Here is a 115,343-nt window from a genome sequence, read left to right on the forward strand (position 1 = left end):
GGCAGCAGGCTTGGTGGCGGCGCTCTTTTTGGCGGCTGGTGCGGCTGCCACCGGCGCTGCTTTGACCGGTGCTGCCTTGACCGGTGCTGCTTTGACCGGTGCTGCTGCCTCGGCCTTGACGGCGCGGGTGCGGGTCGCCTTGGCCGGAGCCTCGACTGCCACCGGTGCCGCCGCCTTGACCGCGCGGGCACGCTTCGGCGCAGGTGCGGCCTCGGCTTGCACAACCGGTGCTGCCGCCTCAGCCGCCTTGGCCTTGCGCGGACGCTTGGCAGCGGCCGTGTCAGGCGTTGCGACAACGGGCTGCACAACAGGCTCGGCAACTGCCTTGCGGGCGGCGCGTGGACGCTTCGCTTCGGCGGCTACCGGTGCTTCCGCAGCCACGCTACGCACTTCAGCGACCGGGGACGGCTGTTCGGCCGCAGCCTTTTCCTTGCGCGGACGGCGCGCAGGCTTGGCCTCGACCGGCGCGGCGACAGGCTGCGGCGCCTGCACGGCGACGACTGGCTGCGCGCTCACGGCAGGAGCAGCTTCCTGCTCCTTGCGCACACCGCGGGCGCGTTTCGATTCGCCTGTCTCCTGGCCGATGTCGGCCAGTTGAACCGGCGCCTGCTCGATTACCGGGGCTGCATTCGCCAGTTCACGCGCGGCTGCACGCTCCTTGCGCGAACGGCGCGAACGCTTGGAGTCGCCATTGCCGGCTGCCTCGTTCGCGTTGCCGTTGAACTGGGGCTGTGCCGGCGCTTGCGGCTGCTGCTGCTGCGCGACGACCGGCAGGTCACCCGCCAACTCGCGTGCGGCTGCACGTTCCTTGCGTCCGCGGCGCGAGCGCTTCGAGCGGCTGCTCTTGCCCTCGTCAAGCGCGACGTTGTTTGCCTGGCGCTCGACCGGCGCCGGCGCCGGTGCTGCCGGCTGGGCGTTCGATCCGCGGTTGCGGTCCGGCTTCTTCTCGTCGCGGCGGCCGCCCGATCGGTTTTGACCACGGTCCTGCGCCGGGGCGGCGACGGCATTGCCGTCCTGCGCCAGCACGAGATCGATCTTGCGTGCTTCGAGGTCGACCTTGGCCACCTGCACGGTGACGCGGTCGGTCAGGCCGAAGGTCTTGCCGGTGCGTTCGCCGCGCAGCAGGTGGCGCGATTCGTCGTACTGGAAATAGTCTTCGCCCAGGCCCGTCACGTGGACCAGGCCTTCGACATACAGCTCATCGAGCTGGACGAAAATGCCGAAGGTCGTCACGCCGGCGACGATGCCGGTGAAGGACTCGCCCAGCTTGTCCTGCATGAAGTAGCACTTGAGCCAGTTCTCGACGTCGCGCGAGGCTTCGTCGGCACGGCGTTCGTTGGCCGAGCAATGCACGCCCAGCGCGTCCCAGATGGTCAGGTCTTTCGGATCCTTGGCGGTGCCCTCGGCCTTGTGCTTCGCGGCCTGCTTGCGCCCGGCGTTCGACATGGTCGTGTTCAGCTTGGCCAGGTCGATGCCCTTCGGCTCGTACTTCTTGCCGGCCAATACCGCCTTGATCGCACGGTGGGTCAGCAGGTCGGGATAGCGGCGGATCGGGCTGGTGAAGTGCGCATAGGCCTCGTAGGCCAGGCCGAAGTGGCCGACGTTGTCCGGGCTGTAGACGGCTTGCTGCATCGAGCGCAGCAGCATGGTCTGCAGCAGGCTCGCGTCCGGGCGCTCCTTGATTTCGCGCATCAGGGCGGCGTAATCGTTGGCGGTCGGCTTCAGGCCGCCACCCAGGTTCAGGCCCGTCATCTTGAGGAAGGTACGCAGCTGGTTCAGCTTTTCCTCGGTCGGCGTGGCGTGGATGCGGAAGGTGCCCGGATGCTTGTGGCGGATCAGGAGGTCGGCGGCACAGACGTTCGCGGCCAGCATGCATTCCTCGATCAGGCGGTGCGCATCGTTGCGGGTGCGCGGGATGATCTTTTCGATCTTGCCCATCGGGTTGCAGACGATATAGGTTTCGGTCGTCTCGAAGTCGATCGCGCCGCGTTTCTGGCGTGCGGCGAGCAGCGCATGGAACACGCCGTTCAGGTTCTGCAGGTGCGGCACGATGGCGGGACGGCGGCCGGCTTCTTCACCCTTCGGGTCGAGCAGGATGTCGGCGACCTGGTTATAGGTCAGGCGCGCGGCCGAGTGGATCACGGCCGGGTAGAACTGGTAGGCCTGCACTTCGCCTTCGGTGCTGACGACCATGTCGCAGACCAGGCTCAGGCGGTCGACCGCCGGGTTCAGCGAACACAGGCCGTTCGACAGTTTTTCCGGCAGCATCGGGATCACCCGGCGCGGGAAATAGACCGAGGTGCTGCGCTCGATGGCGTCGACGTCCAGGCCATCGTTCGGTTTCACGTAGTGGCTGACGTCGGCAATCGCGACCAGCAGGCGGAAGCCGTTCTCGCGGCCGATCTTCACCGGTTCGCAGTACACGGCGTCATCGAAGTCGCGCGCGTCTTCGCCGTCGATCGTTACCAGGGGCACGTCGCGCAGGTCGACGCGATCCAGCAGGTCGGCATCGACGACTTCGTTCGGCAGGCGGTTGGCCTGCTTCAGGGCGTTCGGCGAGAAGACGTGCGGCACGCCGAACTTGCGCACGGCGATTTCGATTTCCATGCCCGGGTCGTCGAGTTCGCCGAGTACTTCGACGATGCGCCCGGTCGGCTTCTGGAAGCGCGCCGGCTGCTCGATCAGTTCGACCGAGACGACCTGGCCGGCCTTGGCCTTGCCGGGAGAACCGGCGATCAGGACGTCCTGGTTCATGCGCTGGTCTTCAGGCGAGACGATCCAGACACCGCCTTCATTGAGCAGGCGCCCGATGATGTGGGTGTTGGCGCGCGTGACGACTTCGACGATCGTGCCTTCCAGGCGGCCGCGGCGGTCGGTACCGGTGACTTTCGCCAGCACGCGGTCGCCATGCAGCACTTTCTGCATTTCTTTGTCGTTCAGGAACAGGTCGTTGCCCGGCTCGTCAGGAATGACGAAACCGAAACCGTCGCGGTGCGCGGCGACCTTGCCGGCGATGAAGCCGCTTTGATCTGCCAGTGCGTAGGTGCCGGTGCCGTCGGTGCGGATCTGGCCATCGCGTTCCATTGCATTCAGGCGGCGGCCGAGGACTTCTTCGGCGGCGCTCTTGACGTTCAGGGCACGTGCGAGCGTGGCCGCATCGAGCGACGTGCCTGCATCACGGAACACGCCGAGGATTTCCTCTCGGCTAGGAATAGTATGAGTAGGTTGCTTCAAATCGTTTTCTTGAATTCTTATTAATTGGGTCGAAGACCGGCCGCGACCATGGTTGGATTGACACCTTGCCAGGCGTAGTGTAACGGAGGACCACAGGATTCGCCTAACAAAGCGTGCTGCGGTGCGTGCGCTGAAACCCGGCGGGCGGGTCTTTGACTTTTGCAAACCTTCCGCTATAATCTCGGCTCTTCGCAGGGACAGCAATGTTCGAGCGAAGGTGGCAGCATCGGGAAATACCGCGTTTGAGCAGCGAAAGTTGATCTAGCGAAAAACGGGAAAGCCTGATATTGTATCAGCTTCGGTTGTATGCCGTATCAATGCCCACGTGGCGGAATTGGTAGACGCGCACGGTTCAGGTCCGTGTGCCGCAAGGTGTGGGGGTTCGAGTCCCTCCGTGGGCACCATCTACTGGCAATATCTCCGCATCATGTTGTTTGTCGTATCGTTGTAAGCAGTAACCAGTGCCCACGTGGCGGAATTGGTAGACGCGCACGGTTCAGGTCCGTGTGCCGCAAGGTGTGGGGGTTCGAGTCCCTCCGTGGGCACCATCTACTGGCATTAACTCCGCATCATCTGTAATCGTTTTATCGTTGTCGTAACAGCAGTGCCCACGTGGCGGAATTGGTAGACGCGCACGGTTCAGGTCCGTGTGCCGCAAGGTGTGGGGGTTCGAGTCCCTCCGTGGGCACCAAAGTTTTCCGGATGAGTCCGGCGCAAAACGCCGCAATCTTTGCAAAAGGATTGCGGCGTTTTGCGTTGTTGCGTCCATCCTCCTCCCTCGTGCGAAGACAAACTCCGCCACGCCACGGCAGAACGGGTTATGCTCGGGCTACGCAGCGCTGCCTCTATCGAGACAGCCGTTGCGAAAAAATCATCGCTGTTAAATAATAGGTTTCGTTAGCCCGCAGGTCGTCCATCGCAGTATTCATGAGAACCGAGGAGACATTAATGTTCACGAGTCCGGAACAATTCGCATCCGCTACCAAAACCCTGTTTGACCTGCAAATGCAGACCTTCGACATGCTTGCCAATAAAACGGTCAAGGGATTGGAACAGGTGATGGCGCTGAACATGGCCACCGCCCGCACTACCATGGACAAGACGCTCGCGGCCAGCCGCGACCTGTCCCAGGCACGCGACGCGCGCGCCGCTTTCGATGCCCTGTCGGCGCGCATGTCCCCGGACATGTCGGGCAGCGTCGAGTACCGCGATCAGATGAAGGTGATTATCGAGGAGATGCAAAGCGAGTTTCGCCGCGCCGCCGACGTCCACGTGGCCGAGGCGAAGAGCACGCTGTCGGCGCTCATCTACGACGTCACGCAAAACGTGAAGCCGGGTTCGGAGAACGCGGTCGAGATCATCAAGGCCGCGATCGAGAACGCCTTCAAGGGCTATGAGCAGGTCACGCAAGCCACGCGCGACGCCGTCAAGAATGTCGAGGAGCAGATTGCCAAGGCTTCCTCGCTCATCAAGCCGGGCGCGGACAAGCCCGAAGGCGACAAAGGCAATGGCTGACAGCGGCCGGTAGTCAGTAGTCACTGAAGCAAACAGGGCGGCTCGCGCCGCCCTGCAATATTCTTTCATTCAGTGCCGCTGGATGAAAGAATATTTCACCCCTCCTCTTTCACGATCCCCAGCATTTCCTCGACGTGGGCCAGCGCGCCCGCATCCTTCACCACCGTTTTCAGCCACAGGTGCAGCGGCTGCTCGCCCCAGTTGGCCGCCTTGTCCGCCAGGTAGGCGACCGGGCTGTGCGGCTCGGCCTGGCGGAAGAAGTCGGCCACCGCGCGCAGCTGGGCCAGCGCCTGGGCGCGGCTGGCGATGGCGCCGGCGAACACCGGCAAGCCCGTAGCTGCCGGCATGACGAGCTGCGATGGCGCGGCGCCCGGCGCGGCGGCGGCCGCCACGACCGCCGTGGTGGTCGCGGCAGGCGTGACGAAGTGGGCCAGGTTCTGCAGCGCCGTGCGCGCGCTGCTGAAGCCAGGCCCGTCGGCCTCGAAGCGCACGTCGACCGCTTGTTCCAGCGCCTCCAGGGCAGACAGGCAGTGATTGCAGTCGTCCAGCAACGCTTGCTGGAAGGCTTTCGAGGTACGGCTGCGCGCCGCTTCGACGTTGGCGATCGCCTCGGCGCCATGCACGCGCGCCGCCTCGATGTCGCGCATCGAAATGGCCGCGCCTTCGGTCACCGGACACTCCGTCACCAGCTGCGGCACGCGCGCCGCGATCCAGCACAGGTTGCCGATGCGCCGCTCGAAGCCGTCTTCGTCGGCCTGCGGATACAGGTCCTCCCAGTAGCGCTCGCACAGCGCGGCAATCACCAGCAGCGCGTCGCCGAGACTGCGCAGGCCGCCGGTCTTGGCGCTCGCCTCGGCCAGCCAGACCGCCAGCTGCAAGTCCTTGCTGCGCGTTTCCAGCAGCTGCGCGCAGCGCTTGCTGACGAACTTCCAGTCCGCCTCCTTGAGCGTGGTAACCCAGGCGCCCTGCTCGAGCGACGGATCGTCGGCCTTGCGCGCCTGGGCGATGGCGTCGAGCTCGGGCGAGAACGCGAGGTCTTCGCCGCAGGGCGCGGATGCCGACACGGGATTGAGCAGCTGCTCGACCTTGAACATGGCGTCTCCTTATGCCGGATCGATGGCGTACTTGAACTTGCCGGCCTTGGTCGCGCCGACCTTGATGCGGGCGATCGCCCCGCCCTCGGCCATCTTCGCCAGCACGCTGTCGGCGATCTCGGGCAGCAGTGTGCCGTTGAGGATCGTATCGACATTGCGCGCACCGGAATCGACTTCGGTGCAGCGACTCAGCACAGCATTCACCAGCGCCTCGTCGTATTCAAACGTGGCGCCATGGTTGTCGCGCACGCGCTGGCCGATGCGGTTCAGTTTCAGGCGGATGATATTGGCCAGCACTTCGTCGGCGATCGGATAGAAAGGCACGGTGGCCAGGCGGCCGAGGAAGGCGGGCTTGAACTGCTTCATCAGCTGGGGGCGGATCGCATCGAGCAGCGCGTCGGGTTTGGGCATCTCGGCTGGCGACTTGTTCAGGCAGGCCTGCATCATCGTGCTCGACGCCGTATTCGAGGTCAGGATGATGATCGTGTTGCGAAAGTCGATCTGGCGCCCTTCGGCGTCGTCCAGCACGCCCTTGTCGAAGACCTGGAAGAACAATTCGAGCACGTCCGGATGCGCTTTCTCGACCTCGTCGAGCAGCACCACGCTGTACGGATTGCGCCGCACGGCTTCGGTCAGCACGCCACCTTCGCCATAGCCGACATAACCCGGCGGCGAGCCTTTCAGCCCGGAGACGCTGTGTGCTTCCTGGTATTCGCTCATATTAATGGTGACGAGTTTGCGCTCGCCTCCGTACAACAGGTCGGCCAGCGCCAGCGCAGTCTCGGTCTTGCCCACGCCCGAGGTGCCGACGAAGAGGAACACGCCCTTCGGCTTGTTCGGGTCGTCCAGGTTGGCGCGCGCGGTGCGTACGCGCTGGGCCACGCAAGCGGTGGCGTGCGACTGGCCGAGGATGCGTTCGTCGAGCAGGGATTGGAGCTGCAGCACGGTCTTGATCTCGTCCTTGACCATGCGCCCGAGCGGGATGCCGGTCCAGCCGGCGACGATGCCCGCCACCGTGTGGCCGTCGACCTGCACCGGCACCAGCGGCGCCTCGCCCTGCACGGCGCGCAGCTCCTCGACCAGCGCGCGCAGACGCGGCGTGTCGCCACGGCCGGCTTCGAGCTCGCCGCGCATGCGGCCAACTTCAAGCGTCAGCACACGTTCCTGCTCCCAGCGCGACGTCAGGCGTTCCTGCTCGGTCAGCGCCGCCACGCGTTCGCCGCGCAGCATCATCAGGCGCGCCGAATGCTCGCCGCCGGTGCTCTGCTCGCGTTCGAGCGATGCGATCTGGGCGTCGATCCGTTCGATGCGGCGCATGCAGGCTTCGAGCAGGGCCGGCGTCGCGCTCTGGCCCAGCGCGACCTTGGCGCAGGCGGTGTCCAATACGCTGATGGCTTTATCGGGCAGCTGGCGCCCGCTGATGTAGCGGTGCGACAGGCGCACGGCCTCGGTGATGGCCTCGTCGTAGACGCGCACGCCGAAATGCTGTTCCATCAGCGGCGCCATCGCGCGCAGCATGGCGCAGGCGGTTTCCTCGTCGGGCTCCTCGACCTTGATCACCTGGAAGCGCCGCGCCAGCGCCGCGTCCTTCTCGAAATACTTCTTGTATTCGCTCCAGGTCGTGGCGGCGATCGTGCGCAGCTCGCCGCGCGCCAGTGCAGGTTTGAGCAAGTTGGCCGCATCGTTCTGGCCGGCCGCGCCGCCGGCCCCGATCATCGTGTGCGCTTCGTCGATGAAGAGGATGATCGCGTGCGGGCTTTTCTTGACCTCTTCGATCACGTTCTTCAGGCGGTTCTCGAACTCGCCCTTGACGCTGGCGCCGGCCTGCAGCAGGCCCATGTCGAGCGTGTGGATCTCGACCCCGCGCAGCACGTCGGGCACGTCGCCCTGCACGATGCGCAAGGCCAGGCCCTCGACCACCGCGGTCTTGCCGACGCCGGCTTCGCCGGTCAGGATCGGGTTGTTCTGGCGGCGCCGCATCAGGATGTCGATCGCCTGGCGGATCTCGGGGTCGCGCCCGATCACCGGGTCGACCTTGCCTTCGCGCGCGCGGCCGGTCAGGCAGGTGGTGAACTGGTCGAGTGCCGGCGTCTTGCCGCTCGCCTGGGCTTCGAGTTCGCCCACCGGGTCGCCGCCCTGCCCCTGCCCCTGCGTCGTGCAGGAAGCAGGGGCCATCGATTCGCCCGAGCCGCGCATCAGCTTGTCGAAATCGTGCTTCAGGCGTTCGAGCGGGAACTGGGCGAACAAGGGCGAGCCGCGCTGGGCCAGCTGCGCCAGGCTCGGTTCGGTCAGCAGCGCCAGCAGCAGGTGCCCGCTCCTGATGCTGTTCGGGCCATTGGTCCCGAGCGAGGCGATCAGCCATCCATGTTCGAGCAGCATCGGCAGGTGTTTCGAGAACACCGGCGTTCGCGCACTGCCCGCGGCGAAGCGCGCAACTTCGTGCCGCAGGTCCGATTCCAGCCCGGTGAGGCTGATGCCGCAGGCGCGCGCGGCGACGACCACGTCGCAATCGGGCTGCTCGAGCAGCGCCAGGAACAGGTGTTCGATATCGACTTCGTACTGCCCGAGGCCGACACAGATATTCGCCGCGCGCGTGGCCGCCGTGCGCGTGGCGTCGTTCAGTTTGCCGATCAGGGTCTTGAGGTTGATGTCCATGCGTGTCGGGTCCTTGTTGTCGGTAATAGGGCTAGCGCTTGCCGCCGGGCGGGCGTGCCCTGGCGCTCTTCCTGATCGCGTAGTGCAGCGACGAAGGCTGCAGCACGGCGCTGAAATCGACGCTGTCGCCGCCCGCGTCGAGGTCGAGCCGCGCGTGGATCGCAAAATCGAGCCGGTTGACGCTGCCCTCGGCCAGTTCCAGGCTGGCGCTGACGTCCTTCAGGCGCGGCTCGTGGATTTCGATGGCCGTTTTCAGGCTGGCGCAGATGGCCGCGCGGTCCTCGTCGCTGGTGATGCAAAAGCCGGCGAAATCGAGCAGCCCGTAATTGAGGATGGAGGCGCGCGCCAGTGGAAAATGCGCGAACACGGCGGCGGGCAAGGCGGCGCGGGTATTGAGCAGGGCTTCCAGGTCGCGCGCCACCTGGTCCTTGATCTGGTCGAGCGTCAAGCCCTGAGCGGCCACGCCCGGCTCCCTGCGCTCATCCATCAGGCGGTCGAGCAGGCCGGGGGTGAAGCCTTTCATGGGGTCTCCTGCGGCGGTAAAGAAGAAAGGGCGCGCTGCCGTTTGGCGACGCGCCCCGGGTACAACTTAGGCGATCTTGTTGGTCGCCAGGTCCCAGCCGCCCGAGGTATTGCCGCCGGCGCCGCCGGTCACCTTTTGCTGGGTGTACTTCCATTTGATCTTCGAGAACTTCAGGCCGACCGTCTCCTGGATGATCGAGCCCTCGTCCACTTCCGGCCGGATCGCGCCGATCAGGACGTTTTCGAGTTCGATCTCGAAGTACTTGATGCGGTCGCCCTGGCCGTCGGCGCGCATGAATTCGAGCTTCGCTTTCGGAATCGTCTTGCCGGCCGAGCAGGTCTGCAACAGGATCGGTGAGGACAGGTCGGCCAGCTTGGTGAACACGACTTCCTTGTGTTCGCAGCGCTCGGCCGTATGGCCGCCGCCGGTGGAGGCGGTCGCCGAACGCGGCTGGCTCACGCCCCAGTTCACCGAGGTGCACTCGATCCAGTCCTTGTGCTTGTCGTCCGTCGATTCGCCCTTGATGCCGTCAATTTGCAGATATACGTCAATTGCCATGTTTGCTCCAGTTCAGGTTAGAAAAAGTGAATTAGCTTTTGGTCGACTGCGGCAACTCCGCGACCAGTCGGAGAGAGACGGACAATTCATCAAGCTGGAAGTGCGGACGAAGGAAGGAAACGGCGCGGTAGCAGCCCGGGCGGCCCGGCACCTCAGACACCTGCACGCTTGCTTCCCTCAGCGGGAACTGCGCCTTCTGCTCCTGGCTGGCGTTGTCGTCGAGGAGGACGTACTGCGTCAGCCAGCGGTTCAGGTAGTCCTCGACGTTCGATGCGGCGGCGAAGCTGCCGATTTTGTCGCGCATCATGGCCTTCATGTAGTGGGCGATGCGCGACACCGCGAAGATGTACTGCAGCTGCGAGGACAGCATGGCGTTCGCATTGGCCGCTTCGTTGGCGTACTTCTTCGCCTTCTGCGCCGACTGCGCGCCGAAGAAGGCTGCGTACGAGGTGTTCTTGCAGTGCACCAGCGAGATGAAGCCCAGGTCCGACAGCTCCTTCTCGCGGCGGTCGGTGATCGCCACTTCGGTCGGGCATTTCAGCGCGACCTCGCCCTCGTCGGTCTTGAAGGTGTGGGTCGGCAGGTTTTCCACCAGGCCGCCGCCTTCGACGCCGCGGATCGCCGCGCACCAGCCATAATCTTCGAAGGCGCGCGTCAGCTTCGAGGCGAAGGCATAGCTGGCGTTACACCACAGGTATTTGCTGTGGTCCGTGCCGTCCACGTCCTCGACATAATTGAAGCCTTCGGTGGTCATGCCGTCGGCCGGGTTGTACGGCAGGCGCCCGAGAAAGCGCGGCAGCGTGAGGCCCACGTAACGCGAATCCTCGGACTCGCGGAAGGCCTTGAATTTCGCGTATTCGACGGTATCGAACACCTTGGCCAGGTCGCGCGGTTTGCCCAGGTCGCCGAAGCTGTCGACGCCGAACAGCTCGGGCGCGGCCGAGGTGATGAAGGGTGCATGGCTGGCTGCGGCCACGTGCGACATCTGCTCGAGAAAATACATGTCTTCGGGCTGGCGGCTCATTTCGAAGTCACCGACCAGGGCGCCGTAGGGCGCGCCGCCGAAGGTGCCGAATTCCTCTTCATAGACCTTCTTGAAGATCGAGCTCTGGTCGAATTCGAGCGCCGCCTGGAAGTCCTTCACCAGCTCGCGCTTGCTGGCGTTGAACATGCGGATCTGCAGGCTCGATCCGGTGGAGGAATTCTTCACCAGGTACTGCAGGCCGGTCCAGCTGCGCTCGAGCTTCTGGAATTCGGGCGCGTGCATCACGGCTGATAACTGGCTCGAAATCATGCGGTCGAGTTCCGCCAGGCGCGCGTCGATCATCGCGGACAGGTTGTTCGACACGACCATCGTGCCTGACATCACCTGGGTGACGAGTTCGGAGATCAGGTCGCGCGCGCGCTCATGCTCGCTGGGCGAGGCGGCCACGCGGCTTTGCTCGACGATCTGGTCGAGCAGGGAATTGTCCAGTTCAAGTAGCTGCGCCGGTTTCACGGCTTGTTCGAGCATCGCCGCCATTTATTTATCCTCCGTCTTGCGCAGCCCTTCGAGCTTTTCGGTATTGCCGAGCACTTCGCTCAGGATGTCGTCGAGCTTGTCGTTCCCGGCCAGTTTGTTGCGCAGGTCCGCCAGCTTGGTGCGGGCTTCGAGCAAGCCTTTCAAGGGCGCCACCTGCTGCACCACCGCCTCGGGGCGAAAGTCCGCCATCTCGCGGAACTGCAGCTGCACGCCGAACTGGCCACCTTCCTCGGACAAGTGGTTATCGACGCGGAACTGCACGCTCGGCGCCACGCCGCCGAGCACTTCGTCGAAGTTCGCGGCGTCGACGCTGACGAACTTGCGGTCCTTCAGGCGCTTCTTCTCGGCGTTCGGATCGTTGCCGAAGTCGCCGAGCACGCCGACCACGAAGGGCAGCTCCTTGTTTTCGATCGCGTCGCCGATCTCGACGTCATACGTCATCTGCACACGCGGCGCGCGCACCTTCTGCAAGCGTTTCTGCACGCTTTCACTTTTAGCCATGGCTGCTCCAAGGGATGACAGGCCGGCGGGCGCCGGCCCGCGAGGTTTATTTGAGTGCGCCGAACGGGTTGCTCGAGCCGGAATCGGATTTCGGTGCGGTCGCCGTCGTCGTTGCCGGCGGCTTCGGCCGCGCGGGTGCGACGCGTTGTTTTGTCGCGCCCGGCACCAGCACGTCTTCGCCCAGGCTCGTGCGCAGCAGCTTGGCCAGCTCCTCGGCCTCGGACTTGACGTTGCCGCTCAATTTGTTCTTGCGCGTCAGCTCGGCCAGCGCCTTGCTCGACACACGCAGGCCGCTGACCGCGGCAATACTGTTGGCCATCGTGTCGTCCGGATCGCGCTCGATCGCCTCCAGCGCGTCGACGATGGCCGCCCCATAGTTCTTGGCGTCGAAGCGCATTTGCGCCATGCGCACCCAGGGGGTTTTATCGGTCGGGAAGGCCTGGCCCGCGCTCTTCAGGACGGCATAGGCCCTGTCGGATTGTCCGGCGGCGATGGCGGCGTCGGCCGCGGCGATGGAAGCCTCCATCGTCGCCCCCTTTTCCGCACTGCCCGCCCCGTCGCCGGTGCTGGCGCAGGCAGTCAACAGTGCGACGCACGCCATGGCCGGCATCAGTCGTGTGAACTTCATTTTGCTCTCCAGTACGGTTGAACCAGCCGCCATTATTCGGGAAGCAATTTCAGGAGAGTTGCGACTAGTCAACATCCGGACAGGTCACCCGGCACGCATGCGAAGACGATTGCGTTTGCGCCGGCGCAGAAGAAGGCAGCGGCGTTGCTGTTAAATGAGCGTTGGCGTTATTTACGAGAGGCAAGAAACTCATGAAAGCCGCAACCTTCACCTGCCTGCTTCTCCTCGCCGCCGCCCTGCCCGGCTGCGCCGGCGACGGCCTGGCCGGACGCGCGCTCGAGGCCACCGGCATGCGCAAGTCCCAGCCCGATGCGTTCAAGCCGCCGCGCAGCGTCGCCCTGCGCCTGCATGCGGCGCCCAAGCTCAATGCCGATGCCAAGGGCCGGCCGCTGGCGCTGGTCGCCCGCGTGTACACCCTGCGCCAGAACGCCGCGTTTGAAGCGGCGCCGTATGCCACCTTCCTCACCCCGGGGCTCGACCGCGAAGCCTTCGGGTCAGACCTGCTCGAGGTCAAGGACGTGACCCTGGTGCCCGGCCAGCGCTACGAAGTGGTCGAAAAAGTGCCGCGCGACGCCGCGTATGTCGGTGTCGTCGCGCTGTTTCATTCGCCGGCGCCGCAGCGCTGGCGAATGTCGTTCGCCGCCGCGGAAGCGGAAAGCGCCGGCGTGACCGTGGCCCTGCAAGCCTGCGCCCTGTCGGCCGGGGCCGGCGCCAAACCCAGCGCATCCGGCACGCAAGCAGGCATGGCGCCAGGTTCTGCGCGCTGTCAATGAAGGCGCGGCAGGCTTCCAGCAAGCTCAACGTTTTCCTGTAAACATTTCTTTGCGAGGACATAGTGAACATGCCATCGAAACTGCTGTGGGGCGAAGGGCTGTTCTTGCGCCCCCAGCATTTCCAGCAGCAGGACCGCTATCACGAGGCGCGCCTGAACCAGACCGCACGCGCGCTGCACCCTTATTGCTGGGGCGTGCGCCGCCTGGCGATCGACCATGAGGCGCTGGCTAGCGACGTGCTGCGCATCGACGCGCTGTCGCTGGTGTTCCCGGACGGCGAAATTGTCCGCGCACCCGACAGCGACGCGCTGCCGCTGCAGGTCAAGCTGGGCGGCCTGCCGCCGTCCACCCAGTCGATCACCTTCCACGCCGCCCTGCCCGCCCTGAAACCCCACGGCGAGAACTGCGCCGACATGGACGCCGAGCGCGACGACGCCCGCTTTATCCAGCACGAGCGCGATACCCAGGACCTGTTCACCCATGCCGCCGACGCAGGCATTACCTATTTAAAGAAGACGGTGCGCCTGGTGGCCGACCTCGATGCCCTCGCGGCATACGAGAGCTTTCCGCTGGTGCGCCTGCGCCGCGTGGCCACAGGCGGTTTCGAAGTCGATCCCGGCTTCATCGCGCCCAGCCTCTCGGTCGAAGGTGCGCCCGGACTGCACACTGCAGTCGCGCGCCTGATGGAAAAGCTGCTGGCCAAGGTGAATGCCTTGTATGGACACATGCGCGAGCCGAGCCGCAACGTGGTCGAGATTCGCGGCGGCGACATGTCCTCGTTCTGGCTGCTGCACACGGCCAGCAGCGGCTATGCGGCGCTGTCGCATTACCTCCATCATCCCGAACTGCACCCGGAGCGCCTGTTTGCCGACATGCTGATGCTGGCCGGCGGCCTGATGGCCTATTCGCGCAGCTACAAGCTCGAAGACCTGCCGGCCTACTCGCACCTCGATCCGGGACCGGCCTTCGCGCGCCTCGACGCCATCCTGCGCGACCTGCTCGACACCGTCGTCTCGAGCCGCTATTTCTCGGTCGCGCTGTCGCACGACCGGCCCTCGTATCATCTCGGTGCGCTTGATTCGGGCAAGATCAACGGCCAGACCCTGCTGTATCTGGCGGTATCGGCCGACATGCCGGCCCTGCAGCTGATCGACGCGGTGCCGCTGCGCTTCAAGCTCGGCGCGCCGCAGGACGTCGACAAGTTCGTGCTCTCGGCCCTGCCGGGCGTGAAGCTGATGCACGCACCGCAGGTCCCGGCCGCGCTGCCCGTGCGGCCCGACACCCATTATTTCGCGCTCGAGAACAAGGGCGTCCTGTACGAGAACATGCTCAAGGCGCAGGCGATCTCGATTTATGTCCCGAACGGAATCCGCGACCTCCAGCTCGACCTGATCGGGGTGGCAGCATGACCGCCCTCGTCGAACGCCGGGCCGCCCAGGCGCCGGGCCGCGGCGCTGCCGGCAGCGCGCCGCAATCGCTGGTCGACCTGATGTACGAAGGTTTCTACGCCCTGTTCCTGTTGAAGAACGGCTGCGGCCCGCACGACAAGGCGGCCTTCGCCGATCACATGACCTCCTTCCTGGGCGACGTCGACCGCAATGCCAAGGCCATTGGCGTCGCGGCCGAAGACGTCACCGCCGCCAAGTACGCCTTCTGTTCGGCGGTCGACGAAATCATCCTGCGTTCAAACTACGAAGTACGCGAAGCCTGGGAGACGCGCCCTCTGCAGCTGCGCGTGTTCGGCGACCAGCTGGCGGGCGAACACTTCTTCCACCGGCTGGAAGACCTGCGCGCGAAAGGGGTGGTGCACCTGCAGGCGCTGGAGGTCTTCCATATGTGCCTGCTGCTCGGCTTCGAAGGCCGCTACGCGCTCGACGGCCATGACAAGCTGGCCTACCTGGTGGCGCGCCTTGGCGACGAGATCGCCCGCATGCGCGGCAAGAACCGCGGCTTCGCCCCGCACGCCGAACGTCCCGACCAAATCACCAACACCCTGCGCAGCGACCTGTCGCTGTGGGTGCTGACCGCCGTGTTCACACTGGCCGGGCTGACGGCGTACGTGGGCTTCCGGGCCAAGCTCTCGAGCGATACCGAGACGGCGCTGGCCAGCTATAACGACCTGGTCAAGCTGCCGCCGCGGGCGGCGAATGTGACCATCACCTTGCCTTGACCACTAATGAGAAACGCCGCCGGTAGCGATACCGGCGGCGTTTCCTTTTCTGCTGCGCTTACTGGACGACCTTGAACTCGATGCGCCGATTGCGCGCCCGGCCATCCGGCGTGCGATTATCCGCCACCGGCCGGTCAGGTCCCTCGCCCGACACGGCAATCGATTCGCCCCGGATGCCGCGCGCGGCGACATAGGTCTTGACGGCTTCGGCCCTGGCCTGGCTGAGCGAGAGGTTGCCGGCGCGCGAACCGGCGTTGTCGGTGTGGCCGATCACCTCGACCTTGATGCCGTTGAGCCTCTTCAAGGCTTCGCTCATCTGGTCGAGGATCGCCATGCCGGACGGCGTCAGCGCCGCCTTGCCCGATTCGAACTCGATGATGCGGTTCGCCAGTGCGGCGTCGAGCACGCCCTGTTCGGAGGCGGCCACGCGCAGGCCGTTATTGACGGTGTAGGTCGGGTTCAGGCTGGTGGCGATGTCGCCGGCGATCTGCTGGCGCTGCGCCTCGTTCGAGACGTCGCCGCGCAGGCTGACCGTGTTGCCGTCGATTTTCAGCTGGCCGCGGCTGATCAGTTTCAGGTTCGGGTTGATCAGGCGGCCGACGTAGTCGTTCCAGTTGGCCGGGGTCGACACGGTGCCGACGGCGAGCTGGTCGACGACGCGTTCGTGGCCATACACCGCGCGCAGGCGCCCCAGCAATGCCTGTTTGGCCGCTTCGTCGGCCACCGTGCCGGCAACCACGATCGGCGCCGCGGCGGTGGCTGGTGCCGGCGCGGTCGGTGCAGCGGCCGGCGCCGGGGCCTGGGCCCGGGCCGCGCCAGAGGCGAGCAGGACAACCGCGATGAGAAGGTGTTTGCTCACGTTGCGTCTCCGATGAAGGTCTTCAGGAACAGTTCGCGCGCCATCTTCAATGGCAGTTGCGGCTGGTCGAGGTAGCTGGCCAGGGCGCGCACGTCGACGTCCAGGCCGAGCTGCTCGTCGATCCAGCCGGTATCAATCAGGCGCACCTGCAGCTCCTGCCCGACCAGCGGGTCGATGATGCCGCGCAGCGCCTGCGCCGCCGCGCCGCAAAAGCCGATCACCAGCACCGGCCGCCCGTGCTGCGTTGTCAGGAACAGCGCCAGGTCGAACGCTGCGCGGCGGACAAACGGTGCCACCAGTTCGAGCCAGAAGGCCGCGACCGGCGCGCGCAGCGCTTCATCCTCGGGCAGCGGCAGCACCAGGCTCTTGTCGAGCTGCGTTGGTTTGCTGTGCATGACCGGCTGCAGCAACAGGCCGAGCGCGAGGATGACGCGGCTGGCGTCCTCGCCGCCCAGCAGGTTCGCGAGCGAGCCGACCGTCTCGGTGGCCAGGAAGGCCGCCAGCGCCTCGTCGGATTCGCCCAGCGTGATCGCCGCGTCGCTGATGCCGGCCAGGTGCAGGGCTGGGTCGCAGACGTCGAGCACCCGCGGCGCGGCCGCCTCGAGGAAGGACCAGAGCGGCGCAAACGCCAGCGGGCAGCGCGAGACGAAAGCCGGTGGATCGAGCACGTCGAGCGTGCGCATCATCAGGAAGGGATAGCGCCGGCCGGGGGCATCGCGGCTGGCGATCAGGTGGCCGGCGACCGCGTGGCGGCGCGCCGGTCCGACAAAGGCGAAACTAACCGGCGCCATCGCATCGTAGTTGATCTTCCAGCGCGCATCCGACGGCAGGCGCTGCATCACGGCCGCCAGCCAGTCGTCGAGCATGCCGATCGCTGCCGCGTCGGGCGCCAGCTTGACGAAGTCGCTGCGCGCCGGGATCTTGCCGAAGTAGCCGATGCGGTCCAAAGCCGGGGCGCGCATCACTGGCCTCCTGCCGGCAGGCTGGCGATGGTCGGTTCGGCCGCCGGACGCCCGACGATCGTGGTCGGCAGGCGCAGGCCCTGGAAGCCCTTGCCGCTGCTGGCGGCAGCCGCATTGCTGACCACGCGCAGGTCGACGACGATGGCCAGGTTGCCGCTGACCCAGCGCAGTTCGTTCACGCCCGCGCTCTTGCGCTGCTGGGTCGAGGCCTCGATCATCTTGCGCATGCCGAACTGGCCGGGTTCGTTGAACAGTTCCACCGTGCGCCCGTCGAAGGTGACGGCGCTGATGCGCGCGCCGGCCGTGCCCGGACCCGGATAGACCATGTTGGTCCACACCGGCGGCGTGTTCCGGTAGCGCAGCTGCTGGCCGTCGATTTCGACCGTGTATTCGGTCGCGCCCGGCGCCGGATGCGCCTGCAGCTGGAACACCGTCTGCGGCGCGCCGCCGGCCGGCGAAGCGACGCCGTTGGCCGACAGCGGCGCGACCCAGCCCGGGAAGCCCGATACCGCCTGCGGCGCGAGCGTGATGCCGATGTCGGCCCAGGTGCGCGCCGTGAGCATGCTGCCGCGGTTGATCACGAGCGGCCCCATCGAGGTATTGATGAACTTCGCGACCACGCCTTCAGGGCCGAACACCTGCCCGATCTCGGCGCTGGTCGCTTCCATTTTGCTGCCGGGCGAGAACGGATATTTGTCGGCCAGGGTTTTCTCGAAAGGCTCGAGCACCTGCGCCTGCCAGGTCTTGTTGATCTCGGACTCGGACGGCAGCACGATCACGGCGAAGGTCTGCACCAGCGGGCGCACCAATAGCGGTCGCAGCGCCGCTTTCTGGGTGTCGCTCATCCCGGTCAGCATCTGCTCGTCCACATATTTGAGGGCGTCGGCTAGCTCGGAGCCGCTGCCTTCCAGGGTCTGCTGCATGAACTGCTTGGCGCCGGGTCCCGGGTCGCCCTGGTTCTTCAGCTGGTTCAGGCGCGTGCGCAGGCGCGACAGGCAGTCGAGGTAACCGGTCATCAAGGACGCTTCCTTCTCGCGCGTCCCGACCAGGCGGGCGACGCCCGCGAATTCGCGGCCGATCGGTCCCATGGCACCCGCGGCGCCGGTCGCCAGCGGCCCCATCGCATCGGCCAGGGTGCGCGCGTCGGACGGCGCGCGGCGCAATACGATTTCCTTGAACCAGTTGGCCAGCGTTCGCTCGGTCTTGCCCAGGTTGGCGCGTGCGGCGGCGGGATTGTCCCAGGAGGTTTCGTCGTAGATGGCTTTCAGGAGGCGCGCGATGGGCGAGGCTTGCGGGTCGCCGAGGCGGTTCATGGCGATCACGCTGCCTTCGAATCCTTTCAGGTCGGTGACCGTCACGCCCTGCACGAATCTGGCCCATTCTTTTGCGTAGTCGGCCTTGTACATGTCGACCAGGGTCTTCTGGATCTGCTCGGGGCTGCCCTCGAGCGTCAGGTCGTCCTTGGCCACGGTTTTCAGCACCCAGTCGGTGCTTTGCAGCTCGCGGTTCGAGGCGTCGCGGATCGCGCCCGACACGTATTTTTCCCAGGCCGCGCGGGTAAAGGCGCCGCTGACCGCGTGGCTGCCGGCGACCAGGCCGGCGTCGCCGTCGCCGACGATGCGCGCCACCGTCACCGCCGGGAAGCGCGTCGCGGCGCGCGTCTTGATGTCGGCGTAGACGCGCTCTCGCGCCGGCGTGCCGCGCACCACGCGGCGCAGGTTTTCGCGCGCGGAGTCGAGCAGGCTCAGTTTCAGCGTCACTTGCGGCCAGGCCGGGTCCTCGATCTGCGACAAGTGGAAGGTCAGCAGGCGCTCGGCGCTACGGATCATCTGCTCCTGCGGCATGTTGCCGCGGTTCGCCACCAGCCAGGTGCGCCAGTAGCGCGTCAGCTGGTCGTTCAGGTGGCCCGGCTCGGCATGGCTTTTATCGCCCAGCATCAGGTAGGTTTTCAGGGCGTTGTAGGCGTCGGCGACATTCGTCGGGGAGACTTCCTGGTAAGGCTGGCCCGGTTTCGAGCTCGGCGCCGCGGCCGCATTCGGGTCGAGCGCGGCGGCATGCGCATTCACTTCGGTCAGCATGGTTTCCAGGGCGCCGGCTACCGGCTCCACCATCACCGCGCGCACGCCGGCAAAGTATTCGTCGCGCAGCTTGCGCTCCAACTTGTCGCCCTGGTACAGCCCGAAGGACAGCGCCCAGGGCTGGTCTTCGCGGTATTTGTCGAGCTGCTCGATCCGGTCCTGCAGGATGTCGAGCGCCTCCAGGCGCGACTGCAGGTCGATGCGCTTTTCCTGCAGCCGCATTACCTTGTCGAGGTCGGCCTGCACGTTCGCCACCAGCTGCGCATTGCTCATGTAGGCCCAGCTCCAGCCGCCCAGCGCCGCGCCGAGCAGCACGGTGGCGGCGAAGAAGGCGGCGTACTTCAGGCGCGCGCTGGCCGGATTCGTGTAGCGCTTGACCAGGTCCTTGTCGGCGAAGATCACCTTGCGGAACAGGTCGAGCAGAAAATAACCCTCTCCCGAACCTTCGCCTTCTTGCCCGTCGTCGGCGTCGTGGGTCTTGCGGTCGCCCAGTTCGAGGTCGAAGCGGCTGGCCACGCGTTTCGACGAGAGGTCCTGCACCTGGCCTTCCTGCAGTGCGCTGGTGAAGTAGAAGCCGCGGAACACGGGCTTGAACTGGTAGGTGTTTTCTTCGAACAGGGTCGAGAGGAAGGCACGCAGCGGGCTGCGGATGGCCGCGAATTCGAGCGGGAAGGTAAACACGCCGGGACGCATGCGCGCGCTGCGGTTGCCGGCCATGTTCGCCAGGCTCATCTCCTTCAAGCCATCGTGCAGCTCGTCGAAATGCTGGTCGAAGAAGGCCAGCACGTCCTGCGGCGAACTGCGCCGGTTGTAGCGCAGGGTCGCGCCCCAGACCCGGTCGCGCTCGGTGCGCTCGGCGTCATGAAAGAAGTCGGAAAAACCGGCGATCAGGTCGGCCTTGGTAAACACCACGTACACCGGCGCATACACGCCCAGGCGCTCGGTCAGTTCCTGCACCCGGGTGCGCAGGCTTTTCGCCAGTTCCATCGTGGCGCTGGGCGGGCCGGCGGTCAGCTCGGCCACGCTGACCGCGATCAGGATGCCGTTGATCGGCGCGCGGCGGCGGTGCTTTTTAAGCAGTTCGAGAAAGCTGAACCACTCGGCACGGTCGCCATCCTGCACCGAATAACGCCCGGCGGTATCGAGCAGAATGCCGTCGGTGGTGAAGAACCAGTCGCAGTTGCGGGTGCCGCCGACGCCCTGCACCGCCTTGCTGCCGGGGATAGGGAAAGTCAGGCCGGAATGGGCGACGGCGCTGCTTTTGCCGGCCGCCGGGTTCCCGATGATCATGTACCAGGGCAGCTCGTAGAGCGCCGCCGCGCCCCGCGTCAGGCCCAGTTTCGAGGTCTTGATCGTGGTGATCGCCTCGAGCATGTTCTTGCGCAGGACCGCCACTTCGCTCTTGCCGTTTTCGCCGGCGCCGGCGTCGCCTCCCGCAGCCAGGCTGGCGGTCAGGCGCGCGGCTGCGCGGCGCCGGTAGAGCTGGCGCAAGCCCCAGTAACTGCCCCACAGGGCCAGCAGCACCAGCGCCGAGATGACGGCCCAGATGAGGCCGAGTTCAAAGGTCTCCGCGGTGAGGAAGAGGATACCGAGGCAGGCGGTGACGCCGATCACGACAAGCACGCGGCTGTCGATGAGGAACTTCCAGAGACGGGCCATGGCGGGAGCTTGTGAAGTTAGGGAAAGGTCTGACAGGCAATGCTCGCACCAATTGCCTACGGAAAATTTGACCTTTCTCAAGCTCGCAAGGAAGCCTCAACGCCGCATCACACCGCGCAGGCGCAGCTCAGTGTGGCCCAGATCCATCATCTTCCAGCGCCCGCCCCAGGTCAGGCCAAGCTGCTCGGCCACCTCGCCATACAGCTGGTAGCCGCGCATGGCCCAGGGGTCTTTCTCAGAGATCACGAGCTTGCCGTCGCGCCAGAAAGCACAGTCGGCGGCCAGGCCGTACTGGTGCCAGCTCTGGAAGGCGCGCGCATTGGTGACGGCGCCGCCCATCGATGCCAACAAGTCCTGGCGCGCCGGGCTGCGGTAGCCCTCGAGCAAGGCCATGTCGTAGCCATGTTTCTCTTTCATGATCTTGAATGCGAGCAGAAGGCGCTGGCTGAACTCCGGATGCATCAGGCCCCAGTTGCGGCTCGCGTTGACCAGCATCGGCCGCACCTGTACCACTTCCTGGGTCCCGAAGGCGAGCGGCGGCGGATCGCTCGGCGGCACCAGCTGCTCGCCGCGCAGGAGGGCCGCGATCTGGGCATCGGGCAATGCCTCGACTGGCTCATAGCCGGGCAGCATGTCGGGCGTGCGCAAGGCCAGGGCCAACAGCGAGGGAATCGCCACGGCGGGCACCACGATCGCGACCACGATCCAGTTGCGCCGCAGCTGCTTGACCAGTGCGCGGTAGCGCTCGCGCAGGCCGCGCCGCCCCGCCCGCAGGTCGAGCGTCGGCTGAGGACGCCAGCCGGTCACGCGCCCCAGCCGGCTACGCAAGCCAAACATCAATTGATTGATCAATGTCCGTCCGCTCGGGAAGCAGGCAAGCCAGATCAGGCTGCAGGCGACGCAAAAATACAGAAGTGCGACAAAGATCAGCATGGATTTCCCCAGATTGTTTCTAATCAGAGCAGCAACGACCATCTTAGGAGGTATGCAGTGCGCCCTACAGACGAAAATCAAGCGGCCTCGACAAGACCAAACCTCATGTCGTCGCGCCGTGGCGCCGGGGAAGAGAACATTCTCGCGATGCTGGAACGCGATTCGGCACGCCGGCCGAGCAGCCGCATGTCCGGCGTGCGCCTGGCGTCCTACGGGGCGGCGGCGGCCCTGGTCGGCATCCTGGCCGGCGGCGTCGCCTGGCTCGCCTGGGACAATCACCGCACGGGCGAAGAACTGCAAACACAGTATGATCTTGCCAACAATCCATCGCCGACCGCGATGGCCGAAGCCGACCTGCCGCCGATCCTGCCGCCTGCCGCCGCGCCCCCGGCGCCGGTGGCGGAGGCGCCGCGCACCGCGGTCATCGTCGACGAGGCCGCGCGGGCACGCGAGGCGGCATCCGCCGCTGCCCCGCCGCCGCTGGTCATGCTGCCGCCCCACGAACTCGCGGGGGCCAAGGCGCCGCCGCCAGCCCCGGCGCCGCGCCCGGCGCAGGAAAGCGTGCAGGCCAAGCCGGGCATACAGCCAAAACTGGTCAAGGCCGAGCCGCCGAAAGTGGCGGCGAAACCGGTCAAGGCCGAGGCGCCCAAAGTCGCGCCGCGTCCAGCGGCCGAGAAAAAGGCGGACAAGCCGGCCAAGCTTGCCAGCCGCGGCAGCAAGCCGGCGCCGGCACGTACCAGCACCAAGGCCAAGGCGTCTCCCGAGGCCGCCCGCCCGCGCAAGGCCGCCGCCACCGCCGATACCCCGGTCGACAGCGACGTCGCCCTGATCTCGGCCATCATCCAGCACGCCGAGCGCCACCGCGGCGAGCGCGAGCCCTGCAGCGGCCCGAAATGCCCACCCAAGCCGACCCGTCCCTGATGTGGCAAAAAACCACGGCCGCCAATCATGGCGGCCGAAAGGGCTGGGTCTTCCCCGGCCCTGCGGCTATACTGTACATAAGCACAGTTGTCGCCGCATATGATGAACAGGGTTTTGGAAAACGAGTTTTACTACCTGGATAATTTCCAGCGTGTCCTGGATTGGATCGGCGGGCGCTATGCCGACTTGCTGACCGACGAAGAGCAGTCCTTCATCGCGGCCTTTCCCGCGCTGCCCCAGGCGGCGCGTGCCTTGTTCGTACGCATGGTCATGCGTAAAGGGAATCTGTTCCGCGCCAGCAAAATGACCTACGCCGAAATCGGCTGCCCGGTCGAAGCCGCGCAGCATTTGCTGCCGACCGGCTGGATCGAACGCGATCCCGTGCTCTCCCTCGACGAACTGTTCGACCTGCTGGCCAAGCCCGAGATCGTCGCCGCGTTCGGCCCAAATTTGCACCAAAAGAGTGCGCGCAAGGCCGAGCAACTCGAATCGCTGCGCGCGGCCTTCGCCGACAGCCGCACCTTCTCTACCTGGTATGCCGGCTGCAGCGATGTCGCCCTGCGCATCCTCGTCAAACCCCTGTGCGACCGCCTGCGCCTGATCTTCTTCGGCAACCTGCGCCAGGACTGGACCGAATTCGTCCTCGCCGACCTCGGCGTCTACCGCTTCGAGCAGGTCGAGTTTTCCAGCGCCTCGCGCGGTTTCCGCAATCGCCGCGACATTGAGCATTACCTGCAGCTGCACGCCTGCAAGGAACGCTTCTACGAAGGCCTGGCGCCGATCGAAGACGTGATGGACGAACTGCCGATCGACGCCTTCGACAACGACTGGCTCGAAGGCCGGCGCGAAAAATTCCTGTTCCAGGTCGGCCAGCATTTCGAAAAGCAGCAGGACTGGCCGCGCGCGCTCGATGTCTACACGCGCTGCGGCTATCCGGGTTCACGCGGACGTACGATCCGGGTGCTGGAAAAGGCGGAACGCTATCACGAAGCCTGGCAGCTGCTGCAGCAAGCCGAGCGCGCGCTCGAGAACGACGCCGAACGCCAGCACCTGCTGCGCCTGAAACCCCGCCTGGCGCGCAAACTCGGCCACCCGAAAGCCATCGCGCCGCGCCCCATCGCGCCCGCCCGCCTCGACCTCTGCCTGCCCGTGCCCGGCGACGGCCTCTGGGTCGAAGGCGCCGTGCGCGACCACCTGGCCTGCGAGGAAGCGCCCGTGTTCTATGTCGAGAACATGCTGGCCAACGCCTTGTTTGGCCTCCTGTGCTGGCGCGCGATCTTCGCCGCCATTCCCGGCGCCTTCTTCCACCCCTTCCACCGTGCGCCGGCCGACCTGCACAGCCTCGACTTCCACCAGCGCCGCGCCGCCGAATTCGCCGACTGCCTGGCCCAGTGCGACGACGGCCGCTACCGCGCCACCATCCTCGCGCACTTCGAAGAAAAGGCCGGCATCTCGGCGCCCTTCGTGTCCTGGGAATCCCTCGACCGCGCCCTGCTCGAACTGGCGCTCGATTGCATCCCGGCCGCGCACGTGAAGCGCTGGTGCGAACGCATCCTGGCCGACGTCAAGGTCAACCGCACGGGCTTTCCCGACCTGATTCAGTTCTGGCCGCGCGAGAAGCGCTATCGCATGATCGAAGTGAAGGGTCCGGGCGACCGCCTGCAGGACAACCAGCTGCGCTGGATCGATTACTGCGCGGCGCACGACATGCCGGTGGCCGTGTGCTACCTGCAGTGGAGCCAAGCTGCGTGAGCTATGTCGTCGCCGTGCGCGCGCTCTGCGAATTCACGGCCAAGCGCGGTGACCTCGACCTGCGCTTCACGCCCTCGCCAACAGCCCAGGAAGGCATCGCAGGTCACGCCGTCGTCACCGCACGCCGCGGCGAAGGCTACCAGGCCGAAGTGAGCCTGGCGGGCGACTTCGGCCCGCTGCACGTGCGCGGCCGCGCCGACGGCTACGATCCGGCGCAGAACCTGATCGAGGAAATCAAGACCTACCGCGGCCAGCTCTCCTCGATGCCGGACAACCACCGCCACCTGCACTGGGCCCAGCTGCGTGTGTACGGCCACCTGCTGTGCGCCGCGCGCGGCTTTGACCACGTCAACCTGGCGCTCGTGTACTACGACATCGGCAGCGGCCTGGAAACTGCGCTGCGCGAAACCCGCAGCGCCACCGAATTGAAGACCATGTTCGAGGAAGCCTGCGGCCGCTTTGTCGCCTGGGCCGAACAGGAGCTGCGCCACCGCGAGGCACGCGACGCAGCCCTGGCCAGCCTCCGCTTCCCGCATGCCGATTTCAGGCCGGGCCAGCGCCAGCTAGCCGAAACCATTTTCAAGGCAAACAGCGCGGGCCGCTGCCTGCTGGCCCAGGCGCCGACCGGCATCGGCAAGACCATCGGCAGCCTGTTCCCGGTGCTGAAAGCCGCCCCAAGCCAACGCATCGACAAGATCTTCTTTTTGGCGGCGAAAACGCCGGGCCGCCAGCTGGCCCTGGACGCGGCGCAGGCGATCCGCGCCCACGCGCCCGGGCTGCCGCTGCGGGTGCTGGAACTGGCGGCGCGCGACAAGGCCTGCGAGCATCCCGATAAAGCCTGCCATGGCGACTCCTGCCCCCTGGCGCAGGGTTTTTATGACCGCCTGCCCGCCGCGCGCCAGGCCGCGCTCGATGTGCCCGTGCTCGACCGCGCCGCCCTGCGTGAGGTCGGCCTGGCCCACAATGTCTGCCCCTATTACCTCGGCAGTGAAATGGCGCGCTGGACCGATGTGGCAATCGGCGACTACAACTATTATTTCGATGGCAGCGCGATGCTGTACGCGCTGGCCCAGGCCAATGGCTGGCGCGCCAGCGTGCTGGTCGACGAAGCCCACAACATGGTCTCGCGCGCGCGTTCGATGTATTCCTGCGAACTCGATCGCGTGTCCCTGCGCGCCGCCCGCGCTGCCGCGCCGCCGCTGGTGAAGAAAGCCTTGACCAAGATCGCGCGTGTGTGGGGCGAGATCGACGAGGCGGCGCCACTGCCTTATCAAGTGCTCGAGGCCCCCGGCGAGAAGCTCCTGAACGCGCTGACCAACGCCACCAGCACCATCAACGACTTCGTCGCCGAGAACCCCGGCCCGCTCGATCCGGCCCTGCAGCGCTTTCACTTCGACGCCATGGGCTTCGCGCGCCTGGCCGAATCCTTCGGCGAGCATTCGCTGTGCGACCTCACGCGCCAGGGGAAAGACAGCCTGCTCTGCATCCGCAACGTGGTGCCCGCGCCCTTCCTGAAAACCCGCTTCGAACTCGCCCATTCGGTCACGCTGTTCTCGGCCACGCTCAGCCCCTGGCATTATTTCGCCGACCTGCTCGGCCTGCCCGAAAACACCGGCTGGGTCGACGTCGAGTCACCGTTTGCCGCCGGCCAGCTGGCCGTGCACGTGACGAACCGGATTTCGACCCGCTACCAGCACCGCACCGCATCGCTGGCCCCGATCGCGCGCCTGATGGCCGGCCAGTACGGGCAGGCACCCGGCAACTACCTGGCCTTTTTCAGCAGCTTCGACTACCTCGACCAGGCGGCGACGCAGTTCGCCAAAGCGTATCCCGCCGTGCCGATCTGGCGCCAGGAACGGCGCATGAGCGAAGGGGAACGCGGCGCCTTCCTTGAGCGATTCCAGCCCGAAGGACGCGGGATCGGCTTTGCGGTGCTGGGCGGCTCCTTCGGCGAAGGCATCGACCTGCCGGGCGCGCGCCTGATCGGCGCTTTCGTCGCGACCCTCGGCCTGCCGCAACTGAACCCCGTGAACGAGCAGCTGCGCACGCGCATGCAGGCGATGTTCGGCGCCGGCTATGACTACACTTATTTGTATCCGGGCCTGCAGAAAGTGGTGCAGGCGGCCGGCCGCGTGATTCGCACCGAGCAAGACCAGGGCGTGGTCTACCTGATCGACGACCGCTTCGACCAGAGCGCCGTGCGCGCGCTGCTGCCGCGCTGGTGGCAGGTCGAGAAAATCAGCGCATGATCAACCTAGGAGCTCGCGCACCTTCTGGTAGCCGCTGCGGCTGACCGGCACCCGCTTACCGTCCTTGAGAACGGCGCACCAGCTGTCCTTGGTCGGCGCCTCGATCCGTTCGATGGCGCCCACGTTCACGATATACGAGCGGTGCACGCGCAGAAACAGCGCCGGGTCGAGCCCCTGCTCGAGTTCCGCCATGCGCCCGTTCTTCAGGTGCAGGCGCCCGCCGGCGCTGATCTGCACGTAGTCGTCCTGGGCCTCGATCCAGTCAATGCTGTCAGCTGCCACCACATGCACCCGTGCTCCGTCGCGAATCAGGAGCCGCACCAAAGGCCCGTTGCGCCGCGCCGCCTCCAGCGCCACCGCTTCCACTTGCTCCGGCGGCGTCGCGCGCGCCCTCGCGCTGCCCAAAGCCTGGGCCAGGCGCTCGCGGCTGAAGGGTTTCAGCAGGTAGTCGATCGCGCGCACCTCGAAAGCCTTCAGCGCGAACTGGTCGTAGGCCGTGACGAACACGTATTGGGTGCCGGCGCCGGCCAGCTCCACCACCTCGAAGCCGTCCAGCTTCGGCATCTGGATGTCGAGGAAGACCAGGTCGGGCTGCAGCTCGCCGATCGCCTTGACCGCCTCGAAGCCGTTCGCGCATTCGGCCACGATCTCGATCTCGGGCCAGGCCGACAAATACTCGCGCAGCACTGCGCGCGCCAGGTGTTCGTCGTCGACGATGATGACACGCATGGTCTCAGCTTTCTGTGGTGGGTTGGGTTTCGGCGGGCAGCGCGATGTCGACCCGGAAGCGCGCGTCGAAGCGGGTCCAGTGCACGCTGGCCTCGTGGGCATAGGTGGCCAGCAGGCGCTGGCGCACGTTGACCAGGCCAATGCCGCAGCCGGCAGCCGGTTGTGAAACGTCGTCCTCGTCGGCGTCGTTCTCGACGCGGATGCGCAGCAGGGAACCCGCGCGTTCTGCGGCGATGCGCACCAGGCCGCCGTCGAGCCGGTTGCCGATGCCGTGCTTGACGGCGTTCTCGACCAGCGGCTGCAGCAGCATCGGCGGCAGCAGGCATTGTCCCGCGCCTTCGCCGATGCTGTGTTCGAAGCGCAGGCGGGCACCGAAGCGCACCTGTTCGATCGCAAGAAACGCCTGCACCAGCGCGATCTCCTCATCGAGCACGACCTTGCGCTGCGCATCCATGCCCAGGCTGCGGCGCAGGAAGTTCGAAAGCTGCAAGGTCATCCCGCGCGCGGCGACCGGGTCGATCGAGGTCAGCGCGCTGATGGAATTGAGGCTATTGAACAGGAAGTGCGGATCGATCTGGGTACGCAGCATGCGCAGCTCGGCTTCCTGCGCCGCCAGCTTCATCTCCAGTTCGCGCCGTTCGAAGTTGCGCGCACGTTCGAATTCGAGGCCCAGGTAGTGGGCCACCGCCGTCAAGCCGTACAGGATCACGCCGAGGCCGAACATCAGGGCCGCAAACGGGCGGCTCATCGCAGGCAGGCCCGGCACCAGGCCGCGCAGCGCTTCGGCAAAGCCGCTGCCGGCAGCAGTCCAGAGCGCGCTGGCGCAGACGGCGGTGCAGGTGAACACGCCCAGCACCGCCGCCAGCGGCCTGGCTGCCAGCGGATAGGCGCGGCACAGGTAGTAAGAAGAAAAGCCGCTGGCGCAGCCATAGACCAGCGCCAGCGGGACGGCGAACAGCAGGCTCGCCCCCCAGGGGGCGTCGCCGGCGGCCACCATCAGGCCGGCCAGCAGCATCCCGAGCAGCGCCCAGGCAGCCAGGTACAGTGCGCTGCCGCGCCGCGTGCCGAGCGCGCCCATCATCACAGGCCTGCCATCAGTTACGTACCTCGACGCCGCCCATGATCGCGTAGCCGCGCACGATCAGGCGCTTGCTGTTGTCCGGCGGGGCCACGGTCTTTTCGTCGAAACCGCCCATGATCGGCGTGCCCTGCAGGACCACGGTCCAGTCGGTCGGCACCTTGAGCGTGACGCCGCCCCAGAACGCGAACACGTGCAGTACCGCTTCCCCGCTCATCGAGGCGCCGCGCATGTCGAGCGAGCAGCCGCCCATCACAGCGGTCACTTCGCCGCCGCGAAAGTCCCGGGTATGCACGCGGCGTTCAAAACCGCCCAGCACCGCCGTCACGTCCACCACCTGCGCGCCGGGATCGCCCTTCTCGTACGGCAGGTCCTTGTCGTCCATGACGACGACGCCAAAGCGCGCCAGCTTCTGCCCTGTCATGGCGCGATAGACCACCATGGCGCCGACCGCGATCAGGACCAGCGGCCAGGCGGCACGCCAGGAAAAGTAAATGATGCCGAGACGGTGCAGGGTCATCGTGACGCCGATGCCGATGCCGGCCAGGCCAATCAGGTAGCCGTTCGGCGAGCTGGTATCGAGCAGCTTGGCCACGCCGGCGAAGATGAAGATCAACGGCCAGAACGCCAGTGCGTCATGCATGTCGATGAAGTCGAGGTTATCGAGCAGGAACAGCAGGCCGATGGCGATTACCAGCACGCCCATCAAGACCTGGCTGGTCACGCCGCGGTCGGCGCGGCGGGCGGCACGGCGCGCCTGGCGCTCGGCGCGGCGCTCGTCGATCGTGTCCTTATGCATGGTCCTTCTCCTTCGATTCCGGGGTCGTGTCCGACAAGCGGCGCGCAAGCACCGGCGCCAGTACCAGCTGTACTCCGGCCATGAGCAGGAACAGCGGCCAGCTGTTGCGGAAGGTCAGTCCGAACAAGCCTTCGAAAACCGCAAACAGCCACAGGCCGACAAAGATCGTCCACAGGCCGTTGCGGAATTCGCGCGCGCTCGGGTAGCCGATGGTCTGGTTGATGCCGACGACGACCAGCAGCAGCGGCCAATATTGCCATACCGAGGAGGCATCGAGGATGTCCATGCGGTCGAGCAGGAAGATGAGGCCGAGCCCGATCAGGACCAGACCCCACATCATTTGTTTGCGTGTCGTGTAGCTGTGTTCGGTACCCATGTCGCCCTCCGTGTTGTGATGAGAACACGATAGCGGGGAGCGGCGCCGAGGAAAAGCGCCTTTCGGCGAATGGCGGTGCCGGATCGGCGAATGGCGAAAAAATCGGCGACTGACGGTTCGCCTGAACTTCGGATCAATGTAAGGAAAGCATCGGACAAAAAAAAAGCCCGCCACGTTGCCGGGCGGGCTATTCTGCCTCAAAAAAATCAGGCGGCTGCTGCGGACGACGGCTGGTTCTTGACCTGGTTGCGGTATTTTGCGCGCGCGGTGGCTTGCTTGACGGCCTCGCGGGCGATGTTGGTGCGGCGGATGTCGAGACGTTCTTCGACGCCACGGTGCTGGGCTTCGTGTTTGTTACCGATACGCTTGGTCATGTGCTTCTCCTCTGTTAAAACTGTAATTTCCGAAAGGACGGCTAGGAACGGCTGGTCGCCACTTTCAAATCCGCCGGCATGAGCATACCCCATCCGAGCTGGCGCCGGATTTCTTCGGGCGCCGGCGGGGGTTGCGGGTCACGCGACCGGCGTGCGAGATATTCACGCACCAGGTGCTTCGGGGGATTCTTGGTCGGGGTAGACATCGGGCCTCCGCTTCCGGGTTTTCATGAGCCGCCGCCTGTTGGCGACGACTGAATATTCTGGTGCCGATCCTCGAGGCGACCGGCTAACCTGTTGAGATATTTGGCAGCCTGCAGAACGAATTCGCCGGCTCCTCACTCACACGGCTTCATCATAGCCCTCGCACTGCTGACGCACCGTTAGGTGACGCACACTGCGCGCCAGGATGAGTTGAAGGCGCGCCATGGCCGGGCAGCCATTGATCGAGGAGGGGAACAGACTGATCGAGACGGCCGAACGCGGTGCGAAATACCATGCCCATGCCAGGCCGAGCTTGTCCGAAGTCTGCGGCTTCAATTCCGGGTTCGGGCCATTCATCTTGCAGCCAGTGGCGTCGCGACCCGGGCCGCCGAAGCCGCCGCCCAACAGGTCAGAGGCGAGCTGATGGATGGGCGACAAATTGTTATTGTCAAACGGCGCAGCGCCGGGTTAGCGTTCTGGAATCACAAGATGGAGACCCTGCGATGCGCCTCGCTCCCCTGCTGCTTGCCGCCGCCCTCGGCGGCTGCGCCAGCCAGTCCGCCCTGCCCCCTGCCGCCCCGCCGTCCGCCGCGGCTTCCATGCCCATCGCGACGATGCTGGAAAAGCAGATCTTCCAGATGACGCCGGTCGAAGCCGGACGCTATGTGGCGTGGGCGCATCAGGCCGAACCTGACCTGCGCAAGCGGATCGCCGCGATCGGACGCAAGAACCTGGGTCAGCCCTACCTCCTGAACCTGCTTGGTGAGTTTCCCTTCGAAGTGCACGACGATTTGCCGATGTTCAGCCTGGAGCGCAGCGATTGCGTCGTATTCGCGGAACACACTTATGCGATGGCCTTGTCGCGCTCCTGGGAAGAATTTTTCTGGATGCTGCAGCGCATCCGCTACCGAGACGGCGTGATCGGCGTCGCCACGCGCAATCACTACACGGAGATGGACTGGAACGTCGCCAACAGCTGGCTCCTCACCGACGTCAGCGCCGCGCTGGCCGGCCCGCATGGTCCGTTCTACGACATGCAGGTCGACCGCGCGCGCTTCCTCAAGACGCGCCACGCCACCGAACGCAGCATCCCGGTCGAAACCAGCCGTCAACGCTTCGTGCCGAAGGAGCAGGTGGCGGCGGTCGCGAGCCAGCTGCAGGAGGGCGACTTCGTCAACGTGATCTCGACGCGCGATGGCGCGCACTGGGCCTCGCACGTCGGCCTGGTGGTGCTTGGCCCCGATGGCGAGCGGCGCTTGCTCCACTCGCAGGAGCCGAAGGTGCGCGAAGAAAGCTTCGATTCCTTCATCGCCCGCGCACATGAACGCGAGGCGCGTAACGCCCGCGAGGGCAAGAACGGCCAGCGCCTGGCCGGCTTCAAGTTCCTGCGCCTGAACGACAACATCGTGGTGCCGCCGATGGCACCGCAGCCGCGTCCCGGCACCTGATCCTGCACGGCCGGCGCACGCCGGTGCTGAGCATTCCCCTGGCGCCGCCCTCTCTCCCAGGGTGGCCGCTCTCCTTCCGCCTCACCTATATATAAAGCGCAGTCCGCAGCGGCTCCGTTAGCGTTCGCATTTACTTCTTTATTTCCACCTTCTTATATTCCCAACGGAAATCTATTGCTGCCAGCGATGCGATTTATTTCCTAATTACATTTCCTCAATTAAATAAACGAGCCATTTCGTTTTAATTCGGAATTGTCGGTTGAGCGGGGTCAAACTCAGCAATCTGAGTGAGGCAGATAATAAACTTACTCAGCAACGGTAAGTCTAAATGTCGCCCTCATTGTATTTGCGTCCGATTTCTTTCCGACGACATCCTTCTTTTATAAATTGCGCCCCATCGTTCTGCGCATTCGCTTATACCGTTGCCATTGCAACCCACCCGACCGAGTAATGCGCACCATGCCAACTTTATCGACCCAAGTATTAAGCCAGTTCTGCGCAAGAATGGTGTCGCTGCATCGGACCACCAAAATTGCCTTCATGGTTTGTATCGATCTGGTCGCATTGCCGCTTTGTTTTTTGATCGCAATGTTATTGCGCGGCGGCGACTTGAAACTCGCATCCCATTATGGACCCGCCTCTTATCTGATTGTGGCATTGGTCACGATCGCCGCATTATCCATATCCGATCTGTACCGCGCCGTTATCCGTTTTATCGATGGACGGCTATTAAGCGCCACCGGCCTGGCGCTTGGCATTGCAGTGCTATGTGCTTATGTCGTTCTGTTTGCAATCAATGACGCGATGTTTCCTCGCAGTGCGCTGGCCATTTACTGGTTTATCGTCTTTTCCTACGTGGTTACCTCCCGTATCGGCATGCGCAACTTTCTGCGCAGCCACAGCACGCGCCGTCCGACCTCGGATGCGGTTGCCATTTACGGCGCCGGCGAGGCAGGGGCGCGCCTGGCGCAAACCATGCGCTCGAGCGACGAATACCGTCCGGTCTGTTTTTTCGACGACAAGCGTGCCCTGAACGACCGTACCATCGCCGGTCTGCGCGTATTCCATACCGATCGCCTTGCCGACCTGGTCGCCGCCCATGGCATCCGCACCGTCGTCATTGCCGTGCCCGGCATGCCAGCCGAACGCCTGCGCGACATCATGCAACGCCTGGCCGGAGCCGGCGTCACGACCAAGATCCTGAGCCGGCTGGTCGACCTGGCCGACGACCGGGTCCGCCCGCGCGACTCGATTCGCGAACTGAAGTTCGAAGACCTGCTCGGCCGGCCGCCGGTGCCGCCGCGGCTCGACCTGTTCGCCCGCTGCGTCCGTGGCAAGACCGTGCTCGTGACCGGCGCCGGCGGCTCCATCGGCAGCGAATTGTGCCGCCAGATCGTCACCCTTGCACCAACCCGGCTGCACCTGCTCGACCATTCCGAATTCGCGCTCTACACCATTCGCCAGGAACTCTCGACCCGCTTCCCCGACCTGCGCATCGAAGCCCACCTCGGTTCGGTCTGCAATGCCGACCTGGTCGAGCGCATCCTGACGGACAACCATGTCGACACCGTCTACCATGCGGCGGCCTACAAGCACGTGCCGCTGGTCGAGTCGAACATCGTCGAGGGCCTGCGCAACAACGTGCTCGGCGCCCAGGTTGTCGCGGCGGCCTGCGCCACCCACCACGTCGAAACCTGTGTGCTCATTTCGAGCGACAAGGCGGTGCGTCCGACCAACATCATGGGCGCCAGCAAGCGTATCGCCGAGCTGATCTTCCAGGCGGCGGCCGCCAAGCACGGCGGGAAAACCACCTTCTGCATGGTCCGCTTCGGTAACGTGCTCGGTTCGTCCGGCTCGGTCATCCCGCTGTTCCAGCGCCAGATCGCACGGGGCGGCCCGCTGACCATCACCCACCCGGAGGTGTCGCGCTACTTCATGCTCATTCCGGAAGCAGCGCAGCTCGTCATCCAGGCCGGCGCCATGGCCAAGGGCGGCGACGTGTTCGTCCTCGACATGGGCGAACCGGTGCGCATCGTCGAACTGGCCCGCACCCTGCTCGCCATGTCCGGCCTGACGGAAAAAACCCCGGCCAGCCCTGACGGCGACATCGAGGTGAAATTCGTCGGCCTGTTCCAGGGCGAGAAGCTGCACGAGGAGTTGCTGACCGACGGCACCGTCTTCCCGAGCGAGCATCCGCGCATCATGCGCATGAAGGAAAACGCCCTGCGCCCGAGCGTGCTCGAGACATGCATCACCTGCCTGATGATGGCTTGCGAAACGCACGAGCGCGGCATGATCGAATCGATGGTCAAGGCCATCGTCAGCGAGTACACGCCCCAGCTGCCCGTCAGCGCCCCAGTATCAGTGCCCGAACCCGAGCTCGAAGCCGGCAAGGCGCGGCTTAGCCTCATCCATAAATTCGTGCCCTTCCGTATCTAGCTGCGGCACCCCCTCTTCACCCACCCACCACTAATAGTTGGCGAGGAACACATGCGCGACGAACAACAATCGGCCCACCTGCAACAACTCACAGCGAAACTGCGCGACCGCACGGCAGTCATCGGCATCATCGGACTCGGCTATGTCGGCCTGCCGCTGACCTTGCGTTACGCGGCAGTCGGCTTTCGGGTGCTGGGGATCGACATCGACACCACGAAAGTCGAAAAGCTCAATCAGGGCACAAGCTATATCAAGCACATTTCCTCCGATGCGATTGCCTCCGCGCGCGCCGGCGGTTTCGAAGCAACCGGCGACTTCACGCGCGCCGGCGAACCGGACGTGCTGATCATCTGCGTGCCGACCCCGCTCAATGCCTACCGCGAACCGGACCTCTCGTTCGTCCTCGACACCACCGACGCACTGCTGCCCTTCGTGCGCCCGGGCCAGCTGATTTCGCTCGAAAGCACCACCTACCCCGGCACCACCGAGGAAGAACTGCGTCCGCGCCTGGAGTCGCGCGGCCTGGTCGTGGGGCGCGAGATTTTCCTCGTCTTCTCGCCCGAGCGCGAAGATCCGGGCAATCCGCATTTCGAAACGCGCACCATCCCGAAGGTCTGCGGCGGCAGCACCGCGGCCTGCCTGGAAGCCGGCGTTACCCTGTACAGCGCGGCGATCGACCGCGTCGTGCCGGTCAGCTCGACCCGCGCCGCGGAACTGACCAAGCTGCTGGAAAACATCCACCGCGCGGTCAACATCGGCCTGGTCAACGAAATGAAGATCATCGCCGACAAGATGGAAATCGACATCCACGAGGTGATCCGGGCTGCCGCCACGAAGCCCTTTGGTTTCACCCCCTATTACCCGGGTCCGGGCCTGGGCGGGCACTGCATCCCGATCGATCCCTTCTATCTCACCTGGAAGGCGCGCCAGTACGGCGTCCACACGCGCTTCATCGAACTGGCCGGCGAAATCAACAGCGAGATGCCGCACTGGGTGATCGGCAAGGTCACCGACGCGCTGAACCAGCGCGGCCGTTCGGTGATGGGCAGCCGCGTGCTGGTGCTCGGCATCGCCTATAAAAAGGACGTCGAAGACATGCGCGAATCGCCCTCGGTCGAGCTGATGGAAATCCTGCGCGACAAGGGCGCCCATGTCGACTACTCCGATCCGCACGTCCCGGTCTTCCCGCGCATGCGCGAGCACCGCTTCGAGCTATCGAGCGTAACGCTCACACCCGACGCGCTCGCGTCCTACGACCTGGTGCTGCTGGCTACCAGCCACAGCGCCTTCGACTACGACATGATCCGCCGCTACGCCAACCTGATCGTCGATACGCGCGGCGTCTACCTCGAACGCCTGCCCCACGTCGTCAAGGCCTGAGCCTGCTTACCGGAGAAGATCATGCGTAACTATCCCCCTGCCATCCTCGACCGCAAGATCCGCTTCGCCCTCGTGGGCTGCGGCCGTATCGCCAGCAATCATTTCAATGCCATCCGCCAGCACCGCGACCGCTGCGAACTGGTCGGCGTCTGCGACGTCGACCCGCGCGCGCTCGCCGAGGCCGCCGACAAGACCGGTGCCGAAGCGTATGGCAGCCTCGACCAGATGCTGGCCCGCTGCGACGCCGATGCCTTCATCGTCACCACGCCCTCCGGCCTGCATCCTGAGCAGACCGTGCAGATTGCCCGCGCCGGCCGCCACATCATCACCGAAAAGCCGATGGCCACACGTTGGGAAGACGGCAAGCGCATGGTCGCGGCCGCTGACGCCGCCGGCGTGCGCCTGTTCGTGGTCAAGCAGAACCGCCGCAACGCGACCTTGCAATTGCTCAAGAGCGCGGTCGAGAAAAAACGCTTTGGACGCATCTACATGGTCAACCTGAACGTGTTCTGGACCCGTCCGGACGAGTACTACGAAAGCGCCAAGTGGCGCGGTACCTGGGAGTTCGACGGCGGCGCCTTCATGAACCAGGCCAGCCATTATGTCGACCTGATCGACTGGATCGTCGGCCCGGTCGAAAGCCTGCAGGCCTATACCGCCACGCTTGCGCGCAACATCGAAGTCGAGGATACGGGCGTCATCAGTTTGCGTTGGCGCAATGGCGCACTCGGCTCGATGAACGTCACCATGCTCACCTACCCGCGCAACATGGAAGGCTCGATCACCATCCTCGGGGAGCACGGCACGGTGCGCATCGGCGGCGTGGCCGTCAACGAAGTGCAGCAGTGGGAATTCGCCCAGCCCGACCCGGACGACGCGCGCGTGCGCGATGCCAGCTACGAAACCACCTCGGTCTACGGCTTCGGCCACCCGCTCTACTACGACAACGTGATCAAGGTCATGCGTGGCGAGGCCGAGCCCGAGACCGACGGGCGCGAAGGGCTGAAATCGCTCGAGGTGCTGGTAGCCGCCTACAAGTCGGCGCGCGACGGCAAGCGCGTGGCCCTTCCGCTGGAGTACTGAGATGGACCGTCATCCAGCAGCGCCTCACCCCGCCGACTCCCCGGTCCATCCCAGCGCCATTGTCGATGCGGGCGCCACCCTCGGGGCAGGCACCCGGGTCTGGCATTTCGCCCACGTCTGTGCCGGGGCGCGCATCGGTGCGGGATGCTCGCTCGGCCAGAACGTTTTCGTCGGCAACGACGTGCGCATTGGCGACCGGGTCAAGATCCAGAACAACGTGTCGGTCTACGACGCTGTCACACTCGAAGACGACGTTTTCTGCGGTCCCAGCATGGTATTCACCAACGTCCACAACCCGCGCGCGGCGGTCGAGCGCAAGAACGAGTACCGGCGCACCCTGGTCAGGCGGGGATCAACGATCGGCGCCAACGCAACCCTCGTGTGCGGCGTCACGGTCGGCGAATACGCCTTCATCGGCGCAGGGGCTGTTGTCACGCGCGACGTGCCGGCCTTCGCCCTCATGGCGGGTGTGCCGGCACGACAGATCGGCTGGATGAGCCGTTTTGGCGAGCGCCTCCCGCTGCGCATGAAAGGAAATGGCGAAGCACGGTGCCCGCACACGGACGACCTCTATTTGCTGCAGGACGGCGTCTGTACGCTGGTGCCGCACTCCACACCCTGACCTCATGGATTCGACATGGAATTTATCGATCTTAAAGCACAATACCAAGCATCACGCGAACTGATCAACGGCCGGATCCAGACCGTGCTCGACCACGGCCAGTACATCATGGGCCCCGAGGTCGCCGAACTCGAGGCGCGCCTGGCTCAGTACACCGGGGCGCGGCATTGCATCACGGTCTCGTCGGGCACCGAAGCACTGTTGATCTCGTTAATGGCACTCGGCGTCAAGCCCGGCGACGAAATCATCACCACCCCATTCTCGTTCATCGCCACCGCCGAAGCCATCGTGCTGCTCGGCGCCACCCCCGTGTTCGTGGACATCGACCCGTCGACCTGTAACCTGGCCCCACACCTGATCGAAGCGAAGCTGACGCCACGCACGCGCGCAATCATGCCGGTTTCGCTGTTCGGCCAGCCGGCCGACATGGACGAAATCAACGCGGTCGCCGCCCGCCACGGATTGGCGGTCATCGAAGATGCCGCCCAGAGCTTTGGCGCGACCTACCGCGGCAAGAAGAGCTGCAATCTGTCCACCATTGGCTGCACGAGCTTCTTTCCCAGCAAGCCGCTCGGCTGCTATGGCGACGGCGGCGCGATCTTTACCAGCGACGACGGCCTGGCCAGCGCCATGCGCGAAATCCGCGTACACGGCCAGTCGCGCCGCTATGTGCACACGCGGATTGGCGTCGGCGGACGGATGGACACGCTGCAGTGCGCGATCGTGCTGGCCAAGCTTGAGCGGTTTGATTGGGAGCGCGCCGAGCGCACCGCGACCGCAGCCCGCTACGACGCCTTGCTGTCGGGCCGCATCGGCCTGGTAGGACGGGCACCGGAGCGTAGCTCGGTCTACGCCCAGTACACGGTCGTGGTCGAGGAACGCGACCGCGTCCAGGCAGCCCTGCAGGCCGCCGGCATTCCAACCGCGGTGCATTACCCGGTGCCGATGCACCGGCAACCGGCCTACGCACACCTCTGCGCCGGCGAAAGCTACGCGGTGGCGGACGCGATGGCGGCCATGGTGATGAGCCTGCCAATGGGGCCTTACCAATCGGCTGCAACGACCCGTGAGGTTGCTATTGCGCTGCTGAAGGCCGCCGGCGTCACGCCGCCCGGCTCCGGCGAAGTTGCCAGTTTGCTGGAACACGCGGCGCTGGCTGACACGGCAAGCACCGGGCGCTGAGCGGCGCCCTTTCCAGAGGCGGCGCGAGCTCGCACCAAGGCCGGTGCCGGCGGACGCGCCCGAATCTTTACCACCCACACTTCTCGCACCATGTCGATTGCTAGCACGCACGAAGACCTTTTGACATTGCCGGCGCAGGGAAAACAGGCCGGGCGCCGGATTGCCCACCTGAGTTCCGCGCATCCACGCAATGACACCCGCATTTTCATGAAGCAGTGCCGCACCCTCGCCGCACACGGGCATGAGGTGACGCTGGTGGTTGCCGACGGCAAGGGCAACGAACGCAGGGACGGCGTGACGATTGCCGACGTCGGCCGGCTACCTGGACGGCTGCAACGCATCTTCCGCACGACGCGCCGCGTATTCGACCAGGCCGTCGCGCTTGATGCCGACATTTATCACTTGCACGATCCGGAACTGATCCCGATCGGCCTCAAGTTAAAGCGTCGCGGCAAGATTGTCATTTTCGATTCGCACGAGGATGTGCCGCGCCAACTGTTAAGCAAGCCCTATCTGGGGCCGGTTGCACAGCGCGTGCTATCGCGGGCGTTCGCCCTGTTCGAACGCTACGCGTGCGCGCGCTTCGACGGCATTATCGCCGCGACCCCTTTCATTCGCGACTCTTTCCTCAAGATCCACCCGCTCACTGTGGACGTGAATAATTTCCCGATGGCGGACGAATTGGACGCGGCCGATGGCAGCACCAGCAAGCGATCCGAAGTCTGCTACGTCGGCGGGATCGGCGAGATCCGGGGGATTCGCGAGCTGGTCCATGCCTGCGCGCTAATGGGCTCGTCGGCCCGACTCAACCTGGTCGGACGTTTTTCCGAGCCGGCTGTGGAGGCGCAACTGAAGGCCCATCCGGGCTGGGGCAAGGTCAACGACCTGGGCTTCCTCGACCGGCCAGGGGTGCGCGACGTGATGCAGCGCTCGGTGGCGGGGGTGGTCAACTTCCTTCCCCTGCCTAATCACCTCGACTCGCTGCCCACCAAGATGTTCGAGTACATGTCTTCGGGCATCCCCGTGATCGCGTCGAACTTTCCGCTATGGCGCGAGATCATCGAGGGCAACCGGTGCGGTCTGTGCGTCGATCCCTGCGACCCCAGGGCGATCGCCGCCGCGATCGACTATCTGCTCGCAAACCCAGCTATCGCCAGGTCGATGGGCGAGAACGGCCGCAAGGCGGTCCAGGAAAAGTACAACTGGTCGGTCCAGGCCACCAGGCTGATCGATTTTTATGGAGTGATCTCGCATGCCAAACAAACTGTCCAAGCTTATTGAACTCGGCATCTCCATCGCCAAGCTTCCGGTAGCGCGGCTGGAGTTCCGCCTGCAGCTGAATCCTGACGACGTCGACAAGATGCATCGTTACTTCACCATGCGCCACCCACGCTATAAAGTATTCCAGAACAAGGCCTTGGGCGCGGCGCTGGTCGACCTGACCCGCTATAGCAGTTGCCAGGAGTACCTGGACAGCATCAAGGGCAGCAACTCGGGTGCTCACCACGCGCGCAAGGCACGCAACAAGGGGTACCGCGTAGCCGAAATCGATCGCAACGATTACGTAGACGAAATCTACGAGATCAACACCTCGGTCGAAATCCGGCAGGGGCGGCCGATGGATCGCATTTACCGGGAAAAGGTAACGCACTTCCCGCGTGACAAGAATTACTTGTATTACGGCGTTTTCAACGCCGCCGGCAAGCTGATGGCCTACGGTGAACTCGGCCGCTACGGCAATTTCGTTGCGTTCAATCGGCTGCTCGGCATGCGCAACAACGACGGCGCAATGCACCTGATGGTAACGGAAATCGTGTCCCGCCTGATCGATGAGCGCAGTTGTCGCTACCTGATGTACGACACTTATTTCGGCGCAGGCCAGGGCTTGAAGATGTTTAAGACCATGCTTGGATTCCAACCCTATCGCGCGAAATATTCCATCCAATGAAAACCGTTCTCAACCGTTTATATGGCGACTACCTGATGCCTTCGCAGCTGGCCGCGTACGAGAACCTGGTACGCGCCGCCAAGCAGGCCGGCTATGTACAGACCTCGGTGCGCGGGTACCACGACATGGTGAGCAAACGCCAGCCCTTGGCGGAGCGCATCTTCGTCCATCGCCACGACATCGACAGCGATCTGCGCACCACGCGCAAGCTGTTCGAAATCGAAAGAAAACACGGCATCAAATCGAGCTTCTACTTCCGGCTATGCACCCTGGATGTCGGCCTGATGCGCGAAATCGAAGAATACGGCAGCGAAGCGAGCTATCACTACGAAGAGCTGGCGACCTACGCCAAGAAAAACAAGATCAAGTACGCGGCGCCACTGCGCGCCCGGCTACCGGAAATTCGAAAGGATTTCATCACGAATTTCGCGCGCATTGAACAGCGTGTCGGGATCAAGTTGCGGACGGTAGCGGGACACGGCGATTTCGCCAATCGCAAACTCAAGGTGAATAACACCGAAATCCTGGCCGACGAAGAGCTGCGCCGCCGGTGCGGAATCGAAGCCGAGACCTACGACCCTCACCTCATGGAGAGCGTCGACATCTATATCACCGACCGTCCGCCGCCGCAGTTCTACCACCCTACTTCGCCGCTCAAGGCCCTTGGAGGCCACCGGCGGATTTATTTGCTGACCCATCCGCGCCAGGTGGAAACGAACTGGAAAGCCAATACCAAGGAGAACCTGTGCCGGCTTTACGAAAACCTGACCTGGTGATCCAGCGGCACACCGTCCACGGTCGCCTCCCCTCAACGCCACGGGTACCCGCATGAAACCCAAAAAAATCGTCACCATCATCGGCGCGCGTCCGCAATTCATCAAGGCCAGCGCCGTCTCCGCGATCCTCGCCGCTTCGGACCGGCTAGCCGAAGTTGTCGTTCACACCGGCCAGCATTTCGACGCCAACATGTCGGATGTGTTCTTCGCCGAACTGGGCATGGCGCCGCCCGCCTATCATTTCGATATCCACGGGGGCGGCCATGGAGAGATGACCGGGCGTATGTTGACCGCAATAGAACAAGTGCTGTGGGCCGAAAAACCCGACGCGGTGATGGTGTACGGTGACACCAATTCGACGCTGGCCGGTGCCCTCGCAGCGATCAAGCTGCATATCCCGGTGGCCCACGTGGAGGCTGGCATGCGTTCGTTCAACATGACCTCGCCGGAAGAGATCAATCGCATCCTGACCGACCGCGTTGCGCGATGGCTGTTTACGCCCACCGACGGGGCCAGCGCACACTTGCGCCAGGAGGGCGTCGCGCCGGACCACATTCATATGGTGGGTGACGTCATGTTCGACGTAGCGCTGCATCACGGCGCGCGCGTAAGCCCACACGGCGGCACGCTGGGCAAGCTGACTCGGGAGCATGGTGTGCAGCCCGGCGCGTATTGCCTTGCCACCATACACCGCGCGGAAAATACCGATCATCCGGCCCGGCTAGGCGTGATCGTGGAGGCCCTGATCAAGGTCGCAAAAGACATCCCAGTGGTGCTGCCTTTGCACCCGCGCACCCGCGAGGTACTGGCCCGACAAGATAAGCTGCAAGCCCTGGCGCAAGCTGTGGTACTGCTGGAGCCGCAGTCCTATCTCGCCATGGTGCAGCTCGAAAAACATGCCGCGGTGATCGCCACCGATTCCGGCGGTGTCCAGAAGGAAGCTTTCTTCTACCGGGTACCCTGCGTAACCTTGCGCGACGAAACAGAATGGCCAGAATTGGTAAACTCCGGTTGGAACAGGCTGGCCCCGCCGCTCGATGCCGACTCCGTGCTGAAGAGCTTATTCGACAGCCTTGGCAGCACCGGCGCGGAAATCGCGCCTTATGGCGCCGGCGATGCCGCGAGCCGGATTGTGCAGCGGCTTTCGAGCGACCTGAACTGAATTTACGCTGAGCCCAGTCCGGAAATGCCCTGCCCTGGGGCGCAATTTTCCGGGGTCGGCAATTCGCTAGGCGTCGCTCGAGTACGACCGATCAGGGATCGCTCTATTGCCCTGCTCGATCGGGCGACTCCTCATCTAGAGCTGGGCGGCATGCCAGACACCCTCGCTTGTACAAAAATTTAGATTGGCACGCGTGCCGGTAGGGCGGGAAGCTTATATCCTGCGTTTTGGACCACCTGTAAGGATAGTCCCGCCCTGAGAGGTAAAGCGCGACATCAACCAGTTTGGGGCTGATCGAGGATGGTTTGAGGCCGCTTATCACAAGTAACGCCATCAAACTGAACGAAACATTCCAGCGATTGACGTGGGGCGCAGGAAAACTGTTCGCGACGCGCATGAAGCCCAGGCTAACAGCACTACCCAACAGCAGGCTGGGAATGACTTCCGAGACCGTATGGAACTGGTAACGGACCAGCAGGACACCCACGCCAAGGCTGACAGCGATACCAGCGACTACCCCTGCCGGCCGCCAGGCAATCGGTGCAAGCTGTAATACGACGAAAAACAATACCGGCATGACAGCGGCCGAACGGAACGCATGGCCACTCAGCGCCTGGAAGCCAAGGGACGGAATTCCCGTTTCCCACCCCAGAAAAGCAATTTTCGACAGCGCGACGATGCTCAAACCGGCAGCAAACATCAGGCACCAGCACAAGGCCAACTGCCAGGTCCGGCCCGCAAGCAACCAGGCTGCGATTGCTGCAGCCGCGGGAACCATGACTGCCGTATGGCCGATATCGACGAGTTGTGCCAACATGATTATGGTAGCAATCGGGCGAATATGAGGTCCTGGCAGGCAGCTTAGGCGCTCCTGGTGCCAGCCCCGGTTTTCCCTTCGAAACTATTTACCCTCAGCGCGGGACAACACGTCGCCGATGACCTGGCATGTCCTTTCCATGTCCGCATCCGTCAAGGTCGGGTGGACCAGGAACATGAGGCTCGTTTCGCCCAATTCCTGTGCCACTTTCAGGCGACGCTGAGGACGATAGTCCGTATTGTCGAAGGCCTTCTCCAAGTACACCTCGGAGCAGCTTCCTGGCGCACAAGGGACACCTCCGCCCGAGATTTCATTCGCTATCCGGTCGCGTGTCCAGCCCTCCGCAAGTTTGTTCGGTTCGACAAATACGTAGAACTTGTAGAACGCATGCTCCACATTGGTTGGAACAGCCGGCACCCTCACTACTGCATATTGCTGGCAGACGGCAGCGATTTTCCTTGCATTCGTCCGCCGCCGTGCCGTCCACGACGGCATCCGCTGCAGTTGAATACGGCCGATGACGGCCTGTGTCTCCAGCATCCGCGCATTGGTGCCAAATGACTCATGAACCCAACGGTGACCGGGAGGGTGCGCGCGCTCATATACCGCCTCCCACGACTTGCCGTGATCTTTGTAAGACCACATGACCGACCAGAACCGGCGCGAATTGGTCGTTACCATGCCGCCCTCGCCTCCTGTCGTCATGATTTTGTCCTGGCAAAACGACCATGCCCCGATATGTCCAATACTGCCAACCATCCGGCCTTTATAGCGGGCGCCGTGAGCCTGGGCACAGTCCTCGATCACAACAATACCGCGTGCTTCTGCAAGGGCCATGATGGGATCCATGTCGCAGGGCAAACCCGCCAGGTGGACACAGATGATCGCCTTGGTGCGTGGCGTCATTACCGCACTCACTGTCTCGGCGGTGATATTCTGGCTTTCGCGGTCCACGTCAGCAAACACGGGAATGGCGCCGGCGCTGATAATGGCACTTGCAGAGGCCAGGAAAGTTCGCGGAGTGACAATGACTTCGTCGCCGGCCTGTATCCCGATTGCCATGAGGGCCACCTCCAATGCCAGCGTGCCATTGGAAAGCGCGATCGCAAATTCCGTCCCTGTCCACTCGGCAAATTCTCGTTCGAACTCACGACATTCGGAACCGGTCCAGTAATTCACTTTATTCGAGAGAATGACATTCTTGACGGCCGTAGCCTCCTCGTCGGAGAAACTCGGCCAGTTGGCAACCGGCATGTTCATATAGCCCTCACTTTAAAACGGTCTGGATAATATATTTGATATCAGTCCACATGGAATATCGATTGTAATATTCCTTGTTTATCCTTACCTTGTCCGGCCAGATGACCGTGTCATTGTATAAGACAGGGTCCTCGACAGCCGACAATATTTCTTCCTCGTCCTTGTATTTGATCGACGCCGGACCGGTGATTCCAGGGCGCAGCTTTAATATTATTCGGTCGCCCTCTTTCAATTGATCGGCATAATTTGGCACATCCGGCCGGGGGCCGACGATACTCATGCTTCCCGACAATACGTTGAACAATTGGGGAATTTCGTCCAGCTTATACTTTCGGAAAAATGCCCCGGACCTGGTGATCGATGCAATATTATTGGAGGCAATCGGGCTTCGCTTGTCCCTGCTGGCATACATGGTTTTTATCTTGTATACCTTGATGATGCTGCCGTGCCGCCCCACCCGTTCGTGTATAAAGAATCCGTTGCTACGGGTTTCGATGGCGGCGATTACCCAGCAAATGACGATCAGCGGGAAGAAAACAACGATTCCAATGAAAGAAAAGAAGATATCAAACATTCTTTTCAGAAGAAAATCGAATCTAGACATATATTTTGCTCAGTGCGACATCAATCGCACGCGGCCAGGAAGCGTTTTGCCAGGATTGGATAGGTCAGATTATTTAACACAAATTCCTTGCCTCGTTGCCCCATCGCGTCGCGCTCGTCCTTACTCACGGCCAGTAATGTGCGGATGCCGTTTGCCGTCGCCGGCGGGTCTTCGGGGGGGACAGTCAGACCGCAACCCGCCTCGCTCACCGAGTCGTTTGCCGCGTCGACCGCGTGCAACACTGGCCTGGCTGCCATCATGTAGTCCATCAGCTTATTGGGGGCGATACCAAAACGATAGAGCGATTGCCGTCGAAAGCCGATGCTGGCCACATCAAAATGCTGCAGCAAAGCGGGAATCTGCTCTTTGAGAATCGGATCGAGAAAACAGACGTTCGCTAACTGCTCTTCGGCCACCCACCGCTGCAGATGCGCCTTGTCCGGCCCATCGCCAACCAGAACGAAAGCGATTTTTTCTTCACGCATTAGTTTTGCAGCACTCAAGAACGTTTCGAGCGCATTCGAGGTCCCATGTGTTCCCGCGTAGCCAATGACCGCATGGGCGCGGCCGTGCAGCGCGTCCAGCACCTCGGCGGCTTCTCCATGTAATGCAGGGCTTCCTGCAAACCATTCACCCGGGTCTATCCCATTGGGGACGATGTGCAATTTATGTGGCGCCATACCGCGCGATTCCACGTACTCGCGCACTTTCGGCAGCATTGACACGACGGCATCTGCATGACGATATGCGTAATCCTCGGCCGCTTGCAAAAGCATGATGAAAGGATGCCACCGGGACATGCCGCCGAGTTCCATCGGCGTCAGCGGCCATAAGTCATGGATTTCGAAGACCAGCTTGGCGCCGGCTAGTTTTGCGATGCGGTGCGCAGGCCATACGTCCATTGGATAGGTACTCGAGGCAATGACCACATCAGGCTTGAACGATGCGGAAATCTGCTTACCTTCAATAAACAAACGGCTGACGAAAGAACCCATGTTGCGAACGCGTCCAATGCCGTTGCCAAGGTATGGTGGGGTTTCGAACCATATGTAAGAAACGCCATCAATGGTTTCCTCTAATCGCGATCGACCATCGAGTTGGGGCTGCCGGCTTCTGATATGTGACTGTGAAGAGCCGATAATTTGCACATCATGTCCTGCGCGCACCCATTCTCGTGCCAGGTAGTAGGGCCGAAACTCCATCCCGTGGCGAGGAGAACCCGCATAGTGATTGATGTAGAGAATGCGCATTGTTTCGAGCCTGCGTAAATGCGTTGCGACTCAATTGCGATCATGCAACGAGTCTTCCGGTAATGGTTTTTCAATCGCCAATTGTTTTATAGATAACATCTTTGCCGAACGGAACATTCCCGCGATCGCCTGGAAAGATGCGGAGGCATTCAGAAAAATAAGGTTCGATAATCGGCTGGATTTTCGTGATTCCCCTGACTGACCGGGCGAATCAGATCAATGCTACCCCGTCGAGAAATTTACGTGAGCTCCCGTTATTTACATTGCGCCGTCTCAAATTCACATCGCTGTCCGGATCATTACTCTATCGACGATCTGCTTTACGGGTCGTCAACACGCGTCGATTTTAAATTGATATCGTCGGGTGGATTGACAGCTGTATAACATTTGACCGCAATGCTGGCCTGAGCGCTCACCGCACGCGCGCTGCAGCATGGATGCACTTCGCTTTAACCGGATACGCGCGAGATGCCGGCAGCTGAGGCAACGCGTCCGAAGGGGGTGATGCTGCTCATATTTGCTTGCGAGCCGCATCGACTCAGCGCAATGCCGGCGGCTGTGCGCAACAAAACAACCGAGGAGACTTCATGCGACCCATCAACATGCCGAGGCTGACCTTCCAGGCACACGGCCAGATCGGCGATGACTGCTGGCATTCAGTACTGATCTCGCTGCTGCGCGGGCTAGCTGCCTTTGAAGTGGCCGCGGCGCATCTACGCGCCGCCATGTACCCGAGCCTGCGCTCGGTCGCAGATCCATCGCTCTGGTTCCAGGGGTTTTCCTTCGCCACCGGCTTCGCGCACCACGCAGTGCTGGTGTTTTTCGTCATCAGCGGCTGGCTAGTGGGCGGCAGCCTGCTCGACAAGATTCGGCGGCCTGACGCGGTGGCCAGCTATGCGATCGACCGTGTATCGCGCCTGTGGACCGTGTTGATACCGACCTTCGTGTTGACACTGCTGTTCGGGCTCGGCACCGGCGTCATCAGTCCGAAAACCGTCGATTTCAACCTGGCCAACGATCATTCCGCCCTGGTTTTCGGGGCCAACCTGCTTGGCCTGCAGACGATCGTGGCGCCTACTTTCGGCGGCAACTTCCCGCTGTGGAGCCTGGCCAACGAAACCTGGTATTACGTCCTGTTCCCATTGCTGGTGATGCTATTCTGCGCGCCGAACCGCGCCCAGCGCGTCGCGTGCGGCGCCGCCTTTGTCCTGTTGGCAGCCCTGCTCCCCACGGCGATCATCGGCTACTTCACGATCTGGCTGCTCGGCGTCGCATTTTCGCGCATCAGGATCGAGCTCAGTGCCGTCCAACGTTTCGCCTGGCTCATACTGCTCGCCGCGTCATGGGGCTATTACCGGCTGACGGGGGATATGAATGGGTTCGAGCTCACGAACCTGCTGCCCGACTTGGCGTGCAGCTTCATATTCGTGGTGCTCTTGTCGAGCCTGCAGTTCAAGGCCGCTGCCACGTCGACGCTGCGGCGGCCACTTGCCAAGGTCGGCAGCTTCTTCGCAGACTTTTCCTTCAGCTTGTATGTTCTGCACGTGCCACTGATCTTCCTGCTGCAGCATGTCGTGCTGACGCAGTGGGGGCTGCGTCAGCTGTCCCCGCACGAGCCACTGCACTTTGCAATCTATGTGGGTATGCTGGCCTTCCTGCTGACGGCGTCCTACCTCGCCTACTGGTTGTTCGAATCGCGGACCTACCAGATCCGGCGGCTGCTAAAGCGCGCGCTGCTGGAGCGTCCTGCCCGAACACCAGCTGCCCCGACCTTGCCCGCCGATTGAGTCACGCGCGCGATGTTCCAGACGTCGGCCCAGTTGACCCCGCCGACAAGCTGTACGTCTGGCAGCGGACATCAAGCTGCAGCAAAGGCGGCGCCGGTCTCAGGAGCGCTTACCAGGCGCGACCCAGGATGCGATCGTCCAATAAAAAAACCCCTTGAGTCATTACACTCAAGGGGTTCGAGACAGGAATCTCGCTTCTATGACAATCCGACCTACTTATTTCTTTTCGTAGGCGCCGATGTCATAACGCAGACCGGTCGGACGGGCAACGCCGTCTTTATCGGTATTGAACATGGTCGTTGCAATACCCTTGTCGATCATCGGGCTGCCTGCGCTCAGGTGGAAATCACCGGCCGCCGCATTCACGAACATGGGGTTGGCACGGACCGCATTGCGCTCATTGGTCGTCGAGACTGCAAACTGGGCCGCGGTCATGTTCGCACCTTTCCAGTTGATGTCGGTGCGGTTGCCCGAGAAGCCGTTGTAGTCGCTCTTGAAATACGGCGCGTACAGGGCAGTGACGCGCATCCCGGAGACGGTGCTGTTGGCGATGATGTTGTTCCGGACCGTGTAGGGGCCGGTGCCGACGGTACCGTAGTTGAAATCGATGCCAGTTTGCATGCCGTAGATCGTGTTGTTGTAGATCTCCGTGGTCCGCGCATCGCTGATCATCAAGCCCCAGTGCTGCACGGCGCTCGCCGAGCAGGCATTGCTCTTGCTGGCCGAGCATTTGAGCGTGCCGCCGATCATCACGTTGTTGTAGATCTTGATGCCGCTCGATGCAGGGGTATGGTAGGACTGGATGGCCGAACCCGCTGCGCGGATGAAGAGGCTGTTGCGGATGGTGACGTTGGTCGCGCCGGCGGCGATGTAGATATGGTGGTCTTGCGCAGTATGGCTGCCGTTGTCGATCATCGTCACGTTTTGAATCGTGATGTTATCGACCGGGCCCTGGCCATTGTGCAGATCGATGGCGCCGTTGCCGTACTGGTCCGCGTAGCGCTGGACCGTGATGCCGTCGACAACAACGTTCGAGTTATTCGAGAAAACCAGGAAGTCACCGTGGGTGCCGGTGTCGCCCCACTGACCGTCGAAAACCGGCTTTTCGCCAGGGTAGTTCTTGAACGTCACCGGTGCCGTCGCGGTACCGGACGATTTCCAGATCAGGCCTGCCTGGCCATAATAGGTACCGCCGCGGGCACACAAGGTCTTGCCAGCGGTCAGCTTCGCGCTGGCGAATTTGATTGTCTTCCAAGGAGAAGCAAGCGTCCCTGCGCCGCTGTCGGAGCCGTTCGGAGCAATGTAGTAATTACAGGCAGGTGCGGCCGGCAGGGCTGCGGCAGTTGGGGCGCGCGCCACAAATGCGGCATTGGCGGAGCCAGCAAGCGATAACAATACAGCTGCGCTGCAGCTGAGCAAGACATGAACACGGCGATCCGAAGCGGTAGTGAAGCGATTTTGCATCTGAAGTTCCTTACGTCATTGTGTGGATGTATGAGTTTGAGCTGTGGAAAGTTCCAAAGTTCAATTTTCTGCAGGAAAAATTTCCTTGGCGTATGAAATGCGCAATGACAATTTCCCTGGATAAACACCCGTTATTTGCTGCGCAACGGTGAATGTTGCAACGACAGCGCTGCGATCCAGCCTCATCAGTAGTAGGCAAACAAAAACCCGCGCGGGCAAAGTGCCGGGCGGGTTCATGGGGATCGAAACAGACCGTATTAATTGGTCAGTCAGGAGGCTGGGAAGAGACGACTTCAACCTGAAAGACTGGTACGGCAGGCGCGTAGGTACATGAATTAAAAAAAACCCTTGAGTCAACACACTCAAGGGGTTCGAGACAGAGTCTCGCGTCTATGACAATCCGACCTACTTATTTCTTTTCGTAGGCGCCGATGTCATAACGCAGACCGGTCGGACGGGCAACGCCGTCTTTATCGGTATTGAACATGGTCGTTGCAATACCCTTGTCGATCATCGGGCTGCCTGCGCTCAGGTGGAAATCACCGGCCGCCGCATTCACGAACATGGGGTTGGCACGGACCGCATTGCGCTCATTGGTCGTCGAGACTGCAAACTGGGCCGCGGTCATGTTCGCACCTTTCCAGTTGATGTCGGTGCGGTTGCCCGAGAAGCCGTTGTAGTCGCTCTTGAAATACGGCGCGTACAGGGCAGTGACGCGCATCCCGGAGACGGTGCTGTTGGCGATGATGTTGTTCCGGACCGTGTAGGGGCCGGTGCCGACGGTACCGTAGTTGAAATCGATGCCAGTTTGCATGCCGTAGATCGTGTTGTTGTAGATCTCCGTGGTCCGCGCATCGCTGATCATCAAGCCCCAGTGCTGCACGGCGCTCGCCGAGCAGGCATTGCTCTTGCTGGCCGAGCATTTGAGCGTGCCGCCGATCATCACGTTGTTGTAGATCTTGATGCCGCTCGATGCAGGGGTATGGTAGGACTGGATGGCCGAACCCGCTGCGCGGATGAAGAGGCTGTTGCGGATGGTGACGTTGGTCGCGCCGGCGGCGATGTAGATATGGTGGTCTTGCGCAGTATGGCTGCCGTTGTCGATCATCGTCACGTTTTGAATCGTGATGTTATTGACCGGGCCCTGGCCATTGTGCAGATCGATGGCGCCGTTGCCGTACTGGTCCGCGTAGCGCTGGACCGTGATGCCGTCGACAACAACGTTCGAGTTATTCGAGAAAACCAGGAAGTCACCGTGGGTGCCGGTGTCGCCCCACTGACCGTCGAAAACTGGCTTTTCGCCAGGGTAGTTCTTGAACGTCACCGGTGCCGTCGCGCTACCGGACGATTTCCAGATCAGGCCTGCCTGGCCATAATAGGTACCGCCGCGGGCGCACAAGGTCTTGCCAGCGGTCAACTTCGCGCTGGCGTAATTGATCGTTTTCCAGGGAGAAGCAATCGTCCCTGCGCCGCTGTCGGAGCCGTTCGGAGCAATATAGTAATTACATGCTGCGCTAATCGGCGTAGCTGTGGGAGCAGTGGCGGCATTGGCGACCCCGCCGGCCGAAAACAATACGGCTGCGCTGCAGCTGAGCAAGATACGAACACGGCGATCGGAAGCGGTAGTAAAGCGATTTTGCATCTGAAGTTCCTTACGTCATTGTGTGGATGTGTGAGTTTGAGCGGTGGAAACTTCCAAAGTTCAATTTTCTGCAGGAAAAATTTCCACGACGTATGAAATGCGTAATAACAATTTCTTTTGCCAAATGACCGCGTCGCGTGGAGGCATGGCGAATCAGCAGCGAAAGCGGCACGAGCCGGCCTCATCAGTAGTAAGTAAATAAAAACCCGCCCGGGCAATGCACCGGGCGGGTTTATGGGGGTCGGCAGATCCGTCTATATTAGGTAGGCGGGAAATGGAGGCTGAGCCGGGACATGGCGACCTCAACCTGAAAGACAGACAGGTCAGGCGCACATGATGCGTGGATGCGATCTGGGACCGTGCTTAGACCTGATGCGTTACCGATCGAGGCGACCGCCCATCAGTCTAGCTTCGTTGATTCAGCAGGCGAATGAATGTCTGGACGTTTGAACACATAGGCGAGAGGGGGTGATGCATTCGCGCTGCCAAGGCAACCTTGCAAAGCGAACATGCATCTGCTTTTCGCGTCCTGGAGCATCGGTCAGAATGATGGAAGTCGTCGCTTGTCAGGGCGCCGGCTGCCCGCACCTGGCGGCCGTGCTCGACCTGTTCCCGTGCGCAATCACGATCTGGGCAATGGCGCCGAGCATGTCGGCGCTTTGGTCTGCACCGTTAACCATGGCAACCCGGCCTATTGTCATGACAGACATTGCTTGACGACTAAGGGGGCGGGACTCATAGCGCTGGGAGCGAGCAATGGATCGGGGCTTCGATAGTGCGATTGCTTATCATGACGGGGCGGAGTTGAAGATAGTGGCCGCTTATTCCGCGTCGGCATGGCGAGTTCTCTCATGTGCGCCGATGTCAATTTTTGAGCCTTTCGGACGAGCGACTCCGTCTTTGTCCGTACTGAACAAGCTCATCGCAGTTGCCTTGTCAATCATGGGACTTCCCTCCTTCAGGCGAAAATCGCCTGCTGGGGCATTCTTAAACATTGGATTGGCACGGACCGCGTGACGCTCATTGCGCGTGGCAACTGCAAACTGCGCAGCGCTCATATCGGCACCATGCCACTTTATATCCATGAGATTGCCGGAGAAACCGTTGTAATCACTCTTGAAATACGGCGCATAAGCAGACGTGATGCGGATTCCCGCTACAGCGCTGTTTACGATGAGGTTATTTTTGACTGAGTACGGTCCGGTAGTAACGGTACCGAAGTTGAAATCGATACCATATTGCATGCCATAGATAGTGTTATTGTAAATCTGTGTTGACCTGGCATCACCGATGATCACGCCCCATTGCTGCGTGTCGCTTGCTGAGCAAGGGTTTTTTTTGCTCTGAAAACAATTCAGCGCGCCGCCGATCATCACATTGTTATAGATCCTGATACCGCTCGACGCAGGGGTATGATAAACCTGGATCGCGGATCCCGATGCCCGCATGAATAGATTGTTTCTGATGGTGACGTTGGTTGCGCCGGCTGCGATATAGATGTGATGATCTTGCGCCTTGTGGCTGCCGTTGTCTATGAAGGTACTATTTTGAATAGTAATGTTATTGACTGGACCTAGGCCATGATGAAGGTCGATAGCGCCATTGCCGTACTTGTCCGCGTAGCGCTGGACGGTGATGCCATCGACGACGATGTGGGAGTTATTCGAGAACACAAGAAAGTCGCCAGCAGTGCCGGTGTCACCCCATTGCCCGTCAAAAACCGGCTTTTCGTTCGGATAGTTTTTAAAAGTTACCGGTGCTGAAGCCTTACCGGAAGATTTCCAGATAAGACCTGCCTGGCCATGGTAAACGCCGCCTCGCGCACACAGTGTCTTGCCCGGGGTCAACTTGGCACTGGCGTATTTGATCGTTTTCCAAGGAGACGCAAGCGTTCCTGCCCCACTGTCGGAACCAGTCGGAGCGATGTGGTAATCGCACCTTGTCTTGGCCGCAAGTGCCGATACTGGGACTCCAAGCACAAGCGAGGATATCAGAAGGCTGGCCATCAGCCGCCATGCGCCGACACCGTAACGCAGGCGGCCACAAGCTACCACCATATGGCCGCCCTCCTCAGCGCCACCTCGCGCAGTGCCATGTGCGAGAGGAATTTGACCGAAAAAGCTCAGGCCTGCGCGCTTGCTCGCGTTATCTATGTCCCGCATCATTGGTGTACAGAGCTGCGAACACGGTTCCCTTCTGGGATAGGAACCGATTGAAAATGCGGGTATCAAGGAGGTCGGCAAAGCGTTGGAGGCGTTTGGACGGCATGGTTCCTACGCTTGCAAATCCCTTCCAGATCACCTCCGGCCGGTTGCCATCGACGGCCAGCGATTCCAGCTCTTCCTGTGAAAAATAATGCCAGTTGGAGCGGCCGGCATTTCCGAAGCGCCGGAGGAACACATTGTGAACGGAAGAACACCACCCTTTATCAAGAATAATAAGCCGACCTTTGTCCGACAACATTCCCATACAACAGTCGATGGCTCTTGAAAATTCGTTCAGATTGTGACTGCGGTCCAAGCCTCCGAGGACGCCCTTCAAGAGAATCACATCGTAGGTTTTCCCCGTTACCGAAAATACGTCGTGTGTCCGTACCAAAGGCATCGGCAGGCTGTATTGCGCACATATGGATTCGCAAAACGCTCTCAGGCCCGGCAACTCTTCATCGGCATAGCATGTCACGTCTACCGAGCCGCCTTTGCTCAAGAAGTACAGCGACGGCGCAGATAATCTTGATGCGCCCACTTCAAGTATGGTGCGAGGTTGCGTTTCCAGGCGACTGACCGCTTCGCAAAAAACGTCAGTCCACGGGACTGCATGCCACCCAAATAGTCGATGTAGCATGGCAACGTCCTGGGCATTCGGTTTCATGTTCGACATCCGCAAATCCTTTCGATCAGGGCGCTGTAGGGAGCCCAGGAGTGACAGCGGAAAACATCGGACGAGGGTAAGCGATGTTGAGTTGTGCAAAACACGCTGCGAGAATCCGGGGAATGTTGCTAAGTCTAGAATAGGACAAGCAGGGGAATGCAGAGATTTCTCAACCCGCCAGGTCACCCCTCGAGCAAGCTGCGCGTGGCTTGCCCACTTCACACATTGCTGCGGTCAAAATTGGCGAGGTATTCTATCCCTCTACCGCAGCTGCGCGCCCAGAGAAGCCGCTCCGACGGACTGCGCCACACCCGTCCCGCCAGCGCCACGCTGAGCAATATAACTCGGTCCGGTTAGCGCAAACAGTATGAACAACCACAGGCCCGTTTCGTAGAAGAACATCTTCTCGTTCAAGGGCACCAATACCAGCAAGGTCGTCAAAACCAGGCCATTCACCCGGATCAGCCGCACGAGTAGTCCCAACATGGCAAGCCACATTACCGCACCGCCACGTGTGCTCAGGTTGAAGAGAGCGCCAATGTCCTGGTAGTAGCAACGGACACACGGATCCTGCACGAAACCGACACCCACGAATTTTTCTTCGGGACTCGTGGCTGCATAAACGGCCATACCCAAAATCCGGTGCGACAAGCTGCTGTCGCTCGGCTGATGAACAAATCGTTCTTCCAGGTGCGTCACGATCCCGGAGGCAAGGAGATAGGTAGAGATTGCGGCAGCAAGGACCAGGAGATGGACTAGCTTGACTTTTTTCCGCCACACGTAGAGACCCAATACTGTCACTAAGGGAACGAAATACACTGACGAGCCTGAATTGGTCAAGAAAATGCCAATGATCGACGCACATGTCAGCAACAATACTCGTGGGCTGAAGTCGGAGATCAGAATGAAGACTGCCAACAGGCAGCCAATATAGTTCGCATAGGTACCCGGCTCAACGTGGAGCCCGGAAAACCGCGTGATGTTCAGGTAATCTTCAGCAAATCGGCTGTCCGTACCAAACAGCATCTTATAAAAATCGACCATTCCGGCCGAGGTCCCGTAGTACAGCATGGCCTGCAGGCCGATGAACAGGGCGTTAATTAGCAGCAGCCATTCCACTGCGGACTGAAATTCCTGGCGCCAATGGAAGGATAGCTCGTACAGGAGGATGGCCGCTGCCATGTCGGCCAGGATAAGCAAGGCGAATTGGCCTGGACCTGATTTGATGAGGGTCGCGTGCAGAATAATAAATAACAGCACGAACAAGACATGGACAGCCGGTACGCGCAGCCGCAAAGGCCGCATGATTGCAAACGGGGACAGCAGTACCAATGATGTTCCCACGGCCAGATATTTCGGCAGCATTGAGGGGTTGGGACCGCCTTCCTCAAACGGCGTAAAGAACAGGAACAGTGAACAAAAGAACGCCAGGAAGACCAGACGCGACTCCAGGCGGTTCGAGGCGTTCATGTCAGGAACCAGAGGCGATGTCCGCCAGGGATTGGCCGAACCGCGAGTAATTATGGGCGGCGTTATATTTATTCTGCCAAACGGAACGCGCACGAGCCCGGTACGCCGAGGCCGACGCCCTGTCGTAGAAGTGGGCAAGCGCGCCGGCAATGGTGGGGATATCGGCATCGGCCGGAATCAGGATTCCATTGGTCTCGTTGACAATCTCGCGATTTCCGCCAACGTCGGTTGCCACCATCGGAATGCCGACTGAACTAGCCTCCATGAGGCTGACAGGAATCCCTTCGTTCGAGCTCACGTTGACGATTACATCAAATCGTTGTTCCCGGTATAGCTGCATTACCTCCTGCTGCGTGAGGTAGCCCAAGAACACGACTTCGGCGCGACCTTTAAGTTTGGATTTTGCGTACGCCCGCAATTGGTCATACAGTTCGCCATCCCCGATATGGGTCCAACGAATGTCGAGCGCCGGGTCCAGGTCTATCAGATGTGCAATCGCGTCGACAATCAGGTGAAGACGCTTTTCGTCTACGACGAACGAACAGGAGACGAGCGAGAGCACCGCATCTTCCGGCTGCGCGTTCGCGAAACCGGGATCGTCTACGCCCAGCCGCGCTGTGGAGCACTTTCGCGCCACCGTTGGGTGCTCACGTCCCACGTAGGCTGTGCCATGGTCGGAGATGGTATAGACCGCATCGATCCCGGCCAGCACGCCCTGCCGCAAACCCGCGTAGCGGCCACTGCGGCGTTCCTCGTACAAGTCGCCGCCATGGCCGCGAGACACGACTTTGAGCGAGGGCTGGTATACGTCCCGGAAACGAATCGCTCCCATGATTTCCGGGAACATCCAGTAAAAATAGACAAGGTCAATTTCCTTGTTCGCTTTCGCGATCTGCTCGACCAGGAAGCGCTCGAACAGGCACGCGCGGTACAAGGCCCTTCCCAACTCCTTGAGGTTCTCCCAGCGGTGGGCTCCGCGCAGGACCCGCATCGCATCATCGAACCACGCGTATCTCCACAATCCACCCAAAAAAGCGCTGAACAGGGTAAAGCTTCGCCGTGTGCCCCAACGTGCATTTGCATACCCCAAATTCACTGGCAGCGCTGTCGGTCGCGGCACAGTGTCCGGCACGTAATAGGTCGGCACCAGTTCGACATGGTCGAAACACTGGGCGACGTATTCGAGTTCGGCTCTGACGAAAGCTTCGTTTCGGCCGTAAGGATAGGAGGTGGTCACCAACAGCATGCGTTTGAGTTTCATTGATTGGTCTCCACAGAAGGCATCGGCGCGTCGCTGACGTTTGCCCGTTTCGTCGCCATGATTTTCCTGAACATGACCACGGTAAAAAGGGATGTACTCGAAAACGCCACGGTCGACGCGAGCGCCGCACCGATGGTTCCCAAGACCGGCATTGCGAGCAATGCGCAGATGACATTGATCGCCAAGCACAGGACAGCGCCTTGAATGTTTACTTTCTGGCATCCCATCCCGGCAAGCGCGTTCGACAGGATGCTCATGTAACTCCAGGCGACTATCCCCGGGAGCAAAATGATGAAGGGGGCAACGCTGTGTTCGAAGTCCTTTCCGAACGCGAGGGGAAGCGCAAACGGGGCGATCGCGCTCGCCACCAGCGCGCCGGCGAACGTTACCTGCCCCACCAATTTCGCTATCCTCTTGACCATCGCCTCCAGGGCGGCTGGCGACTTGCTGTTTGCTGCCGACTCGGGATAGACGATCGACGAAGCGGCTCCGGAGAACAGCCACAGCATCTCCGCCAGTTGCACTGCAAGCGCGTAATGCCCTGTCGGGCTGGCACCGAGCATGAAACTGACAAGGTATAAAGTGAGCCTGTAATTGAGGAAGGTGATGACGTTGCTAAGATGGGAGCGCAGGCCGAACGAGATCGCATCGCGCAATTGGTACTGGCCGGAGGTGGCCAAGCCATTCTTGACCAGCCGCGATTCGCTCATCAAGCAAAGCGTCAGCTGACCCATGAGGTGCGCCGTGATGACGGCCGCTACGCTGACGGTCCCGGTCGCACCCAATACTGCCACTGTGGAAAAAAATACGAGCGGGTGGACCAGCAAGGTTTTGTTATAGGCCCGGTAGTCGCGCTGCCCTCGGATCATCGATGCCGACCAATTGGCCAGCAATAGCAGCGGGAACAGCAGGCTGGCATACAAGGCGAGGTTCTTGTCAATGCCGGGCAAATAATTGGATATCTGTTGTTTGCTACATGCCGCCACGACCATCGCAACGACGGTCCATAGCAGAACCGCGAGTACCCAGTTCGCGATACGCATTCGCCGCGGATTACCGATACCGGAACTCAGGTGGTACACATGGCTCGCACCCACACCGAGGTTGAGAAATGCGTACAGCGCCTGCGGCAGCAGCAGCGCCGTGGCCAGGATCCCATTGCCGGCGGGCCCCAGGGCGCGTGCGGTAATGGCCATCGCTGCCAGGGTCAAACCACCGGACAGAATTTGGCGGGCCACAGTCGTGCCGATGGTTGCAGACAGGTTCAAACGCGAATCTGGGGATCGCCCTAATGAAAAGGCGGCAAAAAGACTTTTCATCGTTGTTTTCATCGTTGGCTGGCGGCTTGCACGCGACACGGCTTGTTCGATTATGAAAGGCTGGCAGTTCAACTTCATTGACAAAACGCAGCGGCCCGAGCGTGACCGCATGGGTGACGGCCGCCTGAAGCCCGCAGCAGCACCGAGCCGCGCGCCAGCCAGGCGCTAGGCCGTGTACTCCAGGTGGGCGGCCACGTCGTCGCTGTATTGAAGGCGCGCGGACCCGAGACGCAAGGCCATGCCGTTGAACAGCACCCCCTGCGGCGCGATACCGGTGTGATTGAGGTGCTTGATCGATTCGTTGATTTCCGATTCGGTGGTAACCCCTGCGCGGGTGATGATGAATACAGCGCCGGCGTGGGTGCCGATGATGAGCGCGTCGGCCGAGGACAGGATGGGTGGCGAATTGACCAGCACCACGTCGTAATGTGGACTGATCGATTCGAGCAGCGCACTGAAGTTCAAGTGCACGAGGAAGTCGGAGCGGTTCGGCGGGAGTGGTCCGGTCGGGATGAAGTCCAGGTTGTCGAGCACGCTGCGGTGGATGATTTGTTCAGCCTCGATTTCGCCATTGATCGCCTTCGACAGGCCCTGCTCACGGCCCACCCCGAAATAGCGGTGCAGCTGGCCATTTCGGAAGTCGGCGTCCAGCAGCAGAACGCGTTTTCCGCTCAAGGCCATCACGGCGGCGAAGTTGGCCGCGACGAAGGACTTGCCCAACCCGCGGGTCGGCCCCGCCAGCATGACGACGTTATTCTTAAAGTGCGGCATCGCGAACTGCAGCGCCGAGCGGAAACCGCGCAGGCTTTCGATAGCCGGGTCTTCGGGCATGATCTGGGCCAGCAGCGGCAGCGGTCCGCGTTCCCCCTTGACCCTGCGCGTCAGTTTCTCCTGGGTGACACTGTGCGGGATGGTCGCGTACACCACGCGCGCACCCAGCAGACGTTCCACCTGCTGCGGGGCGTCGATACCGCCCGACAGTCCCTTGCGTGCGAACGCGATGGCGCCGCCCAGCACCATGCCGATGATGACCGCAAGCCCGACGATCACCGGGCGGTTGGGTCGAACCGGCTTTTCAGGCGCCATTGGCGCGTCGATCAAGCGCACGTTGCTGACGCGTCCGACTGAAATGAGGCGCAACTGCTGCGCCGTGTTGGACAAGGCCGTGTACAGGTCGGTATTGACCTTGATGTCACGCGTGAGCCGCGCTTCATCCTGCTCGAGCACCGGCAAGGTCTTGATGCGTGCTGCGATCTGATCGATCTCGGTGTCGACTTCCTTGCGCTGGCGGTTGATCGCGGCGACGATCGGGTGGTCTTCGGTAAAGCGTGCGAGCAACTCGGTTTTTTTCTGCAGCAGCTCCATCCGGCGCGCTCTCGCTGCGGTCGCCTGCGCCAGGCTCATCCTCCCTTCCTCACGCAGGTCGACAGTGCCGTGTAGATTACGGAACTGGTTGTAACGGTCCTCGGACTGTTCGAGCTGGCGTTTCAGGATCGGCAACTGCTTGTTGAGGAAGGCGAGCGACTTTTCTGCCTCCTCTGTCTTGCGCGCCAAGTTCTGGCGCATGTATTCACGGCCGATTTCACTGAGCAAGGCATTGATGCGCTTGGCATTCTCGCCCCGCAGCTTGACCTCGATCACGCCTGACTGCTTGCCCTGCTCGGAGATGACCATGGCCGTCTGGATCTCCTGGATCGTGCCCAGGCGTGACTTGCGCTTGAGCCGAAAGCGCGCGCCGGGGTTGGCATACAAACGGTCGACCTTGATTTCCATGGTGCCGTCGGGCGTCGGTACGCGGTAGCGCTGCCCCACCGTGCCGTCGAAGGCGAGGCGCTTGCCGCCGCCGGAAAAGTGGTAGCGGTTGATCCCGCGCGCGGTGATCGCGAACTCGAGATTGAGCCAGCTTTCGGGTACGTCGAAGACCGTGACCTCGGCCTTCTCGGCCGCCCAGACATAGCCGCCATAGCCCAACAGTCCGGGGTTCGACAGCGCGCCGTTGTTCTGGTTCGCGAACCAGAAGCCGACCACCGGGAAGTACTTCGGCTGGACCTCGATGTAGAGCTGCAGGTTGTCGACCGCCTGCGACACGACCATGCGCGAGCGCAGCAGCTCCATCTCCGCAATGGCGGCTTTCTTGGTTTCGAACAGCGAGGATGCTTCGCTCAGGATGTTCTTGGAGGCATTCGGACTTTCTTCCTCGACGTGGATCATCAGGTTCGCTTCGTAGACAGGTTTGGCCACGAGCGCGTACAGCACTGCGATCAGGGTAATCAGCGCGGTAATCCCGCCGATCAGCCAGCGATTGTCGTACAGGGTGTTGAAATGCCCTTTCAGGTCGGCCGCCGGCTCGTCGGCGGCGGCGCTCAGGGTGGGCCGCGGATCGACGGGAATGCTCAGGATCGACGGACTATGCGACGCATGGGCCATCGGAAGGTGGTCGGTTGGTTTGGTCATGGGTTGTCTCCGATGCTCACGGACGGTTGGTGACGCCGACCGCGGAGGTGAGCGCACCAGGGAATAGCAGGCTGAGATGACGGTTCCAGTTCGCCAGTGGCGAAGCGGCGACGTAGACCACGTCTTTCGGGCGCAGCTCGAAGGTCTCGGCCATGGCAAGCGAGCCGGTCAACCGGGCGTCGAGCTGAAACACGCGCGTGCGTTCGGGTGTCTTGCGTACGACATAGATCTGCCGCGCGTCGCCGCTCAGCGGGCTGATGCCGCCGGTCTCGCCGAGGGCTTCGTTCAAGGTCAGCCGGCCGTTGTGCATCGTCAGGGCCTTCGGCGTGACGACTTCGCCCGAGACGAAGACCTTGCTTTCGTCGCGCGAGTGCACGCGCACGACATCGCCCGGGGCCAGCATGATGTTGCCCGGGTTGATACCTTTCTGGACCAGGTCGCGCAGGTTGATGCTGTAGCGCGCATCGCCCCGTTCGAGCGCGATGCGGCTCTGGTCGGCCGAGGCCAGCAGCCCGCCGGCGCGGTTCAGCGCTTCGACCAGGGTCATCGGGATGTCGTTGATCGCCTGCAGGCCGGGCTGCTTGACTTCGCCATCGATGTAGACCCGCTTGCTGCGATAGGACTGGACGCGCAAGGTGATGTTCGGGTTGGCGATGTAGCGTGCAAGCTTGCTCGTCAACAGCGCGCGCGCCGCCTCTTCGGTCAGCCCCTCGACCGGCAGCAGGCCTGCGAACGGGAACTGGATCCGGCCCTGATAATCCACCACGAAACCCGGCTGCGCCGCGTTCCCGCTGCCGCTGGCGTTGGTGCCGTTGGCGTCGGCTGCGGCCGTGGCCGCGGTCATGCCGCCGCCCGCCAGTTCCGGGTGGTCCCAGACCACGATCGACAAGACGTCGCCGCGCCCGATCGCATAAGGCGGCGGGTTCGGCACCATGAGGCCGGACAGGTCCTGTTCGCCCCGCTGGACGCTGGCCTGCTTCTCGGCCGCGATCAGTTGTTCCGTGATCATTTCGGTCGGCGGTGGCGGCTCGGCCTTGCCCTGGTTGTCCTGTGCGCGGAACTGCAAGCCGGTGGCGCAGCCGGCCAGGATGAATGCAGCGAGTGACATAGTTGTCACTGAAACTAAGCGCCAACGCAAAATTTCTGTTGGAAAATTCATGATCTTGCCCGTGGAATGGACTGCCGTTCTATGGCTGACTAACTCAGCGTACGGTGTCCGTCACCAGCGGCTTTGCCGCAAATCAAACGGCTGACTCAGACAGCTCGGTCACAGGCGGATCGGGCGGCCGGCATGCCGGCGGCAAGCCCGATATTGTTGAGGTGACAGCAAAGAGCTTGGCGACCGGGCGCGTGCGCACGCTAGCAATTGGCGTCGCGGTGGACAATACTGGTAGATCCCTGATACCGACGGAGGCAGCCGTATGCACGCAGGTTTCATATTCGCGACCGGGATCGAGAACAGCAACCCGACCGTCGACGGCGGTCGCCTGCGCATGGACGAGCTCGAGAAATGCGGCCACTACACCCACTGGAAGCTCGACTTCGACCTGGTGCAGGAACTCGGCCTGCACGTGCTGCGCTATGGCCCTCCCCTGCACCGCACCTTCCTCGGCCCGAACCGTTACGATTGGGAATTCGCCGATCTCGCTTTTGCCGACCTGCAGCGACGCGACATCGCCCCGATCGTCGACCTGTGCCACTTCGGCGTGCCCGACTGGATCGGAAATTTCCAGAACCCGGATTTCCCGGAACTGTTCGCCGACTACGCCGCCGCCTTTGCCCGGCGCTATCCCTGGGTGCAGATGTACACGCCGATCAACGAAATGTGGATCTGCGCGGTTTTCTCTACCCTGTACGGCTGGTGGAACGAGCAGCTGCGCACGGACGCCGCATTCGTGACGGCGATCAAGCACCTGGTCAAGGCAAATATCCTGGCCATGCATGCGATCCTCAAGGTGCGGCCGGATGCGCTCTTCATCCAGAGCGAATCGACCGAATACTTCCATGCCGAGTCGCCTGACGCGATAGCATGGGCCGAAAGGAATAATGCACGGCGCTTCCTCGCGCTCGACCTCAACTACGGCCGGCGCGTCGATTCGGACATGTATGAATACTTGCTCGACAACGGCATGCGGCGCGAGGAATACCACTTCTTCCTGAAGCACAATCTCAAGCACCACTGCATCATGGGGAACGATTACTACCAGACCAATGAGCATTACGTTTCGGCCGACGGCATGACGCGTTCAGCCGGCGAGATCTACGGCTACGCCGTCATCACCCACCAGTACTACAACCGCTACCGGCTGCCGGTGATGCATACCGAAACCAACCTGTGCCAGGGGGCGCGCGGCGACGAGGCGGTGTACTGGTTGAAGAAGGAATGGGCGAACGTGCTACGAGTGCGCAACAACGGCGTGCCGCTGATCGGCTTTACCTGGTATTCGCTGACGGACCAGGTGGACTGGGACAGCGCGCTACGGGTCAACAACGGCAACGTGAACGCGCTCGGCCTGTTCGACCTCGAGCGCAAGATCCGTCCGGTCGGCGTCGCCTACCGGGAGCTGGTGCGGGCCTGGGAAGCCGTGCTGCCGACCAAGAGCATCTGCCTGCAGGTGCCGATTGTCATGCCACACGAATTTGGCGGCGAAATTACCTCGGTCGATCCGGAGTCGCCGGTCAGCGGCGCCATCGAGGGTTAAGGCTTGCGCGGCGTGAAGCTATAGGTGTCGCCATGCGCCAGGTAGACGACGCTGTCGTCCAGCCCCGCCGCCTTGACCTCGCGCGCGAACTCGGCCAGTGGCGACTTGAAGACATCGTAGTCGTTGTAATGGATGGGGATCGTCTTTTTCGCTTTGACGATCTGCATCATCCGGGCGCCGTCCTTGCCGTCCATCGTCACCTTGACCATGCCCATGAGGCGCGTGCCGCCAAGGTGCAGCAGGGCCAGGTCGATGCCGGGGAAATGTTGCGGAATGCTGCGGATGGCGTCATAGACCAGGGTATCGCCGCTGATGTACATGCGGTAGTCAGGCGTATCGGCATTCGCGCCGAAATCGAGCACACTGCCCATTACGGTCGGCAGCAGCACCGAGACGCCGGCGGCGCCATGCCGCCCCGGCGTCGCCGTAACGCGCACGCGGGTGTCGCCCTTGGTCACTTCGAGCCGATCCCAATCGGAGAGCGCGAAGCGCTGCTGAAAGCCCAGGCGCTTGAGTGCTTCGCTCGCTTCGCGCGTGGAGACGATCGGCGTATTGCGGTTCAGGCGCTCCTGCACCAGCTTGTCGAAATGGTCGTCGTGCATGTGCGACAGGATCACCAGGTCGATCGGTGGCAGCTTGTCGAATTCGATCGCCGGGTTGGTCTGGCGCTGGGCGCTCAAGCCGTAGCCGAGGTGCACCTGCTCACCCTTGCGCAGGAAGTTCGGATCGGTCAGGATGGTCAGGCCCTGGTAGCGGATCAGGACGGTGGCGGTGCCGATGAACTGGACGGTGCCCGTTTGCTCGCCGGCACTGGCCGGGTCGCCGGCGGGCAGCCTGAGCATGAAGGTGTCCCCCTGCGGCACGGCGACCGGCGGCTGGGTTTCCGCCAGGGCCGAACCGGCGCACCACATTCCGAACGCGGCAAGCAAAGCGGCAGACCCCAGCAGACGATGAACACGCATACACACTCCATAAATGGCCAAGCCCGCCAGGCGCGGGTCGATATCCTTGAGACGTTAACATAAAGACTACCTCAAGCCGCGTTCGTTTCCAGACAGACAACATGCCCGCGGGACGGGCCATCGATCGAATCGACAAGTTGGTTCCCGAGCGAAAGGTGCGGCGCTATACTTGAGCGGTTTTGCTACTTCATCAACTACCCAACGCTCACGCGACCTGCCCATGTCCCTGTCCACCCGCCTGCCCCCCCGCGTCCTTCCCGCCCTGCTCGGCCTGTCGCTGGCCCTGCCGTTCGCGGCCGGCGCTGCCCCCGTCCCCTTCGAAGCCGCACCGGTGCTCGAGCGCATCTCGGCCGCATCGATGCGCGGCAACCTGTCCTTCCTGGCTTCGGACGCGCTCGAAGGCCGCGGCACGCCCTCGCGCGGGCTCGACATCGCTGCCGAATTCATCGCTTCGCAGTTCCTCGCAGCCGGCCTCGAGCCGCTTGGCGACGACGGCTATTTCCAGACCGCCGACTGGAACCTGATCGATCCGAAACGCGCCAAGAACCCGCCGGCAGCGGACGCGGCGCCTGTCAAGGTGCGCAACGTGGCCGGCATCCTGCGCGGCTCGGACCCGGTCCTGAAGGACAGCTATATCCTCGTGACGGCGCACTACGACCACGTCGGCCTCAAGCCCGGCCAAGGCGACGGCATCTTCAACGGCGCCAACGACGACGGCAGCGGCACGGTGTCGGTGATCGAGCTGGCCAAGGCCTTCAGCGCAAACAAGACGCGCCCGAAACGCAGTATCGTCTTCATGACCGTGTTTGGCGAGGAGCATGGCCTGGTCGGTTCGCGCTACTACGGCGCCCATCCGCTGGTGCCGATTGCCAAGACGATTGCGGGCATCAACCTGGAGCAGGTCGGGCGCACCGACGACAACGAAGGCGCCCAGGTACGCGCCGTCGGCGTTACCGGATTCGACTTCTCGGACGTCGGCAATATCCTGAAGGCGGCGGGCGACGACACCGGCATCCGTGTCTGGAAGCACCCCGTCAACAGCGACAAGTATTTTGCGCACAGCGACAACCAGGCCCTGGCCGACCAGGGCATCCCCTCGCACACGGTCAGCGTGGCCTACGCCTTCCCCGATTACCATGGCGCGGGCGACCACTGGGACAAGATCGATTACGAGAACATGGCGGCGGTCGACCGCGCCGTTGCGCTGGCGATCTGGAAGATTGCGAATGGCAGCGAGACGCCGAAATGGAACAAGCAAAACCCGAAGGCGGGCAAGTATCTCGGCATCTGGCAGGAACGCAACGCAAAATAAGCCTGGCGCGGGACGTCTTTACAGCGTCCCGCCGCTGCACGATTCATCGAGAAATGTGGCCGAACTGCGAACTGGCTAACGGACTGATGTAACAATCGGTTCGAAAATAGGGCCATGAACAGCGGAGGCCAGATGGCAACGATACGACACACATTCACGACGACCGTCCCTGCCTCCCCCGAGGAAGTATGGACCTGGTCGACTTCGATCAAGGGCATCAAGGCCGAAATGTGGCCCGTCCTGAAGATCACTTTCCCAAAAGGCATGACCCACATCGGCGAGGACACGACCCTCGACAAGCCGCTGTGCCGCTGCCAGTTCCTGTTGCTCGGCCTGTTCCCGATCGACATGTCCAAGCTGACCTTCGTCGAGCTCGACCCGGGGCGGCGTTTCGTCGAGCAATCGCCGCTGTTGTCGATGCGTTCCTGGCGCCATGAGCGCATCGTGACCCCGACGGCGGGCGGCACGCTGGTGACCGACAACCTGACCTTCAGGCCGCGGGTGGCGGGTCCCCTGGTGGGTTGGTTCGTGAAGCTGTTTTTCGAGCACCGGCATGCCGTGCTGGCAAAGGCGTTTGCGCAGAAAGCATCGCGTCCCGCACCGGGGCCTGCGCTCTGAACACAAGCAGGGGCAATCGCCCCTGATAAACATCAGAATGGAATTTCACTGGCCTGCCCAGCAGGAATCGAACCTGCGACCCTCAGCTTAGAAGGCTGATGCTCTATCCAACTGAGCTATGGGCAGAGAAAGCAACGAAGAATATCGTTGCAGAAATGAAAACGGGCCGTCGAGGACGGCCCGTTTGTAATACCTTGGTCGGAGTACAAGGATTCGAACCTTGGACCCCCTGGTCCCAAACCAGGTGCGCTACCGGGCTGCGCTACACTCCGAATGACTTCATTTTACTATCCCGCAGGTGCCGCGTCAATGCGAGCACCTGCTGGCCATGCATTTAGTGCTCAGGCTGCAAGCTTGTCGGCAATGCGGCGCGCCATGCTGTTGGCCATTTCCGCATTCTTCGCTTCCACCATCACGCGAATCAGGGGCTCGGTGCCCGAGGCGCGGATCAGCACGCGGCCGCTGTCGCCCAGCTCGCGCTCGACCGCTTCCTTTTCGGCGACCATGCCCGCATCCTTGGTCCAGTCGAAACCTGGCGCCACGCGCTTGTTGATCAGCGTCTGCGGATACAGCTGCAGCTCGCTGCAGCAGGCTTCGAGCGACTTGCCGCTGCGGCGCAGCGCCGACAGGACTTGCAGCGAGGAGACGATGCCGTCGCCTGTGGTGTGCTTGTCCAGGGCCAGCAGGTGGCCGGAGCCCTCCCCGCCCAGGATCCAGCCACGTTCCTGCATGACTTCCAGCACGTAGCGGTCGCCCACCTTGGCGCGCGCGAAGCCGATACCCAGTTCCTTGAACGCCACTTCCAGCGCCATGTTCGTCATCAGGGTGCCAACGGCGCCCGCCACCTGGCCGGTCGACATGCGGTCGCGCACCATCAGGTAGAGCAGCTCGTCGCCGTTGTAGACCCGTCCGGTTGCATCGACCATGATCAGGCGGTCGGCGTCGCCGTCGAGCGCGATGCCGAGGTCGGCCTTGTTCTCGACCACGGCGGCGGACAGCGCTTTGGGCGCGGTGGCGCCAAAGCCGGCGTTGATGTTGAAGCCGTCCGGCGAGGCGCCGATCGAGATCACTTCGGCGCCCAGCTCATGGAACACGTGCGGGGCGATGTTGTAGGCGGCGCCGTGGGCGCTGTCGACGACGATCTTCATGCCGCGCAGGTCGAGTTCGTTCGGGAAGGTGCTCTTGCAAAATTCGATGTAGCGCCCTTGCGCGTCGCGCAGGCGAGTGGCGCGGCCGAGCTTGTCCGAGGACACGCAGGCCATCGGCTGGTCGAGTCCTTCTTCGATTTCCAGTTCGACGCTGTCGGGCAGCTTGGTGCCGTGCGCCGAGAAGAACTTGATGCCGTTGTCCTGGAAAGGATTGTGCGAGGCCGAGATCACGACGCCGGCCTGCAGGCGCAGCGCGCGCGTCAGGTAGGCGATCGCCGGGGTCGGCATCGGGCCGGCCAGCATGACGTCGACGCCGGCGGCGGAAAAGCCCGCCTCGAGCGCCGCTTCGAGCATGTAGCCGGAAATGCGGGTGTCCTTGCCGATCAACACCGTCGGACGGGTGGCCGTGACGTTGCCCTTGGCCAGCACCATGCCGGCTGCATAGCCGAGGCGCATGACGAAGTCAGGCGTGATGGGTGCGACGCCGACTTGACCACGAATACCATCCGTACCGAAATATTTGCGTGCCATGCTTCTTCTCTTTTTGTAAATTGATTCTGTGGTTAACCAAGGGTGGCCGCGCGCCAGACTTTCAGCGCGTCGACCGTCTCTGCTACATCATGTACCCGCACAATTTTAGCGCCATGCGCGACCGCAGCCAACGCGCCTGCGATGCTGCCAGGCAAGCGTTCTTCGACTGGACGCCCGGTGACGGCCCCGATCATCGACTTGCGCGACAGGCCGATCAGGACCGGCAGGCCGAGTTCGGCTTCGATTTGGCTGCTGGCGCGCAGCAAGGCGTAATTGTGTTCGACCGTCTTGCCAAATCCCAGTCCCGGATCGAGGCAAATGCGTTCGCGTTCGATGCCTGCCGCCAGCAAGGCTTCGACCCGCTCGCGCAGGAAATCGGTGACTTCGCGCACCACGTCGTTATAGACGGGCTGCGCCTGCATGTCTTGCGGCGTGCCCTGCATGTGCATGATGCACAGGCCGCAGTCGCTGTCCTTCACGGCTTCAATGGCGCCGGGCGCACGGAAACCGTTGATGTCGTTGATCATGTCCGCGCCGGCGATGATCGCTTCGCGCATGACCTGCGGCTTGCAGGTGTCGACCGACAGCGCCGTCCCCAGGCCCTGCAGGGCATACACGGCCGGCATCACGCGCCGTAGTTCTTCCTCGACGGGAACGCTGGGCGACCCTGGGCGGGTCGATTCGCCGCCGATGTCGACCAGGTCGGCGCCGTCAAGCACCATTGCTTCGGCTTTCGAGATCGCAAACTCGAGCGTGCCATAGCGCCCGCCGTCCGAAAACGAATCGGGCGTGACGTTCAGGATGCCCATGACCAGCGGTCGTTGTTCCAGCCTGAAGCTGAAACGGCCGCATTGCAGCAAGTTGCGCATAAACAAAAAGTGAGAAAGATCGAAAGAGTCACGCGATCGCAAGCAGCCTCGTTAACGAGCAAAAGACATCCGACCGGATGCCTTTTGCTGGAGAGGTGCTAAGCGATCAAACGCGTGGGCAGGTCAGGCCGCGATGAGGCTGCGATCAGGCCGGTGCCGGCGCGTTGGTGGCAACGCCGCCCGAACCGCTGTCGCCAGGCGGATTACGCTTGGTGAGGATGCCGGCCTTCGGCGGATGTGGCTCACGCCCCGCCATGATGTCGTTGATCTGCTCGGCATCGATGGTTTCCCATTCGAGCAAGGCCTTGGTCATCATTTCGACCTTGTCGCGGTTCTCTTCCAACAGGCGGCGCGACAGTGCGTACTGCGTGTCGAGGATGGCGCGAATTTCCGCGTCGACCTTTTGCTGGGTCGCTTCCGAGATGGTCTTGGTGGCGCCGCCGAAGAAGCCTTCATTCTCGCTGTCTTCGTAGACCATCACGCCCATGCTCTCGGACATGCCGAAGCGGGTCACCATCGAACGGGCCAGCTTGGTGGCACGCGAGAAGTCGTTCGAGGCGCCGGTCGACATCTGGCCGACGAAGATCTCTTCGGCGATACGGCCGCCGAACAGAATCGAAATTTCTTCCAGCATCTTGTCCTTGTAACCGGACAGGGCGTCGTGCTCAGGCAGCTGCCAGGTCAGGCCGAGCGCAAAACCGCGCGGCATGATAGTGACCTTGTGCACCGGATCGGCCTTTGGCAGCAGCTTGGCGATGACCGCGTGGCCCGACTCGTGGTAAGCCGTGTTGCGGCGCTCTTCCTCGCGCATGACCATCGACTTGCGCTCCGGACCCATGTAGATCTTGTCTTTCGCGTCCTCGAAGTCGTGCATCTCGACCAGGCGCTTGTTGCGGCGCGCGGCAAACAGGGCTGCTTCGTTGACCAGGTTGGCCAGGTCAGCGCCCGAGAAGCCAGGCGTGCCGCGGGCCAGGATATCGGCCTTGACGTCGGCGCCGATCGGCACCTTGCGCATGTGCACATTCAGGATCTGTTCGCGGCCGCGGATGTCCGGCAAGCCCACCATCACCTGGCGGTCGAAACGGCCCGGACGCAGCAGCGCTTTATCGAGCACGTCGGCGCGGTTGGTAGCGGCGACCACGATCACGCCGGAAGTCGCTTCGAAGCCGTCCATCTCGACCAGCAGCTGGTTCAGCGTCTGTTCGCGTTCGTCGTTGCCGCCGCCCATGCCGGCGCCGCGGTGACGGCCGACAGCGTCGATCTCGTCGATGAAGATGATGCAAGGCGAATGCTTTTTCGCGTTCTCGAACATGTCGCGGACACGGGATGCACCCACGCCGACAAACATCTCGACGAAGTCGGAACCGGAGATCGAGAAGAACGGCACTTTCGCTTCGCCGGCAATGGCGCGCGCCAGCAGGGTTTTACCGGTACCCGGAGGGCCCACCATCAGCACGCCGCGCGGGATACGGCCGCCCAGCTTCTGGAACTTGGTCGGGTCTTTCAGGAAGTCGACGATTTCGCTGACTTCCTCTTTCGCTTCGTCGCAACCGGCGACGTCGGCGAAGGTGACGCTGTTGTTGGTTTCATCGAGCATGCGTGCCTTCGACTTGCCGAAGGAGAAGGCGCCGCCCTTGCCGCCGCCCTGCATCTGGCGCATGAAGAAGACCCAGACGCCGATCAGGAGAAGCATCGGGAACCAGGAGATGAATACTTGCTGCAGGAACGAAGGCTCTTCCGGCGGCTTCACGTCGAAGCGCACGCCGTTTTCACGCAGGTCGCCGATCAGGCCGCGGTCGAGCATGGTGGCGGTGGAGCGCACCTTGCTGTCGTCAGTACGGGTGGCGGTGATGTTCGCCCCTTCGATCACGACGTCCTTGACGCGGCGCGCTTTCACGTCGTCGAGCAGCTCGGAATAAGCGATGGTCTTGCTGCCACCGGCAGGGCTATGGTTGTCGAACTGCTTGAACAGCATGAACAACAGCAGTGCGACTACCACCCAGATGGCAGATTTGGAAAACATATTATTCACGAAAACTCCTCCGATGCGACTCGCACCAATACCATTGAGATTGCCGGCTTCACCCGCGATTTTACTCGGGATTTACTTAAAACGCGCAGCCGTGCTACGCACAGGCCGACATGATGCCATATTGCCACCCTTTCAGCCTCGACAAGCGCGCGAACGGGGTGCGTGGAGCCATGCGGCCGAGGACATCACGCGGTCCATGTGCGGCTGCGATCTCAAATATCAAGGGCTGTATCGTTCCGCGACCCCGATTTATACTCCACCGGATTCTTCAGACCTCGCCCGAGCAGGAAAATTTCCGAGGATTTGTCGCGGCTCGCTTTTGGCTTGATCTGCTTGACGGTTTTGAACTCGGTGCGGAACCTCTCCACCATCTGCGTAAAGCCCATGTCCTTGAAACACTTCACCAACAATGCGCCACCGGGTTTCAGATGCATTTGAGAAAACTCAATCGCGAGATCGATCAAATGTTCCATCCGCGCAGCGTCGGCCGTAGGAATCCCCGACAGATTGGGCGCCATGTCCGACAGCACCAGGTCGGTCTTGCGGCCTTCGAGCACGAGGGCTAGTTGGTCCAATACAACATCTTCGCGGAAATCGCCCTGGATGAAGTGGACGTCGGCGATCGTTTCCATGGGCAGGATATCGAGGCCGATGATGGTGCCGGTAATACCCCCGCCCTCTTTACCCGAGAGCTTGCGCCGGGTGTACTGGGCCCAGCTGCCGGGCGTGCAGCCCAGGTCGACAATAACCTGTCCCGGCTTGATGAGTTTTTCCGCTTCGTCGATTTCTTTCAGCTTGTAGGCAGCCCGGGCGCGGAACCCGTCTTTTTGTGCCTGCTTCACGTACGGGTCGTTAATATGGTCGTGTAACCAGTTTTGGTTGGATTTGTTCTTGGCCATTCGCGTAGAATACTGCTTTTATAGGTACATCAAAAAAATTATTATGCTTACACTTACACCCGGCGAACGTAGCGCCCTGCGTGCGGAAGCCCATGGCCTGAAGCCTGTGGTCATGATCGGCGAATCGGGCCTGACCGAATCGGTCATGAAGGAAATCGCCGCCAGCCTCGATGCGCACGGCCTGATCAAGGTCCGCGTCTTCGGCGACGACCGCGAAGCGCGTGTCGCCATGTACGAACAGGTCTGCGGCGACCTCGATGCGGCGCCCGTCCAGCACATCGGCAAACTGCTGGTCCTTTACCGCCCGAAAGTGGAAACGGTCAAGGAACGCAGCAGCAAGGCCGGCAAGGGCATGCGCGAAGTCACCATCGTCAAGGCCAGCGCCAGCGGCACCAAGAAGCCGAGCGTCACCAAGGTCATGATCAAGGGGAATGAACGCGTGACTGCCGGCGGCAACATCAAGCGCGCCAAACCGCGCCAAGCCAGCACCAAGAAGAATGCACTGAACAAGTGATCAAGAAACCGGAGAGTTCTCCGGTTTTTTTTCGCCCGCGCGCTTAGGCGGATGGAATTTAGCGGGACTTTACCACCAACACGGCCGCCAGCACGCCTTCAATCAGGTGAAACAGCTGCGAGACGCCATGCAGCACGGCGAACTGAGTCCACAGCGGCGAGGAACGCACACCGCCCGGCCCCGCCGCTTCACGCAGCGACGCCATCGCCGGCTGCAGGCCGACGAACATCACCAGTGCGCAGGCCAGCATGGCCAGCACCAGCAGGTTCAGGTAGCGCCGGCGCCCTCTTTCCAGGTCCGGCGACACCTGCACCAGCACCAGCATCAGCGCCGCACAAATAATACTGATCCAGGCCAGTCGGCGCAGAAAAGCGCCGACGATGTCGCCCGCCAGCGGCCCGCTCACGATGCCGAACACCGCGGGCGCGGCAATATAGCCGAGCACCCACAGCGCGCCCGCCCAGAAGGCCGCCACCAGGACGCGCGCCGCAGGCAGCCTGCCGGCCAGCAGCCGCATCAGATGTAGCGCACTTCGAGGATTTCGTATTCGCGCGGGCCGGACGGCGCCTGCACTTCGACCACGTCGCCGGCGTACTTGCCGATCAGGGCGCGCGCGATCGGCGAGGTCACCGAGACCTTGGAGAGCTTCAGGTCGGCTTCATCGAGGCCGACGATCTGGTAGCTGACCTTCTGGCCGGAGTCCAGGTCTTCCAGGTCGACGGTCGAGGCGAAGACGACGCGGCCTTCGGCATCCAGGGTGGCCGGATCGATGATCTGGGCGGTACTGAGTTTGCTTTCGAGTTCGGCGATGCGGCCTTCGACGAAGGCCTGGCGTTCCTTGGCCGCGTCGTATTCCGCGTTTTCCGACAGGTCGCCATGCGAGCGCGCTTCGGAGATCGCCTCGATGACGCTGCGGCGTTCCTTGGTCTTAAGCTGGTGCAGCTCGGTCTTGAGGAGTTCGGCGCCGTATTTGGTCAGTGGGACGGTAGTCGTGTTCATCTGTCTCTGCTTGTCGAATTCATGGACGCACCAAGCGAAAACCACAGAGGCGCACGGACAAGCCGCGCGAGCTCTGTGGTTTCACGGGTGCTACTTGGTGCCTAGTTTAAGGTTTTATGCAGACCTTGTAAATCATAGACCCGAATTGCATCGAGATGGCGCATGCCCTGGATTGCTGCTTCGGCACCGGCAATGGTCGTGTAGGTCACCACGCGCGCCAGCAGCGCCGAGGTACGGATGGTGCGCGAGTCGACGATGGCACTGCGCTTTTCCTCGACCGTGTTGATGACCAGCTCGATCTCGTGGTTCTTGATCATGTCCACGACGTGCGGACGGCCCTCGATCACCTTGTTCACGGCCAGCACCGGCAGGCCGGCGGCGGCGATCACCGCGGCCGTGCCCTTGGTGGCAGCCAGCGTGAAGCCCATCGCCACCAGGTCGCGCGCCACCTGCACCGCACGCGGCTTGTCGGAACCTTTAACCGACAGGAAGACGCGGCCCGAGGTCGGCAGCTTGATGCCGGCGCCGATCTGCGACTTGATGAAGGCTTCGCCGAAGGTCTCGCCCACGCCCATCACTTCGCCGGTCGACTTCATTTCCGGTCCCAGGATGGTGTCCACGCCCGGGAATTTCACGAACGGGAAGACGGCTTCCTTGACGCTGTAGAACGGCGGCGTGATCTCTTTCGTGATGCCTTGCGAGGCCAGGCTCTGGCCGACCATGCAGCGCGCGGCTACCTTGGCCAGCTGGATGCCGGTCGCTTTCGAGACGAAGGGCACGGTGCGCGAAGCGCGCGGGTTCACTTCCAGCACGAACACGGTGTCGACCGTCTTGCCGTCGACTTCGCTCTGCTGGATCGCGAACTGGACGTTCATCAGGCCGACCACATTCAGGCCCTTGGCCATCAGCGCGGTCTGGCGCTTGAGTTCATCGATCGTCTCTTGCGTGAGCGAGTAAGGCGGCAGCGAGCAGGCCGAATCGCCCGAGTGCACGCCAGCCTGTTCGATGTGCTCCATCACGCCGCCGATGAAGGTGGTTTCGCCGTCCGAGATGCAATCCACGTCCACTTCGATCGCGTCGTTCAGGAAGCGGTCCAGCAGCACCGGCGAATCGTGCGAGACCTTAACCGCTTCGCGCATGTAGCGCTCGAGGTCGCGCTGCTCGTGGACGATTTCCATCGCGCGGCCACCGAGCACGTACGATGGACGCACAACCAGCGGATAACCGATTTCCTGGGCCAGCGCCAGGGCTTCCGGTTCGGTACGCGCGGTGCGGTTCGGCGGCTGGCGCAGGCCCAGGTCCTGCAGCAGCTTCTGGAAGCGCTCGCGATCTTCGGCCGCATCGATCATGTCGGGCGAGGTGCCGACGATCGGCACGCCGTTCGCCTCGAGGTCCAGCGCGAGCTTGAGCGGCGTCTGGCCGCCGTACTGGACGATCACGCCGACCGGCTTTTCCAGGTCGACGATTTCCAGCACGTCTTCGAGCGTCAGCGATTCGAAGTACAGGCGGTCCGAGGTATCGTAGTCGGTCGAGACGGTCTCGGGATTGCAGTTGACCATGATGGTCTCGTAGCCGTCTTCGCGCATCGCCAACGCTGCATGGACGCAGCAGTAGTCGAACTCGATGCCCTGGCCGATGCGGTTCGGACCGCCGCCCAGCACCATGATCTTCTTCTTGTCGGTCGGCGCCGCTTCGCATTCCTCGTCATAGGTCGAGTACATGTAGGCGGTGTCGGTCGAAAATTCGGCGGCGCAGGTGTCGACGCGCTTGTAGACCGGACGGATGCCCAGGCCGTGGCGGTACTTGCGCACCTCGGCTTGCGTGGTGTGCATCAGGAAGGCCATGCGGGCGTCCGAGAAGCCCTTCTGCTTCAACTTGTACAGCGTCGGCTTGTCGAGCGATTCCAGGGTCTGGTTGTCCAGCCACAGTTCGATGTCGACGATTTCCTTGATCTGGATAAGGAACCACGGGTCGATCTTGGTCAGCTGGTGCACTTCTTCCAGCGTGAAGCCCTGGGCGAACGCGTCGCCCACGTACCAGATGCGTTCCGGGCCAGGCTCGCCCAGCTCTTCCTCGATGACTTCGCGGTCGCGCGTCATCTCGTTCAGGCCGTCCACGCCCACTTCCAGGCCGCGCAGGGCTTTCTGGAAGGATTCCTGGAAGGTGCGGCCCATGGCCATGACTTCGCCGACCGATTTCATCTGGGTCGTCAGGTGCTTGTCGGCCGCCGGGAATTTTTCGAAGGCGAAGCGCGGGATCTTGACGACGACGTAGTCGATCGACGGTTCGAACGACGCCGGGGTAGCGCCGCCGGTGATCTCGTTGCGCAGTTCGTCGAGCGTGAAGCCGACCGCCAGCTTGGCCGCCACTTTCGCGATCGGGAAGCCGGTCGCTTTCGAGGCCAGTGCGGACGAACGCGACACGCGCGGGTTCATCTCGATGACGATCATGCGCCCGTCCTGCGGGTTGATCGCGAACTGCACGTTCGAGCCGCCGGTGTCCACGCCGATTTCGCGCAGCACCGCGATCGACGCGTTGCGCATGATCTGGTATTCCTTGTCGGTCAGCGTCTGCGCCGGCGCGACCGTGATCGAGTCGCCGGTGTGCACGCCCATCGGGTCGAGGTTTTCGATCGAGCAGATGATGATGCAGTTGTCGGCCTTGTCGCGCACGACTTCCATCTCGTACTCTTTCCAGCCCAGCAGCGACTCTTCGATCAAGAGCTCGGAGGTCGGCGAGGCTTCCAGGCCGCGCTTGCAGATGGTCTCGAATTCTTCTTCGTTGTAGGCGATGCCGCCGCCCGAGCCGCCCATCGTGAACGATGGACGAATGATGGTCGGGAAGCCCAGCTCGCGCTGCACGGTGCGTGCTTCGTCCAGCGTATGCGCCACGCCCGAACGCGCTGAGCCGAGGCCGATCTTGGTCATCGCCTGCTTGAACTTCGAGCGGTCTTCGGCCTTGTCGATCGCTTCCGGCGAGGCGCCGATCAGTTCGACATTGTATTTTTCCAGCACGCCGTGGTGGTGCAGGTCGAGCGCGCAGTTCAGCGCCGTCTGGCCGCCCATGGTCGGCAGGATGGCGTCGGGACGCTCCTTGTCGATGATGCTTTCGACGACCTTCCAGGTGATCGGCTCGATATAGGTCACGTCGGCCATTTCCGGGTCGGTCATGATCGTCGCCGGATTGCTGTTCACGAGGATGACTTTATAGCCTTCGTCGCGCAGGGCCTTGCAGGCCTGGGCGCCGGAGTAGTCGAATTCGGCCGCCTGGCCGATGATGATCGGACCCGCGCCGATGATCAGGATGCTTTTAATATCACTGCGTTTTGGCATGTTATTTCTTCTCCGCGGCTTGCATCAGGGCGATGAAGCGGTCAAACAGATAGGCGACGTCGGTCGGGCCGGGCGAGGCTTCCGGGTGGCCCTGGAAGCAGAAGGCCGGCTTGTCGGTGCGGGCAAAGCCCTGCAGCGAACCGTCGAACAGCGAGACGTGGGTGACGCGGCAGTTGGCCGGCAGCGTTTCAGGGTCGACTGCGAAACCGTGGTTCTGCGAGGTGATCAAGACCTTCTTCGAATCGAGGTCCTGCACCGGGTGGTTCGCACCGTGGTGGCCGAACTTCATCTTCATCGTCTTCGCGCCGGAAGCGAGCGCCATGATCTGGTGGCCGAGGCAGATGCCGAAGGTCGGAATACCCTTTTCGATCAGCTCTGCGGTCGCCTTGATCGCGTAATCGCATGGCTCAGGATCACCCGGCCCGTTGGCCAGGAAGATACCGTCGGGGTTCAGGGCCATCGCATCGGCCGCGGTCGATTGCGCCGGCAGCACCGTGACCTTGCAGCCGCGTTCGGCCAGCATGCGCAGGATGTTGCGCTTGACGCCGTAGTCAAAAGCGACGACGTGGTATTGCGGGTTTTCCTGCTTGCCGAAGCCGCTGCCGAGTTTCCACTCGGTTTCGGTGAACTCGTAGCGTTCTTTCACCGAGACGACCTTGGCCAGGTCCATGCCGGCAAGGCCAGGGAAGGAGCGAGCGAGCTCCAGCGCCTGCGCCTCGTTCGGCTGGTTGCCCTGGGTGCCGGTGACGATGGCGCCGGCCTGGGCGCCCTTCTCGCGCAGCAGGCGGGTCAGCTTGCGGGTATCGATGTTCGAAATCGCGACGACGTTTTCCATCTTCAGGTAGTCGGCCAGCGATTGGGTGGAGCGGAAGTTCGATGCCAAGAGCGGCAGGTCGCGAATGATCAGGCCTGCGGCGTGGACTTTGCTCGCTTCGACGTCGGCGGCGTTGACGCCGTAGTTGCCGATATGCGGGTACGTCAGGGTGACGATCTGACGCGAATAGCTGGGGTCGGTGAGGATTTCCTGATAGCCCGTGATACTGGTGTTGAACACCACTTCACCGGTCGTGTGGCCGGCGGCACCAATGGACACACCTCGAAAAATCGTTCCGTCTGCGAGGGCCAGGATGGCCGGGACGGCAGGGCCAGAAAAAAATGGCGGCAAGGGTAACTCCCAATAAAGTTACCGTAGCGGCGCCACGTCAGACCGGCATCCAAAACCCGTGGTCGCGCGGAGCGTGCCAGAGGGTGGAGGTCGTATTTGAATGAGGAATGGAGGGTAGGCGCTACGGCAAGTAAGTGAATGGCTAAACCCCCAAATTATAGCGCGAATCGACCGCTTCGGCAATGTGCCGTCGGAAGGATTCGGGGCGAATTAGGGGATTTTACTTACCGTTGAGCTGGGAATTTCTGCGTTTCAATTGAATTGATGCGGGTAGCCAGGCAGGCCTGGCCACCCTCCTGCCGACTACTCAGGCCGTACCGACGAGTGCCGCGATGCCCGCCTTGGCGATCTGCGCATCCTCGGTCGACTTCACGCCCGACACGCCGACCGCGCCGATCACGTGGCCGTCGACGATCACCGGCACGCCGCCCTCTAGCATGCCGTGGATGGCGGGCGCCGACAGGAAGGACACGCGCCCGCCGTTGATCACGTCTTCATAGACCTTCGATTCGCGTCGGCCCAGCGCGGCGGTATTCGCCTTGGCCGGGGAAATATGGCTCGAGACGGGCGGCGCACCGTCCAGGCGCTGCAGCCACAGCAGGTGGCCGCCGTCGTCGACGATCGAGATCGTCACGGCCCAGTTGTTCGCCAGCGCTTCGGCTTCGGCCGCTGCAGCAATGATCTTCACGTCTTCCAGGGTCAGCATCGGTTTGGTCTTCATGGGTTCTCCGTTGGTTGTTATGGTTGTTGCTTGGCTTTCAACTTCGCTTTCAATTGCGGCATGACGGCCGCGGCGGCCTGCTCGCCGGCCAGGATCGCCAGGTTGCGGCCCTGAAAATCGGCGCTGCCCATCTTGCCGAGCGCCGGCGTGATGACGACATCGGCTTCTTTCAACTCGAAATGGTTCAGGCGCTGGCCCATGATGCTGAAGGTCTGCATCAAGACGTCGAGCGAGCTGACGGTGGCCTGGGTGTCGGCCTGGGTCGAGATGTTGACCGCGATGACGAAGTCCGCGCCCATCTTGTCGCGCGTGAATTTGACCGGCACCGGCGCCACCAGGCCGCCGTCGACATAGGTCTTGCCGCCGATTTTTACGGGCTGGAAGACGGACGGTACCGCCGAGGAAGCGCGCACGGCCATGCCGGTATTGCCCTTGTCGAACATGACAGCTTCTCCGGTCTTCAGGTCGGTGACCACCGCGCCGAAGCGCTTGGGCAGCTTTTCCATCGGCCGGTTGCCGACCGCCTTGTTGACGTAGTTCTGCAGCGCCTCGCCCTTGAGCAGGCCCGAGGAACTGGAGAACAGCGGCATGGCCCAGTCCGAGATCGTGGCCTCGTCCATGTCCATCGCAATTTTCTGCAGCGCAAAGCCCGTGTAGCCGGACGCATACAGGGCGCCGACCACGGAACCCGCGCTGGTGCCGACCACGATGTCGGCATGGATGCCCTGGGCTTCGAGCGCCTTGATCACGCCGATATGGGCGAAGCCGCGCGCGGCGCCGCCGCCGAGGGCCAGGCCGATCTTGATTTTTTTAGGCGGTGGCGGCGGCGCCTGGACCACGCTTGGTGCCGGTGGCGGCGGCGGGGTGCTGCCGCAGCTGGCCAGCAGCAAGGCGCCCAGGGCGATGAGGGAGAGACGTCGAGAGAGCATGTGCGGGTTCAAGGAGAGCAATTCCCGATTGTACCGCGCAATATGAGACAGTAGATGAGACGAGGCTTATGAGCTCGCCCGCGACCGCTGTGTAACGTGCTTACCCTGGCAACGAGGTATTCGGCAGCGAGGCCGTAAAGGTGCTCCCCTCCCCCGGCGTCGAGCTGATCTTGAGACGCCCGCCGTGGCGCAGCAGCACGTGCTTGACGATCGCCAGTCCCAGCCCGGTACCCTGGGTTTCACGCGAGCGGCTCTTGTCGACGCGGTAGAAGCGTTCGGTCAGGCGCGAGATGTGCTGGGGATCGATGCCGATGCCGCTGTCGGTCACCGCAAACTGCAAATCGTCGGCGCCGCGGTGCCAGCACAGCGAGATGGTCCCGCCCTGCGGCGAATAGCGCACCGCGTTCGATGCCAAGTTGGCAAAGGCGCTGCGCAGCTCTTCCATGCTGCCCATGATGTCGGGGCCGTCGATGTCGACCACGACCTCGTGCCGCCCGCCGGACAGCGCGCGCGCTTCGGCGGCGACCGATTCGATCAGGGCCGCCACGTCGACCCGTTCGCGCCTCAGCGGGAATTCGTCCGACTCCAGGCGCGACAGCGTCAGCATGTCTTCGATCAGGCGCTGCATGCGTTCGGCCTGTTCCGTCATCAGCTTCAGATGGGCAGTGCGGGTGCCCGCGTCGAGACCTGGATCGGACATCGCGATCTCGAGGAAGCCGACGATCACCGTCAGCGGCGTGCGCAGCTCGTGGGAAGCGTTGGCGATGAAGTCGCGCCGCATCGCCTCCACCCGCTCGGTGTCGGTGGCGTCGTGGGTGACCAGGATCTGGCGCCGGTTCTCGAAGGGGATGATGCGGCATTCGATCTTGCGGCCCCTGAAACTGAGCGTCAGCGGCTGCTCGTAGCGGCCCAGGATGATGTAGTCGATGAAGTCCGGGTGGCGCACCAGGTTGGTCACGCGCAGGCCCTTGTCGCGCTCGATGGTCAGGCCGAGGTGGCGCTCGGCCGCCGGGTTGCACCATTCCAGGAACAGCACGTCGTCCATGATGGCCACGCCTTCGGGCAGAAGGTGCATGGCCTGCCGGAAGCGCGCCAGCCATTCGGCCAGTTCCTTCTGGTTGCCCTCGTCCTCGCGGCGCATGCGGTACAGGCGCGCGAAGACGTCGGTCCAGGCGCCCCAGCCGTCGGGCAGGCGCCCGCTTTGCGGGTCGTTCAGCCACTCGCCCAGCTGGTGCAGGTAACTGAGCTGGACGAACAGGGCGACGATGGCGCCCAGCAGCACCAGCGACAGGCCGGCAATGGGCCCGGCCATCCACCAGACGAAGCCGCCGGCAACGAAGACGGTGGCCAGGCGCAGCAGCGCCGGCACCCAGAACAGCAGTTTGGGATTCATCGGACCCTAACCTGGTTTATTTTTCCGACAGCATATAGCCGACGCTGCGCACCGTGCGGATCAGCCCTTCGGCGCCGCGCAGGGCTTTCCTGAGGCGCAGCACATGGACGTCCACCGTGCGCTCTTCGATGACGGCATGGTCGCCCCACACCTTGTCGAGCAGCTGTGCGCGCGAGAACACGCGCTCGCGGTGCGCCAGCAGGAATTTGAGCAGCTTGTACTCGGCATTGCCGATATCGACGCCCTGCCCTTCGATCGTCACCGTGCAGCTGGCCGGATCGAGCACCACGGCGCCGGCGCGCAGCGGCGCCTCGGCCAGGTGCGGGCTCTTGCGGCGCAGGAGCGCACGCGAACGCGCCAGCAGTTCGCGCGGCGAGAACGGTTTCGTCACGTAATCGTCGGCGCCCGTGTTCAGGCCGGCGAGCTTGTCTTCTTCCATGCTCTTGGCCGTCAACATGATCACCGGGATGTCCTGGAAATCGCGGTCGGCGCGCAGCCGCGCCAAGAGGCGCAGGCCGCTCTGGTCGGGCAGCATCCAGTCGAGCAGCAGCAGGTCGGGTTTACCGTGGCGGATGCTGTCCCAGGCCGCGCTGGTGGTCCCGACCGAGGAGATCGCCCAGCCGGCTTCGCGCAGCGAGTAGCTCACCAGCTCGACGATCGCCGGCTCGTCCTCGACCAGCAGTACGCTCGTGTTGTGCATCGACTCAGCCTTCCTGAGCCACGGGCTTGCTGTGGCGGATATCGCGCCCTTCAACCACATAGATCACGTATTCGGCGATGTTCTTGGCATGGTCGCCGATGCGCTCGATGGCTTTCGCCACCCACAGCGTGTCGAGCGCCGAAGAAATCGTGCGCGGGTCTTCCATCATGAAGGTGATCAGGTTGCGCAGGATGGTGCGGAACTCGTGGTCGATGATTTCGTCGCCCGCGATGATCTGCATCGCCTGCTTGCCGTCCAGGCGCGCAAAGGCGTCGAGCGCGTCGTGCAGCAGGTCGGAGGTGTTCTTGCCGATGGCGCGGATCATGTCGTAATGGGCGAAGCTGGTCGCGCCGCGCTCGTGCAGGCTTTTCGATGTGCGCGCGATCTTGCTCGACTCGTCGCCGATGCGCTCGAGGTCGGTGATGACCTTGATCGTGGCCATGATGGTGCGCAGGTCGTTGGCGGCCGGCTGGCGCTTGACGATCAAATGGCTGCACGCGTCGTCGAGCTGCACTTCGAGCTGGTTGACGGCATGGTCGTCCGCCATCACCTTGTCCGCTTCGGCGATGTCGCCCACGCGGAAGCAGTTCAGGGCCTGCTCGAACTGCGTTTCCACCATGCCGCCCATCAGCAGGACCTTGGAGCGGATTGCTTCCAGTTCCTGGTCATACTGTTTTGAGGAATGCTCGCCAATCATAAACTGCTCCCTAGTTTTCTTGATATCGTCTCTGGACTCACTTAACCGAAACGGCCAGTGATGTAGTCTTGTGTTTCCTTGCGTGCCGGCTTCATGAACAGTTGATCCGTCTCGCCAAATTCCACCAGCTCACCCAGGTACATGTAGGCAGTGTAATCGGAGCAGCGCGCCGCCTGTTGCATGTTGTGGGTCACGATCGTGATCGTGTAATCCTCTTTCAGTTCGCTGATCAGCTCTTCGATTTTTGCCGTCGAGATCGGGTCCAGCGCCGAGGTCGGCTCGTCGAGCAGCAGCACGTCGGGTTTCACCGCCACGCCGCGCGCGATGCACAGGCGCTGCTGCTGGCCGCCCGACAGCGACAGCCCGCTTTTATTGAGCTTGTCCTTGGCTTCTTCCCACAGCGCCGCCTTTTTCAGGGCCCATTCGACGCGCTCATCCATCTCGCCTTTCGACAGGTTTTCATACAGGCGCACGCCGAAGGCGATGTTGTCGTAGATCGACATCGGGAACGGGGTCGGCTTCTGGAACACCATGCCGATTTTCGCGCGCAGCATGTTCACGTCGACACCAGGCTCGAGGATATTCCGGCCGCGGTACATGATCGAGCCTTCCGCGCGCTGGCCCGGGTACAGGTCGTACATCCGGTTCAGGGTGCGCAGCAGGGTCGACTTGCCGCAGCCCGACGGGCCGATGAAGGCCGTCACCTTCTTCTCGTGGATGTCGAGCGAAACGTTCTTCAGGCTCTGCGTCTTGCCGTAGAAGAAATCCAGGCCGGAGATCTCGATCGTCTTCGCCTTCGCTTCGTTCGCCGCCGGGATCTGGGTTGCCATAGCTTGAGTCATAGTTGTCAGGATAAATTAACGTGGAGTCTTCTGGGTGAAGACGGTACGCGACAGGATGTTCAGGAACAGCACGGTGAAGGTCACCAGCAATGCGCCACCCCAGGCCAGCGAGCGCCAGTCGTCGTACGGGCTCATCGCGAACTTGTAGATCACCGACGGCAGGTTGGCCAGCGGTGCATTCATGTCGGTGCTGAAGAACTGGTTGTCGAGCGCAGTGAACAGGAGCGGCGCGGTCTCGCCCGAAATGCGGGCCAGGGCCAGCAGCACGCCGGTGACGATGCCTGCCTTCACTGCCCGCAAACGCACCAGGGTCGCCACCTTCCAGCGCGGCGCGCCCAGGGCAAAGGCTGCCTCCAGCAAGCTGTTCGGCACCAGGCGCAGCATGTTGTCGGTGGTGCGCACGACCACCGGCACGGCGATCAGGGTCAGCGCGATGGTGCCGGCATAGCCCGAGAAGTGCTGGACCTTGGCCACATACAGCGCGTAGACGAACAGGCCGATCACGATCGACGGCGCCGAGAGCATGATGTCGGTCACGAAGCGCGTGATCTGGCCGAAGCGGTTGGTGTCGCCGTATTCGGCCAGGTAGATGCCGGCCAGGATGCCGATCGGCGTGCTGACCAGGGTCGACAGGCCCACCATCATCAGGCTGCCGACGATGGCGTTGCGCAAACCACCGCCCTCGCCGCCCGGCGCCGGCGTGTCGCCGGTAAAGAGCGAACCGGACAGTGCACCAAAACCATTCACCAGCAGGGTCCACAGGATCCAGGCCAGGAAGGCCAGGCCGATGCCCATCGCGATGACGGAGAGCAGGATGCCGATGCGGTGCGCCAGCAGGCGCTTGCGGTAGACAGGATTTTTAACGTTCATTTCGTGCCTTCCTTGCGGGACATGCCCGCCAACATCAGTTTCGCAGCCGACAGCACGACGAAGGTAATACCGAACAGGATCAGTGCCAGCGCGAACAGCGAGGACACATGCAGCGGCGAGGCCGCTTCTGCAAATTCGTTGGCCAGGGTCGAGGAAATCGAATTGCCCGGCATGAAGAGCGAGGGCGAGAGCTTGTGGGCGTTACCGATGACGAAGGTCACCGCCATCGTTTCGCCCAGCGCGCGGCCCAGGCCCAGCATCACGCCGCCGACCACGCCGTTGCGGGTATAAGGCAGCACCACCTTGCGCACCACTTCCCACTTGGTGCAGCCCAGGCCGTAGGCCGACTCTTTCAGCACCGCCGGGACGATCTCGAACACGTCGCGCATCACCGAGGAAATGAACGGGATGATCATCACGGCCAGGATCAGGCCGGCGGTCAGGATGCCGATGCCCATGGTCGGGCCCTGGAACAGCTGGCCGATGACGGGCAGCTGGCCGACCGTCTCTTTCAGGAAGGGCTGGACGTGGTCGGCGAACAGCGGCGCGAACACGAACAGGCCCCACATGCCGTAGATGATCGAGGGCACGCCGGCCAGCAGCTCGACCGCGGTGCCCATCGGGCGGCGCAGCCAGGCCGGGCAGATTTCGGTGAGGAAGAGCGCGATGCCGAAGCTGATCGGGAAAGCGACCAGCAGCGCGATCAGCGACGTGGCCAGCGTGCCCCAGATCGCGATCAGGGCGCCGAACTTGTCGTCGACCGGATCCCACTCGACGGTGGTGATGAAACCGGGGCCGAATTCCTTGAAGGCGGGCGCCGCGCCATAGGCCAGCGAGACGATGATGCCGACCAGGGCGATGAGCACGCTGGCGGCGAACAGCAGGGTGATTTTATGGAAGAGGAAGTCCTGGATGCGCTGGTTGCGCATCGTTTTACGCAGGGCGGCGTATTGCAGGTCGACGGCGCCGTCGGTTGCTGCCGGCTTGTCGATGGCGACGGAAGGATGTGCGCTCATGTAGTGTTCTTATCGAGTGTGCTGCGGGGAGAGCCGCCGCGATGGAGTGCGCGGCGGCGTCCGTTGATCCTTACCAGATCGCCTTGCCGCCGGCGTCTTTCACGTTCGCTTTCCAGGCGTCCTGCACCAGCTTGGTGACGGCGTCGGGCATCGGCACGTAGTCCAGCTCGGCCGCGGCGGCGTCGCCGTTCTTATAGGCCCAGTCGAAGAACTTCAGCACTTCCTTGCCCTTTGCGGCATCGGCCTGGGCCTTGTGCACCAGGATGTAGGAAGCGCCCGTGATTGGCCAGCTGCCCTTGCCCGCCTGGTCGGTCAGCACCACGGCGAAACCCGGCGCCTTGGCCCAGTCGGCGCTGGCGGCGGCCGCCTTGAAGGCCTCGTCGTCCGGCTGCAGCCAGGCGCCGTCGCGGTTCTGCAGCTGGGTGTGCGCCATGCGGTTTTTCTTGGCGTAGGCCCATTCCACGTAGCCGATGCCGCCCTTGATGCGCTGCACATTGGCGGCCACCCCTTCGTTGCCCTTGCCGCCCACGCCGGTCGCCCATTTCACGGCGGTACCGGCGCCGACCTTCAGCTTCCAGTCCGGGTTGGTCTTCGACAGGTAGTCGGTGAACAGGAAGGTGGTGCCCGAGCTGTCGGCGCGGTGCACGACGGTGATGTCGTCGGCAGGCAGCTTCACGCCCGGGTTCAGGGCCGCGATCGGCTGGGCGTTCCACTTGGTGATCTTGCCCAGGAAAATATCGGCCAGTACGGCGCCGGTCAGCTTGACCTGGCCCGGCGTCACGCCCGGCAGGTTGATGACCGGAACCACGCCGCCCATCACGGCCGGGAACTGGAACAAGCCGGCGGCCGTCAATTCATTGGCAGGCAGCGGCATGTCCGATGCGCCGAAGTCGACCGTTTTGGCCTTGATCTGCTTGATGCCGGCGCCCGAGCCGACCGACTGGTAGTTCAGGCCATTGCCGCTGGCGGTCTTGTACATGGCCGCCCACTTGGCGTAGATCGGATACGGGAAGGTGGCGCCGGCGCCGGTGATGTTCACGGCCTGGACGGCGGTGGAGGCAAAAGCGGTGGCGGCAAGTGCGATCGAGACGAGCAAGGGCTTCATACGCATATCAGTTTCCTTTTAGTAAGAGCGCAGACTGCGCCCTGGTATTGCTGCGCAGTCTAGCGGCCGAATATGACAAGTTGATGACATCGCAAACCCCGCCTGTCATCGAATCGATGACACGGGCATTGTCCATGTCATCGATTCGATGACATGCGGGGCGTGGCTGTCATATTCGGTGTGACAAGCGATCCTGGCGCCCGTGCGCGATGCCTGGCGGTACCGGCGCAATAGTGCCGCGTTCCGGCGCGGGCCGTCACACGATTGATGCAGCTGGAATGAAGCGAGCTCAAGGCCAGAATAATACCGCCAGCATGGCCAGCATGGGCACGCCGAGGATCCATGCCGTACGCCAACGGCTGTTGCGGCGCAGCCGGGCCCTGCGCGCCGCCTCGACCTGGCGGTATTTTCTGCTGCGGCGCTCCCAATCCTCGAGCGAGGCGTAGCGCTTGCAGCGTTCGCTGTAGACCCCGGCGCCCAGCTTGGAGGCCACCTCGAACATCGCCTCGACCATCGCGCGCGAGGGATCGTGCGCTTCGCCCAGTCCGTACACGCTCAGGCTCAGCTTCTGGCGCGGGTCGGCCGTCAGCGCCACCACCCCGGCCGGGCTCGCGCCTCGGCCCCGTCCAGGCGGGCGCTGCAGGGCCGGGCATTGGGCGAGCGCCGCCATCCAGGCAGCCGCCGAAATCGGGCTGTCCTTGAAGCGGTCGAAGGCGATATAGACATGTCTACTCATGGGCGAGCCGGCTGGATTGGACCTGACCAGTGTAGAGCGATATTGTTATTGCGGCAACAGGCGGCGGAATGGCGCCGGATAACAAATGCCGCCGAAAATATAGGTACCCGGCACGCTTGTAAATACGCTGGCGGCTGCTATGCTCAAAGCGTAGTCATTGTAAGGAGGGGATGCTGAAGAGCGTTTGCAAGCTATGTGGAATATGTTTGTATTTGCTATTTTATCGGGCATGGTTGGCCTGATCGCCTATGAGATTTTCCAGGAGATCGGTGGCAGCTCTGAAGCCCTGCGCGACCACTATCACGAATAGTGCCCAACCCGGTTACGGGACCAGTGAAAAGCGGCGAGGCCCTTCGGGCGCTCGCCGCTTTGATGTTTACTAACGCAGGAAGCGCGATAAGGCAGTCATCGTGTTCAGTTCCATGTTCAGGAACTGCAGACCGACCTTGAATTCGCCATGACTGAGAATGCAGTACTGGGTGCGCGCCTTCGAATGGATGGGTACCAGCTTGCCCTCGACCAGCAAATCGAAGCGCATTTGCGCCGTCTGCCCGATTCCGACCGGCTGTGGCAGCGTCAGGCTGACGCCATTGGCGCTGATGTCGGTCGTGCGCCCCAGCACCGGGGCGCCGCCTTCGAGGGCCAGCATGGCCCGGGTCTTGAGGATCTTGCGTTGGGACTGCCTTTGTTCAGCGTGCACGGTATGCCAGGGTTGGTAAGTTCAAGTCGCAATTATATGCAAGATGGGCGAATCGTTCAGTCCAGCTCTCGCAACTTGGTAAACGCCTGGTCGATGCGCTCGACGCCGATGATGTTCATGCCTTCGATCTTCTGCTTGGGCATATTCCCCTTCGGGATCAGCGCGATCGAAAAGCCCAGCTTGGCCGCTTCCTTCAGGCGTTCCTGGCCGCGCGGCGCCGGGCGGATTTCGCCGGCCAGGCCGACTTCGCCAAAGACGACGAGCCCGCGCGGCAGCGCCTTGTTGCGCATCGACGAGTTAATCGCCAGGAGCACCGCCAGGTCGGCCGCCGGTTCGGCGATCTTCACGCCGCCGACCGCGTTGATGAAGACGTCCTGGTCGAAGGCTGCGATGCCCGCGTGACGGTGCAGCACCGCCAGCAGCATGGCCAGCCGGTTCTGCTCCAGGCCAACCGACAAGCGGCGCGCGTTCGGCAGGTGGCTGGCGTCGACCAGGGCCTGGATCTCGACCAGCAGCGGGCGCGTGCCTTCCTGGGTGACCATCACGCAGGAACCCGGCACCTGGCTGTCGTGCTGCGACAGGAACAGGGCCGAGGGATTCGACACGCCTTTCAGGCCCTTCTCCGTCATCGCGAACACGCCCAGCTCGTTCACGGCGCCGAAGCGGTTTTTAATGGCCCGCACCAGGCGGAAGCTCGACTGCGGGTCGCCCTCAAAATACAGCACGGTGTCGACGATGTGTTCCAGCACGCGGGGACCTGCCAGCGCGCCCTCTTTCGTCACGTGGCCGACCAGGATGATGGTCACGCCGGTCTGCTTGGCCACGCGCGTGAGCTGGGCCGCGCATTCGCGCACCTGCGAGACCGACCCCGGCGCCGCGGTAAGCGCATCGGAATACAGGGTCTGGATCGAGTCGATCACGGCTACTTCAGGCTTCAGGTCGGCCAGCGTGCCGAGAATGCGTTCGAGCTGGATCTCGGCCTGGAGTTTCAGGTCCTTTGCTTCGACCTGCAGGCGCCGTGCGCGCAGCGCGATCTGGGCGCCGGATTCCTCGCCGCTGACATATAAGGTAGAGCGCGTCGCGGCCAGGTTGGCCAGGGCCTGCAGCAGCAGGGTCGACTTGCCGATGCCGGGATCGCCGCCGATCAGGACCACGCCGCCCGCGACCAGGCCGCCGCCGAGCACGCGGTCGAACTCCTCGATGCCGGTGCCGAAGCGCGGCACGTCGACCGCCTCGATGTCCGCCAACGACAGCACCGGCGCGGTCTGGGCCAGCGCCTTGTAGTTCACCGTCTGCGACATGCGGTTCACGCCCGCCGATTCCGGGACCGTCTCGACCATCGTGTTCCAGGCCTTGCAGTCGGCGCACTGGCCGGTCCAGCGGCTGCTGACGCTGCCGCACTCGCTGCAGACGAACTGGGTCTTTACCTTAGCCATGGGTTCCCAACCGTCCTTCCGTGACGCGCACGCGCGGGGCGAGTGCGCACATCAATTCATAACCGATCGTGCCCGATGCCGCCGCCACCTCGTCGATCGGCAAGCCGTCGCCCCATAGCGTGACCTGGCTGCCGATACGGGCGTTGGCGATCGGCGTCAGGTCGACCGTCATCATGTCCATCGAAACGCGCCCCACCACCGAGGTGCGCACGCCGTCGACGATCACCGGCGTGCCGTGCGGCGCGTGGCGCGGATAGCCGTCGGCATAGCCGCAGGCCACCACGCCCACCTGCATCCGGCCCGGGGCCTCGAAACGGCTGCCGTAGCCGACGGTGTCGCCCGCGACCAGGCTCTGGATCGCGATGATTTCGGAGGTGAGCGTCATGGTCGGGCGCAGGCCGTAGTCGTGCGCCGTGCGCCCGCCGCCGGGGGTGCCGCCATAAAGCATGATGCCGGGACGGACCCAGTCGTTGTGCAGCTCGGCCTGGAGCACCGCCTGGTGCAGCACGCCGCCCGAATTGGACAGGCTGCGCTCGCCCTCGAGCCCCTGGGCGCCGCCCACGAAGCGCTCGACCTGTTCGGCCACGCCCAGGCGCGGGTGTTCGAGTTCGTCGGCGTTCGCGAAGTGCGTCATGAGCGTGATGTTGCGGATGCCCTTGATGGCGCGCAGGCGCTTGTAGGCGGCCGCGTAGTCGTCCGGCTTGAAGCCGAGCCGGTTCATCCCGGTATTCATTTTCAGGTGGACGTCGATCGGGCGATAGAGCTGGGTGTACTCCAGCATCTTGATCTGCTCGAGGGAATGGACGGTGCTGTTGATATTGTGTTCGGCCAGCAGCGAGACGTCGCTGGCGTCGAAGATGCCTTCCAGGAGCAGGATCGGCTTGATCCAGCCCAGTTCGCGCAGGCGCAGCGCGTTTTCCGTTTCGATCAGCGCCAGGCCGTCGGCCAGCGCGAAGCCCTTCATGCCGCGTTCGAGCCCGTGGCCATAGGCGTTGGCCTTGACGACGGCCCAGACGCGGGCCTCGGGTGCGCAGGCGCGTGCACGCGCAAGGTTATGCTGCATCGAATCGAGATGGATGGTGGCGCAGAGCGGGCGTGGCATGTCTGGTGGCGAAAAAAGCGATTAGGCGAAGGGTTCTATTTTACTAGAGCACCCTGCTTCTTGCCCGTCCGTTTCTTTGGCATGCCGATCTTTCATGGTATAAAGCAACCCACTCTTGTTTTCTGACTCACTCGAATGAATCGTGGTTTCTATACCATCATGGCGGCGCAGTTTTTCTCGTCGCTGGCAGACAATGCGCTGCTGTTTGTAGCCATTGACGTGCTGGTGTCGATGAACGCTCCGGCGTCGCTGACGCCGCTGCTGAAACTTTCATTCGTCCTGTTCTACGTCCTGCTTGCCGCTTTCGTCGGCGCCTTCGCCGATGCGCTGCCCAAGGGCCGCGTCATGTTCATCGCCAACCTGATCAAGGTATTCGGCTGCGGCCTGATGTTCCTGACCGTGCACCCGCTGCTGGCCTATGCCGTCGTCGGCTTCGGCGCGGCCGTGTATTCGCCGGCCAAGTACGGCATCCTGACCGAACTGCTGCCGCCGGAAAAACTCGTCGCTGCGAATGGCTGGATCGAAGGCCTGACCGTGATGTCGATCATTTTCGGCACCGTCATGGGCGGCTACCTGGTCAGCACCAGCGGCTCGGCCCTGATCCTGGCCGTGGACTTCCCGCTGATCGACACCGGCATCGACACCACCAGCGAAGCGGCGATGGCCGTGGTGGTCGTGATCTACCTGCTGGCCACCCTGTTCAACCTTCGCATCCCGGAAACGGGCGCGCGCTACGAGCACCAGGAACGCAATCCCGCCAAGCTGATCGCGGATTTCGCCAACTGCTCGGCCACGCTCTGGAAAGACAAGCTGGGCCAGATTTCGCTGGCCGTGACCACGCTGTTCTGGGGCGCGGGCGCCACCTTGCAGCTGATCGTGCTGAAGTGGGCCGAACGTTCGCTCGGGATGCCGCTCGACAAAGCGACCAGCCTGATCGGCGTGGTTGCGATTGGCGTGGCGGTCGGCGCGGCGCTGGCGGCGCGCATCATCCCGCTGAGGAAGTCGCTCACCGTGATCCCGATGGGGATCTTCATGGGCCTGGTCGTGACGGCGATGGTGTTCGTCCATGACGTGATCGTCGCCTACCCGCTGCTGGCGCTGATCGGCTTCCTGTCGGGCTTCTTCGTGGTGCCGATGAATGCGCTGCTGCAGCACCGCGGCCACGTCCTGATGAGCGCGGGCCACTCGATCGCGGTACAGAACTTCAACGAGAACCTGTCGATCCTGACCATGCTCGCGCTGTACGCCATCATGATCACGCTGAACCTCGACCTGAACATCATCATCGTGCTGTTCGGCCTGTCGATCGCGGGGATTACCTTCCTGATCCTGCGCCTGCACCAGCGCAACCAGGCGCAGCACGATTCGCTGGCGCTGATCGGGGAACACAAGCATTGAGTGGTAAGGGCGGAAACTTCGCCCATGCAAATTATATTTGCATAAATAACAATATTACCAAACAATATTTTGCATATTGTCCTGGGCGCTTCTTGCTTCGGCGCGCTCGCGCCAGTCGTTCGGGACGATGAAGCCGCGCTCGACTTCTTCCACCAGCCCCGGCGTCACCCGCACCACGGCCACCAGCACCGGCGAGGCGTTCGTTTCGAACTGCGCCTCGAGCTCGGCGTGCAGCTGGGCGCGGTTCATCAGCCACTCGGCGTGCGCCGCCCGAAACGGCGCCAGCCACTGCAGCTTGGGCAGCACCAGGAAGGCGTCCGCACCGAGCGCATCGAGTTCGCCCAGCGCGCACCAGAAACCGCGGCAGTGGCCGGCCGTGATGCCGCTCATCGCCGGCCAGCTGCCGGCCGGGTAGAACAGCCAGCCCTTCACCAGCGCGCGCGCCAGCGTCACGGGCCGCGGCAGCAAAGGCTTGGCCGCCGGATGCGCGCCCAATTCGAGCTGGCGCCCGAAAATCTTGCGCATCTTCGCGCCCAGGCTGTCGGCCAGGTTGGGGCCCACCAGAGTATCGAACTCCTGCGCGAATTCCTGCCCGGCCTCGCCCTGCAATAAATAGAACTTGGTGGCGAATTCGATGTGCTCCAGCGCGTCCGGCCCGGCATCGAGCAGGAAGTCGAATTCGCCGACGGTGTCGTTGCGGTTGGCCCGGATCTGCAGGCCGTGGGCCACGAGGCGCCCCTGCTCCTGGAAATAAAAGGCCATCAGCTTTTCGGCATACAGGCCAAGGCGCGTGTAGACGCGCGGGCCGAGTGCGGCGTCGAGCGGCGCCGGATCATGGTCCAGGTCGCGCAGCCAGCGTTCGACTTCAGGCGTTACGGGCCCGGTGGAGGCGATGCGGCCCTGCCAGTGGGGCGCGCCGGCGTCAAGCAGGTCGGGCGAATCGAGCAGCCAGGCCAGCGCGCGCACCCGCGCGCGCCGCAGCATGCCCCAGCGGCGGTGGAAGGCTAGCTGGTAGCTGTCAAGATCGTCGCGCATCGATCGAACGGGCCCGGCACAGGTCGGCCCAGGCCAGCGCCTTGTCGCCGCCGCGGCGCAGCAGCTCGCCGGGATGCAGGGTCGCCACCAGCGGCACGCCGCCCAGCGCATGGGTGGCGCCGCGGGTGCCGGCCAGCGGCTCCTGCAGCGCTTTTCCGAGCAGGCCGTTGGCGGCGATCTGGCCCAGGGTCAGCACGAGGCCGGCGCCGGAGAGGGCCAGCTCGCGTTCGACGAAGGGACGGCAGGCCGCCGCTTCCTCCAGCGTCGGGGCGCGGTCGCCGCCATTGTTGGAGACCGGGCGGCACTTGACGAGATTGGTCACGTAGACGTCCTGCGCGCGGTGCAAGCCGACGGCGCCCAGCATGTTGTCCAGCAGCTGGCCAGCCTCGCCCGCCAGCGGCGTGCCCGCCGCTTCGTCCGCCACACTGGTCGCGCCGGCCGTCACCATCCAGCGCGCCGCCTGGGGGCCGACGCCGTACACGGGCTTGCGGCCGGTGCAGTCGCCGCAGCGCTTGCAGCGCGCAATCGCGCTGCGCAGTTCGTCCCAATCCATGGCCGCGATGGCCTCGAGACTGTCGCCCTGCTCTTCTTCGACCGGCGCCGGGACCGGCGGGGTCCAGGGCGCGGGCGCCGGCGCCGTGGTGCGCGGAATCTCGCCCCAGGCCGGATCGCGCGGCGGCGGCGGGATGACGCCGGGCGCATGTATGCCTGGGGCCTCTTCCTGCACGGCGGGTTCGTCGGCCGGCACATCGGCCGGCTGCGTTTCGCCGGCTGCCTGCCGGCGCAGGCGCCAGAGCGGCGTAATGCCCATCTCGGCCAAAAAAACTTCGTCGCGTTCGTTCACGTTCATACCCCATGCCTCATCACGATGGCATCCTCGCGCTTGCCCTCATGGGCCGGATAATACGCCTTGCGCCGCCCGATCTCGGCAAAGCCGAAGCGCTTGTACACGGCCAGCGCCCTTTCGTTGGATGGCCGCACTTCGAGCAGCACCGATTCGGCGCCCATCTCCTTGGCCCGGGCGCACAGGGTGTCGAGCAGCTGCCGCCCCAGGCCCGTGCCGTGCCGATTTCCCGCCACGGCCACATCCAGCAGGTGGGCTTCGTCGAGCGCATACATCAGCAAAAAATAGCCGGCCAGCGCGCCGTCGGCATCGCGCAGCAGCCAGGCATCGTAGCCGGCCTGCACCGAGTCGCTGAAGTTGGCGCGGCTCCACGGATGGGGAAACACGCTGCATTCGAGCGCGTGGACCTCGTCGACATCGTCCATGGTCATCGGCACCAGTGCCAGGCCGGCTGCGCCGTTTGCGACTGCGTTCGCCAGCTTCATGCGCTCTTGCCCCCGGCCTTGGCCGCATTGATCACCTGGCGCTCGGCGCTGGTGTAGGCAACCTTGTTGCGCAGGTAGAGCGGCTGCGCCTGCGCCGCCGGCACGCCCTGGCCGGCCGCCAGCGCGGCGGCCCCGATGCGCGCCAGCTCGCGCGCATGCGGCACGATGCCGGCGTCGGCCTGGGCGGCGAAGGCCTTGCCGGCAAAGGCGTCGGGATAGACGGCGAAGCCGTTGCCGCAGGCGGCCAGTTCCGCGGCGGCTTGCGGCTGCACCGCTTCCGGCGCGGACAGGACCGGCGCAATCACGACCTGCCAGCTGCCGTCGAAGCGGTACTGCGCCCAATAGACTTCGTTCATGCGCGCGTCCAGCACGCACAAGACCTCGCGCGCGCCGCTGCGTGCGCGGCAGGCTTCGGCCATGGCTTCGAGCGTGACCAGCGGCAGCACCGGCAAACCGGCGCCGAAGGCCAGGCCCTGGGCCACGCCGCAGGCCGTGCGCACGCCGGTAAACGAGCCGGGCCCGGCGCCAAAGGCGATTGCCTCGACCTCGGCCAGCTTCAGCCCGGCTTCGGCCAGCAGCTCCTGCACCATCGGCAGCACCGACTGCGAATGGGTGCGCACGCCTCCGGATTCGCGCGCGATGACGGAGTCGCCCGACAGCAGCGCGCAGGAGGCAAGTTCGGACGAGGTTTCGATGGCAAGGATGATAGGCATGCGCTATTTTAACTCCCCCGCGCCCCGGGTTGGCCTATCTGTGCGGCGCAAGGTAGAATCCGCCCATGCATAGCCTGACACTTGACAACAGCAACCGCGCGCAGCTCGCCGCCTCGATCGAGGACGGGGGCTGGGTCGTCGCCTGCCTGTGCGCCGCCTGGTGCGGCACCTGCGGCGGCTACCGCGCCGTCTTCGAATCGCTGGCCGCGCGCCATCCCGACAAGACCTTCGTCTGGATCGACATCGAAGACCAGGCCGAGGTCGTCGGCGACCTCGACGTCGACAATTTCCCGACCCTGCTGCTGCAACAGGCCGGCACCGTCGCCTTTTTCGGCCCCATGCTGCCCGAGCCCGCACTGGCCGAGCGCCTGGTGCAGGCGCAGGCCGAGCTGGAGCCGCAGGAGCTGGCGCGCCTGGCCGCCTCGACCGAAGAGCGGCGCGGCTGGCAGCGCGATTGCAATCTGGAGACCCTGCTGCGCCAGGCCGGCTGAGCGCCACGCAACAGGCGCGCGCCGCCTGGCACCGGCCTATTTGCCGGGTGCCGCCGACGGGAAGAACACCTGCTGGCCGCCGGTCCGGAACGAAGCGATCAGCGCCTGGCCTTCGCTCGAGGTAATCCACTCCACCAGCTGCATTGCGCCCTTGTAGTTCAGGCTGCTCGACTTTTGCGGGTTGACCGCGATGATGCCATAGGGGTTGAACATCTTCGGGTCGCCCTCGACCGCGATCTGCAGGCCGGTTTTCGCGCGGTAAGCGATGTAGGTGGCGCGGTCGGTGAGCGTATAGGCACGCAATTCGGCGGCCATGTTCAGCACTTCGCCCATGCCCAGGCCCGCCGACACGTAGGCGCTGCCCTGCGGCCGGCTGCCGGCCTGGGTCCAATAGGCTTTCTCCATCAGGTCGGTACCGGAGTTGTCGCCGCGCGAGATGAATTTCGCACCGCTGGCGGCGATTTTCCCCATTGCGGCCAGGACGTCCTTGCTGCCCCGGATGCCGGCCGGGTCGCTCTCGGGCCCGACCACGATGAAATCGTTGTACATGACGTCGCGCCGGTTCACGCCATGGCCTTCGGCGACGAACTTGTCTTCGAGCGCGCGCGCATGCACCAGCGTGACGTCGACGTCGCCGTTCTTCGCCAGTTCCAGCGCCTTGCCGGTGCCGACCGAAATCACTTTCACCTTGCTATTCGTCCTGGCTTCGAACTTCGGCAGCAGGTAGTGCAGCAGGCCCGAGTTCTCGGTGCTGGTGGTGGTCGAGAGCCGGATCGACTGCTGGGCCAGCACAGGTGCGCTGGCGACCAGCAGGACACCCAGCAGGGCAAGGTGTTTGGTGAGCTTGAACATGGCATTTTCCCATTCGTATCGATGTGCTATGGTAAGCCGCCTTCCAGAACTTGCATATACCCATGAAGAATGCCGCACCCCTGCGCTTCGACCGCGCCGAATGGTCGGCCGCTTTTGCCGACCTGGGCAGCTTCATTCCCTTCGTCGTGGCCTATGTCGGCGTGCTGAAGATGGACCCGGTCGGCATCCTGCTGGCCTTCGGCATCGCCCTGGTCGGCTGCGGCATCTTCTACCGCACGCCCATGCCGGTGCAGCCCATGAAAGCCATCGGCGCCCTGGCGGTCGCGCACGCCGGCGTGGTGACCCACGCCTCGATCGCCGCCGCCAGCCTGGTCACCGGGGTGCTGTGGCTGCTGCTGGGCGCGAGCGGCTTGGCGGCGCGGCTGGCGCGCCTGGTCCCGAAGGAGGTGGTGCAAGGCATCGTGGCCGGGCTGGGCCTGTCCTTCATGCTGCAGGGCGGGCGCATGATGTCGGCCGACTGGCTGGCCGCCGGCGCCGCCCTTGCCGTTGCGGTGCTGCTGCGCCGCAGCCGGCACTTCCCGGCCATGATCGTGCTGCTGGCAGGCGGCCTGGCCTACGGCGTCGCGCGCGATCCAAGCCTGTGGCAGGCGGCGCAGTTCGGCTTTGCCTTCCGCCTTCCCGTGATCGCGCCGGGCGGCATCGGATGGGAAGACCTGGCCACCGGCACGCTCTTGCTGGCGCTGCCCCAGCTGCCGCTGACCATGGCCAATGCCGTGATCGCCGTTACCGGCGAAAACAACCGGCTCTTCCCCGAGCGCCCGACGAATGTCAGGAAAGTGTCACTCACGACCGGCGCCATCAATCTGGTGGGCGCGCTGTTCGGCGGCATCCCGATGTGCCATGGCGCCGGCGGCATGGCCGCCTATACGGCCTTTGGCGCGCGCAGCGGCGGCGCCCCGGTCATTTTCGGCCTGACGCTGCTGCTGCTGGCGCTGTGCTTCAGCGATTCGATCGGCTTCCTGCTGCAGGCCGTGCCGGCCGCGGTGCTGGGCACCATCCTGTTTCTCGCGGGCGGCCAGCTGGTCGTGGGCAACCTGCCGCGCAGCACGCACTGGCGCGAGCTGCTGCCGGTCGTGCTGACCGCCCTGGTTGCGCTGGTCAATGTCGGCCTGGGCTTCCTGGTCGGCCTGACCGTGTACTGGGCGGTGCGCAGGCCCCGGTCAGCTTAGGCGCAGCGGCAGGCTGCGCAGCCGCTTGCCGGTCAGCTTGAACACGGCAGCGGCCACGGCCGGCGCCACCGGCGGTACACCCGGCTCGCCCACGCCTTCGGGCGGCTCGGCGCTGGCGACGATGACGGTGTCCACCACCGGCGCCCGGTCGAAGCGCAGCACCGGATAGTCGCCGAAATTGGACTGCTGCACGCGCCCGTCCTTGATCGTGATTTCGCCACTCAAGGCCGCCGACAGGCCAAAGACAACGGCCGACTCCATCTGCTGGGCCACGATGTTCGGGTTGACGACGATGCCGCAGTCGATCGCGCAGACGACCCGGTGCACGCGAATGTCCGTGCCTTCGACCGAGACCTCGGCCACTTGCGCCACGATGCTGCCGAAGCTCTGGTGCAGGGCCACGCCATGTGCGCGGCCGGCGGGCGGCGTGCCGGCCTTGCGCACCGCCGCGTCGAGCACCGCCAGGTGGCGCGGATGCTTGGCCAGCAGCGCACGCCGGTAGGCCACGCCATCCTGGCCGGCCGCGTGCGCCACTTCGTCGAGGAAGCCCTCCTTGAAGAAGGCATTGTGCGAGTGGCCGACCGAGCGCCAGTAGCCCAGCGGCACCGCGCTGTCGACGATCACGTGGGCGATGCGCTGGTTGGCTATCTCGTACTGCATGTCGTACTCGCCCTCGGCCGTGGTCTTGTCCGGCCCCATGCCCGGCAGGCCCAGGTTGCGCGGGAAGTACTGGTGGCCGATCGCGCCGCTGGCCGACTTGTTGTCCCAGGCCAGCACGCGCCCGCCTGCGTCCAGGCTGGCCTTGAAGCGGGCCAGTGCGGCCGGACGGTAGACGTCGTGGGTGGTGTCGTCTTCGCGCGTCCAGATCAGCTGTACCGGTTTGCCGCCCGCGGCCAGGGCGACGACCACCGCCTGGGCGACCATGTCGCCCTCCAGACGGCGCCCGAAGCCGCCGCCCAGCAGCATGACCTCGATGCTGACGTCTTCCCTCGCCACGCCCGCCACCTTGGCCGCCACGTCGACCGCGATGCTCGGCACCTGGGTCGAGGCCCACAGGCGCACCTTGCCGTTCTCCACTTGCGCGGTGCAGTTGACCGGCTCCATCGCCGCATGCGCGAGGAAGGGCGCGCGGTATTCGGCGCTGATCGTCTTGACGGCGCCCGCCACATCCTGGGCGCCGCTCTCGTAATAGGTAAAGCCCGATTCGTTGTCGAGGGCGTTGGCGAAGCCGGCGAAAATCGACTCCGTCGACAGCGCAACGCCCGCCCCCTCGTTCCAGCGCACCTGCAGCGCGGCGGCGGCCGTCTTCGCCTGCCACCAGCTGCGCGCGATCACGGCCACGCCGGCACCGGCGCCGGCATGGGGTCCAAGCGCGCCTGAGACGTCGACCACGCCGATCACGCCAGGCATGGCTTTCACCGCCGCCTCTTCGAACGAAGCGACCGTGGCGCCGATGACCGGCGCCATCTTGACGGCCGCATACAGCATGCCGGCAGGACGCGCGTCGATGCCGAACAGCGCCGTGCCATTTACTTTGGCCGGCGTGTCGCGCCGCGGCAGCGGTTTGCCGATCAGGCGAAAGTCCTTCGGGTCCTTCAGGCGCACGTCGCCGGCATCGATGCCGGCGCCAACGTCCGCGGCGCGCGCGGCCAGGCTGGCGTAGGAGGCGCGCCGGCCATCCTTGTGGATCACGAAGCCGTCCTCGGTACGCAGGTCGGCGGGAGACGCCTTCCACTGGCCGGCGGCCGCTTTGACCAGCATAGCGCGCGCCACGGCGCCGGCTTCGCGCATCGGCTGCCAGGCATCCTTCACGCTGGTCGAGCCGCCGGTGAACATGATGCCGAGCTCGCGCCCGACCTTGGCCAGCATCCACTGGGCGCCGTCCTTCACATTGCCGCGTTCGTCGGGATGGAAAGGCAGGTTCTCGCGCAGCACCGCCAGGTTGCCGAAGATCTTGTCGATCGGTGCGGCGGCGATGCGCACGCTATCCAGGGATGCGTCGAGTTCTTCGGCCACCAGCATCGGCAGGGCCGTGTGCACGCCCTGCCCCATCTCGCTGCGCGGCACCACGACCGAGACGATGCCGTCCAGGCCGATCGTGATCCAGCCATTCAGGGCGACGGCGCCGTTCGCCACAGGCAGCGGTTCGCTCGTGTGCAGGCGCTGGCGCGGCGGGCGCGTGCCCCAGCCGACCAGCAGCGCGCCGCTGGCCACCAGGGCGCCGGCCAGGAAGCGGCGCCGCGAACTGCGTTTTGACGCCTTGCGCGAAGCCTGCTCAGGTGATGGTTCCCCGGGTGTCCCGGCCGGCGTGTTCGTGTCTCTCATTATTCTTGTTTCCCCAGTTTTCCAGCAGCTCGGCCGGCGCCACCGGCCGGCCGTACAGGTAACCCTGTGCGCGCGTGCAGCCATGGCGCAGCAGGAAGGCTGCCTGTTCTTCGTTTTCCACCCCCTCGGCGATCACCGAGAGGTTCATGCTTTTACCGAGCTGGATGATCGCAATCGCAATCGCCTCGTCGTTCGAATCGATCGCGATGTCCTTGATGAAGCTGCGGTCGATTTTCAGGACGTCCACCGGCAACTGCTTCAAATAGGCCAGCGACGAGTAACCCGTGCCGAAATCGTCGATCGCCAGCCCGACGCCGATCGCGTGCAGTTCGTGCACGAAGGCCAGCGCGTCGCCGGTATTCATGATCACGGACTCCGTCACTTCCAGCTGCAGGCGCCGCGGCGCCAGGCGCGTTTCGGCCAGCACGCGCGCCACCTGCGGCGCCATCGCCCCGCGCTCGACCTGGCGCACCGACAGGTTGACCGCCATCTTCGGCACCATCAGCCCGGCCTCGTCCCAGCGCACCATCTGGCGGCAGCTTTCCGCCAGCACCCATTCGCCGAGCTGGTTGATGAAGCCGGTGTCCTCGGCCATCGGGATGAAACGCACCGGGCTGACCAGTCCCAGCTCCGGATTATGCCAGCGTACCAGCGCCTCGACCCCGATCAGGCGGCCGCTGCCGATTTCGACCTGGGGCTGGTAGTGCAGGAAGATTTCGTTGCGATCGATCGAGCGGCGCAGCAGCGCTTCCATCCGCAGGCGCTCGACGCCCTCGCCGTCCATCTCGGGCGAATAGAACTGGTAGCCGTTGCGCCCGCGCGACTTGGCCTGGTACATGGCGACGTCGGCGTTTTTCACGAGGTTGTTCGCATCCTGGCCGTCGCCCGGGAACAGGCTGATGCCGATGCTGCCGGTGACGAAGAGCTCGTGGCCGGCGACCATGAAGGGCTGCTCGAACAGGGCCATCATCTTGGTCGCCACCAGGCCGGCGCCATAGCTGCCGTCGACGTTCTCGAGCAGGACGATGAATTCGTCGCCGCCCAGGCGCGCCAGCGTGTCGCCGTCGCGCAGGCGCTGGCCAAGGGCGAGCGCGACCTGTTTCAGCAGTTCGTCGCCGACGTGGTGGCCGAGCGTGTCGTTGACGTTCTTGAAGCGGTCCAGGTCGATGAACATGACCGCCAGCTGCTGCTGTTCGCGCCCCGCGCGGCCGATCGCATGCAGCAGGCGGTCGTTGAACAGCAGCCGGTTCGGCAGGCTCGTGAGCGGATCGTGGTGGGCCATGAAGTCGAGCTTTTCCTGCGATTCCTTCAGGCGCGTGATGTCGCTGAAGACGCCCACGTAATGCGACACCCTGCCCTCGTCGTTGCGCACCGTGGACACAGTCAGCCACTCGAGGTAGGTGCCGCCATCCTTGCGCGTGCTCCACAGCTCGCCCTGCCAGACGCCGGTGTCGCTCAGCTGGCGCCACATGGCGAAGTACAGCTCCTGGTCCTGGCGCGCCGAACGCGTCACGCTCCAGGACTTGCCGATGACCTCCGGCGCTTCGAAACCGGTGATGTGGGTGAAGGCCGGATTGACTGTCACGATCGTCCCCATCACGTCGACCACCATCACGGCGTCGGCGATGTGCTCGAACACGGTTGAGGACAGGCGCAGCTTCTCCTCGTTCTGCCGGCGTTCGGAGATATCGGCGAAGACCCACACATTGCCCGCCTCGGGACGCCCCGGGTCGATTGAACTGCCGCTCACCATGCACCACAACAGGCTGCCGTCGCTGCGCCGCAGCTGGCGCTCGTGGGTCGTGTCCATGCCGTTGACAAGGCGCTGGAAGAATTCGCGCTCGGCCGGGCCGTACTCGCTGGCCGAGACGAAGAACACCGAGGCCGGGCAGCCGACCAGGCTGCCTGCAGCGTAGCCGAACAGCTGCTCGGTGCGCCGGTTGACCGAGACGATGTGCCGGTCGCGCGTGATCACCACGCCGAACATGACGTTGTCGAGGATCGCTCCCTGCTCGGCCAGCAGCGCCTGGATGCGCATTTCGTCGCGCTTGCGTTCGCCGATGTCCGAGACGATGCCGTCGACCGAAAAGCCTTCCGCGTCCGGCACCCGCTGTGGCTGGCCGCTTTCCAGCACCCAGCGCTCGACGCCGGCGGCGTTGACGATCCGGTATTCCACCTCATAGGCGCGCTCGCTCTCGAGCGCCTCGCGCAGGACCTGGCTGCGCAGAGGCCGGTCCGCGGGCACGATCAACGCAACCCAGGCGTCGGTGCCGCCCCGCATGAGCGACGCCGCCGGGATACCGCCGATTCCTTCAATGGCGTCGCTGACGAAGTCGAACCCGCCACTGGCACGGGCGCGGAACACGGCGCCAGGCACCTGGCTGACGATCGAGCGGAACTGCTCCTCGCGCTGGGCGACGTCGGCGAACAGGGTGCGGATCGCGACCCGCATGCGTTCCATCTGGGTGCCCAGGCGTCCGAGTTCCCCCGGCACGTCGAGCGCCAAAGGAGTATTGAAGTCGCCGCGCGAGAGACGGTCGGAAAAACCGGCGAGCGTGCGCAGCGGGTCGTGCAGGCGCCGGCGCAGGAAGGCCAGGATCAGGAGCAGCGAGATCGTCACCTGCACCGCCAGCACCAGCGCGTAATTGCGCTGCTTGCGGGTGAGTTCCTGGCTGCTCTGCAGGTCGTCCATCTCGATCGTCACGTCGCCGATGCGCTCGCCCTGCACCACGATGCGGCGCTCGGCGCGCAGCACGCGGCCCAGGGTCCGCTTGGGGGCGCGCACGTCGATCAGGCCGGAGTCGAACTGGCCACGCACCTGGATCCGCACCACCGACGGGTCGCGCATGACCGAGTCGACCAGCGAGCGCGCCGCCGTCGTGTTCATGTTCCAGAGGGACTCCTGCATGCCCAGCGCGAGGATCTCGGCATTGCGCTGCAGGGTTTCGTTGAGTTCGGCGACCGTGTTCTGGCGCTCCTGCACCACGAGCAGGAAATAGCTGGCGAGCAGCGCAGGAATCACCAGGCCGCCGACGACGACCATCAGCATGGCGCCGTAGACCGACTTGACGTACAGCCTGCTTATTCGCGACGTAAAGCCGCGCACATCAATCCATGACATGGTCGTGGCCGCAATGGTTGGCGCCGGTTCGCCGGCGCGGAACGTGGAAGTGCCCACGCTGCCGATTCTGCATAGTAGATGTTGCTACAGGTCACTGGCAAGCTGCTTTCAGGCGTGATAACCGCCAGTTGCAGCGGACTAGAACCCGCCCGTTACAGCCCTATCATCGCACAGCGGCGGCGCCGCGGCGGCGGCCCGCCCAACCGTGCTCAGGTGTTGCGGCGGGGGTAGCCCTGGGCCAGGATGCGCTGCCAGACCAGCTCCTTCTGTTCAGCCGGCATCGACACCCAGTGCGCGACCTCGGCCACGGTACGCCCGCAGCCGCGGCAGACGTCGTCGAAGGTGGTCGAGCAGACCGCGACACAGGGGGTGTCGGGACGCGGCGGGAGGGCGCCAGCCCCCGGATTAGCGGGCTGGTCCGACATCGAGCTTGTCCCAGCCTTCGTGGCCGAGTTGTTCCATGGTTTCGATATTCTTCTCGAAAATTTCGGCCGCATCGGGGAAGGCCTCGACCGCGCGCTCGATGCTCTCCTCGCGCAGGAGCTGCAGGATCGGGTAAGGCGCGCGGTTGGTAAAGTTCTCGATGTCGTTCTTGTCGGTGTCGGCGAACTGGTAGTCGGGGTGGAAGCTTGCCACCTGCAATTCGCCGTCGAGGTGCATGTCCTCGACCGCGGCGTCGGCCACATCCAGGAACTCGTTGTAGTCGAGGAAATCGTCGAGCACGAAGGGATGGATGATGAGCGTCGTATCGACCTGCTCGGCCGGGGTGTCGGACAGCTGCTGCAACTCGTCCATCAATTGTTCCAGCAGCGCTTCGGGCGTGCGCGCCGAGGAGACGACATAGCGCACCTGCTCTTTTACATAGACGGCTTTGGCGAAGGGGCAGAGGTTCAGGCCGATGACGGCCTTTTCCAGCCAGCGGCGGGTGGCGGCAAGGATGGCGTCGTCGTCAGCGTTCAGGTTGGCAATACTCATATGGCTCTCGGTAGGGAAACGGGCGCGAAAACCGGATTGTACGCACAGTTTGCGTGTGCTCATAGGTCAACCATTCGACGCGGGTAAGTTGGAAACAGAGCGAACGGGACGGGAAAATCCGCTTTTCCTTATTAACTCGACAATAAGGCAGGGTCGCTGGATTGTTTCCCAAAGGAATGGATTACAAGGAAGAGATTCTGCATACTCCCTTACAGTATCTTGTTTTTCATCGGCATTCTTCCTATGAGATGGGTCCGAGGTCAGTGGCATACCCCTCGCGAGTGTTGTCAAATCAATTTCATGTTGGCAAAATGAGTAGACAGAAAAATTTGTAACGGCTCAGGTATACCGCTTGACTGCTTTCTTCGCCGCTACTTACACTGCCCCCTTATCGTCAGTCCTGCAGTTCCGGGACGCAACATACTGGAAAGCTATGTACGACATGACCCGCACACCCTCAATTGCTGCCGCGCTGGTGCTTCTGCTCTCGGCTCCACTCGCCCATGCCATCGACAATGCCCCGGTCAACGCGCTCGTCAGCGCCGCCGTCACGCGTCCCGCCCTGCCTTCCGCCGCCGCTGCGCTGAAGGTCGACGACTACAAGGAAACCGATGTCTGGGGCCGCATCCGCAGCGGCTACGCCATTCCCGACATCAGCAACAGCCTGGTCGATCGCCATGTGAAGTCGTACAGCCTCAAGCCGGAATACATGGCGCGCATTTCGGGCCGTGCTTCGCCCTACCTGTACCACGTGGTGCAGGAACTGGAAAAGCGCAACATGCCGACCGAACTGGCGCTGCTGCCGATCATCGAGTCCGCCTTCAACCCGCAAGCCCTGTCGACCGCGAACGCCGCCGGCATCTGGCAGTTCGTGCCGGGCACGGGCAAGGACTACGACCTCAAGCAGAACACCTTCAAGGACGAGCGCCGCGGCGTGCTGGCCTCGACCGATGCCGCCCTGACCTATCTGCAGCGCCTGTACACGATGTTCGGCGACTGGCAGCTGGCCCTGGCCGCCTATAACTGGGGCGAAGGCAATGTCCAGAAGGCGATCAAGAAAAACCAGGCGCTCGGCAAGCCAACCGATTTCGAAAGCCTGGCCGACCTGATGCCGGCCGAGACGCGCAACTACGTACCGAAGCTGCAGGCGGTGAAGAACATCGTCGGCAACCCGGTCCAGTACAACGTCGCCCTCCCGGTGATCGACAACCAGCCCTATTTCACCGCGGTCGACAAGACCAGCGACATCGACCTCGCCATTGCCGCCCAGCTGGCCGAGATGTCGCTTGACGAATTCAAGGCCCTGAACCCGCAGTTCAAGCGCCCCGTCATCACCGGCGGCGACCGCACCAAGATCCTGCTGCCACAAAAGAACGCCGAGAAGTTCCACCTGAACCTGGCGCAGTTCGGCCAGGCGCTCTCGACCTGGACCACGCACAAGATCACGGGCGCCAAGGAAAGCATCGCCTCGCTGGCCTCGAAGTTCGGCACCACCCCGGAAGTCATCCGCCAGGCCAACAACATTCCGGCCCAGACCCGCCTGAAAGCCGGCTCGACCATCCTGGTGCCGAAAACCTCGGCCTCGCTGCACTCGGACATCGCCGAAAACATCGTCGACAGCGCCGTCATGGCGCTCGAAGCGGACCGCGGCGAAAAGCGCAGCGGTGCACGCACCCAGCGTTTCAAGACCAAGGCTGTGGCAAGTTCGGGCAAGCGCGTCTCGCGCAGCACCAACAGCACGCGTAAACACCGCTGATCGCCTGCATCGACAGCATCCATGGGCCGGCCTCAGCGCCGGCCCTTGTTTTTTCCCTGCTCGCAGTTTGCGCAGGATCAAATCGACCGCACTGTGCAAGCATTCCAAAACTACTGTATAGTGCTGTTTGTGCGCTGCAATAACACGACTACCGGTCACCCAGGCGCACTAAAAGTAACAACAAGCAGCACCGCAGCCAGGCTTACCGCTCCAGGTAGCCTTTAAAGCCCTCCCGCCCTGTGTGTCGATCTCCTGACACCGTCCCGGCGCAAAGCTTTTGTGCCGAAATTTCTTTCATTTCTGAGTCATTTCGTTCTGTTGGTTCGCGTTGCTATTTTGCGCTCGTACACATGATGAGCGCTGATCTCTACCGAAAGTAAGAAAACAATGAGTTTTGAAGCACTCGGCCTCCACGCCACCATCGTCAAAGCAGTCACCGAATCGGGTTACACCGTCCCTACGCCAGTCCAGGAACAAGCCGTTCCTGCCGCGATCGCAGGCCGCGACCTGCTGGTGTCCTCGCAAACCGGTTCGGGCAAGACCGCAGCCTTCATGCTGCCGGCCCTGCACAAGCTCGTCAGCGCCGAAGTCGTCGCCGCGCCTGCACAAGATGCATCCCGCGGCCGCAACGAGCGCGTCCGTTTCACAGCCGCCAAGCCAAAGATGCTGGTGCTGACCCCGACCCGCGAACTGGCCCTGCAGGTCACGACCGCCACCGAAAAATACGGCAGCCACATGCGCCGCATCCGCGCCGTGTCGATCCTGGGCGGCATGCCTTACCCCAAGCAGATGCAACTGCTGTCGAAGAATCCTGAAATCCTGGTTGCTACCCCAGGCCGCCTGATCGACCACATGGAGTCGGGCAAGATCGACTTCTCGGAACTGCAGATCCTGGTGCTGGACGAAGCGGACCGCATGCTGGACATGGGCTTCATCGACGACATCGAAAAGATCGTCGCTGCAACCCCGGCCGGCCGCCAGACCATGCTGTTCTCGGCAACGCTCGACGGCGTCGTCGGCAACATGGCACGCCGCATCACCAAGGATCCGATGGTGATCCAGATCGCCAGCGCCTCGAACCGCCACGAGAACATTTCGCAGCGCGTGCACTTCGTCGACGACCTGTCGCACAAGAATCGCCTGCTGGACCACCTGCTGCGCGACGAGTCGATGGACCAGGCCGTTGTCTTCACCGCCACCAAGCGTGACGCCGACACCATCGCCGACCGCCTGAACATCGCCGGCTTCGCAGCCGCCGCGCTGCACGGCGACATGCACCAGGGCGCGCGTAACCGCACCCTGGACAGCCTGCGCCGCGGCCAGGTGCGCGTGCTGGTCGCAACCGACGTCGCTGCCCGCGGCATCGACGTTCCGACCATCACCCACGTGGTGAACTACGACCTGCCGAAGTTCCCGGAAGACTATGTGCACCGTATCGGCCGTACCGGCCGTGCCGGCCGCAATGGCCTGGCGATCTCGCTGGTGAACCACGCCGAAGGCATGAACATTAAGCGTATCGAGCGCTTCACCAAGCAGCTGATCCCGGCGACCGTCGTGGAAGGCTTCGAGCCGAAGCGTTCGGCGCCACCGGCACGTACCGGCGCCCGTCCAGGCGGCTGGAAACCAGGCGACGGCCGCAGCGCCGCCAAGCCAGGCCAGCGCAGCTTCAGCAAGCCATCGGCAGCACCACGCGAAGGCGGCTACAACCGTGACGCGGCGCCACGCGGCCCGAGCACCGGCGCCCCACGCCGCGAAGGCAGCAGCGGCGGTTACCGCGGTTCGAACCCACGTTCGGCCGACGGCGCACGCCGCAGCTTCGGCGATCAGTAATCGATCGCTGTAGTGAATGAATAAGGACGGCTGCTTCGGCAGCCGTTTTTTTTCGTCTTCCTGGCGCATCGGCGCGTCCTTGCATGGACTGGTTGAACGCGTGGGCGGCGCATACGTGGTGTCTGTTCAAATGACCGGATGGAGCCGCCCACCCTACGCCTGCTGCATACTTTTCTGCATACCCGTAGGGTGGGCGGCTCCACCCGTCGGCGCGCACATAGGCGGCATGTGCGCCGCCCACGCGTTCAACGCACGCCTGAATTCACGCGCTGCCCGACGTATAATCGCGCTCCCTCCCGCTTCCCTGACCAGCCCCCGATGGACCGCCAGCGCATCCTCATCGTCAGCCCCGCCGCCGCCCGCGACAACAACGGCAACTGGCAAACCGCCAGCCGATGGGCGCACTTCCTGCGCGGCAGGCACCTGGTCGAGGTCGGCAATGGCTGGACAAGCGCCGATCCCGCGCCCGCACTCCTGATCGCGCTGCACGCACGCCGCTCGGCCGCCGCCCTGGCCGCTTTTCGCGAAGCGCACCCCGGGCGCCCGATCATGCTGGTCCTGACCGGCACCGACCTGTACCGCGACATCGACACCGCTCCCGAGGCCCTCGCCTCGCTCGAGGCGGCTGACGCCCTGGTCGTGCTGCAGGAGGCCGGACTGGCGCGCCTGGCGCCGCACCTGCGGCAAAAGACAAGGGTGATCTACCAGTCCTCGCCGGCGCTGCGTCCCGTCGCGCCCTCGCCCCGCGCGCGCCACGTCGACATTTGCATGATCGGCCACCTGCGCGAAGAAAAAGACCCGCTGACCTTCATGCGCGCAGCAACGCTGGTCACCGACCCGCGCCTGCGCCTGCTGCATGTCGGCGCCGCGCTCGATCCGGCGCTGCGCGATGCCGCGTGCGCCACGGCTAGCGCAACACCGCGCTACCGCTGGCTCGGCCCGATGCCGCATGCTGCCACGCGCCAGCGCCTGAAACGCTGCCGCGCGATGGTCATTGCGTCAAACATGGAAGGCGGCGCCAACGTCATCATCGAGGCCGTCACCAGCGGCGTGCCGGTGCTGGCCTCTCACATCGAAGGCAATGTCGGCATGCTGGGGGCGGACTATGCCGGCTTCTTCCCGCTCGGCGACGCCGCCGCCCTGGCGCGCCTGATCGAGCGCTGCACACAGGACGCCGGGTTCGACGCCCTGCTGCGCCGCCAGTGCGCCGCACGCGCCTCACTCTTTAGCCCGGCCACCGAACAAGCGGCGCTGGCCGACTTGGTGGATAATCTGCTGCGCCCGGCGAACCGGGCCGCCTGACTACTTTACAAAAATGGAACCCAACATGAACGCGCCCGAGCAGACCATCAAACTGACTTCCTTTTCGCACGGCGGTGGCTGCGGCTGCAAGATTGCGCCCGGCGTGCTGGCCGAAATCCTGAAGAACTCGAGCGGCTTCCCGGTACCGCCCCAGCTGATGGTCGGCATCGAAACGGCCGACGACGCCGCCGTGTATAAACTCAACGACGAGCAGGCCCTGATCGCCACCACCGATTTCTTCATGCCGATCGTCGACGATCCCTTCGATTTCGGCCGCATCGCCGCGACCAACGCCATTTCCGACGTCTACGCCATGGGCGGCACCCCGATCATGGCCCTGGCCCTGGTCGGCATGCCGATCAACAAGCTGCCACTGGAAACCATCGGCGAGATCATCCGCGGCGGCGAATCGATGTGCGCCGAAGCGGGCATCCCGATCGCCGGCGGCCACACCATCGATTCGGTCGAGCCGATCTATGGCCTGGTGGTGCTGGGCCTTGTGCACCCGGACCGCGTCAAGCGCAATGCCGACGCCAAGGCGGGCGACGTTCTGATCCTCGGCAAGCCGCTGGGCGTGGGCGTGCTGTCGGCCGCGCTGAAGAAGGATGTATTGGGTGCGGACGGTTACGCCGCGATGATCGCCAATACCACCAAGCTCAACAAGCCCGGCCAGGCGCTGGCCGCGATGGACGGCGTGCACGCCTTGACCGATGTCACCGGCTTTGGCCTGCTTGGCCACCTGCTCGAACTGGCGCGCGGCGCGAGCCTCGGCGCCGAACTCGACATGGCCAACATTCCCCTGCTGCCCGGCGTGCTGCAACTGGCCCAGGACAGCTATTTCACCGGTGCGTCCGGGCGCAACTGGGACGCCTACGGCAAGGATGTGGTCTTGTCCGAGGCGATCACCCCGGCCCAGCAAGCCCTGCTGACCGACCCGCAGACTTCGGGCGGCCTGCTGGTCTCCTGCGATCCGGCGGTGGCCGAGGCCGTGCTGGCCTTGTTCGCGCGCGAGGGATTTGGTGAAGCGAAAGTCATCGGCCGCATGGCGGCGGGCAAGCCGGGCGTGCTCGTCAAGGCCTGAGCGGCCTGCCACCTGACTGGTTACTGGGCGGCAAGGCAAAACCTTGCCGCGTCAACCCTTATATTTTCTACTTGAAAAGCCAAGCATTGTCTATTTGAGAATTGTCGGTTGTATAATGCCCTTCGCCGGCGCAGACCGGCCTTGAATTTCACAACGAATCCCAGAGACAATGCCCACGCAACAGGCCGCTACGGCGGCGCTTGACCCCGATCCTCCGATCCGGCGCAGCACGCGCCTGGCCAATGCCCTCCTCGGCAGCGACAGCCTGCAACGCCGCACCCTGGCGCTGCTGGGCCTGGCCGCCCTGGTCACCGCCACCGTGGTGGTCTTGCTGCTCTACGCCGCCAGCATCGGCGTGGCCGACCTGAACCAGGTCAGTGTCCTCACGGTCATGTTCGTCCTGTTAATCTGCGGCTTCTACGCCGTCATCCGTAGCGGCCTGAACCAGCGCTTCGCCGACCCGACCCTGGCCATGCCGCAAACCATCATGGCGCAGACCCTGATCGGGGCCGCGTATGCCATCACGGGGCCCGTGCATGGCGCGACCGTGATCATGCTGTCGCTGGTGATGGTGTTCGGCATGTTCAGCCTGCGCCCCCTGGCGGTGCGCCATGCCTGCATCTATACGGTCAGCCTGATGGGCGTCGTGATGTACTGGTGCGCCCAATACCAGCCGCTGCACTATCCGGCGCGCCAGGAAATCTTCAATTTTGCGCTGATGGCCATCGTGATGCTGGCCATTTCCCAGCTCTCCGGCCAGCTGAGCGACATGCGCACCCGCCTGAAGACGCAAAAGATCGCACTCGAGCAGGCGCTCGCCCACATCAAGGAAATGGCCGCGCGCGACGAACTGACGGGGTTGCCGAACCGGCGCCGCATGATGACGCTGCTGCAGGAACATGCGACCCGCTACGCGCGCGGCGGCCCGCGTTTCTATGTCTGCATCATCGATCTCGACCACTTCAAGAACATCAACGACAGCTACGGGCATGCCGCCGGCGACGCCGTCCTGCGCGCGTTTGCCACCCAGGCCCAGGTCGTGCTGCGCACCACCGACATGATCGGACGCTGGGGCGGAGAAGAATTCCTGCTGCTGCTGCCGGCAAGCGCGCCGGGCGACCCGACGCTGGGCGTGGCGCGCCTGCGCGACAGCCTGGCCGCAACGCCGGCCATCCAGTCGCTGCCGGAGGTGCGCGTGCGCTTCTCCGCCGGCTTTGCGCGCTATGAAGAGGGCGAACCGATCGACCAGGCGATCGAACGCGCCGACCGCGCCCTGTACGCGGCGAAATCGGCCGGACGCAACCGCAGCGTCGTGCTCTGAGCTATTCCAGCTTGGAAGCGCCCCGCTGCGGGGCTGAAGAAGACTGAAGGCCATGCCGCACGACGGCCGGCTGGCGCAGTTGGTGCAGCTGGCGCGCCAGCAGGGCGAGGCCCGCCAGCAGCGCGAAAAATGCCAGCATGACCGGCAATGGCAAACCCAGGAATACGCCACTTTCCATGACAGCTCCCGTTCTGAAGTGCCCAGCGTTGTGCCGGCGCAAGAACGTACTGTGCCATTTTGCTGCTTGACGGAAATTGCGCTATCTCAAAGCGATGCTTCAGGCGGCGGTCGTCATCGGCTGATGGCCTTCCGGCTTGCCGCGCCCGACGCGCTCGTATTCGGCGATCACCTGGGCGCCGAACAGCAGCAGCGTCGCCCCGATTTCCAGGCTGAACATGACCACGATCGCCGTCGTCATCGAGCCGTACACCACATTCACCTGGGACAGGGTGGAGAAATACCAGACCAGCACGTGGCGCGCGACTTCCCACAGCAGCGCCGCCGTCACTCCGCCGACGAGCGCATGCGAGAGCGACAGGCGCCCGACCGGCATCACCAGGTAGATCGAGGTCAGCACCAGGATCTCGCCGCCCAGGCCCATCAGGTAAAGCAGCGCGCCGGAGACGCCGTCGAGCGCCCAGTCGGTGCCGAACAGGTGCACGCTCTCCTGCCCCATCACCTGCAGCGTGCCAGCCACCACCGTCACCAGCATCACGCCCATGCCCAGCGCCAGCATGTAGCAATACGGCAGCACAGCCGATACCAGGAAATGGCGGCGCCGGATCGCCACCCGGTGGATGAAAATCACGCTCATCGCGTTTTCCAGCACTGTGAAGGCGAACGAGCTGAAGAACAGCATGGTCACCCCCAGCACCCAGGTGATCAGCTCGCGGTTCGCGAGGAAGTTCGCGACCTCTCCCACGATCGAGGACGACTGGCCGGGAAGGAGCAGCTCCAGGTAGCGGCGCAGGGTTTCGAGCAGTTCGGCCTGGTCGATGAAATGCGACAGGCCCACCACCATCAGCATCAGGAAGGGCACGATCGACAACAGCGCGTAATAGGCGACGGCGCCCGCGAGCAGCAAGCCCTGGTTGGCGCGAAAGCCTTTCAGGACGCTCAGCATGAAGGCCAGCGGGTGCGACAGGATATAGGCGTTGGCGCGCCGGTTCAGGATCCGGACGCGTATGCTGCGCAGCTTCAAGCGGCGCATCCTCAGTCGGCTCAGGCCGATCATCGTGCCAGCCTGATGCCAGTAAACTGCCAACGGGCGCCGGCCGGGAAGAAGTTGCGGTAGCTGGCACGGGCGTGGCCGCCCGGGGTCGCGCAGGACGAGCCGCGCAGGACGTACTGGTTGATCATGAACTTGCCGTTGTATTCGCCGATTGCCCCCGGCGCCGGGGCATAGCCCGGATAAGCTGCGTAACTGCTGCTGGTCCATTGCCAGCAGGCGCCGAACATTTGGGCCAGGCCCGCGCCCTGGGCGGCGCCCGGATGTAAATTGCCCAATTCGATTCCGGCCAGGCGCGCGGCGAACTCCCATTCCGCTTCCGTCGGCAAGCGCGCGCCGGCCCAGCGCGCATAGGCGTCGGCCTCGAACAGCGACAAATGGGTGACCGGGCGCGCCGGATCGAGCGGCAGCTCGCCGTGCAGGGTGAATTCGGTCCAGCCGCCATCGTCCTGGCGGCGCCAATAGAGGGGCGCGGCGAATTCGCCTGATGCGACCTTGTCCCAGCCTTCGGCCAGCCACAGGGCCGGGTCGCGGTAGCCGCCTGCCTCGATGAAGGCCAGGTATTCGCCATTCGTCACCAGGCGCGAGGCCAGGGAGAACGGGGCGACATAGCTGCGGTGGCGCGGCAGCTCGTTATCGAAAGCAAAGCCGTGGCCGTCGTGCCCGATCTCGACCAGGCCGCCGTCGAATTCCAGGAATTCCAGCGGCCGCGCTTGGGCTTCGGGCCGCATGCCCTCGCCGTCGTAGCGCGGCGCGATCGGATTTTGCGCCAGCAAATGCTTGACGTCAGTGAGGATCAGCTCCTGGTGCTGCTGCTCGTGCTGCAAGCCGAGCGTGACGAGTGCGGCCAGCGCCGCGTCTTCGCCGGCGTCGAGCAGGCGCAGCATGCGCGCATCGACGTCCTGGCGGTAGGCGCGCACCTCGTCCAGCGAGGGACGGGTGAGCAGGCCGCGCTGGGCGCGCGGGTGCTTCGCGCCGACGCCGTTGTAATACGAGTTGAACAGCACCCGGAAGGCGGCATGGAAGGGCTGGAAGGCCGGCTCGCGCGCTTCGAGGATGAAGGTCTCGAAGAACCAGGTGGTATGCGCCAGGTGCCACTTGACAGGGCTGGCGTCCGGCATCGACTGGGCGCAGCAGTCCTCGCTTGACAAGGGCGCGGCCAGTTGCACGGAAGCTTGGCGCACCGCCTGGAATTGGTCGCGCAGCATGGCGTTCGTCAGGACAGCGCCTGCGCGTGGATGACTGCGAACGGGCAGCGTGGATCGGTCCACACGCGCGTGGCTTCGAAGCCGGATTGTTCGAGCAGGTGAATCGCGTCGGCCTGGCGGTATTTGTAGCTGTTCTCGGTGTGAATGCGTTCGCCCGCGGCGAAATCGCGCCCGCCGCCCTCCCACCGCACGCGCTGCGCGGATTTCGCCTCGAGATGCATTTCGACCCTGCCGGCGGCTTCGTTATAAAAACCGACGTGGCGCCACTGCTTGACGTCGAAGTCGCTGCCGAGCAGGCTGTTCACATGGCGCAGCACATTGAGGTTGAAGGCGGCGGTGACGCCGAGCGCGTCGTCGTAGGCGGCATCCAGGATGTCCGCGTCCTTGGCCAGGTCGATACCGATCAGCAAGGCGCCGTCATCGCCGCAGCTTTTGCGCAGGCGGGTCAGGAAGGCGCGCGCCTCGGGCGGCGTGAAGTTGCCGAGCGAAGAGCCCGGGTAGAAGAACAGGCGCTGTTCCTCGCGCACGTCCTCGGGCAGCTCGAGCCCGTTCGAGAAATCAAGCCCGAGCGCGCGCATGTCGATGTGGGGAAAGCGCAGGCGCAGCCGTGCCAGCGCCTCGCTGACGAACTCCGTCGAAATGTCGACCGCGACGTATTGCGCCGGGCGCAGCAGGGGGAAGAGCGAGGCGGCCTTGGCGCAATTGCCGGCGCCCAGGTCGATCATCGTGGCGCCGATCCCGCAGGCGTGGGCGATTTCACGGCCATGGCGCTCGAAGATGCCGGCCTCGGTCCGGGTCGGGTAATACTCGGGCAGCTCGCAGATGGCTTCGAACAGTTTCGAGCCGAGCGGGTCGTACAGGAACTTGGGCGAAATCGTCGCCTGGCGCGCTCCCAGGCCATCGATCAGCTCGGCCGTGAGGTGGGCGCCGGCATGGGCACCGGCCTGGGCGCTGGTGGCATTCGGCCTCTCGCTTGTGCATGTCGTCAGCATAAGGTTTATCATTCGTGCCGCCGGAGCACCCGATGCGCCCTGGCTAGGGAGGAAGTTGCTGTTTTTGCTATCATAGCGGAAGTCGCGAATCCTCCTCGTTCGCCTGCCGCGCAAGCGTGCTCGCCGCCGTTTCCTTTTATTTACAAGAAGAAAGCCAACATGTCCCCGATCTCCACGCTGAAATCGCTGCTCGCCGCCTCCGCTACCGCAGCCATGCTGATCGCCGCCGGCGCCGCCGGCGCCCAGAACACGCCCGGCGTGCTGCGCGTCTCGGCCATCCCCGACGAAGCGCCGACCGAACTGCAGCGCAAGTTCAAGCCGCTCGGCGACTACCTGGCCAAGGCCACCGGCCTGAAGGTCGAGTTCACCCCGGTCACCGACTACGCGGCCTCGGTCGAAGGCCTGATCAACCACAAGCTCGACATGGTCTGGTTCGGCGGCTTCACCTTCGTGCAGGCCAACGTACGCAGCAAGGGCCAGGTCGTGCCGCTGGTGCAGCGCGCCGAAGACGAAAAATTCCGCTCGGTGTTCATCACCACCCAGCCCGGCATCAGCAAACTGGAAGACTTGAAGGGCAAGACCCTGTCCTTCGGTTCGGAATCGTCGACCTCGGGCCACCTGATGCCGCGCTCCTTCCTGTTAGCTGCAAAAATCGATCCGGACACCGACCTGAAGCGCATCGCCTTCTCGGGCGCGCACGATGCAACCGTCGCGGCCGTGGCCGGCGGCAAGGTCGATGCCGGCGCACTGAACATCTCGGTCTGGGAAAAGCTGATCGAGGGCGGCAAGGTCGATCCAAAAACGGTGCGCGTGTTCTACACCACGCCCGGCTACTACGACTACAACTGGTCGGTGAGCAGCAGCATGGCCCCGGCGCTGCAAAAGAAGATCCGCGACGCCTTCCTGGCGCTCGACGCGTCGACCCCGCAGGGCAAGGAAATCCTGGACCTGCAGCGCGCCACCAAGTTCGTGCCGACCAAGGTCGAGAACTACAAGGCGATCGAAGCTGCGGCCAAGAATGCCGGCCTGTTGAAGTAATCAGGCAACTGGTGAACCGATGAGTTTCAAGCTCGACAAACTGACCGTGCGCCACTTGGCCGGCGCCAAAACGGCTGCGCTGCACGAGCTCGACCTGGTGGTGAACCAGGGCGAGCAGCTTGCACTCATCGGTCCTTCGGGCGCCGGCAAGACGACCTTGCTGTCGACCCTGGCCTGCGCCCACCAGCCGGCCAGCGGGACACTGGCCGTGTTCGGCCTCGACCCCTGGGCGCTGCCGCAGAAGGCGCGCCACGCAATGCGCGCGCGCCTGTTCCTGGCGCCGCAGACGCCGCCGCTGCCGCCGCGCCAGCGCGTGGTCACCAGCGTGCTGGCCGCGCGCCTGCCCCATTGGAGCCTGGCGCAAGCGTTGCGCTCCCTGTTCAAGCCGCTCGACCCGGACGCCGCTTTCGATGCGCTCAGCCGCTTCGGCCTGGGCGACAAAC

98 protein-coding genes and 5 tRNA genes (2 of these 103 running past the window's edge) are annotated in these 115,343 nt (G+C 63.5%); 35 read left to right on the forward strand and 68 right to left on the reverse strand.

The annotated features are described in order from the left end of the window. Positions 1 to 3,186, reverse strand: partial view of a ribonuclease R gene (gene rnr, locus NMB41_RS15195; protein ID WP_494378650.1) — the 5' portion only. The gene continues 96 nt to the left of window position 1, outside the view; the window shows 3,186 of its 3,282 coding nt (coding positions 1-3,186); it begins with the start codon at positions 3,184 to 3,186; its stop codon lies beyond the left edge, outside the window. Between the two features lie 367 nt (positions 3,187 to 3,553). Here rnr and NMB41_RS15200 point away from each other — a divergent pair. The 4 genes from NMB41_RS15200 to phaP all read left to right on the forward strand — a co-directional run bounded on the left by NMB41_RS15200 (position 3,554) and on the right by phaP (position 4,749). Further along, positions 3,554 to 3,638, forward strand: a tRNA-Leu gene (locus NMB41_RS15200). 59 nt (positions 3,639 to 3,697) lie between these two features. Beyond that, a tRNA-Leu gene (locus tag NMB41_RS15205) sits at positions 3,698 to 3,782 on the forward strand. A gap of 58 nt (positions 3,783 to 3,840) precedes the next feature. Further along, positions 3,841 to 3,925, forward strand: a tRNA-Leu gene (locus tag NMB41_RS15210). A gap of 257 nt (positions 3,926 to 4,182) precedes the next feature. Next, entirely contained in the window at positions 4,183 to 4,749 is a 567-nt protein-coding gene (gene phaP / locus NMB41_RS15215; protein ID WP_494378651.1) for a TIGR01841 family phasin, read from the forward strand. Positions 4,750 to 4,844: 95 nt separating this feature from the next. Here the strand turns inward: phaP and tssA are convergent, their stop codons facing one another. The 7 genes from tssA to NMB41_RS15250 form a co-directional block, all read right to left on the reverse strand. Beyond that, complete coding sequence (tssA, locus tag NMB41_RS15220; RefSeq protein ID WP_494378652.1) at positions 4,845 to 5,843, reverse strand: type VI secretion system protein TssA; 999 nt, start codon at positions 5,841 to 5,843, stop codon at positions 4,845 to 4,847. A 9-nt stretch (positions 5,844 to 5,852) separates the two neighbouring features. Next, positions 5,853 to 8,498 (reverse strand): type VI secretion system ATPase TssH, encoded by a 2,646-nt coding sequence (gene tssH / locus NMB41_RS15225; protein ID WP_494378653.1) that lies wholly within the window; start codon positions 8,496 to 8,498, stop codon positions 5,853 to 5,855. 31 nt (positions 8,499 to 8,529) lie between these two features. Beyond that, on the reverse strand, positions 8,530 to 9,021 hold the full coding sequence (gene tssE / locus NMB41_RS15230) for a type VI secretion system baseplate subunit TssE (RefSeq protein WP_494378654.1): 492 nt from the start codon (positions 9,019 to 9,021) through the stop codon (positions 8,530 to 8,532). A gap of 66 nt (positions 9,022 to 9,087) precedes the next feature. Next, entirely contained in the window at positions 9,088 to 9,579 is a 492-nt protein-coding gene (locus NMB41_RS15235; RefSeq protein ID WP_494378655.1) for an Hcp family type VI secretion system effector, read from the reverse strand. A 31-nt stretch (positions 9,580 to 9,610) separates the two neighbouring features. Then, the gene (gene tssC, locus NMB41_RS15240) at positions 9,611 to 11,101 is read right to left on the reverse strand and encodes a type VI secretion system contractile sheath large subunit (protein ID WP_494378656.1); all 1,491 of its coding nucleotides are present in this window, start codon (positions 11,099 to 11,101) and stop codon (positions 9,611 to 9,613) included. Then, on the reverse strand, positions 11,102 to 11,602 hold the full coding sequence (gene tssB / locus NMB41_RS15245) for a type VI secretion system contractile sheath small subunit (RefSeq protein WP_494378657.1): 501 nt from the start codon (positions 11,600 to 11,602) through the stop codon (positions 11,102 to 11,104). 46 nt (positions 11,603 to 11,648) lie between these two features. Further along, complete coding sequence (locus NMB41_RS15250) at positions 11,649 to 12,230, reverse strand: tetratricopeptide repeat protein (protein WP_494378658.1); 582 nt, start codon at positions 12,228 to 12,230, stop codon at positions 11,649 to 11,651. A gap of 191 nt (positions 12,231 to 12,421) precedes the next feature. Between NMB41_RS15250 and tssJ the strand changes: the two genes are divergently transcribed. The 3 genes from tssJ to icmH all read left to right on the forward strand — a co-directional run bounded on the left by tssJ (position 12,422) and on the right by icmH (position 15,173). Beyond that, positions 12,422 to 13,003 carry a type VI secretion system lipoprotein TssJ gene (gene tssJ, locus NMB41_RS15255; RefSeq protein ID WP_494378659.1) on the forward strand — a complete coding sequence of 194 codons (582 nt, stop codon included), beginning with the start codon at positions 12,422 to 12,424 and terminating at the stop codon, positions 13,001 to 13,003. Between the two features lie 62 nt (positions 13,004 to 13,065). Then, entirely contained in the window at positions 13,066 to 14,412 is a 1,347-nt protein-coding gene (gene tssK, locus NMB41_RS15260) for a type VI secretion system baseplate subunit TssK (protein WP_494378660.1), read from the forward strand. Next, on the forward strand, positions 14,409 to 15,173 hold the full coding sequence (gene icmH / locus NMB41_RS15265; protein WP_494378661.1) for a type IVB secretion system protein IcmH/DotU: 765 nt from the start codon (positions 14,409 to 14,411) through the stop codon (positions 15,171 to 15,173). Before tssK ends, icmH begins: the two co-directional genes overlap by 4 nt. A 58-nt stretch (positions 15,174 to 15,231) precedes the next feature. Here the strand turns inward: icmH and NMB41_RS15270 are convergent, their stop codons facing one another. The 4 genes from NMB41_RS15270 to NMB41_RS15285 form a co-directional block, all read right to left on the reverse strand. Next, on the reverse strand, positions 15,232 to 16,032 hold the full coding sequence (locus tag NMB41_RS15270) for an OmpA family protein (RefSeq protein ID WP_494378662.1): 801 nt from the start codon (positions 16,030 to 16,032) through the stop codon (positions 15,232 to 15,234). Further along, complete coding sequence (gene tagF / locus NMB41_RS15275; protein WP_494378663.1) at positions 16,029 to 16,994, reverse strand: type VI secretion system-associated protein TagF; 966 nt, start codon at positions 16,992 to 16,994, stop codon at positions 16,029 to 16,031. Before tagF ends, NMB41_RS15270 begins: the two co-directional genes overlap by 4 nt. Beyond that, entirely contained in the window at positions 16,994 to 20,731 is a 3,738-nt protein-coding gene (tssM, locus tag NMB41_RS15280) for a type VI secretion system membrane subunit TssM (protein WP_494378664.1), read from the reverse strand. The genes tagF and tssM overlap by 1 nt, the downstream gene beginning before the upstream one ends. 96 nt (positions 20,732 to 20,827) lie before the next feature. Then, positions 20,828 to 21,664, reverse strand: a complete 837-nt coding sequence (locus NMB41_RS15285) for a M15 family metallopeptidase (protein ID WP_494378665.1) — start codon at positions 21,662 to 21,664, stop codon at positions 20,828 to 20,830. Between the two features lie 105 nt (positions 21,665 to 21,769). Here NMB41_RS15285 and NMB41_RS15290 point away from each other — a divergent pair, with 105 nt between their 5' ends. From NMB41_RS15290 to NMB41_RS15300, 3 genes are all read left to right on the forward strand, one after another. Then, the gene (locus tag NMB41_RS15290) at positions 21,770 to 22,585 is read left to right on the forward strand and encodes a hypothetical protein (protein ID WP_494378666.1); all 816 of its coding nucleotides are present in this window, start codon (positions 21,770 to 21,772) and stop codon (positions 22,583 to 22,585) included. 102 nt (positions 22,586 to 22,687) lie between these two features. Next, positions 22,688 to 24,337: a VRR-NUC domain-containing protein gene (locus tag NMB41_RS15295; RefSeq protein WP_494378667.1), complete on the forward strand. Its 1,650-nt coding sequence runs from the start codon at positions 22,688 to 22,690 to the stop codon at positions 24,335 to 24,337. Continuing rightward, positions 24,334 to 26,586 (forward strand): ATP-dependent DNA helicase, encoded by a 2,253-nt coding sequence (locus NMB41_RS15300; RefSeq protein ID WP_494378668.1) that lies wholly within the window; start codon positions 24,334 to 24,336, stop codon positions 26,584 to 26,586. The genes NMB41_RS15295 and NMB41_RS15300 overlap by 4 nt, the downstream gene beginning before the upstream one ends. On the opposite strand, the gene NMB41_RS15305 is transcribed toward NMB41_RS15300, so the two are convergent. From NMB41_RS15305 to NMB41_RS15330, 6 genes are all read right to left on the reverse strand, one after another. Next, positions 26,587 to 27,315: a LytR/AlgR family response regulator transcription factor gene (locus tag NMB41_RS15305; RefSeq protein ID WP_494378669.1), complete on the reverse strand. Its 729-nt coding sequence runs from the start codon at positions 27,313 to 27,315 to the stop codon at positions 26,587 to 26,589. 4 nt (positions 27,316 to 27,319) lie between these two features. Continuing rightward, complete coding sequence (locus tag NMB41_RS15310; protein ID WP_494378670.1) at positions 27,320 to 28,396, reverse strand: sensor histidine kinase; 1,077 nt, start codon at positions 28,394 to 28,396, stop codon at positions 27,320 to 27,322. Between the two features lie 13 nt (positions 28,397 to 28,409). Next, positions 28,410 to 29,192 (reverse strand): LiaI-LiaF-like domain-containing protein, encoded by a 783-nt coding sequence (locus NMB41_RS15315; protein WP_494378671.1) that lies wholly within the window; start codon positions 29,190 to 29,192, stop codon positions 28,410 to 28,412. Further along, a complete protein-coding gene (locus tag NMB41_RS15320) occupies positions 29,185 to 29,568 on the reverse strand; it encodes a LiaI-LiaF-like domain-containing protein (RefSeq protein WP_494378672.1) in 384 nt (127 codons plus the stop codon). The genes NMB41_RS15315 and NMB41_RS15320 overlap by 8 nt, the downstream gene beginning before the upstream one ends. A 206-nt stretch (positions 29,569 to 29,774) precedes the next feature. Beyond that, positions 29,775 to 29,942: a hypothetical protein gene (locus NMB41_RS15325; RefSeq protein ID WP_494378673.1), complete on the reverse strand. Its 168-nt coding sequence runs from the start codon at positions 29,940 to 29,942 to the stop codon at positions 29,775 to 29,777. A 342-nt stretch (positions 29,943 to 30,284) separates the two neighbouring features. Beyond that, positions 30,285 to 30,584, reverse strand: a complete 300-nt coding sequence (locus NMB41_RS15330) for a hypothetical protein (protein ID WP_494378674.1) — start codon at positions 30,582 to 30,584, stop codon at positions 30,285 to 30,287. A gap of 65 nt (positions 30,585 to 30,649) precedes the next feature. Here NMB41_RS15330 and NMB41_RS15335 point away from each other — a divergent pair, with 65 nt between their 5' ends. From NMB41_RS15335 to wecB, 10 genes are all read left to right on the forward strand, one after another. Further along, positions 30,650 to 31,594: an N-acetylmuramoyl-L-alanine amidase-like domain-containing protein gene (locus NMB41_RS15335; RefSeq protein ID WP_494378675.1), complete on the forward strand. Its 945-nt coding sequence runs from the start codon at positions 30,650 to 30,652 to the stop codon at positions 31,592 to 31,594. Positions 31,595 to 32,398: 804 nt separating this feature from the next. Beyond that, positions 32,399 to 34,033: a polysaccharide biosynthesis protein gene (locus NMB41_RS15340; RefSeq protein WP_494378676.1), complete on the forward strand. Its 1,635-nt coding sequence runs from the start codon at positions 32,399 to 32,401 to the stop codon at positions 34,031 to 34,033. A gap of 51 nt (positions 34,034 to 34,084) precedes the next feature. Then, the gene (locus NMB41_RS15345) at positions 34,085 to 35,413 is read left to right on the forward strand and encodes a nucleotide sugar dehydrogenase (protein WP_494378677.1); all 1,329 of its coding nucleotides are present in this window, start codon (positions 34,085 to 34,087) and stop codon (positions 35,411 to 35,413) included. Between the two features lie 21 nt (positions 35,414 to 35,434). Beyond that, positions 35,435 to 36,496, forward strand: coding sequence for a Gfo/Idh/MocA family protein (locus NMB41_RS15350; protein WP_494378678.1), 1,062 nt, complete (start codon positions 35,435 to 35,437; stop codon positions 36,494 to 36,496). A gap of 1 nt (position 36,497) precedes the next feature. Then, entirely contained in the window at positions 36,498 to 37,118 is a 621-nt protein-coding gene (locus NMB41_RS15355) for an acyltransferase (RefSeq protein WP_494378679.1), read from the forward strand. Between the two features lie 15 nt (positions 37,119 to 37,133). Beyond that, complete coding sequence (locus tag NMB41_RS15360; protein WP_494378680.1) at positions 37,134 to 38,300, forward strand: DegT/DnrJ/EryC1/StrS family aminotransferase; 1,167 nt, start codon at positions 37,134 to 37,136, stop codon at positions 38,298 to 38,300. Between the two features lie 90 nt (positions 38,301 to 38,390). Then, positions 38,391 to 39,581: a glycosyltransferase family 4 protein gene (locus tag NMB41_RS15365; protein ID WP_494378681.1), complete on the forward strand. Its 1,191-nt coding sequence runs from the start codon at positions 38,391 to 38,393 to the stop codon at positions 39,579 to 39,581. Then, the gene (locus NMB41_RS15370; RefSeq protein WP_494378682.1) at positions 39,553 to 40,248 is read left to right on the forward strand and encodes a hypothetical protein; all 696 of its coding nucleotides are present in this window, start codon (positions 39,553 to 39,555) and stop codon (positions 40,246 to 40,248) included. The genes NMB41_RS15365 and NMB41_RS15370 overlap by 29 nt, the downstream gene beginning before the upstream one ends. Beyond that, positions 40,245 to 41,024 carry a hypothetical protein gene (locus tag NMB41_RS15375; protein WP_494378683.1) on the forward strand — a complete coding sequence of 260 codons (780 nt, stop codon included), beginning with the start codon at positions 40,245 to 40,247 and terminating at the stop codon, positions 41,022 to 41,024. The genes NMB41_RS15370 and NMB41_RS15375 overlap by 4 nt, the downstream gene beginning before the upstream one ends. Positions 41,025 to 41,076: 52 nt before the next feature. Then, positions 41,077 to 42,186: a non-hydrolyzing UDP-N-acetylglucosamine 2-epimerase gene (gene wecB, locus NMB41_RS15380; RefSeq protein ID WP_494378684.1), complete on the forward strand. Its 1,110-nt coding sequence runs from the start codon at positions 41,077 to 41,079 to the stop codon at positions 42,184 to 42,186. A gap of 103 nt (positions 42,187 to 42,289) precedes the next feature. Here the strand turns inward: wecB and NMB41_RS15385 are convergent, their stop codons facing one another. From NMB41_RS15385 to NMB41_RS15400, 4 genes are all read right to left on the reverse strand, one after another. After that, positions 42,290 to 43,003, reverse strand: coding sequence for a phosphatase PAP2 family protein (locus NMB41_RS15385; RefSeq protein ID WP_494378685.1), 714 nt, complete (start codon positions 43,001 to 43,003; stop codon positions 42,290 to 42,292). A gap of 84 nt (positions 43,004 to 43,087) precedes the next feature. After that, positions 43,088 to 44,263, reverse strand: a complete 1,176-nt coding sequence (locus NMB41_RS15390; protein WP_494378686.1) for a DegT/DnrJ/EryC1/StrS family aminotransferase — start codon at positions 44,261 to 44,263, stop codon at positions 43,088 to 43,090. 7 nt (positions 44,264 to 44,270) lie between these two features. Further along, positions 44,271 to 44,867 (reverse strand): sugar transferase, encoded by a 597-nt coding sequence (locus NMB41_RS15395; RefSeq protein ID WP_494378687.1) that lies wholly within the window; start codon positions 44,865 to 44,867, stop codon positions 44,271 to 44,273. A gap of 20 nt (positions 44,868 to 44,887) precedes the next feature. After that, entirely contained in the window at positions 44,888 to 46,117 is a 1,230-nt protein-coding gene (locus NMB41_RS15400; RefSeq protein ID WP_494378688.1) for a glycosyltransferase family 4 protein, read from the reverse strand. A gap of 587 nt (positions 46,118 to 46,704) precedes the next feature. Here NMB41_RS15400 and NMB41_RS15405 point away from each other — a divergent pair. After that, positions 46,705 to 47,904: an acyltransferase family protein gene (locus NMB41_RS15405; RefSeq protein ID WP_494378689.1), complete on the forward strand. Its 1,200-nt coding sequence runs from the start codon at positions 46,705 to 46,707 to the stop codon at positions 47,902 to 47,904. Between the two features lie 216 nt (positions 47,905 to 48,120). On the opposite strand, the gene NMB41_RS15410 is transcribed toward NMB41_RS15405, so the two are convergent. The 9 genes from NMB41_RS15410 to NMB41_RS15450 form a co-directional block, all read right to left on the reverse strand. Next, positions 48,121 to 49,299 carry a right-handed parallel beta-helix repeat-containing protein gene (locus NMB41_RS15410; protein WP_494378690.1) on the reverse strand — a complete coding sequence of 393 codons (1,179 nt, stop codon included), beginning with the start codon at positions 49,297 to 49,299 and terminating at the stop codon, positions 48,121 to 48,123. Between the two features lie 478 nt (positions 49,300 to 49,777). Continuing rightward, positions 49,778 to 51,010 (reverse strand): right-handed parallel beta-helix repeat-containing protein, encoded by a 1,233-nt coding sequence (locus tag NMB41_RS15415; protein WP_494378691.1) that lies wholly within the window; start codon positions 51,008 to 51,010, stop codon positions 49,778 to 49,780. Between the two features lie 821 nt (positions 51,011 to 51,831). Next, on the reverse strand, positions 51,832 to 53,175 hold the full coding sequence (locus NMB41_RS15420; protein ID WP_494378692.1) for a right-handed parallel beta-helix repeat-containing protein: 1,344 nt from the start codon (positions 53,173 to 53,175) through the stop codon (positions 51,832 to 51,834). Continuing rightward, positions 53,156 to 53,881 (reverse strand): hypothetical protein, encoded by a 726-nt coding sequence (locus tag NMB41_RS15425; protein WP_494378693.1) that lies wholly within the window; start codon positions 53,879 to 53,881, stop codon positions 53,156 to 53,158. Before NMB41_RS15425 ends, NMB41_RS15420 begins: the two co-directional genes overlap by 20 nt. A 261-nt stretch (positions 53,882 to 54,142) precedes the next feature. After that, positions 54,143 to 55,351 carry a hypothetical protein gene (locus NMB41_RS15430; protein ID WP_494378694.1) on the reverse strand — a complete coding sequence of 403 codons (1,209 nt, stop codon included), beginning with the start codon at positions 55,349 to 55,351 and terminating at the stop codon, positions 54,143 to 54,145. Position 55,352: 1 nt separating this feature from the next. Next, positions 55,353 to 56,612, reverse strand: a complete 1,260-nt coding sequence (locus tag NMB41_RS15435) for a glycosyltransferase (RefSeq protein WP_494378695.1) — start codon at positions 56,610 to 56,612, stop codon at positions 55,353 to 55,355. Further along, positions 56,609 to 57,943 (reverse strand): lipopolysaccharide biosynthesis protein, encoded by a 1,335-nt coding sequence (locus NMB41_RS15440; RefSeq protein WP_494378696.1) that lies wholly within the window; start codon positions 57,941 to 57,943, stop codon positions 56,609 to 56,611. Before NMB41_RS15440 ends, NMB41_RS15435 begins: the two co-directional genes overlap by 4 nt. 153 nt (positions 57,944 to 58,096) lie before the next feature. After that, positions 58,097 to 60,385 carry a polysaccharide biosynthesis tyrosine autokinase gene (locus NMB41_RS15445; RefSeq protein ID WP_494378697.1) on the reverse strand — a complete coding sequence of 763 codons (2,289 nt, stop codon included), beginning with the start codon at positions 60,383 to 60,385 and terminating at the stop codon, positions 58,097 to 58,099. Positions 60,386 to 60,401: 16 nt separating this feature from the next. Further along, the gene (locus NMB41_RS15450) at positions 60,402 to 61,493 is read right to left on the reverse strand and encodes a polysaccharide biosynthesis/export family protein (protein ID WP_494378698.1); all 1,092 of its coding nucleotides are present in this window, start codon (positions 61,491 to 61,493) and stop codon (positions 60,402 to 60,404) included. A 313-nt stretch (positions 61,494 to 61,806) separates the two neighbouring features. On the opposite strand from NMB41_RS15450, the gene NMB41_RS15455 reads away from it, so the two are divergent. Continuing rightward, complete coding sequence (locus NMB41_RS15455; RefSeq protein WP_494378699.1) at positions 61,807 to 63,087, forward strand: family 1 glycosylhydrolase; 1,281 nt, start codon at positions 61,807 to 61,809, stop codon at positions 63,085 to 63,087. On the opposite strand, the gene NMB41_RS15460 is transcribed toward NMB41_RS15455, so the two are convergent. Further along, the gene (locus NMB41_RS15460) at positions 63,084 to 64,049 is read right to left on the reverse strand and encodes an MBL fold metallo-hydrolase (RefSeq protein WP_494378700.1); all 966 of its coding nucleotides are present in this window, start codon (positions 64,047 to 64,049) and stop codon (positions 63,084 to 63,086) included. The genes NMB41_RS15455 and NMB41_RS15460 overlap by 4 nt on opposite strands. Positions 64,050 to 64,269: 220 nt before the next feature. Between NMB41_RS15460 and NMB41_RS15465 the strand changes: the two genes are divergently transcribed. After that, positions 64,270 to 65,361: a M28 family peptidase gene (locus tag NMB41_RS15465; protein WP_494378701.1), complete on the forward strand. Its 1,092-nt coding sequence runs from the start codon at positions 64,270 to 64,272 to the stop codon at positions 65,359 to 65,361. A gap of 132 nt (positions 65,362 to 65,493) precedes the next feature. Continuing rightward, entirely contained in the window at positions 65,494 to 65,979 is a 486-nt protein-coding gene (locus NMB41_RS15470; protein ID WP_494378702.1) for an Rv1443c family protein, read from the forward strand. 49 nt (positions 65,980 to 66,028) lie between these two features. Here the strand turns inward: NMB41_RS15470 and NMB41_RS15475 are convergent. The 6 genes from NMB41_RS15475 to NMB41_RS15500 all read right to left on the reverse strand — a co-directional run bounded on the left by NMB41_RS15475 (position 66,029) and on the right by NMB41_RS15500 (position 71,458). Continuing rightward, positions 66,029 to 66,105: transfer RNA gene (locus NMB41_RS15475), tRNA-Arg, on the reverse strand. A 69-nt stretch (positions 66,106 to 66,174) separates the two neighbouring features. Beyond that, positions 66,175 to 66,251: transfer RNA gene (locus NMB41_RS15480), tRNA-Pro, on the reverse strand. A 69-nt stretch (positions 66,252 to 66,320) separates the two neighbouring features. After that, complete coding sequence (glmM, locus tag NMB41_RS15485) at positions 66,321 to 67,658, reverse strand: phosphoglucosamine mutase (RefSeq protein ID WP_494378703.1); 1,338 nt, start codon at positions 67,656 to 67,658, stop codon at positions 66,321 to 66,323. A 32-nt stretch (positions 67,659 to 67,690) separates the two neighbouring features. After that, positions 67,691 to 68,527 (reverse strand): dihydropteroate synthase, encoded by an 837-nt coding sequence (gene folP, locus NMB41_RS15490; protein WP_494378704.1) that lies wholly within the window; start codon positions 68,525 to 68,527, stop codon positions 67,691 to 67,693. 145 nt (positions 68,528 to 68,672) lie between these two features. Beyond that, complete coding sequence (gene ftsH / locus NMB41_RS15495) at positions 68,673 to 70,559, reverse strand: ATP-dependent zinc metalloprotease FtsH (protein WP_494378705.1); 1,887 nt, start codon at positions 70,557 to 70,559, stop codon at positions 68,673 to 68,675. Between the two features lie 212 nt (positions 70,560 to 70,771). Further along, positions 70,772 to 71,458 carry an RlmE family RNA methyltransferase gene (locus NMB41_RS15500; RefSeq protein WP_494378706.1) on the reverse strand — a complete coding sequence of 229 codons (687 nt, stop codon included), beginning with the start codon at positions 71,456 to 71,458 and terminating at the stop codon, positions 70,772 to 70,774. Between the two features lie 43 nt (positions 71,459 to 71,501). Between NMB41_RS15500 and yhbY the strand changes: the two genes are divergently transcribed. Continuing rightward, on the forward strand, positions 71,502 to 71,972 hold the full coding sequence (gene yhbY, locus NMB41_RS15505; RefSeq protein ID WP_494378707.1) for a ribosome assembly RNA-binding protein YhbY: 471 nt from the start codon (positions 71,502 to 71,504) through the stop codon (positions 71,970 to 71,972). Positions 71,973 to 72,030: 58 nt separating this feature from the next. On the opposite strand, the gene NMB41_RS15510 is transcribed toward yhbY, so the two are convergent. The 17 genes from NMB41_RS15510 to alr form a co-directional block, all read right to left on the reverse strand. Then, complete coding sequence (locus NMB41_RS15510) at positions 72,031 to 72,489, reverse strand: DUF4149 domain-containing protein (RefSeq protein WP_494378708.1); 459 nt, start codon at positions 72,487 to 72,489, stop codon at positions 72,031 to 72,033. Beyond that, positions 72,489 to 72,971 carry a transcription elongation factor GreA gene (gene greA / locus NMB41_RS15515; protein WP_494378709.1) on the reverse strand — a complete coding sequence of 161 codons (483 nt, stop codon included), beginning with the start codon at positions 72,969 to 72,971 and terminating at the stop codon, positions 72,489 to 72,491. Before greA ends, NMB41_RS15510 begins: the two co-directional genes overlap by 1 nt. Before the next feature lie 101 nt (positions 72,972 to 73,072). After that, entirely contained in the window at positions 73,073 to 76,303 is a 3,231-nt protein-coding gene (gene carB / locus NMB41_RS15520; protein ID WP_494378710.1) for a carbamoyl-phosphate synthase large subunit, read from the reverse strand. 1 nt (position 76,304) lies between these two features. After that, the gene (gene carA / locus NMB41_RS15525; RefSeq protein ID WP_494378711.1) at positions 76,305 to 77,468 is read right to left on the reverse strand and encodes a glutamine-hydrolyzing carbamoyl-phosphate synthase small subunit; all 1,164 of its coding nucleotides are present in this window, start codon (positions 77,466 to 77,468) and stop codon (positions 76,305 to 76,307) included. Between the two features lie 307 nt (positions 77,469 to 77,775). Next, a complete protein-coding gene (locus tag NMB41_RS15530) occupies positions 77,776 to 78,189 on the reverse strand; it encodes a GlcG/HbpS family heme-binding protein (RefSeq protein ID WP_494378712.1) in 414 nt (137 codons plus the stop codon). Positions 78,190 to 78,206: 17 nt separating this feature from the next. Next, a complete protein-coding gene (locus NMB41_RS15535) occupies positions 78,207 to 79,118 on the reverse strand; it encodes a patatin-like phospholipase family protein (protein ID WP_494378713.1) in 912 nt (303 codons plus the stop codon). A 100-nt stretch (positions 79,119 to 79,218) separates the two neighbouring features. Then, positions 79,219 to 80,511, reverse strand: a complete 1,293-nt coding sequence (phoR, locus tag NMB41_RS15540; RefSeq protein WP_494378714.1) for a phosphate regulon sensor histidine kinase PhoR — start codon at positions 80,509 to 80,511, stop codon at positions 79,219 to 79,221. A 16-nt stretch (positions 80,512 to 80,527) separates the two neighbouring features. Beyond that, on the reverse strand, positions 80,528 to 81,211 hold the full coding sequence (locus NMB41_RS15545) for a response regulator (RefSeq protein WP_494378715.1): 684 nt from the start codon (positions 81,209 to 81,211) through the stop codon (positions 80,528 to 80,530). A gap of 4 nt (positions 81,212 to 81,215) precedes the next feature. Then, complete coding sequence (gene phoU, locus NMB41_RS15550; RefSeq protein WP_494378716.1) at positions 81,216 to 81,908, reverse strand: phosphate signaling complex protein PhoU; 693 nt, start codon at positions 81,906 to 81,908, stop codon at positions 81,216 to 81,218. A gap of 41 nt (positions 81,909 to 81,949) precedes the next feature. Then, positions 81,950 to 82,738, reverse strand: coding sequence for a phosphate ABC transporter ATP-binding protein PstB (gene pstB, locus NMB41_RS15555; RefSeq protein WP_494378717.1), 789 nt, complete (start codon positions 82,736 to 82,738; stop codon positions 81,950 to 81,952). A 27-nt stretch (positions 82,739 to 82,765) separates the two neighbouring features. After that, positions 82,766 to 83,620: a phosphate ABC transporter permease PstA gene (gene pstA, locus NMB41_RS15560; RefSeq protein ID WP_494378718.1), complete on the reverse strand. Its 855-nt coding sequence runs from the start codon at positions 83,618 to 83,620 to the stop codon at positions 82,766 to 82,768. After that, the gene (gene pstC, locus NMB41_RS15565) at positions 83,617 to 84,549 is read right to left on the reverse strand and encodes a phosphate ABC transporter permease subunit PstC (RefSeq protein ID WP_494382850.1); all 933 of its coding nucleotides are present in this window, start codon (positions 84,547 to 84,549) and stop codon (positions 83,617 to 83,619) included. Before pstC ends, pstA begins: the two co-directional genes overlap by 4 nt. A 157-nt stretch (positions 84,550 to 84,706) precedes the next feature. Beyond that, complete coding sequence (gene pstS / locus NMB41_RS15570; RefSeq protein WP_494378719.1) at positions 84,707 to 85,747, reverse strand: phosphate ABC transporter substrate-binding protein PstS; 1,041 nt, start codon at positions 85,745 to 85,747, stop codon at positions 84,707 to 84,709. A gap of 283 nt (positions 85,748 to 86,030) precedes the next feature. Continuing rightward, positions 86,031 to 86,477, reverse strand: a complete 447-nt coding sequence (locus NMB41_RS15575) for a hypothetical protein (RefSeq protein WP_494378720.1) — start codon at positions 86,475 to 86,477, stop codon at positions 86,031 to 86,033. A 379-nt stretch (positions 86,478 to 86,856) separates the two neighbouring features. Continuing rightward, on the reverse strand, positions 86,857 to 87,126 hold the full coding sequence (locus NMB41_RS15580) for a PilZ domain-containing protein (protein WP_494378721.1): 270 nt from the start codon (positions 87,124 to 87,126) through the stop codon (positions 86,857 to 86,859). 107 nt (positions 87,127 to 87,233) lie between these two features. After that, on the reverse strand, positions 87,234 to 88,613 hold the full coding sequence (gene radA, locus NMB41_RS15585; protein WP_494378722.1) for a DNA repair protein RadA: 1,380 nt from the start codon (positions 88,611 to 88,613) through the stop codon (positions 87,234 to 87,236). Next, positions 88,606 to 89,715, reverse strand: a complete 1,110-nt coding sequence (gene alr, locus NMB41_RS15590; RefSeq protein ID WP_494378723.1) for an alanine racemase — start codon at positions 89,713 to 89,715, stop codon at positions 88,606 to 88,608. The genes radA and alr overlap by 8 nt, the downstream gene beginning before the upstream one ends. Before the next feature lie 135 nt (positions 89,716 to 89,850). Between alr and lplT the strand changes: the two genes are divergently transcribed. Further along, a complete protein-coding gene (gene lplT, locus NMB41_RS15595) occupies positions 89,851 to 91,113 on the forward strand; it encodes a lysophospholipid transporter LplT (protein ID WP_494378724.1) in 1,263 nt (420 codons plus the stop codon). 54 nt (positions 91,114 to 91,167) lie between these two features. On the opposite strand, the gene NMB41_RS15600 is transcribed toward lplT, so the two are convergent. The 4 genes from NMB41_RS15600 to tsaB are packed head-to-tail and all read right to left on the reverse strand — an operon-like array spanning position 91,168 to position 94,190. Then, entirely contained in the window at positions 91,168 to 92,148 is a 981-nt protein-coding gene (locus tag NMB41_RS15600) for a DUF1853 family protein (protein ID WP_494378725.1), read from the reverse strand. Further along, a complete protein-coding gene (locus NMB41_RS15605; protein WP_494378726.1) occupies positions 92,132 to 92,998 on the reverse strand; it encodes a uracil-DNA glycosylase in 867 nt (288 codons plus the stop codon). The genes NMB41_RS15600 and NMB41_RS15605 overlap by 17 nt, the downstream gene beginning before the upstream one ends. Then, complete coding sequence (gene rimI, locus NMB41_RS15610) at positions 92,995 to 93,477, reverse strand: ribosomal protein S18-alanine N-acetyltransferase (RefSeq protein WP_494378727.1); 483 nt, start codon at positions 93,475 to 93,477, stop codon at positions 92,995 to 92,997. Before rimI ends, NMB41_RS15605 begins: the two co-directional genes overlap by 4 nt. Then, a complete protein-coding gene (tsaB, locus tag NMB41_RS15615) occupies positions 93,474 to 94,190 on the reverse strand; it encodes a tRNA (adenosine(37)-N6)-threonylcarbamoyltransferase complex dimerization subunit type 1 TsaB (RefSeq protein ID WP_494378728.1) in 717 nt (238 codons plus the stop codon). Before tsaB ends, rimI begins: the two co-directional genes overlap by 4 nt. Positions 94,191 to 94,255: 65 nt before the next feature. Between tsaB and NMB41_RS15620 the strand changes: the two genes are divergently transcribed. After that, entirely contained in the window at positions 94,256 to 94,681 is a 426-nt protein-coding gene (locus NMB41_RS15620) for a thioredoxin family protein (RefSeq protein ID WP_494378729.1), read from the forward strand. 36 nt (positions 94,682 to 94,717) lie between these two features. Here the strand turns inward: NMB41_RS15620 and NMB41_RS15625 are convergent, their stop codons facing one another. Beyond that, the gene (locus NMB41_RS15625; RefSeq protein ID WP_494378730.1) at positions 94,718 to 95,533 is read right to left on the reverse strand and encodes an ABC transporter substrate-binding protein; all 816 of its coding nucleotides are present in this window, start codon (positions 95,531 to 95,533) and stop codon (positions 94,718 to 94,720) included. A gap of 62 nt (positions 95,534 to 95,595) precedes the next feature. Between NMB41_RS15625 and NMB41_RS15630 the strand changes: the two genes are divergently transcribed. Next, positions 95,596 to 96,723 (forward strand): putative sulfate/molybdate transporter, encoded by a 1,128-nt coding sequence (locus tag NMB41_RS15630; protein ID WP_494378731.1) that lies wholly within the window; start codon positions 95,596 to 95,598, stop codon positions 96,721 to 96,723. On the opposite strand, the gene NMB41_RS15635 is transcribed toward NMB41_RS15630, so the two are convergent. From NMB41_RS15635 to NMB41_RS15650, 4 genes are all read right to left on the reverse strand, one after another. Continuing rightward, on the reverse strand, positions 96,715 to 99,048 hold the full coding sequence (locus tag NMB41_RS15635) for a xanthine dehydrogenase family protein molybdopterin-binding subunit (protein ID WP_494378732.1): 2,334 nt from the start codon (positions 99,046 to 99,048) through the stop codon (positions 96,715 to 96,717). The two genes, NMB41_RS15630 and NMB41_RS15635, sit on opposite strands and share 9 nt — an antisense overlap. Beyond that, on the reverse strand, positions 98,999 to 102,169 hold the full coding sequence (locus NMB41_RS15640; protein WP_494378733.1) for an EAL domain-containing protein: 3,171 nt from the start codon (positions 102,167 to 102,169) through the stop codon (positions 98,999 to 99,001). Before NMB41_RS15640 ends, NMB41_RS15635 begins: the two co-directional genes overlap by 50 nt. 209 nt (positions 102,170 to 102,378) lie before the next feature. Next, positions 102,379 to 102,594, reverse strand: a complete 216-nt coding sequence (locus tag NMB41_RS15645) for a DUF1289 domain-containing protein (RefSeq protein ID WP_494378734.1) — start codon at positions 102,592 to 102,594, stop codon at positions 102,379 to 102,381. After that, positions 102,575 to 103,144 carry a DUF1415 domain-containing protein gene (locus NMB41_RS15650; RefSeq protein WP_494378735.1) on the reverse strand — a complete coding sequence of 190 codons (570 nt, stop codon included), beginning with the start codon at positions 103,142 to 103,144 and terminating at the stop codon, positions 102,575 to 102,577. The genes NMB41_RS15645 and NMB41_RS15650 overlap by 20 nt, the downstream gene beginning before the upstream one ends. A gap of 442 nt (positions 103,145 to 103,586) precedes the next feature. On the opposite strand from NMB41_RS15650, the gene NMB41_RS15655 reads away from it, so the two are divergent. From NMB41_RS15655 to NMB41_RS15675, 5 genes are all read left to right on the forward strand, one after another. Next, positions 103,587 to 104,900 (forward strand): transglycosylase SLT domain-containing protein, encoded by a 1,314-nt coding sequence (locus tag NMB41_RS15655; protein ID WP_494378736.1) that lies wholly within the window; start codon positions 103,587 to 103,589, stop codon positions 104,898 to 104,900. 387 nt (positions 104,901 to 105,287) lie between these two features. After that, the gene (locus tag NMB41_RS15660) at positions 105,288 to 106,730 is read left to right on the forward strand and encodes a DEAD/DEAH box helicase (RefSeq protein ID WP_494378737.1); all 1,443 of its coding nucleotides are present in this window, start codon (positions 105,288 to 105,290) and stop codon (positions 106,728 to 106,730) included. A gap of 318 nt (positions 106,731 to 107,048) precedes the next feature. Then, positions 107,049 to 108,032, forward strand: a complete 984-nt coding sequence (gene senB, locus NMB41_RS15665) for a selenoneine biosynthesis selenosugar synthase SenB (RefSeq protein WP_494378738.1) — start codon at positions 107,049 to 107,051, stop codon at positions 108,030 to 108,032. 25 nt (positions 108,033 to 108,057) lie between these two features. Further along, complete coding sequence (gene selD / locus NMB41_RS15670) at positions 108,058 to 109,113, forward strand: selenide, water dikinase SelD (protein ID WP_494378739.1); 1,056 nt, start codon at positions 108,058 to 108,060, stop codon at positions 109,111 to 109,113. A 169-nt stretch (positions 109,114 to 109,282) separates the two neighbouring features. Next, complete coding sequence (locus NMB41_RS15675) at positions 109,283 to 110,434, forward strand: GGDEF domain-containing protein (protein ID WP_494378740.1); 1,152 nt, start codon at positions 109,283 to 109,285, stop codon at positions 110,432 to 110,434. Position 110,435: 1 nt separating this feature from the next. On the opposite strand, the gene NMB41_RS15680 is transcribed toward NMB41_RS15675, so the two are convergent. The 4 genes from NMB41_RS15680 to egtD form a co-directional block, all read right to left on the reverse strand. Beyond that, positions 110,436 to 110,612, reverse strand: a complete 177-nt coding sequence (locus NMB41_RS15680; RefSeq protein WP_494378741.1) for a hypothetical protein — start codon at positions 110,610 to 110,612, stop codon at positions 110,436 to 110,438. A gap of 99 nt (positions 110,613 to 110,711) precedes the next feature. After that, entirely contained in the window at positions 110,712 to 111,644 is a 933-nt protein-coding gene (locus tag NMB41_RS15685; protein WP_494378742.1) for a YihY/virulence factor BrkB family protein, read from the reverse strand. 20 nt (positions 111,645 to 111,664) lie between these two features. After that, positions 111,665 to 112,870: an ergothioneine biosynthesis protein EgtB gene (gene egtB / locus NMB41_RS15690; protein ID WP_494378743.1), complete on the reverse strand. Its 1,206-nt coding sequence runs from the start codon at positions 112,868 to 112,870 to the stop codon at positions 111,665 to 111,667. Positions 112,871 to 112,878: 8 nt separating this feature from the next. Continuing rightward, positions 112,879 to 113,862, reverse strand: coding sequence for an L-histidine N(alpha)-methyltransferase (gene egtD, locus NMB41_RS15695; RefSeq protein ID WP_494378744.1), 984 nt, complete (start codon positions 113,860 to 113,862; stop codon positions 112,879 to 112,881). 159 nt (positions 113,863 to 114,021) lie between these two features. Here egtD and NMB41_RS15700 point away from each other — a divergent pair, with 159 nt between their 5' ends. Then, positions 114,022 to 114,900, forward strand: coding sequence for a putative selenate ABC transporter substrate-binding protein (locus tag NMB41_RS15700; RefSeq protein WP_494378745.1), 879 nt, complete (start codon positions 114,022 to 114,024; stop codon positions 114,898 to 114,900). 19 nt (positions 114,901 to 114,919) lie between these two features. Continuing rightward, positions 114,920 to 115,343 carry the 5' portion of a phosphonate ABC transporter ATP-binding protein gene (locus NMB41_RS15705; RefSeq protein WP_494378746.1) on the forward strand. 389 nt of this gene lie beyond the right edge of the window, so the window shows 424 of its 813 coding nt (coding positions 1-424); it begins with the start codon at positions 114,920 to 114,922; its stop codon lies off the right edge, out of view.

The organism is Massilia sp. FBCC-B171 (assembly GCF_059134155.1).

Coding starts and splice junctions, on each gene's coding strand:
- phaP (WP_494378651.1), top strand. CDS start 4,183: ATGTTCACGAGTCCGGAACAATTCGCATCCGCTACCAAAACCCTGTTT.
- tssA (WP_494378652.1), bottom strand. CDS start 5,843: ATGTTCAAGGTCGAGCAGCTGCTCAATCCCGTGTCGGCATCCGCGCCC.
- tssH (WP_494378653.1), bottom strand. CDS start 8,498: ATGGACATCAACCTCAAGACCCTGATCGGCAAACTGAACGACGCCACG.
- tssE (WP_494378654.1), bottom strand. CDS start 9,021: ATGAAAGGCTTCACCCCCGGCCTGCTCGACCGCCTGATGGATGAGCGC.
- NMB41_RS15235 (WP_494378655.1), bottom strand. CDS start 9,579: ATGGCAATTGACGTATATCTGCAAATTGACGGCATCAAGGGCGAATCG.
- tssC (WP_494378656.1), bottom strand. CDS start 11,101: ATGGCGGCGATGCTCGAACAAGCCGTGAAACCGGCGCAGCTACTTGAA.
- tssB (WP_494378657.1), bottom strand. CDS start 11,602: ATGGCTAAAAGTGAAAGCGTGCAGAAACGCTTGCAGAAGGTGCGCGCG.
- NMB41_RS15250 (WP_494378658.1), bottom strand. CDS start 12,230: ATGAAGTTCACACGACTGATGCCGGCCATGGCGTGCGTCGCACTGTTG.
- tssJ (WP_494378659.1), top strand. CDS start 12,422: ATGAAAGCCGCAACCTTCACCTGCCTGCTTCTCCTCGCCGCCGCCCTG.
- icmH (WP_494378661.1), top strand. CDS start 14,409: ATGACCGCCCTCGTCGAACGCCGGGCCGCCCAGGCGCCGGGCCGCGGC.
- tagF (WP_494378663.1), bottom strand. CDS start 16,994: ATGCGCGCCCCGGCTTTGGACCGCATCGGCTACTTCGGCAAGATCCCG.
- tssM (WP_494378664.1), bottom strand. CDS start 20,731: ATGGCCCGTCTCTGGAAGTTCCTCATCGACAGCCGCGTGCTTGTCGTG.
- NMB41_RS15285 (WP_494378665.1), bottom strand. CDS start 21,664: ATGCTGATCTTTGTCGCACTTCTGTATTTTTGCGTCGCCTGCAGCCTG.
- NMB41_RS15290 (WP_494378666.1), top strand. CDS start 21,770: ATGTCGTCGCGCCGTGGCGCCGGGGAAGAGAACATTCTCGCGATGCTG.
- NMB41_RS15295 (WP_494378667.1), top strand. CDS start 22,688: ATGAACAGGGTTTTGGAAAACGAGTTTTACTACCTGGATAATTTCCAG.
- NMB41_RS15305 (WP_494378669.1), bottom strand. CDS start 27,315: ATGCGTGTCATCATCGTCGACGACGAACACCTGGCGCGCGCAGTGCTG.
- NMB41_RS15310 (WP_494378670.1), bottom strand. CDS start 28,396: ATGATGGGCGCGCTCGGCACGCGGCGCGGCAGCGCACTGTACCTGGCT.
- NMB41_RS15315 (WP_494378671.1), bottom strand. CDS start 29,192: ATGCATAAGGACACGATCGACGAGCGCCGCGCCGAGCGCCAGGCGCGC.
- NMB41_RS15320 (WP_494378672.1), bottom strand. CDS start 29,568: ATGGGTACCGAACACAGCTACACGACACGCAAACAAATGATGTGGGGT.
- NMB41_RS15325 (WP_494378673.1), bottom strand. CDS start 29,942: ATGACCAAGCGTATCGGTAACAAACACGAAGCCCAGCACCGTGGCGTC.
- NMB41_RS15335 (WP_494378675.1), top strand. CDS start 30,650: ATGCGCCTCGCTCCCCTGCTGCTTGCCGCCGCCCTCGGCGGCTGCGCC.
- NMB41_RS15340 (WP_494378676.1), top strand. CDS start 32,399: ATGTTTCCTCGCAGTGCGCTGGCCATTTACTGGTTTATCGTCTTTTCC.
- NMB41_RS15345 (WP_494378677.1), top strand. CDS start 34,085: ATGCGCGACGAACAACAATCGGCCCACCTGCAACAACTCACAGCGAAA.
- NMB41_RS15350 (WP_494378678.1), top strand. CDS start 35,435: ATGCGTAACTATCCCCCTGCCATCCTCGACCGCAAGATCCGCTTCGCC.
- NMB41_RS15355 (WP_494378679.1), top strand. CDS start 36,498: ATGGACCGTCATCCAGCAGCGCCTCACCCCGCCGACTCCCCGGTCCAT.
- NMB41_RS15360 (WP_494378680.1), top strand. CDS start 37,134: ATGGAATTTATCGATCTTAAAGCACAATACCAAGCATCACGCGAACTG.
- NMB41_RS15365 (WP_494378681.1), top strand. CDS start 38,391: ATGTCGATTGCTAGCACGCACGAAGACCTTTTGACATTGCCGGCGCAG.
- NMB41_RS15370 (WP_494378682.1), top strand. CDS start 39,553: ATGCCAAACAAACTGTCCAAGCTTATTGAACTCGGCATCTCCATCGCC.
- NMB41_RS15375 (WP_494378683.1), top strand. CDS start 40,245: ATGAAAACCGTTCTCAACCGTTTATATGGCGACTACCTGATGCCTTCG.
- wecB (WP_494378684.1), top strand. CDS start 41,077: ATGAAACCCAAAAAAATCGTCACCATCATCGGCGCGCGTCCGCAATTC.
- NMB41_RS15385 (WP_494378685.1), bottom strand. CDS start 43,003: ATGTTGGCACAACTCGTCGATATCGGCCATACGGCAGTCATGGTTCCC.
- NMB41_RS15390 (WP_494378686.1), bottom strand. CDS start 44,263: ATGAACATGCCGGTTGCCAACTGGCCGAGTTTCTCCGACGAGGAGGCT.
- NMB41_RS15395 (WP_494378687.1), bottom strand. CDS start 44,867: ATGTCTAGATTCGATTTTCTTCTGAAAAGAATGTTTGATATCTTCTTT.
- NMB41_RS15400 (WP_494378688.1), bottom strand. CDS start 46,117: ATGCGCATTCTCTACATCAATCACTATGCGGGTTCTCCTCGCCACGGG.
- NMB41_RS15405 (WP_494378689.1), top strand. CDS start 46,705: ATGCGACCCATCAACATGCCGAGGCTGACCTTCCAGGCACACGGCCAG.
- NMB41_RS15415 (WP_494378691.1), bottom strand. CDS start 51,010: ATGCAAAATCGCTTTACTACCGCTTCCGATCGCCGTGTTCGTATCTTG.
- NMB41_RS15420 (WP_494378692.1), bottom strand. CDS start 53,175: ATGATGCGGGACATAGATAACGCGAGCAAGCGCGCAGGCCTGAGCTTT.
- NMB41_RS15425 (WP_494378693.1), bottom strand. CDS start 53,881: ATGAAACCGAATGCCCAGGACGTTGCCATGCTACATCGACTATTTGGG.
- NMB41_RS15430 (WP_494378694.1), bottom strand. CDS start 55,351: ATGAACGCCTCGAACCGCCTGGAGTCGCGTCTGGTCTTCCTGGCGTTC.
- NMB41_RS15435 (WP_494378695.1), bottom strand. CDS start 56,612: ATGAAACTCAAACGCATGCTGTTGGTGACCACCTCCTATCCTTACGGC.
- NMB41_RS15440 (WP_494378696.1), bottom strand. CDS start 57,943: ATGAAAACAACGATGAAAAGTCTTTTTGCCGCCTTTTCATTAGGGCGA.
- NMB41_RS15445 (WP_494378697.1), bottom strand. CDS start 60,385: ATGACCAAACCAACCGACCACCTTCCGATGGCCCATGCGTCGCATAGT.
- NMB41_RS15450 (WP_494378698.1), bottom strand. CDS start 61,493: ATGTCACTCGCTGCATTCATCCTGGCCGGCTGCGCCACCGGCTTGCAG.
- NMB41_RS15455 (WP_494378699.1), top strand. CDS start 61,807: ATGCACGCAGGTTTCATATTCGCGACCGGGATCGAGAACAGCAACCCG.
- NMB41_RS15460 (WP_494378700.1), bottom strand. CDS start 64,049: ATGCGTGTTCATCGTCTGCTGGGGTCTGCCGCTTTGCTTGCCGCGTTC.
- NMB41_RS15465 (WP_494378701.1), top strand. CDS start 64,270: ATGTCCCTGTCCACCCGCCTGCCCCCCCGCGTCCTTCCCGCCCTGCTC.
- NMB41_RS15470 (WP_494378702.1), top strand. CDS start 65,494: ATGGCAACGATACGACACACATTCACGACGACCGTCCCTGCCTCCCCC.
- glmM (WP_494378703.1), bottom strand. CDS start 67,658: ATGGCACGCAAATATTTCGGTACGGATGGTATTCGTGGTCAAGTCGGC.
- folP (WP_494378704.1), bottom strand. CDS start 68,527: ATGCGCAACTTGCTGCAATGCGGCCGTTTCAGCTTCAGGCTGGAACAA.
- NMB41_RS15500 (WP_494378706.1), bottom strand. CDS start 71,458: ATGGCCAAGAACAAATCCAACCAAAACTGGTTACACGACCATATTAAC.
- yhbY (WP_494378707.1), top strand. CDS start 71,502: ATGCTTACACTTACACCCGGCGAACGTAGCGCCCTGCGTGCGGAAGCC.
- NMB41_RS15510 (WP_494378708.1), bottom strand. CDS start 72,489: ATGCGGCTGCTGGCCGGCAGGCTGCCTGCGGCGCGCGTCCTGGTGGCG.
- greA (WP_494378709.1), bottom strand. CDS start 72,971: ATGAACACGACTACCGTCCCACTGACCAAATACGGCGCCGAACTCCTC.
- carB (WP_494378710.1), bottom strand. CDS start 76,303: ATGCCAAAACGCAGTGATATTAAAAGCATCCTGATCATCGGCGCGGGT.
- NMB41_RS15530 (WP_494378712.1), bottom strand. CDS start 78,189: ATGAAGACCAAACCGATGCTGACCCTGGAAGACGTGAAGATCATTGCT.
- NMB41_RS15535 (WP_494378713.1), bottom strand. CDS start 79,118: ATGCTCTCTCGACGTCTCTCCCTCATCGCCCTGGGCGCCTTGCTGCTG.
- phoR (WP_494378714.1), bottom strand. CDS start 80,511: ATGAATCCCAAACTGCTGTTCTGGGTGCCGGCGCTGCTGCGCCTGGCC.
- NMB41_RS15545 (WP_494378715.1), bottom strand. CDS start 81,211: ATGCACAACACGAGCGTACTGCTGGTCGAGGACGAGCCGGCGATCGTC.
- phoU (WP_494378716.1), bottom strand. CDS start 81,908: ATGATTGGCGAGCATTCCTCAAAACAGTATGACCAGGAACTGGAAGCA.
- pstB (WP_494378717.1), bottom strand. CDS start 82,738: ATGGCAACCCAGATCCCGGCGGCGAACGAAGCGAAGGCGAAGACGATC.
- pstA (WP_494378718.1), bottom strand. CDS start 83,620: ATGAACGTTAAAAATCCTGTCTACCGCAAGCGCCTGCTGGCGCACCGC.
- pstC (WP_494382850.1), bottom strand. CDS start 84,549: ATGCGCAACCAGCGCATCCAGGACTTCCTCTTCCATAAAATCACCCTG.
- pstS (WP_494378719.1), bottom strand. CDS start 85,747: ATGCGTATGAAGCCCTTGCTCGTCTCGATCGCACTTGCCGCCACCGCT.
- NMB41_RS15575 (WP_494378720.1), bottom strand. CDS start 86,477: ATGAGTAGACATGTCTATATCGCCTTCGACCGCTTCAAGGACAGCCCG.
- NMB41_RS15580 (WP_494378721.1), bottom strand. CDS start 87,126: ATGCTGGCCCTCGAAGGCGGCGCCCCGGTGCTGGGGCGCACGACCGAC.
- radA (WP_494378722.1), bottom strand. CDS start 88,613: ATGGCTAAGGTAAAGACCCAGTTCGTCTGCAGCGAGTGCGGCAGCGTC.
- alr (WP_494378723.1), bottom strand. CDS start 89,715: ATGCCACGCCCGCTCTGCGCCACCATCCATCTCGATTCGATGCAGCAT.
- lplT (WP_494378724.1), top strand. CDS start 89,851: ATGAATCGTGGTTTCTATACCATCATGGCGGCGCAGTTTTTCTCGTCG.
- NMB41_RS15600 (WP_494378725.1), bottom strand. CDS start 92,148: ATGCGCGACGATCTTGACAGCTACCAGCTAGCCTTCCACCGCCGCTGG.
- NMB41_RS15605 (WP_494378726.1), bottom strand. CDS start 92,998: ATGAACGTGAACGAACGCGACGAAGTTTTTTTGGCCGAGATGGGCATT.
- rimI (WP_494378727.1), bottom strand. CDS start 93,477: ATGAAGCTGGCGAACGCAGTCGCAAACGGCGCAGCCGGCCTGGCACTG.
- tsaB (WP_494378728.1), bottom strand. CDS start 94,190: ATGCCTATCATCCTTGCCATCGAAACCTCGTCCGAACTTGCCTCCTGC.
- NMB41_RS15620 (WP_494378729.1), top strand. CDS start 94,256: ATGCATAGCCTGACACTTGACAACAGCAACCGCGCGCAGCTCGCCGCC.
- NMB41_RS15625 (WP_494378730.1), bottom strand. CDS start 95,533: ATGTTCAAGCTCACCAAACACCTTGCCCTGCTGGGTGTCCTGCTGGTC.
- NMB41_RS15630 (WP_494378731.1), top strand. CDS start 95,596: ATGAAGAATGCCGCACCCCTGCGCTTCGACCGCGCCGAATGGTCGGCC.
- NMB41_RS15635 (WP_494378732.1), bottom strand. CDS start 99,048: ATGAGAGACACGAACACGCCGGCCGGGACACCCGGGGAACCATCACCT.
- NMB41_RS15640 (WP_494378733.1), bottom strand. CDS start 102,169: ATGTCATGGATTGATGTGCGCGGCTTTACGTCGCGAATAAGCAGGCTG.
- NMB41_RS15645 (WP_494378734.1), bottom strand. CDS start 102,594: ATGTCGGACCAGCCCGCTAATCCGGGGGCTGGCGCCCTCCCGCCGCGT.
- NMB41_RS15650 (WP_494378735.1), bottom strand. CDS start 103,144: ATGAGTATTGCCAACCTGAACGCTGACGACGACGCCATCCTTGCCGCC.
- NMB41_RS15655 (WP_494378736.1), top strand. CDS start 103,587: ATGACCCGCACACCCTCAATTGCTGCCGCGCTGGTGCTTCTGCTCTCG.
- NMB41_RS15660 (WP_494378737.1), top strand. CDS start 105,288: ATGAGTTTTGAAGCACTCGGCCTCCACGCCACCATCGTCAAAGCAGTC.
- senB (WP_494378738.1), top strand. CDS start 107,049: ATGGACCGCCAGCGCATCCTCATCGTCAGCCCCGCCGCCGCCCGCGAC.
- selD (WP_494378739.1), top strand. CDS start 108,058: ATGAACGCGCCCGAGCAGACCATCAAACTGACTTCCTTTTCGCACGGC.
- NMB41_RS15675 (WP_494378740.1), top strand. CDS start 109,283: ATGCCCACGCAACAGGCCGCTACGGCGGCGCTTGACCCCGATCCTCCG.
- NMB41_RS15680 (WP_494378741.1), bottom strand. CDS start 110,612: ATGGAAAGTGGCGTATTCCTGGGTTTGCCATTGCCGGTCATGCTGGCA.
- NMB41_RS15685 (WP_494378742.1), bottom strand. CDS start 111,644: ATGCGCCGCTTGAAGCTGCGCAGCATACGCGTCCGGATCCTGAACCGG.
- egtB (WP_494378743.1), bottom strand. CDS start 112,870: ATGCTGCGCGACCAATTCCAGGCGGTGCGCCAAGCTTCCGTGCAACTG.
- egtD (WP_494378744.1), bottom strand. CDS start 113,862: ATGCTGACGACATGCACAAGCGAGAGGCCGAATGCCACCAGCGCCCAG.
- NMB41_RS15700 (WP_494378745.1), top strand. CDS start 114,022: ATGTCCCCGATCTCCACGCTGAAATCGCTGCTCGCCGCCTCCGCTACC.